Source organism: Kocuria sp. UCD-OTCP, from assembly GCF_000349605.1.
GTDB lineage: Bacteria > Actinomycetota > Actinomycetes > Actinomycetales > Micrococcaceae > Kocuria > Kocuria rosea.
In genome coordinates this window covers 1-112,383 of sequence record NZ_AOSQ01000001.1, presented here as the reverse complement: position 1 = coordinate 112,383, position 112,383 = coordinate 1, and the positions used below count along the sequence as shown (strand labels likewise).

The 112,383-nt window shown below is 73.0% G+C and carries 106 protein-coding genes and 2 riboswitches (1 of these 108 only partly in view); of the genes, 41 read left to right on the top strand and 65 right to left on the bottom strand.

Features of this window, described 5'->3' with window-relative positions:
• The 8 genes from H488_RS19885 to H488_RS19850 form a co-directional block, all read right to left on the bottom strand.
• Positions 1-296 carry the 5' portion of an MFS transporter gene (locus H488_RS19885; protein WP_017831819.1) on the bottom strand. Its footprint begins 1,162 nt before the window's first position, so only the first 296 of its 1,458 coding nucleotides appear in the window; it begins with the start codon at positions 294-296; its stop codon lies off the left edge, out of view.
• Positions 293-733 (bottom strand): acyl-CoA thioesterase, encoded by a 441-nt coding sequence (locus tag H488_RS19880; RefSeq protein ID WP_017831818.1) that lies wholly within the window; start codon positions 731-733, stop codon positions 293-295. Before H488_RS19880 ends, H488_RS19885 begins: the two co-directional genes overlap by 4 nt.
• Positions 730-1,944 carry a CaiB/BaiF CoA transferase family protein gene (locus H488_RS19875; RefSeq protein ID WP_017831817.1) on the bottom strand — a complete coding sequence of 405 codons (1,215 nt, stop codon included), beginning with the start codon at positions 1,942-1,944 and terminating at the stop codon, positions 730-732. Before H488_RS19875 ends, H488_RS19880 begins: the two co-directional genes overlap by 4 nt.
• 34 nt (positions 1,945-1,978) lie before the next feature.
• Positions 1,979-2,860: a 3-hydroxyacyl-CoA dehydrogenase family protein gene (locus H488_RS19870; protein WP_017831816.1), complete on the bottom strand. Its 882-nt coding sequence runs from the start codon at positions 2,858-2,860 to the stop codon at positions 1,979-1,981.
• Positions 2,861-2,928: 68 nt separating this feature from the next.
• The gene (locus H488_RS19865) at positions 2,929-3,783 is read right to left on the bottom strand and encodes an enoyl-CoA hydratase/isomerase family protein (RefSeq protein WP_017831815.1); all 855 of its coding nucleotides are present in this window, start codon (positions 3,781-3,783) and stop codon (positions 2,929-2,931) included.
• 15 nt (positions 3,784-3,798) lie between these two features.
• Positions 3,799-5,808 carry a TRAP transporter permease gene (locus H488_RS19860; RefSeq protein WP_081615665.1) on the bottom strand — a complete coding sequence of 670 codons (2,010 nt, stop codon included), beginning with the start codon at positions 5,806-5,808 and terminating at the stop codon, positions 3,799-3,801.
• Positions 5,798-6,955, bottom strand: a complete 1,158-nt coding sequence (locus H488_RS19855) for a TAXI family TRAP transporter solute-binding subunit (protein WP_031282157.1) — start codon at positions 6,953-6,955, stop codon at positions 5,798-5,800. The genes H488_RS19860 and H488_RS19855 overlap by 11 nt, the downstream gene beginning before the upstream one ends.
• A gap of 29 nt (positions 6,956-6,984) precedes the next feature.
• On the bottom strand, positions 6,985-7,788 hold the full coding sequence (locus H488_RS19850; RefSeq protein ID WP_017831812.1) for an enoyl-CoA hydratase/isomerase family protein: 804 nt from the start codon (positions 7,786-7,788) through the stop codon (positions 6,985-6,987).
• 189 nt (positions 7,789-7,977) lie between these two features.
• On the opposite strand from H488_RS19850, the gene H488_RS19845 reads away from it, so the two are divergent.
• Together H488_RS19845 and H488_RS19840 are read left to right on the top strand one after the other, a co-directional pair.
• Positions 7,978-9,156 (top strand): acyl-CoA dehydrogenase family protein, encoded by a 1,179-nt coding sequence (locus tag H488_RS19845; protein ID WP_017831811.1) that lies wholly within the window; start codon positions 7,978-7,980, stop codon positions 9,154-9,156.
• A gap of 155 nt (positions 9,157-9,311) precedes the next feature.
• On the top strand, positions 9,312-10,529 hold the full coding sequence (locus tag H488_RS19840; protein ID WP_017831810.1) for an MFS transporter: 1,218 nt from the start codon (positions 9,312-9,314) through the stop codon (positions 10,527-10,529).
• 177 nt (positions 10,530-10,706) lie between these two features.
• Here the strand turns inward: H488_RS19840 and H488_RS19835 are convergent, their stop codons facing one another.
• Positions 10,707-12,071: a heparan-alpha-glucosaminide N-acetyltransferase domain-containing protein gene (locus tag H488_RS19835; RefSeq protein ID WP_150110234.1), complete on the bottom strand. Its 1,365-nt coding sequence runs from the start codon at positions 12,069-12,071 to the stop codon at positions 10,707-10,709.
• Positions 12,072-12,253: 182 nt separating this feature from the next.
• Positions 12,254-12,679, bottom strand: a complete 426-nt coding sequence (locus tag H488_RS36885) for a hypothetical protein (RefSeq protein WP_017831808.1) — start codon at positions 12,677-12,679, stop codon at positions 12,254-12,256.
• 204 nt (positions 12,680-12,883) lie between these two features.
• Here H488_RS36885 and H488_RS19830 point away from each other — a divergent pair, with 204 nt between their 5' ends.
• Positions 12,884-13,633, top strand: coding sequence for a response regulator transcription factor (locus tag H488_RS19830; RefSeq protein ID WP_017831807.1), 750 nt, complete (start codon positions 12,884-12,886; stop codon positions 13,631-13,633).
• On the top strand, positions 13,633-15,174 hold the full coding sequence (locus tag H488_RS19825; protein ID WP_017831806.1) for a sensor histidine kinase: 1,542 nt from the start codon (positions 13,633-13,635) through the stop codon (positions 15,172-15,174). Before H488_RS19830 ends, H488_RS19825 begins: the two co-directional genes overlap by 1 nt.
• An 18-nt stretch (positions 15,175-15,192) precedes the next feature.
• Here the strand turns inward: H488_RS19825 and mptB are convergent, their stop codons facing one another.
• On the bottom strand, positions 15,193-16,779 hold the full coding sequence (mptB, locus tag H488_RS19820) for a polyprenol phosphomannose-dependent alpha 1,6 mannosyltransferase MptB (RefSeq protein ID WP_017831805.1): 1,587 nt from the start codon (positions 16,777-16,779) through the stop codon (positions 15,193-15,195).
• Between the two features lie 251 nt (positions 16,780-17,030).
• On the opposite strand from mptB, the gene H488_RS19815 reads away from it, so the two are divergent.
• Both H488_RS19815 and H488_RS19810 read left to right on the top strand, forming a co-directional pair.
• Entirely contained in the window at positions 17,031-18,371 is a 1,341-nt protein-coding gene (locus H488_RS19815) for a glycosyltransferase 87 family protein (RefSeq protein WP_017831804.1), read from the top strand.
• A gap of 64 nt (positions 18,372-18,435) precedes the next feature.
• Positions 18,436-19,659, top strand: a complete 1,224-nt coding sequence (locus H488_RS19810; protein ID WP_017831803.1) for a glycosyltransferase 87 family protein — start codon at positions 18,436-18,438, stop codon at positions 19,657-19,659.
• 34 nt (positions 19,660-19,693) lie between these two features.
• Here H488_RS19810 and H488_RS19805 read toward each other — a convergent pair whose 3' ends face one another.
• From H488_RS19805 to H488_RS19795, 3 genes are all read right to left on the bottom strand, one after another.
• Entirely contained in the window at positions 19,694-20,938 is a 1,245-nt protein-coding gene (locus H488_RS19805; protein WP_017831802.1) for a heparan-alpha-glucosaminide N-acetyltransferase domain-containing protein, read from the bottom strand.
• Between the two features lie 153 nt (positions 20,939-21,091).
• The gene (locus tag H488_RS19800; protein ID WP_017831801.1) at positions 21,092-22,348 is read right to left on the bottom strand and encodes an MFS transporter; all 1,257 of its coding nucleotides are present in this window, start codon (positions 22,346-22,348) and stop codon (positions 21,092-21,094) included.
• Positions 22,349-22,351: 3 nt separating this feature from the next.
• Positions 22,352-22,711, bottom strand: a complete 360-nt coding sequence (locus tag H488_RS19795; RefSeq protein ID WP_017831800.1) for a universal stress protein — start codon at positions 22,709-22,711, stop codon at positions 22,352-22,354.
• A gap of 308 nt (positions 22,712-23,019) precedes the next feature.
• On the opposite strand from H488_RS19795, the gene H488_RS19790 reads away from it, so the two are divergent.
• Genes H488_RS19790 through H488_RS19780 form a run of 3 tightly spaced genes read left to right on the top strand, consistent with a single transcriptional unit; the run spans position 23,020 to position 26,058 of the window.
• On the top strand, positions 23,020-23,976 hold the full coding sequence (locus H488_RS19790) for a tripartite tricarboxylate transporter substrate binding protein (RefSeq protein ID WP_017831799.1): 957 nt from the start codon (positions 23,020-23,022) through the stop codon (positions 23,974-23,976).
• Positions 23,976-24,551, top strand: coding sequence for a tripartite tricarboxylate transporter TctB family protein (locus H488_RS19785; RefSeq protein ID WP_017831798.1), 576 nt, complete (start codon positions 23,976-23,978; stop codon positions 24,549-24,551). The genes H488_RS19790 and H488_RS19785 overlap by 1 nt, the downstream gene beginning before the upstream one ends.
• Position 24,552: 1 nt before the next feature.
• Positions 24,553-26,058 (top strand): tripartite tricarboxylate transporter permease, encoded by a 1,506-nt coding sequence (locus tag H488_RS19780; protein ID WP_031282151.1) that lies wholly within the window; start codon positions 24,553-24,555, stop codon positions 26,056-26,058.
• A gap of 175 nt (positions 26,059-26,233) precedes the next feature.
• On the opposite strand, the gene H488_RS19775 is transcribed toward H488_RS19780, so the two are convergent.
• The 3 genes from H488_RS19775 to H488_RS19765 are packed head-to-tail and all read right to left on the bottom strand — an operon-like array spanning position 26,234 to position 29,285.
• On the bottom strand, positions 26,234-27,016 hold the full coding sequence (locus tag H488_RS19775) for an SDR family oxidoreductase (protein ID WP_017831796.1): 783 nt from the start codon (positions 27,014-27,016) through the stop codon (positions 26,234-26,236).
• Positions 27,013-28,095, bottom strand: coding sequence for a Gfo/Idh/MocA family protein (locus H488_RS19770; RefSeq protein WP_043738247.1), 1,083 nt, complete (start codon positions 28,093-28,095; stop codon positions 27,013-27,015). Before H488_RS19770 ends, H488_RS19775 begins: the two co-directional genes overlap by 4 nt.
• Positions 28,092-29,285, bottom strand: coding sequence for a phytanoyl-CoA dioxygenase family protein (locus tag H488_RS19765; RefSeq protein ID WP_017831794.1), 1,194 nt, complete (start codon positions 29,283-29,285; stop codon positions 28,092-28,094). The genes H488_RS19770 and H488_RS19765 overlap by 4 nt, the downstream gene beginning before the upstream one ends.
• 214 nt (positions 29,286-29,499) lie before the next feature.
• Between H488_RS19765 and H488_RS19760 the strand changes: the two genes are divergently transcribed.
• From H488_RS19760 to H488_RS19750, 3 genes are all read left to right on the top strand, one after another.
• Positions 29,500-30,525: a LacI family DNA-binding transcriptional regulator gene (locus H488_RS19760; RefSeq protein WP_017831793.1), complete on the top strand. Its 1,026-nt coding sequence runs from the start codon at positions 29,500-29,502 to the stop codon at positions 30,523-30,525.
• Between the two features lie 88 nt (positions 30,526-30,613).
• Entirely contained in the window at positions 30,614-31,210 is a 597-nt protein-coding gene (locus H488_RS19755; RefSeq protein WP_017831792.1) for an RNA polymerase sigma factor, read from the top strand.
• On the top strand, positions 31,207-31,836 hold the full coding sequence (locus H488_RS19750) for a methylated-DNA--[protein]-cysteine S-methyltransferase (protein ID WP_017831791.1): 630 nt from the start codon (positions 31,207-31,209) through the stop codon (positions 31,834-31,836). Before H488_RS19755 ends, H488_RS19750 begins: the two co-directional genes overlap by 4 nt.
• A 46-nt stretch (positions 31,837-31,882) precedes the next feature.
• Here the strand turns inward: H488_RS19750 and H488_RS19745 are convergent, their stop codons facing one another.
• On the bottom strand, positions 31,883-33,334 hold the full coding sequence (locus H488_RS19745) for an amidase (protein WP_017831790.1): 1,452 nt from the start codon (positions 33,332-33,334) through the stop codon (positions 31,883-31,885).
• A 134-nt stretch (positions 33,335-33,468) separates the two neighbouring features.
• Here H488_RS19745 and H488_RS19740 point away from each other — a divergent pair, with 134 nt between their 5' ends.
• Positions 33,469-35,253, top strand: coding sequence for an N-acetylglutaminylglutamine amidotransferase (locus tag H488_RS19740; RefSeq protein WP_017831789.1), 1,785 nt, complete (start codon positions 33,469-33,471; stop codon positions 35,251-35,253).
• An 84-nt stretch (positions 35,254-35,337) separates the two neighbouring features.
• Here H488_RS19740 and H488_RS38315 read toward each other — a convergent pair whose 3' ends face one another.
• Together H488_RS38315 and H488_RS19730 are read right to left on the bottom strand one after the other, a co-directional pair.
• Complete coding sequence (locus H488_RS38315) at positions 35,338-37,896, bottom strand: MMPL family transporter (protein ID WP_017831788.1); 2,559 nt, start codon at positions 37,894-37,896, stop codon at positions 35,338-35,340.
• Between the two features lie 63 nt (positions 37,897-37,959).
• Positions 37,960-38,622, bottom strand: a complete 663-nt coding sequence (locus H488_RS19730; protein WP_017831787.1) for a TetR/AcrR family transcriptional regulator — start codon at positions 38,620-38,622, stop codon at positions 37,960-37,962.
• 256 nt (positions 38,623-38,878) lie between these two features.
• Between H488_RS19730 and H488_RS19725 the strand changes: the two genes are divergently transcribed.
• The 3 genes from H488_RS19725 to H488_RS19715 all read left to right on the top strand — a co-directional run bounded on the left by H488_RS19725 (position 38,879) and on the right by H488_RS19715 (position 41,391).
• Complete coding sequence (locus H488_RS19725) at positions 38,879-39,292, top strand: hypothetical protein (RefSeq protein ID WP_017831786.1); 414 nt, start codon at positions 38,879-38,881, stop codon at positions 39,290-39,292.
• Between the two features lie 120 nt (positions 39,293-39,412).
• The gene (locus tag H488_RS19720) at positions 39,413-40,144 is read left to right on the top strand and encodes a hypothetical protein (protein WP_017831785.1); all 732 of its coding nucleotides are present in this window, start codon (positions 39,413-39,415) and stop codon (positions 40,142-40,144) included.
• A 71-nt stretch (positions 40,145-40,215) separates the two neighbouring features.
• Positions 40,216-41,391: a zinc-dependent alcohol dehydrogenase gene (locus tag H488_RS19715; protein ID WP_017831784.1), complete on the top strand. Its 1,176-nt coding sequence runs from the start codon at positions 40,216-40,218 to the stop codon at positions 41,389-41,391.
• 90 nt (positions 41,392-41,481) lie between these two features.
• Here the strand turns inward: H488_RS19715 and H488_RS19710 are convergent, their stop codons facing one another.
• Positions 41,482-42,765 (bottom strand): saccharopine dehydrogenase NADP-binding domain-containing protein, encoded by a 1,284-nt coding sequence (locus H488_RS19710; RefSeq protein WP_017831783.1) that lies wholly within the window; start codon positions 42,763-42,765, stop codon positions 41,482-41,484.
• A 233-nt stretch (positions 42,766-42,998) separates the two neighbouring features.
• Here H488_RS19710 and H488_RS19705 point away from each other — a divergent pair, with 233 nt between their 5' ends.
• The gene (locus H488_RS19705; RefSeq protein ID WP_017831782.1) at positions 42,999-43,907 is read left to right on the top strand and encodes a tryptophan-rich sensory protein; all 909 of its coding nucleotides are present in this window, start codon (positions 42,999-43,001) and stop codon (positions 43,905-43,907) included.
• 37 nt (positions 43,908-43,944) lie between these two features.
• On the opposite strand, the gene H488_RS19700 is transcribed toward H488_RS19705, so the two are convergent.
• Together H488_RS19700 and H488_RS19695 are read right to left on the bottom strand one after the other, a co-directional pair.
• A complete protein-coding gene (locus H488_RS19700; protein ID WP_017831781.1) occupies positions 43,945-44,838 on the bottom strand; it encodes a fructosamine kinase family protein in 894 nt (297 codons plus the stop codon).
• Between the two features lie 102 nt (positions 44,839-44,940).
• Positions 44,941-46,896, bottom strand: coding sequence for a glycoside hydrolase family 15 protein (locus H488_RS19695; RefSeq protein ID WP_017831780.1), 1,956 nt, complete (start codon positions 46,894-46,896; stop codon positions 44,941-44,943).
• A gap of 93 nt (positions 46,897-46,989) precedes the next feature.
• Here H488_RS19695 and H488_RS19690 point away from each other — a divergent pair, with 93 nt between their 5' ends.
• A complete protein-coding gene (locus H488_RS19690) occupies positions 46,990-48,345 on the top strand; it encodes a glucose-6-phosphate dehydrogenase (RefSeq protein ID WP_017831779.1) in 1,356 nt (451 codons plus the stop codon).
• Positions 48,346-48,429: 84 nt separating this feature from the next.
• On the opposite strand, the gene H488_RS19685 is transcribed toward H488_RS19690, so the two are convergent.
• Positions 48,430-49,323, bottom strand: coding sequence for a PIG-L deacetylase family protein (locus tag H488_RS19685; RefSeq protein ID WP_237740395.1), 894 nt, complete (start codon positions 49,321-49,323; stop codon positions 48,430-48,432).
• A gap of 342 nt (positions 49,324-49,665) precedes the next feature.
• Here H488_RS19685 and H488_RS19680 point away from each other — a divergent pair, with 342 nt between their 5' ends.
• Entirely contained in the window at positions 49,666-49,887 is a 222-nt protein-coding gene (locus H488_RS19680) for a hypothetical protein (RefSeq protein ID WP_017831777.1), read from the top strand.
• A gap of 84 nt (positions 49,888-49,971) precedes the next feature.
• Here the strand turns inward: H488_RS19680 and H488_RS19675 are convergent, their stop codons facing one another.
• Positions 49,972-51,471: an FAD-dependent oxidoreductase gene (locus tag H488_RS19675; protein ID WP_017831776.1), complete on the bottom strand. Its 1,500-nt coding sequence runs from the start codon at positions 51,469-51,471 to the stop codon at positions 49,972-49,974.
• A gap of 152 nt (positions 51,472-51,623) precedes the next feature.
• On the opposite strand from H488_RS19675, the gene H488_RS19670 reads away from it, so the two are divergent.
• A complete protein-coding gene (locus tag H488_RS19670; protein WP_031282142.1) occupies positions 51,624-52,691 on the top strand; it encodes a spore photoproduct lyase family protein in 1,068 nt (355 codons plus the stop codon).
• Positions 52,692-52,706: 15 nt separating this feature from the next.
• Here the strand turns inward: H488_RS19670 and H488_RS19665 are convergent, their stop codons facing one another.
• From H488_RS19665 to H488_RS19645, 6 genes are all read right to left on the bottom strand, one after another.
• Entirely contained in the window at positions 52,707-53,057 is a 351-nt protein-coding gene (locus H488_RS19665) for a hypothetical protein (protein WP_017831774.1), read from the bottom strand.
• A 33-nt stretch (positions 53,058-53,090) separates the two neighbouring features.
• Positions 53,091-53,606: a methylated-DNA--[protein]-cysteine S-methyltransferase gene (locus tag H488_RS38310; protein ID WP_017831773.1), complete on the bottom strand. Its 516-nt coding sequence runs from the start codon at positions 53,604-53,606 to the stop codon at positions 53,091-53,093.
• 9 nt (positions 53,607-53,615) lie between these two features.
• Entirely contained in the window at positions 53,616-54,344 is a 729-nt protein-coding gene (locus H488_RS19655; RefSeq protein WP_017831772.1) for a hypothetical protein, read from the bottom strand.
• A gap of 31 nt (positions 54,345-54,375) precedes the next feature.
• Positions 54,376-54,627, bottom strand: a complete 252-nt coding sequence (locus tag H488_RS19650; protein ID WP_017831771.1) for a DUF3253 domain-containing protein — start codon at positions 54,625-54,627, stop codon at positions 54,376-54,378.
• 61 nt (positions 54,628-54,688) lie between these two features.
• A complete protein-coding gene (locus H488_RS35860; RefSeq protein WP_017831770.1) occupies positions 54,689-56,323 on the bottom strand; it encodes an HNH endonuclease signature motif containing protein in 1,635 nt (544 codons plus the stop codon).
• A gap of 106 nt (positions 56,324-56,429) precedes the next feature.
• The gene (locus H488_RS19645) at positions 56,430-57,530 is read right to left on the bottom strand and encodes an alkene reductase (RefSeq protein ID WP_017831769.1); all 1,101 of its coding nucleotides are present in this window, start codon (positions 57,528-57,530) and stop codon (positions 56,430-56,432) included.
• A gap of 170 nt (positions 57,531-57,700) precedes the next feature.
• On the opposite strand from H488_RS19645, the gene H488_RS19640 reads away from it, so the two are divergent.
• Positions 57,701-58,063, top strand: coding sequence for a rhodanese-like domain-containing protein (locus H488_RS19640; RefSeq protein WP_017831768.1), 363 nt, complete (start codon positions 57,701-57,703; stop codon positions 58,061-58,063).
• 25 nt (positions 58,064-58,088) lie between these two features.
• Here the strand turns inward: H488_RS19640 and H488_RS19635 are convergent, their stop codons facing one another.
• A complete protein-coding gene (locus H488_RS19635) occupies positions 58,089-59,009 on the bottom strand; it encodes a helix-turn-helix domain-containing protein (protein ID WP_017831767.1) in 921 nt (306 codons plus the stop codon).
• A 73-nt stretch (positions 59,010-59,082) separates the two neighbouring features.
• Here H488_RS19635 and H488_RS19630 point away from each other — a divergent pair, with 73 nt between their 5' ends.
• Complete coding sequence (locus H488_RS19630; protein ID WP_017831766.1) at positions 59,083-59,607, top strand: VOC family protein; 525 nt, start codon at positions 59,083-59,085, stop codon at positions 59,605-59,607.
• 253 nt (positions 59,608-59,860) lie between these two features.
• Here H488_RS19630 and H488_RS19625 read toward each other — a convergent pair whose 3' ends face one another.
• The 6 genes from H488_RS19625 to H488_RS36880 all read right to left on the bottom strand — a co-directional run bounded on the left by H488_RS19625 (position 59,861) and on the right by H488_RS36880 (position 65,882).
• Positions 59,861-61,585 carry an aryl-sulfate sulfotransferase gene (locus tag H488_RS19625; RefSeq protein WP_150110233.1) on the bottom strand — a complete coding sequence of 575 codons (1,725 nt, stop codon included), beginning with the start codon at positions 61,583-61,585 and terminating at the stop codon, positions 59,861-59,863.
• Positions 61,586-61,786: 201 nt separating this feature from the next.
• Positions 61,787-62,119, bottom strand: coding sequence for a protealysin inhibitor emfourin (locus H488_RS19620; RefSeq protein WP_126346755.1), 333 nt, complete (start codon positions 62,117-62,119; stop codon positions 61,787-61,789).
• Positions 62,120-62,195: 76 nt separating this feature from the next.
• Entirely contained in the window at positions 62,196-63,566 is a 1,371-nt protein-coding gene (locus tag H488_RS19615; RefSeq protein WP_017831763.1) for a M4 family metallopeptidase, read from the bottom strand.
• Between the two features lie 20 nt (positions 63,567-63,586).
• Entirely contained in the window at positions 63,587-64,006 is a 420-nt protein-coding gene (locus tag H488_RS19610; protein ID WP_017831762.1) for a hypothetical protein, read from the bottom strand.
• A gap of 129 nt (positions 64,007-64,135) precedes the next feature.
• Entirely contained in the window at positions 64,136-64,960 is an 825-nt protein-coding gene (locus tag H488_RS19605) for a PKD domain-containing protein (RefSeq protein WP_017831761.1), read from the bottom strand.
• A 271-nt stretch (positions 64,961-65,231) separates the two neighbouring features.
• Positions 65,232-65,882 (bottom strand): DUF6318 family protein, encoded by a 651-nt coding sequence (locus tag H488_RS36880; RefSeq protein ID WP_150110231.1) that lies wholly within the window; start codon positions 65,880-65,882, stop codon positions 65,232-65,234.
• Between the two features lie 224 nt (positions 65,883-66,106).
• Between H488_RS36880 and H488_RS19595 the strand changes: the two genes are divergently transcribed.
• The 5 genes from H488_RS19595 to H488_RS19575 are packed head-to-tail and all read left to right on the top strand — an operon-like array spanning position 66,107 to position 72,033.
• A complete protein-coding gene (locus H488_RS19595; protein WP_017831760.1) occupies positions 66,107-66,811 on the top strand; it encodes an NUDIX hydrolase in 705 nt (234 codons plus the stop codon).
• The gene (nadA, locus tag H488_RS19590; RefSeq protein ID WP_017831759.1) at positions 66,808-68,103 is read left to right on the top strand and encodes a quinolinate synthase NadA; all 1,296 of its coding nucleotides are present in this window, start codon (positions 66,808-66,810) and stop codon (positions 68,101-68,103) included. Before H488_RS19595 ends, nadA begins: the two co-directional genes overlap by 4 nt.
• The gene (locus H488_RS19585) at positions 68,100-69,944 is read left to right on the top strand and encodes an L-aspartate oxidase (protein WP_017831758.1); all 1,845 of its coding nucleotides are present in this window, start codon (positions 68,100-68,102) and stop codon (positions 69,942-69,944) included. The genes nadA and H488_RS19585 overlap by 4 nt, the downstream gene beginning before the upstream one ends.
• A complete protein-coding gene (gene nadC, locus H488_RS19580) occupies positions 69,938-70,861 on the top strand; it encodes a carboxylating nicotinate-nucleotide diphosphorylase (protein ID WP_017831757.1) in 924 nt (307 codons plus the stop codon). Before H488_RS19585 ends, nadC begins: the two co-directional genes overlap by 7 nt.
• Before the next feature lie 2 nt (positions 70,862-70,863).
• The gene (locus H488_RS19575) at positions 70,864-72,033 is read left to right on the top strand and encodes a cysteine desulfurase family protein (RefSeq protein WP_043738273.1); all 1,170 of its coding nucleotides are present in this window, start codon (positions 70,864-70,866) and stop codon (positions 72,031-72,033) included.
• A 6-nt stretch (positions 72,034-72,039) separates the two neighbouring features.
• Here the strand turns inward: H488_RS19575 and H488_RS19570 are convergent, their stop codons facing one another.
• The 3 genes from H488_RS19570 to H488_RS19560 form a co-directional block, all read right to left on the bottom strand.
• Positions 72,040-72,585, bottom strand: coding sequence for a hypothetical protein (locus H488_RS19570; protein ID WP_017831755.1), 546 nt, complete (start codon positions 72,583-72,585; stop codon positions 72,040-72,042).
• A gap of 159 nt (positions 72,586-72,744) precedes the next feature.
• Positions 72,745-73,104, bottom strand: coding sequence for a hypothetical protein (locus tag H488_RS19565; protein ID WP_017831754.1), 360 nt, complete (start codon positions 73,102-73,104; stop codon positions 72,745-72,747).
• 93 nt (positions 73,105-73,197) lie between these two features.
• A complete protein-coding gene (locus H488_RS19560; RefSeq protein ID WP_017831753.1) occupies positions 73,198-74,745 on the bottom strand; it encodes an acyl-CoA synthetase in 1,548 nt (515 codons plus the stop codon).
• Positions 74,746-75,052: 307 nt separating this feature from the next.
• Here H488_RS19560 and H488_RS19555 point away from each other — a divergent pair, with 307 nt between their 5' ends.
• Positions 75,053-76,390, top strand: coding sequence for an MFS transporter (locus tag H488_RS19555; RefSeq protein ID WP_017831752.1), 1,338 nt, complete (start codon positions 75,053-75,055; stop codon positions 76,388-76,390).
• 122 nt (positions 76,391-76,512) lie between these two features.
• Here the strand turns inward: H488_RS19555 and H488_RS19550 are convergent, their stop codons facing one another.
• Complete coding sequence (locus H488_RS19550; RefSeq protein WP_017831751.1) at positions 76,513-76,971, bottom strand: MarR family winged helix-turn-helix transcriptional regulator; 459 nt, start codon at positions 76,969-76,971, stop codon at positions 76,513-76,515.
• A gap of 197 nt (positions 76,972-77,168) precedes the next feature.
• On the opposite strand from H488_RS19550, the gene H488_RS19545 reads away from it, so the two are divergent.
• From H488_RS19545 to H488_RS19530, 4 genes are all read left to right on the top strand, one after another.
• On the top strand, positions 77,169-78,140 hold the full coding sequence (locus H488_RS19545; protein WP_017831750.1) for an SDR family NAD(P)-dependent oxidoreductase: 972 nt from the start codon (positions 77,169-77,171) through the stop codon (positions 78,138-78,140).
• Positions 78,141-78,150: 10 nt separating this feature from the next.
• Positions 78,151-79,044, top strand: a complete 894-nt coding sequence (locus H488_RS19540) for a 4-hydroxyphenyl-beta-ketoacyl-CoA hydrolase (protein WP_017831749.1) — start codon at positions 78,151-78,153, stop codon at positions 79,042-79,044.
• Entirely contained in the window at positions 79,041-80,231 is a 1,191-nt protein-coding gene (locus H488_RS19535) for an acyl-CoA dehydrogenase family protein (protein ID WP_017831748.1), read from the top strand. The genes H488_RS19540 and H488_RS19535 overlap by 4 nt, the downstream gene beginning before the upstream one ends.
• A gap of 65 nt (positions 80,232-80,296) precedes the next feature.
• On the top strand, positions 80,297-80,773 hold the full coding sequence (locus tag H488_RS19530; RefSeq protein WP_017831747.1) for a MaoC family dehydratase: 477 nt from the start codon (positions 80,297-80,299) through the stop codon (positions 80,771-80,773).
• An 89-nt stretch (positions 80,774-80,862) separates the two neighbouring features.
• Here H488_RS19530 and H488_RS19525 read toward each other — a convergent pair whose 3' ends face one another.
• From H488_RS19525 to H488_RS19475, 11 genes are all read right to left on the bottom strand, one after another.
• Positions 80,863-82,044: an NAD(P)-dependent malic enzyme gene (locus tag H488_RS19525; protein WP_017831746.1), complete on the bottom strand. Its 1,182-nt coding sequence runs from the start codon at positions 82,042-82,044 to the stop codon at positions 80,863-80,865.
• Positions 82,045-82,250: 206 nt separating this feature from the next.
• Positions 82,251-82,871 (bottom strand): superoxide dismutase, encoded by a 621-nt coding sequence (locus H488_RS19520; RefSeq protein ID WP_017831745.1) that lies wholly within the window; start codon positions 82,869-82,871, stop codon positions 82,251-82,253.
• Between the two features lie 117 nt (positions 82,872-82,988).
• Positions 82,989-83,519 (bottom strand): SRPBCC family protein, encoded by a 531-nt coding sequence (locus H488_RS35855; protein ID WP_017831744.1) that lies wholly within the window; start codon positions 83,517-83,519, stop codon positions 82,989-82,991.
• A 457-nt stretch (positions 83,520-83,976) separates the two neighbouring features.
• Positions 83,977-85,218, bottom strand: coding sequence for an MFS transporter (locus H488_RS19510; RefSeq protein WP_017831743.1), 1,242 nt, complete (start codon positions 85,216-85,218; stop codon positions 83,977-83,979).
• Positions 85,215-85,601, bottom strand: a complete 387-nt coding sequence (locus H488_RS19505; RefSeq protein ID WP_017831742.1) for a DMT family transporter — start codon at positions 85,599-85,601, stop codon at positions 85,215-85,217. Before H488_RS19505 ends, H488_RS19510 begins: the two co-directional genes overlap by 4 nt.
• Positions 85,591-85,908, bottom strand: a complete 318-nt coding sequence (locus H488_RS19500) for a DMT family transporter (protein ID WP_017831741.1) — start codon at positions 85,906-85,908, stop codon at positions 85,591-85,593. The genes H488_RS19505 and H488_RS19500 overlap by 11 nt, the downstream gene beginning before the upstream one ends.
• Before the next feature lie 3 nt (positions 85,909-85,911).
• Complete coding sequence (locus H488_RS19495) at positions 85,912-87,867, bottom strand: amylosucrase (RefSeq protein ID WP_031282128.1); 1,956 nt, start codon at positions 87,865-87,867, stop codon at positions 85,912-85,914.
• A gap of 386 nt (positions 87,868-88,253) precedes the next feature.
• The gene (locus H488_RS19490) at positions 88,254-89,189 is read right to left on the bottom strand and encodes an ABC transporter substrate-binding protein (protein WP_017831739.1); all 936 of its coding nucleotides are present in this window, start codon (positions 89,187-89,189) and stop codon (positions 88,254-88,256) included.
• A gap of 74 nt (positions 89,190-89,263) precedes the next feature.
• Positions 89,264-89,935 carry an ABC transporter permease gene (locus H488_RS19485; RefSeq protein WP_017831738.1) on the bottom strand — a complete coding sequence of 224 codons (672 nt, stop codon included), beginning with the start codon at positions 89,933-89,935 and terminating at the stop codon, positions 89,264-89,266.
• Positions 89,932-90,606 (bottom strand): ABC transporter permease, encoded by a 675-nt coding sequence (locus H488_RS19480; protein WP_017831737.1) that lies wholly within the window; start codon positions 90,604-90,606, stop codon positions 89,932-89,934. The genes H488_RS19485 and H488_RS19480 overlap by 4 nt, the downstream gene beginning before the upstream one ends.
• Positions 90,603-91,712, bottom strand: coding sequence for an ABC transporter ATP-binding protein (locus H488_RS19475; RefSeq protein WP_017831736.1), 1,110 nt, complete (start codon positions 91,710-91,712; stop codon positions 90,603-90,605). The genes H488_RS19480 and H488_RS19475 overlap by 4 nt, the downstream gene beginning before the upstream one ends.
• Before the next feature lie 119 nt (positions 91,713-91,831).
• Here H488_RS19475 and H488_RS19470 point away from each other — a divergent pair, with 119 nt between their 5' ends.
• From H488_RS19470 to H488_RS19440, 7 genes are all read left to right on the top strand, one after another.
• Positions 91,832-92,359: a 2'-5' RNA ligase family protein gene (locus tag H488_RS19470; RefSeq protein WP_017831735.1), complete on the top strand. Its 528-nt coding sequence runs from the start codon at positions 91,832-91,834 to the stop codon at positions 92,357-92,359.
• 49 nt (positions 92,360-92,408) lie between these two features.
• Complete coding sequence (locus H488_RS19465) at positions 92,409-92,645, top strand: DUF6953 family protein (RefSeq protein ID WP_017831734.1); 237 nt, start codon at positions 92,409-92,411, stop codon at positions 92,643-92,645.
• A 108-nt stretch (positions 92,646-92,753) separates the two neighbouring features.
• Positions 92,754-92,856, top strand: a riboswitch (glycine riboswitch).
• Positions 92,857-92,957: riboswitch (glycine riboswitch) on the top strand.
• Between the two features lie 50 nt (positions 92,958-93,007).
• The gene (gcvP, locus tag H488_RS19460; protein WP_017831733.1) at positions 93,008-95,878 is read left to right on the top strand and encodes an aminomethyl-transferring glycine dehydrogenase; all 2,871 of its coding nucleotides are present in this window, start codon (positions 93,008-93,010) and stop codon (positions 95,876-95,878) included.
• A gap of 31 nt (positions 95,879-95,909) precedes the next feature.
• A complete protein-coding gene (gene gcvT / locus H488_RS19455) occupies positions 95,910-97,031 on the top strand; it encodes a glycine cleavage system aminomethyltransferase GcvT (RefSeq protein ID WP_017831732.1) in 1,122 nt (373 codons plus the stop codon).
• Between the two features lie 67 nt (positions 97,032-97,098).
• Entirely contained in the window at positions 97,099-97,476 is a 378-nt protein-coding gene (gene gcvH, locus H488_RS19450) for a glycine cleavage system protein GcvH (protein WP_017831731.1), read from the top strand.
• A 173-nt stretch (positions 97,477-97,649) separates the two neighbouring features.
• Complete coding sequence (locus H488_RS19445; RefSeq protein ID WP_017831730.1) at positions 97,650-99,080, top strand: L-serine ammonia-lyase; 1,431 nt, start codon at positions 97,650-97,652, stop codon at positions 99,078-99,080.
• Positions 99,081-99,171: 91 nt separating this feature from the next.
• Positions 99,172-100,266 carry an SDR family oxidoreductase gene (locus tag H488_RS19440; protein WP_017831729.1) on the top strand — a complete coding sequence of 365 codons (1,095 nt, stop codon included), beginning with the start codon at positions 99,172-99,174 and terminating at the stop codon, positions 100,264-100,266.
• A 25-nt stretch (positions 100,267-100,291) separates the two neighbouring features.
• Here the strand turns inward: H488_RS19440 and H488_RS19435 are convergent, their stop codons facing one another.
• Genes H488_RS19435 through H488_RS19425 form a run of 3 tightly spaced genes read right to left on the bottom strand, consistent with a single transcriptional unit; the run spans position 100,292 to position 103,113 of the window.
• On the bottom strand, positions 100,292-101,518 hold the full coding sequence (locus H488_RS19435) for an amidohydrolase (RefSeq protein ID WP_017831728.1): 1,227 nt from the start codon (positions 101,516-101,518) through the stop codon (positions 100,292-100,294).
• A 28-nt stretch (positions 101,519-101,546) separates the two neighbouring features.
• Positions 101,547-102,299, bottom strand: a complete 753-nt coding sequence (locus tag H488_RS19430; RefSeq protein WP_017831727.1) for a hypothetical protein — start codon at positions 102,297-102,299, stop codon at positions 101,547-101,549.
• A 58-nt stretch (positions 102,300-102,357) separates the two neighbouring features.
• Positions 102,358-103,113, bottom strand: a complete 756-nt coding sequence (locus tag H488_RS19425) for a DUF5058 family protein (RefSeq protein WP_017831726.1) — start codon at positions 103,111-103,113, stop codon at positions 102,358-102,360.
• Positions 103,114-103,275: 162 nt separating this feature from the next.
• Between H488_RS19425 and H488_RS19420 the strand changes: the two genes are divergently transcribed.
• Complete coding sequence (locus tag H488_RS19420) at positions 103,276-104,283, top strand: AsnC family protein (RefSeq protein WP_017831725.1); 1,008 nt, start codon at positions 103,276-103,278, stop codon at positions 104,281-104,283.
• Between the two features lie 15 nt (positions 104,284-104,298).
• Here the strand turns inward: H488_RS19420 and H488_RS19415 are convergent, their stop codons facing one another.
• From H488_RS19415 to H488_RS19400, 4 genes are all read right to left on the bottom strand, one after another.
• A complete protein-coding gene (locus H488_RS19415) occupies positions 104,299-104,868 on the bottom strand; it encodes a DUF421 domain-containing protein (RefSeq protein ID WP_017831724.1) in 570 nt (189 codons plus the stop codon).
• Positions 104,869-104,871: 3 nt separating this feature from the next.
• On the bottom strand, positions 104,872-106,719 hold the full coding sequence (locus H488_RS19410; protein WP_051063693.1) for an ABC transporter ATP-binding protein: 1,848 nt from the start codon (positions 106,717-106,719) through the stop codon (positions 104,872-104,874).
• A 235-nt stretch (positions 106,720-106,954) separates the two neighbouring features.
• Positions 106,955-107,446, bottom strand: a complete 492-nt coding sequence (locus H488_RS19405; protein ID WP_081615660.1) for a DoxX family protein — start codon at positions 107,444-107,446, stop codon at positions 106,955-106,957.
• Between the two features lie 61 nt (positions 107,447-107,507).
• The gene (locus H488_RS19400) at positions 107,508-107,996 is read right to left on the bottom strand and encodes a MarR family winged helix-turn-helix transcriptional regulator (RefSeq protein WP_017831721.1); all 489 of its coding nucleotides are present in this window, start codon (positions 107,994-107,996) and stop codon (positions 107,508-107,510) included.
• 73 nt (positions 107,997-108,069) lie between these two features.
• Here H488_RS19400 and H488_RS19395 point away from each other — a divergent pair, with 73 nt between their 5' ends.
• Positions 108,070-108,762, top strand: coding sequence for a hypothetical protein (locus H488_RS19395; RefSeq protein ID WP_017831720.1), 693 nt, complete (start codon positions 108,070-108,072; stop codon positions 108,760-108,762).
• A gap of 10 nt (positions 108,763-108,772) precedes the next feature.
• Here H488_RS19395 and H488_RS19390 read toward each other — a convergent pair whose 3' ends face one another.
• Genes H488_RS19390 through H488_RS19370 form a run of 5 tightly spaced genes read right to left on the bottom strand, consistent with a single transcriptional unit; the run spans position 108,773 to position 112,020 of the window.
• A complete protein-coding gene (locus tag H488_RS19390; protein WP_017831719.1) occupies positions 108,773-109,450 on the bottom strand; it encodes an MOSC domain-containing protein in 678 nt (225 codons plus the stop codon).
• On the bottom strand, positions 109,447-109,842 hold the full coding sequence (gene mnhG / locus H488_RS19385) for a monovalent cation/H(+) antiporter subunit G (protein ID WP_237740394.1): 396 nt from the start codon (positions 109,840-109,842) through the stop codon (positions 109,447-109,449). The genes H488_RS19390 and mnhG overlap by 4 nt, the downstream gene beginning before the upstream one ends.
• Before the next feature lie 2 nt (positions 109,843-109,844).
• A complete protein-coding gene (locus H488_RS19380; protein ID WP_017831717.1) occupies positions 109,845-110,102 on the bottom strand; it encodes a monovalent cation/H+ antiporter complex subunit F in 258 nt (85 codons plus the stop codon).
• Positions 110,099-110,518, bottom strand: a complete 420-nt coding sequence (locus H488_RS19375; protein ID WP_017831716.1) for a Na+/H+ antiporter subunit E — start codon at positions 110,516-110,518, stop codon at positions 110,099-110,101. Before H488_RS19375 ends, H488_RS19380 begins: the two co-directional genes overlap by 4 nt.
• A complete protein-coding gene (locus H488_RS19370) occupies positions 110,515-112,020 on the bottom strand; it encodes a monovalent cation/H+ antiporter subunit D family protein (protein ID WP_017831715.1) in 1,506 nt (501 codons plus the stop codon). Before H488_RS19370 ends, H488_RS19375 begins: the two co-directional genes overlap by 4 nt.
• Between the last annotated feature and the right edge of the window lie 363 nt (positions 112,021-112,383).

Sequence of the window (112,383 nt, the reverse complement as noted above, 5' to 3'; positions counted from 1 at the left end):
GCCGCCGTGAGCTCCGCGAGGACCATGACGCCCAGCGCCGAGATCAGGAAGGTCTTGACCCCGAGCCGGTCGCCGAGCCAGCCGGCGAGCGGGACGGCGGTGGCCATGGCCACCGTGAAGGCGCTCACGGCCAGCACCGACTGCTGGGCCGTCATGCCGAGGTCCGTCTGGATGACGTACAGCGGCGCGTTGATCACGTTCGAGGACATCGTGCCCATCGCCGTGGTGGCCAGCAGCGCCGGATAGGCGATCCGCCGCGCTCGCAGGGCGGGCCGGCCCCTCCGGAACGCGGTCATGCACGCACGGTCACGGAGTCCGGCTCCGGCTCCGGGACGACGACGCCCTCCAGGGCGGCCCGCACCGGTGCCGGCAGCGGGGTGGAGCGGCCCGTGGCCGGGTCCTTCTGCACGAGCACCGTCCGGGCGCGGACCGCGACCTGCCCGTGCTGGACCAGCTCGTAGGCCACCGTGTAGGACGACCGGCCGAGGCGGCAGACCCAGACGCGGGCCGTGAGCTCGGGGCCGTGGTCGATGGAGCGCAGGTAGTCGAGCGTCAGGGAGACCACCACGCGCGGCCGGGCGGGGTCCGGGACGCCGTCCTCCCCCAGCCAGGAGGCGACCGCCGAGAGCCGCGCCTCCTCGATCAGGGTGACCACGCGGGCGTTGTTGACGTGCCGGTTCAGGTCCTGGTCGGACCAGCGCACGGGCAGCACGGTGGTGTGCACGGCGCTCACGACGCCTGCCGGACCGCGGGCTCGCCGCGCTCGAGCCACGCCAGGACGCGGTCCCGGTCCGCGTCGAGCAGCGGCGGGGCCTGCGTGTAGTCGACCGGGGTGCGGCTGAAGTCGACCGGGTGGCGGACCGTGGGGACCTCCCGGCCCCCCGTCCCGGCCAGCACCACCGGGTCCAGGCCGAGGTCCTCCGCGAACCGGACGCCCTCGTCCACCCCCAGGATCGGGGCACAGGGCACCTTGACCGACTTGAGCAGCTCGAACCAGTCCTCGGCGTCCCGGGCGGCGAGCCGCTCGATCATCAGCCGGCGCAGCTCCACCCGGTTGGCGTTGCGCGCGGACACCGTGGCGAACCGCTCGTCCTCGGCGAGCTCGGGCGCGCCGAGGCACCGGCACAGCCGCGCGAACTGCCCGTTGTTGCCCACCGCGATGACCATGTCCTTGTCCCGGGTGGGGAAAGGCTCGTAGGGGTAGAGGCTCGGGTGCTCGTTGCCCATCCGGGTGGGGACGCTGCCGCCGGCAACGTAGGCGGCGGACTGGTTGACCAGCCCGGACAGCGCCGAGCTCAGCAGGTTCAGCTCCACGTGCTGGCCCGTCCCGGAGGACTGCCGCTCGTGGAACGCGCCCAGGATGCCGGTGGAGGCGTGCAGGCCCGTGATGACGTCGAAGAGGGCCACGCCGGCCCGGTACGGCTCGCCGTGCTGGCTGCCGGTGAGGCTCATCATCCCGGAGAGGGCCTGGGCCAGGAGGTCGTAGCCGGGCAGGTCGGCGCCGCCGGCGGTGCCGAAGCCGGTGATCGAGGCGTAGACGAGGTCCGGGCGCCAGGCGCTGACGCTCTCGTAGTCGAGGCCGTAGCGCACCAGGCCGCCGGGCTTGAAGTTCTCCACCAGGATGTCCGCCCGGGCGATGATCCGCTCCACGACCGCGAGCTGCTCGGGGTCCGAGAAGTCCAGGGCGATGGAGTGCTTGTTGCGGTTGACCGAGAGGAAGAACGTGCTCTCGCCGTCCCGGTGGGGCGGGACCCACGCGCGGGCGTCGTCCCCGGCGGTGCTCTCGATCTTGATGACGGTCGCGCCCATGTCCGCCAGCAGCATGGTGCAGTAGGGGCCGGCGAGCACGCGGCTGAGATCCGCCACCACCACCCCGGCGAGCGGGCCCGTGCCGGGGCGGCCGAAGATCTCCTGCAGGGCGTGGGCGTCCTCGAACTGGCTCATGTTCTCTCTTTTCGTCGTCGCGTCTCGTCCGGGCTCAGCCGGCGTACTCGTACCAGCCGCGGCCGGTCTTGCGGCCGTACCGGCCCTGCTCGTAGAGCTTCTCCACGGAGGGGTGCGGGAGGTCGTCGGGGTCCCCGCTCTGCTCGTGCTGGGCCAGCCGGATCAGGTAGGCCACGTCGATGCCGACCAGGTCCATGAGCTCGAACGGCCCCATGGGGTGGCCCAGGGCCGTCCGCGCGGCCACGTCGATGTCCTCGAAGCTCGCCACGCCGTCGGCCTCGAGGCGCAGCGCCTCGTCCCGCAGGGCCCCGAGGAGGCGGTTGGCCACGAAACCGGGGACCTCGTGGTGGAGCCGCACGGGCTGCTTGCCGAGCCGGCGGGCGAGCTCCGTGGTGGTCTCCGCGGTGGCGTCGGAGGTCTGCGGGTTGCGCACCACCTCGACGCAGGCCATGACCAGCGCCGGGTTGAAGAAGTGCATGTTGCACACCCGGTCCGGGCGGCCGGTCGCGTCCGTGAGCAGGGACGAGGGGATGGTCGAGGAGTTGGTCGCGAGGATCGCGTGCTCGGGGGCGGCCTCGTCCAGGTCCGCGAACAGCTGCCGCTTGATGTCGAGGCGCTCCACGGCGGCCTCGAGCACGAAGTCGGTGCTGCGGGCCGCCTCGAGGGAGTCGGTGGTGTACGCCATCCGGGCGAGGGCGGCGTCGACATCCGCCCGGCTCCGGCTGCCCTTCTCGGCGAGCCGGCCGAGGCGGCGGTGCACCTCGTCCCGGGACCGTTCGAGGGCGGCGGGGTCGAGGTCGCTGGTGGTGACGGTGTAGCCGGCGAGGGCGAAGACCGCCCCGATCTGGGTGCCCATGGCACCGGATCCCACGACCAGGACGTCTCGGACGGCGTCGATGCTCGGCTGGGGGTTCATGTCTGCTCCTCGGAGGTTGTGGTGGGGCTCGTCGGTGGGGCCGCGGGGTTCGGGGCTGGGGCCGGTGGTCAGTCGTCGTCGCGGAAGCGGGCTGGGCGCTTCTCCAGGAAGGCGCTCGCACCCTCGGCCTTCTCGTCGGAGGCGTAGAGCAGGGACTGGGCCAGCCGCTCGAGCAGCAGCCCGGTGCGCTGGTCCGTCTCGGCGCCGTTGCGCACCACGAGCTTGGCCAGCCGCACCGCCAGGGGGCCCTTGGCGAGGATCGAGTCCGCGGTGGCGAGCGCCGCGTCCATCAGCTCGTCCGCCGGGACCACGCTGGTCACCAGGCCGATGCGCAGGGCCTCCTCCGCGTCGATGATCCGGCCGGTGAGGATCATCTCCTGGGCCCGGCCGAGCCCGACGAGCCGGGACAGCCGCTGGGTGCCGCCGGCGCCGGGCAGGATGCCGAGGTTGGTCTCGGGCAGTCCGAACCGGGCGCCGGCGGCCGCCACGCGGATGTCGCAGGACATCGCCAGCTCGTTGCCCCCGCCCAGCGCGAAGCCGTTGACCGCGGCGATCGTGGGCAGCTCGAGGTCCTGGATCCGGTCCCAGAGGCGCTGCATCCGGGCCCGCAGGCCGTCCCGCAGCGTGTAGCCGACCAGCTGGGAGATGTCCGCCCCGGCCACGAAGGCCTTCTCCCCCGCGCCGGTGAAGACGACGGCGCCGGCGTCCTCGCGCCGCTCCAGCGCGTCGAGCGCCGCCTCGATCCCGTCCAGCACCCCGACGTTCAGGGCGTTGCGCACCTCGGGGCGGTTCACGGTGACGACGGCGACCCTGCCCCTGAGCTCGGCCGTGACGGTGCCGGTCCCGGTGTCGAGGGCGGTGCTCGTGCTGTTGCCGGGCGTGGTGGTGGTGTCCGTGGTGGTGTCCGTGGTGGTGTCGGTCATGGCGGGTCCTTCCGGTCAGACGGTGGCGGTGGCGGGCGCAGGGGCCGGGGCGGGAGCGGCGTCGTCGTCCGTGGGTCCGGTCCGCACGGTGAGGAAGGTCAGCAGCACGCTCCCGGCCACGAGGACCAGGCCGGCGACGGCGCTGAGCGGCGTGGGCAGGAACAGCAGGAACCCGCCGACCGCGGCCGCGACCCGGAACAGGACGGGCATCCGGCGGTCGAAGCCGACCGTCCAGCCCTCGATGGCGGAGGCCAGGGCGTAGACGCCCACGATGCTCAGGGCGAAGGCCAGCAGGATCCGGCCGGGCGAGTCCTGGGCGACCAGCGCGGGGTTGAGGGCGAAGCCGAACGGGACGATGTACTTCACCGCGCCGAGCTTCATGGCCGCCACGCTGGTGGCCATGGCGGGAGCCTTGGCCAGGCCCGCCGCGGCGAAGGCGGCGAGACCCACCGGCGGGGTGATGTAGGAGACGGACGCCCAGTAGATGACGAACAGGTGCGCCGCGAGCGGGTTGACCCCGAGGTCGATGACCGCCGGGACCATGACGATCGCCAGGAACACGTAGGCCGCGGAGATCGTCATGCCCATGCCGAGGATGAAGCAGGTGACGGCGCCGGCGATGAGGATGAGGACCACGTTGTCACCGACCAGCGAGACCAGCTCGCGGGCCAGGGACAGGCTCACGCCCGTGGCGGTGAGACCGCCGACGATCAGGCCCACGCCGGCGATGATGCCGATGATGTTGCCCAGCGTCCGGCCGGACTCCACGAGGAAGTCGGCGAACTCCCGCAGCCCGAACTTCTGGCCCGGGCGCAGCACGGCCACGACCAGCAGCACCAGGATCACCCAGTACGGCACCTGGGTCTCGGAGTTCGTGAGGAACAGCAGCCCGGTCAGCAGGGCCAGGGCCAGGACGTAGGGCCAGCCCCGGACGAGCGTGGCGAGGGCCCGGGGCAGCTGGGCCACGGGCACGCCCTTGAGCCCCTTGCGGGCGGCGTAGCCGTCCACCTGCAGGTAGATGCCGAGGAAGTAGAGGACCGCGGGGATGGTCGCGGCCACCAGGATCTCCGTGTAGGGCACGCCCACGAAGGAGACCATGAGGAACGCCGCGGTGCCCATGATCGGCGGGGTGATGGACCCGCCGGAGGACGCCGTGGCCTCGATGCCGCCCGCGTAGGTGGGGCTGAACCCGGAGCGCTTCATGGCCGGGATGGTCATGGGCCCGGTGGTCAGGACGTTGGAGACGGCGCTGCCGCTCATCATGCCCATCGCGGCGCTGCTGGCCACGGACACCTTCGCCGCGCCGCCGCGGTACCGGCCGAAGATCGACATGGAGAGGTTGTGGAAGAAGTCCGCGCCGCCGGTGTGCTGCAGGGCCACCCCGAAGACCAGGAAGCCGATCAGGATGGTCGCCGCGGTCTGGATGGGCAGGCCCAGCACGCCCTCGGCGCCCATGATGTGCACCTGCGCCAGGGTCGGCAGGTCGTAGGTGACGCCCTGCAGGACGCCGATCGACAGGTTCTCGGCGACCAGCGGGTACAGGGAGAAGAGCAGCGCGATGACCGTCACCGTCAGCCCGCCGGTGCGGCGCAGGGCCTCGAGCACCACGAGCCACAGCACGAACGCGGCGACCGTGGCGGTGGTGGGCGCCATGTACTCCCAGCCGAAGTCCTTGATCCGCGTCCCGTTGACCGCGAAATAGCCGCACACGGCCGCCGCGACGACCATGAGCAGGACGTCGAACCACTGGACCCGGCGCTCGCGGACCGGGGCGGTGCTGCCGCCGGATCCGTGCTCCTGCTGGGCCTCCACCTGCTGGGCGAGCGGGATCCTGCGCAGGGGGTTGACGATGAACACGACCGGCAGGAACACCGCCAGGATGAGGTACAGGTAGGAGTTGGTCAGCAGGGACAGCCCGCCCACGTTCCAGAAGAAGACCTGGTTCATGGCCAGCAGCACGCCCAGGACGGTCAGCACGATCACCACCGTCCGCCAGAACGGTGTCACCCGGGTCTCAGTTCGCATCGTCGGTCTCCTCGCCGTCCAGCTCGTCGGTCTTCCAGTCCGTCCAGTTCTGCTCGAGCTCCTCCGCGGAGGAGGAGGACTCGACGACGCCGGGCCAGGCCTCGCGCATCCGCTCGCCGCGCTCGATCAGCTCGTCGTTCTTCCGCTCCAGCTCCTCGGTCCACACGCCGCGCTCCTCGAAGTAGCGGACGGTGCCCTCGTGGAAGGGGACCACCAGCGGCTCCTTGAGCACGGCGTCGAAGGCGAACTGCTTCGTGTCCGGGGTGGTGCCCTCGTAGTGCTCGTAGTTCTCGACCATCGACTTCACGAGGTGGTAGACCTCGTCCGCGTCGCGGGAGCCCATCGTGGTCAGCGGGATCGTGTACTCGAGGACGCGGGCGCTCTCGCCCTCGTCCATCCCGGCGGCGTTCGTGACCTCGCCGACCGACACCATGGGCATGAGCTCCTCCCAGGTCTCGTAGCGGGCCGGGTCCGGGTCGTCGAAGCCCAGCCACTTGACGTCCGTGGAGGACGCGAGCTCGTCGATGTTGGAGCCGACCACGTTCTGGTACAGGGCGTCGATCTGGCCCGCCTCGAGACCGGCGATCTGCTCGCCGTAGGAGATGGGGACCTTCTGGACGTCCTCCCCGGTCAGGCCGCCGTAGTTGAGGAAGCCCTCCATCTTGTTGTTGATGGACGTGTTGGCGGTCAGCTCGGGGAACCGCTTGCCCTCGAGGTCCGCGAAGGAGTCGATGCCGCTGTCCTCGCGCACCAGCAGGCCGTAGTTGCCCAGCGGCGCCCACACCATGCGGATGTCCTGGGGGCCCCACTCCTCGCTGGCGTACTCGTAGTCGCCCTCGAAGGCGTAGTAGTACTCGTCCCCGGCCCGCGAGTAGTCCACGGTGCCGTTCACGAGGGGCGCCAGCCGGCCGATGCCGGTGTCGGCCGTCATCAGCCGCACCTGCACGCCCTCCTCGTTGGTGAGGGTGTTCGCGATGGCGGCGAGGTCGTTGTAGGTGCCGGTGCCCACGTTGTAGGTGGACCACACCAGCTGCTGCGGCAGGCCGTTGGGGCCCACCGGCTCGTCCCCCTCGGCGCTCGCGCAGCCGGTCAGCCCCAGCACCGCGACGGCGCCCAGAGCGGCGAGCCGTGACTTCGTTGTCCTCATGATGACCTTTCGACGTGCGGTGGGGGCGCTCAGCGCCCGGAGAAGGAGGGGACCCGCTTCTCGAAGAACGACTGCCTGCCCTCCAGGAAGTCGGCGGTGCCGAAGAGCGCGGGCTGGTGGTCCCGCTCGAAGTCCAGGGCCTCGCCGAGAGAGCCGGAGGCCTCGCGGATCCCCCGCTTCACGGCGGCGACGGCGAGCGGGGCCCGGCCGGCGAGCTCCGCGGCGCGGGCGACCGCGGCGCCGAGCACGTCCGGGTCCGGCAGCACGTGGTCGGCCAGCCCCGCGTCCAGGGCGGTGGCGGCGTCCACCGGGGCGGCCTCCAGCAGGATCCGCCGGGCGCGGGCCGCACCCGTGCGCTGGACCAGGGAGTGCACCAGCCCGCCGTCCGGGGCCAGGCCCAGGCGGGTGAACGGAAACAGGAACCGGGCGCTCTCGCCGGCCACCACCACGTCGCAGCAGCACACCAGGCCGACGGCCACGCCGGCGGCGGGCCCGGTCACCGCGGCCACGACCGGCTTCTCCAGCTGCGCGAGCTCCTGCACGAGCCCGGCCACCTCGGCCATCCGGGCGGCGGACTCGACCGGACCGGCGGGCGGCATGGAGGCGAGGTCGCCGCCGCCGCTGAAGCAGCCTCCCGCGCCGGTGAGCACCAGGGCGCCGATCCCGGGGTCCGCGGCGAGCTCCGCCAGGGCGGCCCGCAGCCGGGTGCGCAGCTCGGGGCCGAGCACGTTGCGGCGTCGTTCGTCGTCGAGCGTCAGCACGGCCACGGCACCGGTGCGCTCGATGCGCACCCGGGGCGGGACGTCGACGGCACGGGGGGACGATCGGGTCACAGGAGTCCTCCGAGGGGTGGATGGATGTCGTGCAGATCACATTCCCACGACCCACTGTGAAACTTCAAATACCTAATGTGCAGTTCAGTGATACCTAAAGCTCAAATATGTGGCGAACGGTGTTGCCCAGGTCACGCATGCGTCATCCTCGTCAGAGGCATCCGCGCACCCCGATCCCCAGGAGGACCCATGAACGCCGCCGCGACCGACCTGCTCGACGTCGAAGCAGACCTCAGCGCCGAGGAGCTCGAGACCCGGGACACCGTCCGCGAGTTCGTGGACCGGCGGATCCGGCCGAACATCGCCGGGTGGTTCGCCGACGCCGTCTTCCCGCAGGAGATCGTCCCGGAGATGGCGCAGCTCGGACTGCTCGGCATGCACATCCAGGGCTACGGGTGCGCCGGGAAGTCCGCGGTGCAGTACGGCATCGCGATGCAGGAGCTCGAGGCCGGGGACTCCGGCCTGCGCACGTTCGTCTCCGTGCAGGGCTCGCTGGCGATGTCCGCGATCGCCAAGCACGGCTCCGAGGAGCAGAAGCAGCGCTGGCTGCCCGGCATGGCCGCCGGCGAGATCATCGGGTGCTTCGGCCTCACCGAGCCCACCGCCGGCTCGGACCCCTCGACCATGGCGACCACCGCGGTGCGCGAGGGCGGCGAGTGGGTCCTCAACGGCGCCAAGCGCTGGATCGGGCTCGCCTCGATCGCCCACGTGGCCGTGATCTGGGCCAAGGCCGTCGACGAGAGCGGGCAGGAGCGCGTCCGCGGCTTCCTCGTGCCCACGGACACCCCCGGGTTCACCGCCACGCCGATCGAGCCGAAGCTGTCCATGCGCGCCTCCATCCAGTGCGACATCGCCCTCGAGGACGTCCGGCTGCCCGCCGACGCGATCCTGCCCGACAATCCCGGTCTGCGAGGACCGTTCTCGTGCCTCAACGAGGCCCGCTACGGGATCGTCTGGGGCGCCCTGGGCGCGGCCCGCGACAGCTTCGACGCCGCACTGGCCTACTCGCAGCAGCGCATCCAGTTCGACAAGCCGCTCGCCGCCTACCAGCTCTCGCAGGCGAAGCTGGTGAACATGGCCCTGGAGATCCAGAAGGGGCAGCTGCTGGCGCTGCGCATCGGGCGGCTCAAGGACGAGGGCCGCCTGGAGAACCACATGATCTCGGTGGGCAAGCTCAACAACTGCCGGATCGCGATCGAGGTGTGCCGGGAGGCGCGCACGATGCTCGGCGGCAACGGGGTCACCCTCGAGCACTCGCCGCTGCGCCACGCCAACAATCTGGAGTCCGTGCGCACCTACGAGGGCACCGACGAGGTGCACACCCTCATCCTGGGCCAGCAGCTGACCGGGCACTCCGCCTTCCGCTGAGCACGCGCCTGCCGGGCGGGCTGATGAAGATCACACCGGGAGGCATGGGAGACCGGGGCGAACGCGCGTAGCATCGAAAGCTGTCCCTCCCCTTTCCTTCGGGCTCGACGACGTGCTCGTTCCCCGTCCCTGCGCCCTCCCCGGAAGGACCCGCCGTGTCCGCACCCCGCACCGCCCTGCTCCAGGTGGTCAACGCCCCCGGTCCCGCCGGCACCCGCCTCGCCATCTTCGCCCTGGCGATGGGCGGCTTCGGGGTCGGCACCACCGAGTTCGCCTCGATGGGCCTGCTGCCGTTCATCGCCGAGGACTTCGGCGCCTCGATCCCCGCCGTCGGCCAGTCCATCTCCCTCTACGCCCTGGGCGTGGTGGTCGGGGCGCCGCTCATCACGTCCCTCGCCGCCCGGGTGGAGCGCAAGACCCTGCTGCTGGCGCTGATGCTCACGTTCGTGGTGGGCAACGGGCTCTCCGCCGCCGCGCCCTCCCTCGAGTGGCTCTACGTGGCCCGGTTCCTCGCCGGCCTGCCCCACGGCGCCTACTTCGGGGTCGCCGCGGTGGTGGCCTCCTCCCTGGTGGCCCGCGAACGGCGCGGCACGGCCGTGGCCCGGGTGATGCTGGGGCTCACCATCGCGAACATCGTGGGCGTGCCCTTCGCCGCGGCTCTGGGCGGGGCCCTCGGCTGGCGCTCCGCCTATCTCCTGGTGGTGCTCCTGGGCGCCCTGACCATCGTCGCCCTGGCCCTGTGGGTGCCGCGCACCCGCAACGAGGGCATGGCCTCGGCCGCCCAGGAGATCCGCGCCCTGGCCCGGCCCCAGGTGGCCCTGACGCTGCTCGCCGGGGCGATCGGCTTCGGCGGCATGTTCGCGGTCTACACCTACATCTCCCCGACCCTGACCGAGCTCACCGGCCTCGACATCGGCACCGTGCCGTGGGTGCTGGCCGTGTTCGGCGTGGGCATGACCGTGGGCTCGCTGCTGGCCGGTCCGCTCATCGACCGCTCGATCGAGCGCACCGCCCTCGGCGCCGGCGCCGTGTCCGGCGTGGCCCTGGCGTTCTTCGCGCTGTTCGTCCACGTCCCCGTGGCTGCCGTCCTGGGCGCGCTGTGGATCGGCATCATGGGCTCGATCTTCACGACCTCGCTCCAGGTGCGCCTGCTGCGCGAGGCCAAGGACGCCCCGTCCCTGACCGCCGCGATGAACCACGCGGCGTTCAACCTGGCCAACGCCGTGGGCGCGTTCCTCGGCGGTGTGGTCATCTCCGCCGGCTGGGGGTACCGCTCCCCCGCCTGGGTGGGCGTCGGTCTGGCCGCGGCCGGCCTGCTCATCCTGGGCTATGCGGCGCTGCGGCGCCGCCACGCCCCGGCCGAGACCCGGTAGCACCCGCCCTCCGGGCGGAGCGCTGGGCGCGGTCCGCACGGGCGCTGCTCGAGCCGCGTCGCCCAGCCCGGCGCTGCCCGGGCCGCACTGCCCTACCCGCGCGCTCCGCCCGGGTGCTGCTCGGGCCGCACTGCCCAGCCCGGCGCCGCCCGGCCGTGCGCCGCCCGGCCCGCGCGCTCAGCCCGGGCGCTGCTCGCGGGCGAGCACGCGCCGGCGGGTGGCGCGCACCAGGGCGGCCACCAGCCGCTCGAGGGGGCCCTGCCCCATGGCCTGGCGCCAGAGGAGGGCGAAGGCCATCGCCACGGCCACGTGGATCCAGAACCACAGCGGCTCGTCGTAGTGCACCTCGGCGGCCAGCGCGAGCAGGTGCGCCGAGTACACGGTGAGGGTCATCGCGCCCATGGCGCTCAGCGGCAGCAGCCAGGAGCCCCAGCGGCGGGCCAGCAGGAGGAACACGCCCAGGGCGGCCACCGCGGAGCCGAGGCCCAGCAGCAGGGCCGGCGGGGTGTTCGTGTACGGGCCGCCGACCGTCAGCCACCACCACGTGGTCGTCGGCAGCGTCGGGTCGGGGCCGAACACGATGACCTCGGTGACGAGCTCCTCGTCGACGCCGGGGGTGCGGGTCACGAGCTGGTCGAGGCCGCCGGCCCGGTCGACGAGCACCCAGGAGGCCAGCGAGGCCCCGGCGGCCAGCAGTGCCCCGCCCAGCACCAGTCCGGTCTGGACCCGGATCCCGGCGAGGTCGAGCCGGCCGATGGCCAGGCCGGTCAGCAGGTAGGCCAGGTACGGCAGGGCGGGGAAGGTCCCGGTCAGCAGCAGCCGGGCCGCGGTGGCCCCGGGGTCCCCGACGAGATCGAGGTAGTCCGGGTTGTAGCGCTCCACGACCGGCAGGACGTCCCGCAGCAGGTGCACCAGCGCGGGACCGGCCAGGGCGAAGACCCCCGCCCAGACGAACAGGGCGCGGGCGGGCAGGCGCAGGAACGGGATCGCCAGCAGGAAGAAGGCCCCGTAGTAGACGAGGATGTTGACGGCCGGGACCTCGTCGATCGTGCTCCCGGGGAGCACGTGGTTGATCGCCAGCCCCAGGCCCGCGATCAGCAGCGCGCGGACGGCCACCCCCGCCCGGTCGGCGGTCATCGCCCGGCCGGTGTGCGGTGTCCGGCCACCGGTGCTGAAGGCCAGGCCCACGCCCGCCAGAAGGGCGAACAGCGCCGCGGAGCGGCCGGCGAAGACGGTCCACTGCGCGGTGGGCTCGAAGGTCTCCGGGTCCCACGAGGGCAGGATGTGGATCGCGATCATCCCGATCAGGGCCAGGCCGCGGGCGGCGTCCACCCCGACGAGGCGGCGCTTGGCGGGTGCGGCGGCCGGGCTCGCGGTGGAACTCGCGGTGGAACTCGCGGTCGAGCTCGTGGCCGAGCCCGTGGCCGGGTCGGCCGTCGCGCGGCCGGTCGAGGCCTCGTCCGCGAGCGGAGTGCTCGCCGGCCGCGCGGGGACCGGCGCCCACGGCACGGTCCTCGGCGGGCGGCCCCGGGAATCGGTCATGACAGCGGCCCCCTCAGCGCGGCAGGACGGCGGACCCCCTGCCCGCCGGACCGGTCGGAGGACCGGTGCACACCCCACCTTTGCTGGCGCACATGTGGTGGGCTTTTCGGAATGCTGTGCTTCCGCTGTGACGCGGCACACGCGCCCGCCGGCGGGCGACCGGTCGCAGGACCGCCCGAGGCCTACACGGCCTCGGGGCGCCTCGACGAACGGAGGCCGCCGAGGACGGCGCGCACCCGCCGCGGCGCCGCAGCGGCGGCGGCGGGAGCGGTGACCGGGGCCGTGGCCGACGACGACGGCACCACGACGGGGCGCTGGGCCGCCGTGTGCCGGTAGGCCATGGCCTGCAGCTCCACCACGGGGTACTCGAGGCTGCGCCGGGCGGACTCGGTGGGGCGGGTGGTGGCGAAGGCGGTGGCCGCGTCCTGCAGGGACCGCGCGGCGATGAACGGGGCGGCCGCTTCGACGTGGGGCCGCACCGCGTGGCGGTAGACGGCGCGGTCGGACTCGGCGCAGTCCTCCCACCGGGGTGCTCCGGGGTGGGCGGCCCGCTCGTACTGGGCGCGGGCGGCGGCCTCGACGGCGTCGGTGATGGTGATGGTGCGCATGTCCGCTCCTGGGTGTCCGGTGGGTGGCTGGCTCGAGTGGTTCCACTGTCCGCCCGGAGTCTGTGCCGGAGCTGTGCCGACCGCCCTGGCCTGTCTGAGAATTCCGGCGGCACGGCACAGGCTGCGCACAGCTTCCACAGGACGTGCGCCTAATCTGGTGCGCAACAGTGGCAGTGTCACGTCCGCCCGGCACCGGGAGCTCCCATGTCCTACTCCTCCAGCTTCTCCGTCCTCACCGAGGTCCTGCCTCGCCTGACCCACCCTGACGGCTCGCCGATCCGGGTGCTGGTGGTGGACGACGAGCCGGCGCTGGCCGATCTCGTGGCCATGGGCACGGGCATGTGCGGGTGGGACGCCCGGATCTCCCACGAGGGGTTCGACGCCGTCGCCCAGGCGCGGGACTTCGCCCCCGACGTGCTGGTCCTGGACCGGATGCTGCCCGGCCTGGACGGGCTGGAGGTCCTGGCCCGGATCCGCCAGTCCTACCCCGAGGTGCCGGTGCTGTTCCTCACGGCCAAGGACACGGTCCAGGACCGGATCGAGGGGCTCGCCTCCGGCGGGGACGACTACGTGACCAAGCCGTTCTCGATCGAGGAGGTGCTCATCCGGCTGCACCGGCTCGTGCAGCGCTCCGGGGTCGCCGCCCAGGACAGCGCCACCCTGGTGGTCGGGGACCTGGTGCTCAACATCGACAGCCGCGAGGTCACCCGCGCCGGGGAGCCGGTCGAGCTGACCACCACGCAGTTCGAGCTGCTGCGCTACCTGATGGAGAACCCGCGCCGGGTCCTGTCCAAGGCCCAGATCCTGGACAACGTGTGGCACTACGACTTCTCGGGCCAGGCCAACATCGTGGAGCTCTACATCTCCTACCTCCGCAAGCGGATCGACGCCGGCCGCGCCCCCATGATCCACACCGTGCGCGGCGCCGGGTACGTCATCAAGCCCGCGTCCTGATGCCGCACGGCCCGCTCCCCGCGCGCCGCCTGCGCCTGGCCACCCGGCTCATCGCCGGCGTGCTCGTCCTCCTGGCGGTGGTCCTCCTCGTGCTGGGCGCCACGATCGTGGAGCTCACCCGCCAGGACCTCGTCGAGCGGCTCGACGGATCGCTGCGCCAGGCCACCGGGCGGGCGCTGACCTTCACCCGGGGGGACCCCGCCCCGGAGCGGGACCCCCTCGACGCCCCCGGCCAGCCGGTGGGCGTCCTGGTGGCCGTGCTGCGGGAGGACGAGGTGGTCACGGCGTCCTACCGCACCGAGTCCGGGGAGCCCGCGCCGCTGCCCGAGGAGGACGTCGCGGCCCTGCGGGAGGCGGGCGCCTTCGCGGCCGAGAGCCCGGACGAGCGCGGCTTCGGGGACCCTCGGCGCTCCACGGGCACGGAGCAGGGGCGGCTCTCCGACGTGGACCTGTCCGTGGGCGAGTACCGGGTCGAGTCGGTCGCCCGGGACGGGCGCAGCGGCAGCCAGGTGCTGGTGACCGGGCTGCCCACCGCGTCGGTCGACGACACCGTGGCGGAGCTCGTCACCACCATGACCGCGGGCAGCCTGCTCGCGCTGGTGACCACGGCGGTGGCCGGGACCGTCGTCGTGCGCCGTGCCCTGCGGCCGCTGGAACAGGTCTCGGCGGCGGCGTCCCGCGTCGCCCGCCTGCCGCTGGCCTCGGGCGAGGTCTCCCTGGCCGACCAGCACGTCCCCGCCGGGCTGGCTCGTCCCGGCACGGAGGTCGGGGAGGTGGGCCACGCCCTGAACTCCCTGCTCGAGAACGTGGACTCGGCCCTGGCCGCGCGCCAGCACTCCGAGACCCGGCTGCGCGAGTTCGTGGCCGACGCCTCCCACGAGCTGCGCACCCCCCTGGCGGCCGTGCGCGGCTACACGGACATGCTGCAGCTCACCGAGCCGCTGACCGGCACCGGCCGCGCCTCGCTGGCCCGGGTGGAGCAGCAGACGCTGCGGATGACCGCCCTGGTCGAGGACCTGCTGCTGCTCGCCCGCCTGGACGAGGGCCGCCCCCCGGAGCTGCGGGACGCCGACCTCGGCGAGCTCGTGCTCGAGGCCCTCACCGACGCCTCGGCCGCGGGCCCCGACCACGACTGGGCCCTGGACGTGCCGGCGGAGCCGGTGCCCGTGCGGGCGGACGTCGCCCAGCTCCACCAGGTGCTGGCCAACCTGCTCTCCAACGCCCGCAAGCACACCCCGCCCGGCACCGCGGTGACCGCCGCCGTGCGGGCCACCCGGGACGGCTGGGCGGAGGCCTCCGTGCTCGACGCCGGCCCGGGCATCCCGCGGGAGTTCCAGGCCAGGCTCTTCGAGCGCTTCAGCCGCCTGGACACCTCCCGGCAGACCCGGGAGGGCAGCACCGGGCTGGGCCTGTCCATCGTCCGCTCGGTGGTGCAGGCGCACGGCGGCACGGTGGACGTGGAGTCCCGCCCGGGCCGCACGCTCTTCACCGTCCGGCTCCCGCTGGGCACCGGCGCAGCGGTGCCCGCCGCGCCCCGGTGACCGACGGCCGCGGGCGCCTCAGCTCCGACGACGACGGCGTCGTCGGCGGCCGAGCCAGCCCGCCGGGCCGCCGTGGACGAGCAGGTGCCGGGTGTGGGGGTCCAGGAGCATCAGGTAGGCGGTGAACAGCAGGGCGGTGACGAACGCGATCGTCGAGGCGTCGACCGTCAGCTCGATGAAGGGCCACACGGAGAGCTGGTCCTGGGCGCCGAAGATCACGAAGAAGGTGATCACGATGTACAGGGAGCGGATCTGCCAGTTGTCCCTGATGCCGGTCGCGGCGAGGAAGGGGAGGAACCACAGGATGTACCAGGGCTGGATGATCGGGGAGAGCAGCACCACGGCGGCGAACGCCAGGCCGAGCCGGCGGACCACCTGGTGGTCGTCGCCGCGGAACATCAGGAGCAGGACCAGGCCGATGGCGGCGTACTGCAGGACGTCGCGCAGCACGGAGGCCATGGCCGTGCCCGGCAGGCCCACCGCGTTCGCGAGGTCGCGGACCTGCTGGCCCAGGAACCCGGAGGGCGAGTACCCGGTGTACCCCGGGGTGGGGTCGACCAGCGCCCAGACCCACCCGGTGCCCAGCTGGTAGGGGAGCCCGCTCAGCAGCAGCACCCCGAAGCTGATCGCCGCCGTGGCCGCCCACAGAGCGAACTTCCGCCGCCAGGATGCTCTCGGCCCTGCCCACAGGAGGCCGATGAACGGCAGCAGGAGGATGGTGATCGGCTTGATCCCGATCGAGGCGGTCACCAGGAGGACCCCGGTCGCCGGGCGGCCCGTGGCCGCGAAGTACGTTCCCGCCACGGCCAGTCCGAGCATCAGCGCGTCGTTGTGCGCGCTGGCCACGAAGCTGATGAGGAACAGCGGGTTGGCCACCGCGATCCACAGCGCACGGGCCGGGTCGACCCCGTGCAGTCGCGCGAGCCTGGGCACGTACACGACGCAGAGGAGGACACCGGCGCAGGCCAGGATCCGGAAGAGCAGGACGGAGAGATCCGGCTGCGCGCCCGTCAGGGCCACGACCGCGCGCGCCAGCCACAGGAAGTACGGCCCGTAGGGCGTCCGGGCCTCGGCCCAGGTCGGGTCCGTGCCCAGCATGAACCAGTTCTCCAGGGCGGAGATGCCGGTCGTGTACGGGTTCTGCCCGGCCAGCATCAGACGGCCCTGGCCGACGTAGGCGTACACGTCCCGGGAGAAGATGGGCACGGCGAAGAACAGCGGCAGCGACCAGGCGCACACGGCCAGCACCACGGAGCGCTGGGCGCCCGCCGGCCCGCCCTGGAGCCGCTGCCCGAGCCGGAGCCAGGAGCGCACCAGCAGCATGGCGCCGACGGTCAGCAGCACGGTGCAGGCGTAGACGCCCCATCCCTCGACCCGCAGCGCGATGACGAGGGGGTGGCGGACCATGGGCGAGCCGTTGGCGATCCACCCGGTGCCGACCGAGCCGACGAGCATCATCAGGGAGCCGACGAACCCCTGCAGGACGGCGACGTGCGCGCGCGGGTCCGGGTGGGCGCCGGGCGTGTCCTGGCGGAAGGGGACGGTGCTGACGGCCCGGCCCCCGCGGCTCCGCGGCCCCTCCGGATGCGAACCCCCTGCCGTCATGACGTGCGCTGATCCCCTATGTGTGTCGCTGCCGGGCGGACAGGTGTGCTGAGCGCTCTCCAGGAGCGTGTTCCAGCCATGATGCCACCTCATCGCCCCGGCGTCCCGGGACGCCGCCGCGCCCTCCGGCCCGGGGTCGCTGCGCACGGATCATGACGCCCGGTTCCGGGCGGTCCGCGCCCGGCCACGTAGCATGGTGGGGCAGCGGCCCTGTGGTCCTGCGACCCCACCCCCTTGACGAGGATTGACCCATGTCCACGGACACGACCTTCAGCATGCTCACCCGGTTCCGGAACCGCCTCGCGACCCCGCGGTGGTACGCCTGGTCGAGATCCCCGCGCGGACTGCTCGCCGGCTTCGTCCTGGTGCACCTCGTGTTCCTGGGATTCGCCCTGTCCCTGTCCCTGTCCGGCGCCGCCTTCAGCGACACCTACATCTACCGCGCGTGGGCCGAGGCCGGCTTCGACGAGCAGAACCTGAACGGGGAGCCCACCCCCTGGGTCTATCCGGTGCTGGCGCTGGTGCCCGTCGCGCTGGCCGGCGCGGCCGGCCCGGGGCCGTTCTTCTTCCTGTGGGTCCTGATGATCACCGTGCTCAACGGCTGGGCCGTGGGGAAGCTGACGGACTGGGGACGCGCCCGGCACGCCGTCCCCGCCGCGTGGTGGTGGCTGGGCTTCGTCTTCCTCATGGGGTGGCTGGGCTTCGCCCGCGTCGACGGGCTCACGGCCCCCCTGGTGCTCGTCGCCCTGGTCTACGGCGTGGCGCACCCGGTGGCCGCCTCGGTCCTGCTCAGTGTCGCCACCTGGATGAAGGTCTGGCCGGCGGCGGTCGTGCTCGCCCTCGTCACCGTGGTGCGCCGGCGGGTGGCGGTCGTCGTCGCGGGCCTGCTGGTCAGCGCGGCCGCGGCCGGGGTCGCCGCCGCCATGGGTGCGCTGCCGAGGCTCTTCGACTTCCTCACCCAGCAGGGGGACCGGGGCATGCAGCTGGAGGCCACGTTCACCACCCCGTGGCTGTGGTCGTCCGTGCTGGGGGTGGGCGGGTCCCGGATGTACATGAACACGGAGATCAACTCCATGCAGGTCGACGGCCCCGGCACGGCCACGATGGCCGTGCTCATGCAGCCGCTGCTGCTGGTGGCCGCCGCCGCGGTGACCCTCCTGATCGCCCGGGGCCTGCGCAACGGCGAGCGGTCCGGCGAGACCGACCGGACCGAGCTGCTGCTGGCGGGGTCGCTGACCATGGTCACCGCCTTCATCGTGTTCAACAAGGTCGGCTCCCCGCAGTTCATGGTGTGGCTGGCGCCGGCCGTGGCCGTGGGGCTGACCCACCACTGGAAGGCGTGGCGGGTGCCGGCGGTCATGCTGATCGCCATCGCCGTGGCCACGTTCCTCGTCTACCCGATGTTCTACTACGAGCTGAGTCACAACGACCCGTGGATGGCCCTCGTGCTGACCCTGCGCAACGCCCTGCTGGTGGTGCTCCTGTGGTGGTCGGTGCGCCGCCTGTACCAGCTGGGCTCCCGGCGCCCCGCCAGCGCGCCCGCTACGGCACCCGCCCCCGCCGCGCCGGCGCCCGCCGCGAAGGAGGCCTGAGATCTCCGCCCCCTTCTTCGACCGGCTGACCCGCGTCCGCGACGCCGTCCTGCCCGCCCGCGCCGTGGCCTGGTTCGCCCGCCCGGCCGGCGTGTGGTGGGGCTTCGCCGTCGTCCACCTGTACTTCCTGGGCTGGATGATGTCCTTCGTCATCCACGGCGATGCCTTCAGCGACACCGAGCAGTACCGCCAGTGGGCCATGGCCGGGTACGACCCGGCCGATGCCGGGGACGGGATCAGCCCGTGGGTGTACCCGGTGCTGGCGCAGATCCCGATCCTCCTGGCGGGGATCGCCGGCCCCGGCCCCTACCTGCTGGTCTGGACGCTGATCGTCACCGTGCTCAACGCCGTCGCCCTGGTCTGCCTCACGCGGGGCCGGCGGGCCCGGCAGGGCATCGCCCCGGCCTGGTGGTGGCTGTTCTTCACCGTGTTCCTGGGCTACCTGAGCTTCGCCCGGGTGGAGGGCATCGCGGCCCCGATCGTGCTGATCGGACTCCTGTACGCGTCCGAGCGGCCCGTGCTCGGCTCCGTCCTCCTGAGCGTCGCCACCTGGATCAAGGTGTGGCCGGCGGCCGTCCTGCTCGCCCTGTTCATCGCCTGCCGGCAGCGCGTCCAGGTGGTGGCCGCCGGGGTGGGGGTCACCGCCGTGGTGGTGCTGGGCACGTACCTGACGGGCGGCCTGCCGCACATCGCGGACTTCCTGGTCAACCAGGGGGAGCGCGGCATGCAGCTGGAGGCCACGTTCTCCACCCCGTGGGTGTGGGCGAGCGTCTTCGACGTGGCCGGATCGCGGATGGCCGACAACGTGGCCATCAACTCCACCGAGGTCTACGGGCCCGGCACCGAGATCGTCGCGTTCCTGATGCAGCCGCTGCTCGTGCTCGCCGTCCTCGCAGGAGCCGTCCTGCTGGTCCGTGCGCTGAAGCGCGGGGCCGAGCGGGAGGAGCTCTTCTACGAGGGGGCGCTGATGATGACCACGGTCTTCATCGTGTTCAACAAGGTGGGGTCCCCGCAGTTCATGATCTGGATCGCCCCCGTCGTCGTGGCCGGGCTGGTGCACGACTGGCAGCGGTGGCGGACGCCGGCGGCGCTGCTGATGGGCATCGCGGTCACCACGTTCGTGATCTATCCGCTGTTCTACACCCCGCTCATCCACGCGCACCCGGCGATGGCGGCCGTGCTGACCGCCCGCAACGTGCTGCTCGTCGTCCTGCTGTGCTGGTCCGTGCAGCGCGTGGCCCGGCTCCAGCAGGTCCCCGCCCGCCCCGCGGAGCTGGCCACCACCTGAGCCCGCGGCCCGTCTCCTCGGCGGGACGACGACGTCACCGGCCCGCCGCCGCGCGCGGACCGGCGCCCAGGGCCAGGCCGCGCGCGGCGCCGGCGGCCCGGGCCAGGAGTCGCTCCAGCGGGCCCCGGCCGAAGGCGCGCTGCCAGGCCACTGCGAACAGCGCCGCGACCGCCACGTGGATGAGGAACCACAGGAGCGGCACCTCGTAGTGGAGCATGGCGGCCAGGGCCAGCAGGTGCGCCGAGTAGAGCGTCAGGGTCATCGACCCCATCGCGCTCAGCGGCAGCAGCCAGGCACCGGCCCGCCGGGCCACGAGGAGGAGGAGGCCCAGCACGGCGGCGCCGGAGCCGAGGTCCTGGAGGATTGCCACCGGGGTGTTGGTGTGGGGGCCGGGGATCAGCAGCCACCACCAGGAGGTGTCCGGCAGGACCGGGTCCGGCCCCCAGACGATGATCTCGTCGATCAGGTCCTCGCTCAGCCACGGGGTGGAGCTCATGAGCTGGTCGTAGCCCCCGGACCGGAGGACCAGCACCCAGTACACCAGCCACGCCCCCACGGCCAGGGCGAGCCCCGCCACCAGCAGCCGGCCCTGGACGCGCACGGCCCGCAGGTTCAGCCGGCCGATGGCCATCCCGGCGAGCAGGTAGGCCAGGTACGGGACCGCGGGATAGGTGCCGGTGAACAGCACCTGGGCCAGGACGGTCCCCGGCTCGGCGAGCACGTCGGCGAAGGTCGGGTTGTACACCTCCAACGCGGGCAGCACTCCCCGGAGCGCCTGCATCAGCACCGGCCCCACCACGGCGGCCGCGGCGGCGAGACCGAACAGCGTCCGCGCCGGCAGGTGCAGGAAGGGGATCGCGAGCAGGAAGAACATGCCGTAGTAGACGAGGATGTCGTAGGCGGGCGGGTCCGCCGGCATGACCTGGTTGATCAGCAGCCCCAGCCCGGTGATCAGCACGGCCCGGACGAGCAGCCCCACGCGGTCCGCGGTCATCGTCCGGCCCCGGTGCGGGGTGCGCCCGCCGGAGGAGAAGGCCAGGCCCACCCCGGCCAGCAGCGCGAACAGGGCCGCGGCGCGGCCCGCGAACAGCTCCCACTGCAGCGTGGGCCCGTAGGTCTCGGGGTTCCAGGCGGGCAGGATGTGGATCGACATCATCCCGACCAGGGCGAGGCCCCGGGCGGCGTCGACCCCCACGAGCCGGCGCCTGCGGACCAGCGGCAGGACCGGGCCCTCCGCTGCTGACCGTGCACCGGGTGCAGGGTGGTGGACGTTGACCATGGCGGCGGGTTCCTTCTGTCGGACGTGCCGACGAGCTCCCGCCCGCCGGCCCGGACCTCTCGGTCCTTCTCGTCCTCCAGCTGACCAGCCGGGATTGTGCCGCCGTTGTGGCGTCCCTGTGCCGGGGCTGTCGAAGTGGTCCCCCGGTCCCGGCTACCGCCGCACGGTCTTCTCCAGCCCGCTGACCAGCAGCACCGCGCACGTGGACCAGATCGCCCCGGCCGGGCCGAGCGGCGCGGCCACCAGGCCGGCCAGCAGGGGCATGGCGACCTGCCCCGCCCGGTTCCCGACCAGCCGCACGGCGAGCGCCGAGCCCCGCCACGAGGTGGGCACGGCGGTGGAGACCAGGGTCATGGTGATCGGCTGGCCCAGGCCCAGGCAGAAGCCGCCCACGAACAGGAGCACCGCGGCGAGCCACGGCACCGTGATGACGGCCGGCGGGACGGCCAGGGTGATGCCGGCGCCGTAGAGGCTGACCAGCAGCAGCGCCCGGCGGGACATCCGGTGCGCGAGCCACGGCAGCAGGACGCGCGAGACGATCGAGGCGCCGCCGCGCACGGCCAGCAGGACGCCGATCCACGCCGGGGAGACCCCGGCCCGCTCCCCCACCAGCGGCAGGAAGGCCGTGAGGATGTCGAGCATCGCGAGCAGGGCCAGGGACGCCAGCATGTGGGACGGGATGCCGGGGACCTCGAGGATCCGCAGCATCGACGCGCGCGGCGCCGTTCCGGGGACCACCTCGAGCTCACCGGTGGCGGGAGCCGCCTGCTCCGCGGCAGCGTCGTCGTCGTTCCGGGCGGGCGCCCCGGAGGCCGGCCGGCGCAGGAGCATGACGGGCACCACGAGGACCGAGAGCCCGGCCCCGATCCACAGGGACAGGGTGATGTCGGCGACCCGCTCGGGCGATGCGACGTCGCTGCCCGTGCCCAGGAGCACCCCGACCAGCAGCGGGCCCACCAGCTGCCCGGCGGAGAAGGCGGCGGTGAACCAGCCGAAGCCCTTGTCCAGCTGGTCCGGCGGGGAGAAGCGGGCGACCGCCGACTGCCCGGCGATGGTGAACACCAGGTGCCCCATGCCCAGCAGGGCGCTCGCCACGGCGACGAGCGCCACGCTGGGCGCCAGGGCCAGCGCACCCGCGCCGAGGGCCAGGACCAGGGCGCCGACGACCACCATGGTCCGCAGGTCCCGCACCCGGTCGGTCATCCGGCCCAGCCACATGGCCGTGACGAGCGGGACCACGGCGTAGGCGGCCGTGACCAGGCCGACCGTCACGGAGTCGGCGTCCAGGGACAGCAGTTTGTAGGTGGTGACCGGGCGCACCAGGTTCAGGGCGGTCTGCGTGAGCAGGGCCCCGGCCACGAGGAACCACAGCCACGCCCCGGACCGGGCCCCCGGAGCGGTCGAGGCCATGCCTCAGGAGCGCCGGGGCTTGACCGCGATCACCGGGGCGTTGGCCTCGAGGAGCACCTGCTGGGCGGCGCTGCCGAGCAGCAGCTTGCCCACGGGGCTGCGGTGCTTCACGCCGATCACCACGGCGGAGGCGTTCACCTGCTCCGCGGCGTCGAGGAGCTCGCCCACGGCGTCCCGGTTGCGGGTGTCGGGGGTGCGGAAGGTGACGGGCACGCCGTTCAGCTCGCTCCCCTCGGGGTCGAGCTGGGCGCCCTCGAGGTTGAAGACCAGCAGGTCCTCCTGGCGGCGTCCGGCCTCCTCGACCGCGGCCGCGAGCGCGGCCTCGCCCTCGGGGGTGCTGGTTCGGGCAACGACGACGGTCATGGGAGCCTCCGCGGTGGGGTGGGGAAATCGGGTGGTGGGAAAGGGGCGTACAAAACGAGGTCCACCCTACGGCCGAACGTGTGAGGGACGTCTCTTCCGGCGTGAGCAGAATGCGCAGAACCAGCACAACGATCAGTACGCACGAAAGGTGGATCAACGGCCGACGCGTGACCCGGGTCACTTATCGTCGTCGGGAGAGGCTCGGACCGAGCCATGCACCCGCACCCTCCGACCCAGGAAAGTGGATCCCCGTGAGTTCACCACCAGATCAGGCCCAGCAGGGCACGCGACGCCGGCACCCGGTCGCCATGACGGTCTACGGCGTCGTCGCCGCCGCCGTGATCGGCCTGGCCGCCTTCTTCTCGTTCCAGTCCGCCACGGCCGGCTCGGACATCCGGGCCAACATGACCCTGATCGCCCCGGCCGGTGCCGGCGGCGGCTGGGACACGTTCATGCGGGAGCAGCAGCAGGCCATGCGGGTCAACAGCCTGGTCAACAACACCCAGGTGGTGAACATCCCCGGTGCGGCCGGCACCATCGGGCTCGGCCAGCTCTCCACCATGGAGGGCCAGGCCAACACCCTGATGGTCACGGGTGCGGGGCTGGTCGCCGGTGTCGCGCAGCTGGACTCGGCCGTCACGCACGACGACGTGCGCCCGATCGCCCGGGTGGTCGAGGAGTACGACGTCGTCGTGGTCCCCGCCGACTCCCCCTACGAGACGATCGACGAGCTCGTCGAGGACTGGCGGGCGAACCCCGCCGAGGTCGCCTGGACCGGTGGCGGCACCTTCGACCAGCTCGTCATGACCGAGCTCGCCCTCGAGACCGGCATCGACCCGTCCGAGACCACCTACATCCCGAAGTCCGGCGGCGGCGAGGCCACCCAGGCCCTGATCACGGGCACCGCGGACGCGGCCACCTCCGGGTACATGGACGTGGCCGACCAGATCGAGGCCGGGCGCCTGAAGGCCCTGGGCATGGCCGCCCCGGAGCGGCTCGAGGGCGTCGACATCCCGACCCTCACCGAGCAGGGCTACGCCGTGGACCTGGCCAACTGGCGGGCCGTCCTGGCCCCGCCCGGGATCACCGACGAGGAGTTCGCCGAGCTGCGGGCCCTGGTCGAGGAGTCCATCGCCACCCCGGAGTGGCAGGAAGCCATCGAGCGCAACAAGTGGACCGAGGTGTACCTCGCGGGCGAAGAGTTCGACGAGTTCATGGCCTCGGAGCAGGAGCGCATCGCCATGCTGGTAGAGGAGATCTCCTGATGAGCACCCCCACGTCCTCGCACACCGGCGCCGCCGGAGAGCACCTGACCGACGTCCGGCCCCCGGAGGAGCAGCGGCCGGACACCGAGAGCTCCTGGTGGAGCGGGCGCAGCGGCCTCGTGGTGCCAGCGGTGATGGCCGCCTTCAGCACCTACCTGCTGATCGGCGCCCTGACCATGGACATCCCGGAGGGCACCGACTTCCCCGGCCCCACGTTCTACCCGCTGATCCTCACCGTGGCCGGCTACGTCCTGGCCGCCCTGCTCACCCTCCACTACCTGCGCACCCCCGAGCACCCCGAGGAGCTCTCGGCGCGCACCTGGCGGAGCCACTCGGACTGGTCCGCGGTGCTCTGGTCCGCGGGTGGGTTCCTGGCGTTCGCGCTGAGCCTCGAGGTGCTGGGCTGGATCCTGGCCGCCGCCCTGCTGTTCTGGGCCGTGGCCCGGGGCTTCGGCAGCCGCCGGCCCCTGTTCGACATCTCGCTCGCCCTGCTCGTGAGCAGCGCGATCTACCTGGCATTCACCGTCGGCCTGGGGCTCACCCTCCCGTCCGGCATCCTGGGAGGCGGTTTCTGACATGGACGCACTCAATCTGTTGATGGACGGGTTCGCCGGCGCGCTGACCCCCATGAACCTGCTGTGGGTGGTGGTGGGCTGTCTGCTCGGCACCGCCGTGGGCGTGCTGCCGGGCCTGGGCTCCTCCATGGCCGTGGCCCTCCTGCTCCCCATGACCTTCGCCCTGGACCCCACCGCGGCGTTCATCCTGTTCGCCGGCGTGTACTTCGGCGGCCTGTTCGGCGACTCGACGATGGCCATCCTGATGAACACCCCGGGACAGGGCTCCGCGATCGCCTCGACCTTCGAGGGCCACAAGATGGCCAAGGACGGCCGGGCCCCGCAGGCCCTGGCCACCGCGGCCATCGGCGCGTTCATCGGCGGCATGGTCGCCTCCGTGGTCGTGGTCTTCCTGGCGCCCAAGCTCGCCGACTTCTCCGCGAACTTCGGCCCAGCCGAGTACTTCGCCCTGGCCCTGTTCGCCTTCGTGGCCACGTCCTCGGTGGTCTCCGACTCCGCGGTCAAGGGCCTGGCCTCCCTGGTCCTCGGCCTGGGCATCGCCACCGTGGGCATCGACGCGATCTCCGGTTCGGAGCGCTTCACCTACGGCTCCGCCAACCTGTTCGACGGCATCTCGCTGGTCACCGTCTCGGTGGCGATCCTGGCCCTGGGCGAGGTCTTCCACGTGGCCTCCCGGATCCGCCGCGACCCGGCCGCCCACCAGATGAAGGTCACCGGGCGCCCCTTCCTCTCCCGCGCCGAGCTCAAGGAGGCTGCCCCGGCGTGGGCGCGCGGCACCGCGATCGGCCTGCCCTTCGGGGTCATCCCGGTCGGTGGCGCCGAGGTGCCGACGTTCATGTCCTACGACCTCGAGCGCCGGCTCGACCGCCGCCGCCCGAACCCGGTGTTCGGCAAGGGCGCGATCCGCGGCCTGGCCGCCCCCGAGGCCGCCGGCAACGCCACCACCGGCACCGCGATGGGTGCGCTGCTGGCCCTGGGCCTGCCGGTCTCGGCGACCGCGGCGATCATGCTCGCGGCCTTCCAGCAGTACGGCCTGCAGCCGGGCCCGCTGCTGTTCGACCGGGCCCCCGAGCTCGTGTGGGCGCTGCTGGCCAGCTTCTTCATCGCGATGGTCGTGCTGCTGGTCATCAACCTGCCCTTCGCCCAGCTGTGGGCGAAGCTCCTGCTGATCCCCAGCCAGTACCTCTACGCCGGGATCACGGTCTTCTGCGGCCTGGGCATCTACGCGACCTCCGGGGCGATCTTCGACCTGCTGCTGCTGCTCGGGCTGGGCGTGCTGGGTTTCATCATGCGCCGCCACGGCGTGCCGGTGGCCCCGCTGCTGATCGGCATGGTGCTGGGCCCGCTGGCCGAGACCAACCTGCGCGACGGCCTGCTGTCCTCCAACGGCGACTACTCGGTCTTCGTCACCGGGCCCATCCCGCTGGTGCTCTACGGCCTGCTGTTCATCGTGCTGGCGCTGACCGTCCGGTCCAAGATCGTCAACCGCGCCCGCCAGGACGTGTAGTCCCCCGCCCTGCCCGCACGCCGGACCCCGGCGTGCGGGTGCCCACGATGCCCGCCCCTCACCACGCCTCCGTGTGGTCAGGGGCGGGCATCGTGGTCACCGGGCCGTGCGGCGCGGATCGGCTCGATCGGGCTCGGCCGGTGCGGAGAGCACCCGTGACGCCGCACCATGGTGCTCAGTCGTAGCCGCCCACCACGGTCTGGTCCCAGTCGATCACCGACCCGGTGACCACGCCGCTGCGCGGGGAAAGCAGGTAGACGAGGAACTCCGCGATCTCGTCCGGGTCCCCGAGCCGGCCCATGGGCAGCCCCGCAGCGGCCCGCTCCTGCCAGTCGTCCCCGGCGCCGTGGGCTTCGCGCTGGATCCAGTCCTCGCCCTCGGTGGCCGTCCAGCCGATGTTCACGCCGTTGATCCGGATCCGGTCCCACCGGTGGGCGTGGGCGGCGTTGCGGGTGAGTCCGGCCAGCCCTGCCTTCGCCGCGACGTACGGCGCCAGGTAGGGCTGGCCGCCGTGGGCGGAGAGACTGATGACATTGACGATCGCGCCGGGGGCACCACGGCTCCGGAAGTGCCGGATCGCCTCGGACATGATGAGGAACGGCGCCCGCAGGTTGACCGCCACGTGCTGGTCGAAGAGCTCCGCGGTGGTGTCCAGCATGGTCCCGCGCGTGGTGAGCCCGGCCGCGTTGACCACGGCGTCGAGCCTGCCGAACCGCTCCACCGTGCGCGGCACCATGAACGCGGCCTGCCCGGTGTCTGCCAGGTCCGCGCCCACGAACTCGGCGTCCGCGCCCAGGTCCCTCAGCCGCGCCACGGTGTGGCGCCCGGCGTCCGCGTCCCGGCCGGTGACCGCGATCCCGGCGGTTCCCTCGAGGGCCGCCCGGCGGGCGGCGGCGGCACCCAGACCGCGTGTTCCTCCCGTCACGAGCGCCACGGCGTTCTCGAGCTGTCCGCTCATGCCTGTCGTCCCTCCCGGCTCGTTTTCGCGGCCGTCGGTTCCGCCCCGATCCTCGTCCTGATCTCCGCCACCTCGACCCGCCGCCCCTCCGCCGCCGACCGCGTCGCGGCCTCGGCGAGCACGCTCGCGGCCAGCCCGTCCTCCAGGCCCGGGGAGCCGGTCTCCTCCCCGCGGACGGCCCGGACGAACCGGTGCAGCTCCGCGGCATAGGCGTCCCGGTAGCGCTCCAGGAAGAACGGCTCGCAGGGGTCCGCCCGGCCGCAGCCTGCCGGCCCTGACGCTTGCACCGTCGTCGGCAGCGGATTGCCCACGGTGAGCGTCCCGAGCGGCCCGGAGACCTCCAGCCGCTGGTCGTAGCCGTAGGAGCAGTGCCGCGAGTTCGTGATGACCACCTGCTCCCCGCGGGCGCCCTCGAGGACGGCCACGGCGGTATCGGCGTCGCCCGGCTCGGCGATCTCCCGGCTGAACACCGTGGAGCCGGAGGCCGTCACGCGCACGATATCGGGCACGAAGAACCGCGCCATGTCGAGGTCGTGGATCATCATGTCGCGGAAGATCCCGCCGGACCCGGCGAGGTAGCCCGCCGGAGGCGGGGCCGGGTCCCTGCTGGTGATCCCCAGCTGCTCCACCGGGCCGATCTCCCCGGCCCGCACGCGGGTCCAGCAGGCCGCGAAGTGGGGGTCGAAGCGTCGGTTGAACCCGATCATCGCCGGAGGCCTGTCGGCCGGCGGGTGCTCCCGCAGAAGGTCCGCCGCGCGGCGCACGTCCAGGTCGAGGGGCTTCTCGCACAGCACCGGGATTCCCAGGCGCAGGGCCGCGTCGACGAGTTCGGTGTGGGTGGGGGTCGGGGAGCAGACCACGCACGCGTCGATCTCCCCGGATGCCAGTGCCTCGAGCGCATCCGTGCCGTGCGCGGCGCCGTACCGGCCGGCCACCGCGGCGGCTGCGGCCTCCACGACGTCGACGACCCGCGTGAGGACCGTGTCCGGATGGACGGCGAGAGCGGCGGCGTGGACCTGGCCGATGCGTCCGGCGCCGACGAGGAGCACAGCCAGGGGCCGGGTGCCGGCCGCGCTCATTGCCGCACGCCGGAGCGCCGTCGCGCCATGGCGCGCAGGCCGTCCCCGACCTCGGCCGGCTCCGTGCCGGCCTCGAGGTGGTGCAGCACGAACTCGGCCTGGGTCCGGGGGGCGAGCCCGCCGACCGGCTGGTCGAGGTCGAGGTCCGCGGGGAACGCGTAGCCCTCGGCCGAGGCGGCGACGACGTTGCGCAGCCAGCGCTCCGGCGCGCCCTCGGCACGCCGCCGGAGCAGCACGGGGTACAGGGCCGTGGACATCGCCGTGCGGTCCACGGTCTCCATGGCGCGCCCGAAGCCGGAGGAGATCTGGAGCAGGTTGGCCATCCGGCGGATGTTGCGGGACCGGTTGTGCCCGGCACCGTGGAAGAGCGCGGGATTGAAGAACACGGCGTCGCCGGTGGACAGCGGCAGCTGCACGTGGTGCCGGTCGAAGTACTCGACGAACTCCTCCTGGTGGACGGCGAGGTAGCCGGGAGCGTACTTCTGCGAGTGCGGGAGGAACATGGTCGGTCCGGACTCCACCGGCATGTCCCCGTGGGCGACCGCGCCCTGCAGGGTCAGCGCCGGGGAGAGCAGGTGCACGTGCGCGGGGTACCGGGCGGCCTGCTCTGCGGACATGAAGCCCAGGTGGTAGTCCCGGTGCGCCGTCTGGGCGGCCCCGCCCGGATTGACCACGTTGATCTGGGAGGTCACCTGGTAGCCGGCCCCCAGCCACGCCTCGGAGACCAGGGCGATGAGATCGTTCGCGTAGTAGTCGGCGAAGGCCTCTGGGTCGGCCAGCGCGAACTTGTCGGCCGCGCCCCACACCCGGTCGTTGGCGCCGGGAGCGGCGAAGTGGTCCCCGGCGGCGGTCCCGGCCTCCTTCTGGGCCCGGATCAGCCCCTCGAACGCGGCGGTCGCCCGGTCCACGACGGCACCGTCCGGGAAGGCGCCCTGCAGCACCACCACGCCGGGCCCGCACTCCAGGGCGTGCGCAAGCTCGGCCTGGACCTCCCGCCGCCGCGCGGGGTCCTGGACCACGGCCTGCAGCCCGGGCCCGTACAGCAGCACGTTCTGCTCGACGGCGGTGGCGTGGGGATACTCGGCGGGATCGGTGACGACCTCCACGTCCTCGCGGAAGTCCTCGAGCCGGCAGTCGGCGGGGGTGAACCAGCGGGCCGCGCGGCGGGCGGTGGCGGGGTCCAGGGTCATGGCAGTTCCTCTCTCCGGCAGCCCTCGGTGCAGGGCCTCGTGCAGGGCCAGCCTTCCGCTTGCCGCGGTGCCGGGCAATGCCCATTTCCCTCAGGAATCCCTCAGTCCTGTACTCCGCGAGCCCGGCAGGGATAGGCTCCGGAACGGCCCGGCTCGGGACTGCTCCGGGCCGGTCGGTTCCCGAAGGCTCCCGCACGAGATCAGGAGACCCGAAGTGCCCCACCGCTACCCGATCCGGGAGATCGCCCGCCAGGCGGGGGTCAGCGACGCCACGGTCGACCGCGTGCTGCACGGCCGAGCCGGTGTGCGGGCAGGAACCGCCGGGCTCGTGCACCAGGCGATCCGGGACCTGGACGCCCAGCGCACGCAGCTGGAGCTGACAGGGCGGCGGTTCATGGTCGACGTCGTCGTCGACGCCCCCACGCGGTTCACCGCAGCCGTCCGGCAGGGACTCGAAGCAGCCCTGCCCGGTCTGCGCCCGGCCGTCTTCCGGGCACGGTTCTCCTTCCAGGAGCGGTGGGACCCCGACGGCTGCGCGGAAGTGCTGCGGCGCATCGCCGACCGAGGCACCCAGGGCGTGATCCTCAAGGCCCCGGACGTACCCGTGGTCAGCACCGCGGTGGCCGAGCTCGAGGCGGCCGGCATCCCGGTGGTCACGCTGGTGACCGATCTGCCGGACAGCCCCCGCCGGGCCTACGTGGGCTTCGACAACCGAGCGGCCGGGGCGACCGCGGCCTACCTGGTGGAGCAGTGGATGCGCGACCGCCCCGGTTCCGTGGCCGTGGTCGTGAGCAACGACTGGTTCCACGGCGAGGAGCAGCGGGGCAACGGCTTCCGGAGCACCCTGCGCGCGCTGGACCCGGAGCGGGCGGTGCTGGACCTGCCCGGCGGCGACGGCCTCGACCGCACCACCCGGGACTTGTTCCGCAGGGCCCTGACCGAGCACCCGGAGCTCGACGCCGTCTACTCCGTGGGCGGCGGCAACCGCGGGATCATGGCCGCCTTCGACGACGCCGGGCGCGCCCCGCGGGTCGTCGTCGGCCACGACCTGGCTCCGGAGAACGTGGAGCTGCTGCGGGCCGGGCGGATCCACGCCGTGCTGCACCACGACCTCGAGCAGGACCTGCAGCGGTGCTGCAGGATCGTCATGGAGGCCCACGGCGCGATCCCTCCGGAGGAACGCCGCCACCACTCGATGATCGACGTCATCACGCCGTACAACGTGCCCGCGGGCCTGTGATCGGCCGCCGGACGGTGCCGGTCCCCGCAGCGGAGTGGCCGTCCGGCGCCGATCTCACGTTCCGTCCGGTGCGGACGTCTACGAGGTGATGGACACGAAAGAGCCTTTCGAGACGCAGGTGACCCGGCACGGCCCCGTGGTGTGGCGGGTCTGCCGGGCAGTGCTGAGCACGTTCGCGGACGCCGAGGACGCGTGGTCGGAGACGTTCCTGGCCGCGTTGCGGGCGTACCCGGACCTGCCGGCCACGGCGAACGTGCAGGCGTGGCTGGTGACGATCGCCCACCGCAAGGCGGTCGACGTCCTCCGGGCCCGGTCCCGGGCGGCGGTGCCCGTGGCCACCCTCCCGGAGCCACCGGCCCACCGGGACGCCCCGCACGAGCACGACTCCCCGCTGTGGGCGGCGGTGGCCGCCCTGCCGCCCAAGCAGCGGCACGCCGTGGCCTACCGCTATCTGGGCGGACTGCCCTACCGGCAGATCGCCGAGCTGCTCGGCGGCACCCCGGAGGCCGCCCGCCGGGCCGCCTCGGACGGCGTGGCCGCCCTCCGCAAGGCCCTCATCACGACCGCCCCCGCGAACGGCACGGGAACCCGCGCCGGGAACCACACCGAGGCTCTCCCGGGGAACCGCGCCGGGAACCGCACGGGGCACCACACCCAGCTCGACCGGACAGGAGAGGACCGATGACCACGAACACCCTCGGCTCGACCCCGCGCTCCCCCCTGCGGAGCCTCCGCGCCGACCCCGTGCCGGAGACCGTGCTGCGCGGTCTGCACCGGCGCCTGGAGGAGGGGGCCGCCCGGGCGGGGTTGCTCGACGTCGCGTTCACGACCGTCAGCACCCCGGTGGGCGTGCTGCTGCTGGCCGCCACGGAGAAAGGGCTGGTGCGGGTGGCCTACGCGCGGGAGGACCACGATGCGGTCCTGCAGGACCTGGCCCGCCGGATCAGCCCCCGGGTGCTGCACGCCCCGGTCCGCCTGGCACCGGCCGTCCGGCAGCTCGAGGAGTACTTCGCCGGGACGCGCACCGGCTTCGACCTCCCGCTGGACCGGTCGCTCTCGCACGGGTTCCGGCGCCTCGTCCAGGAGCACCTGCCCGACATCGGCTACGGCCGCACGGAGAGCTACGGCGCGGTCGCCCGGTCGGTCGGGCGCCCGCAGGCCGTGCGGGCGGTGGGCACGGCCTGCGCCACGAACCCCCTGCCGGTGGTCGTCCCGTGCCACCGCGTGCTGCGCGGCGACGGCGGCCTGGGCGGGTACGTCGGCGGCCTGGAGGCCAAGGCGGCGCTGCTCGAGCTGGAGGCGGCGGCCTGAGCAGGATCGGCCGCCCCGGTACGACGTGCCGGCTCCGCGCCGCACCTCAGAGGCGCGGCGCGGCGTCCGCGTGCCGGGTGGCGTGGTCGTAGGCGCGGGCGGTCCGGAGCAGCTCGACGTCGCGCCCGTGCGCGGCGACGAGCTGCAGCCCCACGGGCAGCCCGCCGGGGCTGAAGCCGCCCGGCACCGAGACGGCCGGGCACCCGGTGGCCGAGATCAGGCTCGCCGAGCGCATCCACTCGACATATGTCTGCATCGGCATACCCGCGACCGTGCGGGGCCAGCGCTCCGCCGACGGGAACGGCAGCACCTGGGAGGTGGGGGTCAGCAGCACGTCCCAGCGGCCGAAGAACGCGCGCACTGCCTCGTGCAGGCGCGTGCGCGCCAGGGCCGCGTCCATGAGCTGCTCGGCGGTCAGCGCCAGGCCCTTCTCCACGTTCCACACGATCTCCGGCTTCACGAGCTCCCGGTGCTCCGCGACCACCTCGCGCAGATTCACGGCCATGTCGAAGGCCCGGGTCACGTCGAACACCTCGTCGGCGTCGCGCAGGTCCGGGACGGCCTCCTCGACCACGGCACCGAGCTCCTCGAACACCCGCGCCTGGGCGACCAGCACCTCGACGATCTCCGGCTCCACCGGGACGCCGAGGCCGAAGTCCGCGCTCAGCCCGATCCGCACGCCGGCCAGGGGGCGGGCCCCCGGGTCGGGCGGGTCCTCCGCCGCGAGCGCCCGGAACCCGGTCCGCGGTGCCGGGCAGTCCAGGGGGATCCGCGGGTCGGGGCCGGCCAGCACGGACATGGCCAGGGCGAGGTCGTCCACGCTGCGGGCCAGCGGACCGGAGCGGCCCAGCCACGCCCAGGCGTTGCCGGCCGGGGCCGAGGGCACGACCCCGGCGGAGGGCCGGAAGCCGGCGATGCCGCAGAACGCGGCCGGGTTGCGCAGGGACCCGCCCATGTCGGAGCCGTCGCCCAGGGGCTGGATCCGGGACGCGATCGCCGCGGCCGCCCCGCCGCTGGACCCGCCCGCGCTGCGGTCGAGCGCCCAGGGGTTGTGCGTGGTCCCGAAGACCTCGTTGAAGCTGTGGGAGCCCGCGGCGAACTCGGGCACGTTGTTCTTCCCGGTGCTGATCACCCCGGCCGCCGTGAACCGGGCGACGATCAGGTCGTCGTGCTCCGGGACGTGCTCGGCGAACACCGGGGAGCCGGACGTGGTGCGGATCCCGGCGGTGGCGTGGGTGTCCTTGTGCGTCATCGGCACCCCGTGCAGGGGCGGCAGCTCGGCGGCGGGTGTGGCGGCGGTGAGCTCGTCGGCGCGGGCGGCGGCCGCGTACGCCTGCTCGCGGACCTGCGTGACCACGGCGTTCACGGCGGGGTTCACGGCGTCGATCCGGGCGAAGTGGGCGTCGAGCACCTCCCGCGCGGAGACCGTGCGGGCCCGGACGGCCGCGGCGAGCTCCCGCGCGGAGAGCCGGCAGGGGTCGGTGGGGTCGGTGGTCATACAGGCACCGTACGCCGGGCTCCGGTCCCCGGAAGGGCGCCCGGCGGCGTGCCCCCGTAGCATTGGAGGATGCTCTCCCTCCACGGACCTTCTCTTCCGATCCCGTCCCGGCCCCGGAGCGGAGGTGAGCGCTGATGTGCGGCATCGCCGGTGAGGTCCGGTTCGACGGCGCCGGCGCGGACCCGGGCACGATCCACCACATGACGTGCGCCCAGGCCGGCCGCGGCCCGGACGGGCAGGGCGCCTGGGCCCAGGGGCCGGTGGCCATGGGCCACTGCCGGCTGAAGATCGTCGACCTGAGCCCCTCGGGCGGGCAGCCGATGGTCGACTCCCGGCTGGGTCTGTCGATCGTGTTCAACGGGATGATCTACAACTACCGGCAGCTGCGCGAGGAGCTGCGCGGGATGGGCTACGAGTTCTTCTCCACCTCGGACACCGAGGTCGCCCTGAAGGCCTACCACCGCTGGGGCCGGGAGTGCGTCTACCACTTCCACGGCATGTTCGCCTTCGCCATCACCGAGCACACGAGCGGGCGCACCGTCCTGGCGCGGGACCGACTGGGCATCAAGCCGCTCTACGTCGACCACACGGGGGCGCGGCTGCGGTTCGCGTCCACGGTGCAGGCGCTGCTGGCGGCCGGGGACGTCGACACCTCGATCGACCGCACGGCCCTGTCCTACTACCTCACCTTCCACTCGGTGGTCCCGGCCCCGCGCACGATCCTCAAGGGCGTGCGGAAGATGCCGCCGGCGACCGTGCGCACGGTCGAGCCCGACGGCTCGGCCTCGGACCACGAGTACTGGAACCCCCAGTTCACCCGCGACGAGGACCGCTCGGGCTGGTCCGAGCAGGACTGGCAGGACGGGCTCGTCGAGAAGCTGCGCACCGCGGTGAAGCGGCGCATGGTGGCGGACGTCCCCGTGGGCGTGCTGCTCTCCGGCGGCATCGACTCGAGCCTCGTTGTCGCCCTGCTCGCGGAGAGCGGGCAGGAGGACCTGCAGACGTTCAGCATCGGCTTCGAGTCCCGGGGCGAGGAGTCCGGGGACGAGTTCGAGTTCTCGTCCCTCGTGGCCCGCCGCTTCGGCACCGACCACCACCAGATCGCGATCGACGACGCCCGCCTGGTCCCGGCGATCGACCGGACCGTCGCCGCGATGAGCGAGCCCATGATCAGCCACGACTGCGTGGCCTTCTACCTGCTCAGCGAGGAGGTCTCGAAGCACGTCAAGGTGGTGCAGTCGGGGCAGGGCGCCGACGAGGTGCTCGGCGGCTATCACTGGTACCCGCCGCTGGCCGACGTCGCGCGCGACGACGCCCGGAAGACCTACTCCCAGTCGTTCTTCGACCGGCCGTGGTCCCGGCTCGCGAAGGTGCTCTCCCCCGAGTGGATGGCGACCCACGACGCGCCGACCGCGTTCATCGAGCGCCACTTCGGCCGCCCCGGCGCGGAGACGGCCGTGGACGCCGCTCTGCGCACCGACTCCACGGTGATGCTCGTGGACGACCCCGTGAAGCGCGTGGACAACATGACCATGTCGTGGGGCCTCGAGGCGCGGGTGCCGTTCCTCGACCACGAACTCGTGGAGTTCGCCGGGCGCATCCCGCCGGAGCTCAAGCTCGCCGACGGCGGCAAGGGCGTGCTCAAGCGCGCGGCGCGCGGCATCGTCCCGGACGAGGTGATCGACCGGAAGAAGGGCTACTTCCCGGTCCCGGCGATCCGCACCCTCGAGGGCGGGACCCTGGACCGGGTCGAGGCCGCCCTGACCGACCCGGCGGCGGTGCGGCGCGGGCTCTACAACTCGGAGGTCGTGGAGACCCTGCTGGCCGACCCGAACCAGCACCACACGCCGCTGCGCTCGAACGTGCTGTGGCAGCTGGGCCTGCTGGAGATGTGGCTGCAGGAGAACGGCATCTCCTGACGGCACGGGACCGGACCGACGACGGCGCGCCCCGTCACCCGCTGCGGGTGACGGGGCGCGCCGTCCTCGCCGGGGACCTCCGCGTCAGTCGCGCCGGCCGGCGCCGACGAGCTCGCGCTCGGCGTCCGGGCCCGGCGCCGCGTCGCCCCAGCCGCTCGGGCCGGCCGCGGCGGCCGGGCCCTCGGGATGGGGGGTGCGGTCGCGGCGCAGGGAGTCGCCCTCCACGTCCACGTTCGGCAGGATCCGGTCGAGCCAGCGGGGCAGCCACCAGGCCCGGTCGCCGAGCAGGTGCATGACCGCGGGGATCAGCGTCATGCGCACCACGAAGGCGTCGACGAGCACGCCGAAGGCGAGCCCGAAGCCCAGGGGCCGGATCATCGCCATGTGGGAGAACATGAAGCCGGCGAACACCGAGATCATGATGATCGCCGCGGCGGTGACCACGGCCCGGCCGGCCTGGAGCCCCTCCTGCACGGCGGCCCGCGCCGAGCGGCCGTGCACGAACGCCTCCCGCATCCCGGAGACGAGGAACAGCTGGTAGTCCATGGCCAGGCCGAACAGCACGCCCACGAGGATGGTGGGCAGGAAGCTCAGGACCGGGCCCGGCGCGTGCACGCCGAGCAGACCGCCCAGCCAGCCCCACTGGTAGATCGCCACCACCGCGCCGAACGCGGCGAAGAGGGAGAGCATGAACCCGGCGGTCGCCACGACCGGCACGAGGACCGAGCGGAAGACGAGCACCAGCAGCACCAGGGACAGCCCGATCACCACGGTGAGGTACAGCGGCAGCGCGTCGGCCAGCAGCTGGGAGACGTCGATGTTGCCGCCGGTCTGGCCGGTGACGCCGATGCTCACCCCGAGTTCGTCCTCCAGGGCGGGGGACAGGGCGCGCAGGTCGTTGACGAGCCGCTCGGTGGACTCGGCGGCCGGGCCGTCCACGGGCACGACCTGGAACGCGGCGGTCCGGCGGTCCTCCGACAGCCCCGCCGGGACCACCGAGACGACGTCGTCCTCCGCCATGAGCTCCTCGCCCACGGCGAGCTGCAGATCGGCGGCCCCGGACTCGTCCGTGCCCTCCGGCAGGTCGGCGACCACGAGCAGCGGGCCGTTGGCGCCGGCGCCGAACTTCTCGTCGAGGACCTGGTAGGTGCGGTACTGGGTGGAGTCCTCGGGCTCGGAGGAGGCGTCCGGCAGGCCCAGGCGCATCGAGGCCGCGGGGAGCGCGACGACGACGAGCGCGAGCACACCGGCCACGAGGGTCAGCACCGGGTGGCGGGTGGCCACCCCGGGGCGGGGCTCCCCGAGGTGGGCGGGCCGGCGGGCCGCGCGGGTCCGGGCGCGGGCGGAGAGCAGCCGCTCCCCCACCAGGGACAGCAGCGCCGGGGTGAGGGTCACGGCGACCAGCACGGCCACGGCCACGCAGACCGCCGCCGCAGTGCCCATGACGCCCAGGAACGGGATGCCGGTGACGTTGAGCGCCGCCAGGGCGATGATCACGGTCAGCCCGGCGAAGACCACCGCGTTGCCGGAGGTCCCGGTGGCCAGGCCGATGGACTCGTGCAGCTCCGTGCCGGCCAGCAGCTGCTGGCGGTGCCGGTTGAGGATGAACAGCGAGTAGTCGATGCCCACGGCCAGTCCGAGCATGACGCCCAGCATCGGGGTCACCGACATCATGTCCAGCACCCCGGAGAAGGACAGCACGCCGAGGGCGCCGACGGACACGCCGGTGAGTGCCATCAGGATGGGCAGGCCGGCGGCCACGAGGGTGCCGAGCATGACGAGCAGCACGATCCCGGCGATGACCACGCCGATCACCTCGGCGGGGCCGACGAGCTGGGAGATGTCCTGGGCGATCTCCAGGGAGTAGTCGACCTGCACGCCCTCGATCTCCGTGCCGTCCACGGCGGCCTGGAGGGACTCCTTCTCCTCGGCGGTGACCGCCTGCTGCTCGGCGGTGAAGGTCACCACGGCCATCGCGGTGGTCCCGTCCGCGGAGACCGTGCGGGTCTCCTCGGCCAGGGCCATCATCCGCTCGCCGCGGTCGAGCTCGGGCAGGCCGTCCGCGAGCTGCTCCCGGTTGCGCTCGAGCTCCGCGCGGCCGTCGTCGAGGGCCTCCTGGCGCTCGTCGAGCTCGTCGAGGACCTGGTCGGGGGCGTCGGCCCGCTCGGCCTGCTCCCGGGCGGCGTCGAGCTTCTCCTGGTTCTCGTCGAGCGTGTCCTCGGCGGCGTCGAGCTGCGCGCGGCCGTCGGCGGCCTGTTCGCGCCCGTCCGCGAGCTGCTGCTCCTGCGCCTCGCGCTCGTCCTGGGCGGCGAACGGGTCCAGGACGCCGTCGACGCCCGGGGACTCCTCCGCCTCGGTGAGCGCCTTCCCGATCTGCTCGCGCTGGTCCGCGGTGAACGGGTCGCCGTCCTCGGTCTGGAACACGATCCGGCCGGTGCCGTGGCCGGCGTCGGGCAGCTCGCTCTGCAGGCGGTCGGCCAGCCGCTGGGTCTCGGTGCCGGGAACGGTGATCGCGTTGGTCAGCTGCCCGCCGAAGGCGGCGAAGGCGCCGCCGGCGAGGAGCAGGACCACCGCCCAGGCCGCGACCACGGCCCAGGCGCGACGGGCGGCGAAGCGCCCGAGTCGGTACAGCAGATGTGCCATGTCTCTTCTCTGTCGGTCGTGTTCCGTGGGTCGTGCTCTGGGGGTCGTGCTCTGTCGGTCGGGTCAGTCGGCGAAGCCGTGGCGCAGGCGCTCCACGGCGGTGCGCAGCAGCCGGCGCCAGGTCTCGCGGCTGTCCGGGGTGTCCACCGCGCCGGTCTCCTCGGCCCACCGCTCGAAGGACACGGCCAGGGCGTGGAGCAGCAGGCTTGCGAGCAGGTCCACGGTGAAGGAGGGTGCGCCGGGGACCCGGTCGGTGATCTCGGCGGCCAGCCGGGCGGTGAGGGTCTGGAACACCTCGTGCGCCCACATCGCGGTGATGGGGCTGTCCCCGCTCGCGCCCATCAGGTGGGCGATGTGGCACATGGCGGGGACGAGCTCGGTCCGCTCGATGACGTCGGCCAGCTGCTCGAGGACGGCGCCGGGGCTGGGGTTCGCGGGCGGCGGGGTGGCCTCCACGACGCGCGCGAAGTTGTCGACGAACACGCCGAGCAGCTCGCTGAAGCGCGCGTAGACGGCGTCGTCCGCGGAGGCGAAGTGGTTGAAGATGGTGCGCCGCGAGACCCCGGCCCGATCGGCGAGGTCGTTGACGGTGAAGCGCCCCAGTCCGCGCTCCGCGGCCAGGGCCGCGGCGGCGTCGATGATGGCGCGGCGGTTGTGGTACTTCACGGCCTCCCGCCGGTCCTCCGGGGGGTGGTGCCGGGCGGGCTCGGCGGGCAGGTTCGTCACGAGTCCTGACACTAGGTGCCACCATGCACTCCGTGCAACATTGCACTGTGTGCAACGTGCCACACCGGACGCGGACCACCCGGAACGCCGCCCACGGGTAGCTGAGAGGCGTGACGGATCACGGCCGGGTCACGATCCGCGGCGAGAACCCTGCGGGAGGGCCCTCGGGGGTGGCCGCACGGTGATCCTCCCGCGTACGGTCGTCCCCGTCCTGCCGGAACGGCACCGAGCACAGCACGATGACGAGGAGACCACCATGCACCGCTTCCCCCGGACCGCAGCCTCCGCGGCGGCCGCGCTCCTCCTGGCCGGCACCGCCGCCGGCTGCGCCGAGGAGACCGAGCTGACCCGCGCCGACCAGTCGGGCGTGCCCACCGAGGAGCTCGTGGGCGAGGCCATGACGCTCACCGGCGAGGTGCAGGAGGTCCTGGCCCACCAGGTGATCGCCATCGGCGCGGAGGACACGCTCGTGCTCGCCGACCAGCTGCCGGAGGGGCTGTCCGTGGGCGACGAGGTCGAGGCCACCGGCACGGTGGAGGAGCGGGACGTCTTCACGGTCGACGACTACGAGGCGCTGCAGGCGGTCGCCGACGAGGAGACGGCGCAGCTCTACGTCGACCGCGGCGAGGAGCTCATCCTCGTCGACGCGACCGTGACGCCAACGGACTGACCCTCCATACCCTCCCGTCCGGACGGACGGACGGGCGAGCGCCCGCGCCCCGGGCGGGGTCCGCCGCGCCGGTGCCCTACCGTGGGCCAGGAGCAGACCGGCGCGACCGAGAGGACAGCAGTGGCGAGGAACGACGGCACCCGGCACGAGCACCGGCGGCCGGTCGACGAGGCCGAGCAGCTGGGCCTCGCGGAGGGGCTCGCGCGCCGGCTCGACCGGCCGATGGGCGTGCTGGGCGTGCTGTTCCTGTTCGTGGTGCTCGGGCAGCTGCTCGCCGAGGACCCCGGGCTCGTGGCCCTCCTCAACGTGGTCGGCTGGCTCTTCTGGGCCGTGTTCGTCGGCGAGTTCCTGCTCCGGGCCTACGTCGCCGGGTTCTCCGCCCGGTTCTGGAAGCGCAACTGGTGGCAGGTGCTGTTCCTGCTGCTGCCCTTCCTGCGCTTCGTCCGTGCGCTGCAGGCCGCCCGGCTGCTCCGGCTCACCCGGCTGACGCGGGCGGGGAGCGTGCTCTCGGCCGGGGTGCGCGGCTCCCGTTCGGCGGGGAAGCTGCTGTCCAGCAGGATCGGCTGGCTCGCGGCGGTCACCGGCGTCGTCGTGCTGGTCTCGAGCCAGCTGCTGTACGTCCTCGGCCACTACGCGGGATACGGCCCGGCGCTGTCCGACGCGGCGATGTCCACCGTCACGGGCCGGGAGCTCGGGGCGCAGGGCGGCTTCCCCCGGGTGCTGGAGGTGGTGCTGGCGCTCTACTCGGTGGCCGTCTTCGCGACCCTGGCGGGCTCGGTGGGGGCGTACTTCCTCCGGGGCGAGACCGCGGCCGGGGCCCCGCACTATGCGGGTCCGGACACCGCCGAGTAGGCTGGGGCGGACCGAACAGATCAGCATGCTGTCCTTCCGCACCGGAGGGGCCGTTCTGAGAAGGAGGATCGATGAAGGCTCTGACATGGCAGGGAAAGCGCTCGGTGAGCGTCGAGGAGGTCCCGGATCCGCGGATCCAGGAGCCCACTGACGCGATCGTGCGGATCACGTCGAGCGGGATCTGCGGGTCCGACCTGCACCTGTACGAGGTGCTGGGCCCGTTCATGGACAAGGGTGACATCATCGGCCACGAGCCGATGGGCATCGTCGAGGAGGTCGGCCCGGCCGTCACCCACATCAAGGCCGGGGACCGCGTGGTCATCCCGTTCAACGTCTCCTGCGGGCACTGCTTCATGTGCAACCAGGGGCTGCAGTCGCAGTGCGAGACCACCCAGGTCCGGGAGTACAACAGCGGCGCGGCGTTCCTCGGCTACTCGCGGCTCTACGGCTCCGTGCCGGGCGGGCAGGCCGAGTACCTGCGGGTGCCGCACGCCGACTACGGGCCCATCAAGGTCCCCGAGACCGGCGAGGACGAGCGCTACCTCTACCTGTCCGATGTGGTGCCCACCGCGTGGCAGGCCGTGAAGTACGCCGCTCCCCCGGAGGGCGGCTCCCTGGCCGTGCTGGGCCTGGGCCCGATCGGCCAGATGTCCGCCCGGATCGGCCGGCACCTGGGCTACCGGGTGCTCGCGGTGGACCCGGTCGCCGAGCGCCGGGCCATGGCCGAGCGCCACGGCATCGAGACGCTGGACTCCGCGGGCGACGTGGCGGAGCGGCTCAAGGACCTCACGGACGGCCGCGGCCCGGACTCCGTGGTGGACGCGGTCGGGATGGAGGCGCACGGTTCCCACGTGGCCGGCGCGGCCCACAAGGCGGTGGGGCTGCTGCCGTCCCCGCTGGGCCGCAAGGCGATGGAGACGGCAGGGGTGGACAAGCTCACCGCGCTCTACACCGCCATCGACGCCGTCCGGCGCGGCGGCACGATCTCGCTCAGCGGCGTGTACGGCGGCATGAAGGACCCCATGCCGATGCTCACGCTGTTCGACAAGCAGGTCCAGCTGCGCATGGGCCAGTGCAACGTGAAGTCCTGGATCGACGAGCTCCTGCCGCTCGTGGACGACCCCTCGGACCCGCTGGGCGTCCTCGACCTGGCGACCCACCAGGTGCCGCTGTCGCAGGCGCCGGAGATGTACGAGAAGTTCCAGAAGAAGGAGGACGGCTGCATCAAGGTGGTGCTCAAGCCGTAGTCCCGCCCGCAGCGGTCGTGCCGCCGGCCCCCGTCCCTCGTGAGGGACGGGGGCCGGCGCGCGCCGTCCACGGTGTCCGGTCCACGGCGCTCAGCCGACCGTGATGCACACCCGGGCCGGGAGCAGGGCGTCGAGGTCGCCGTCCAGGGCCAGGGCGGGCGTGCTCGAGCCGAGGGCGGCGGCCGGGACGCCGCGCACCGCCATGCGCAGGGCGAGCTCCGTGGTCAGCCACGGGGTGGTGCCGTAGCCGGGGTTGCCCTGCGCCTCCAGCACGGCGGGGAAGCTGCCGCCCTCGTGGGTGGTGAACACCCCGCGGGTGGTCCAGGACCAGCCGGTGAGCACGTCGCCCGCCGGGCCCGTCCCGGCCTGGGGCAGGACTCCCGCCAGGACGTCGGCGAGCCTCGCCCGCACCGGGTGCGGCAGGGCGGCGGCGAGGCCGGCGAGCGCCTGGAACACCGCCACCGCCACGGCGGCGGCGAAGCGCCCGGCCCCGCGGAGCCCGCCCGCGCGGCCGACGTCCATGGCCTCGCGGAAGGCCAGGGGGTGCGCGGCGGCCCCCGGGACGGGGCTGAGGGCCTGGGTGCGGTGCACCACCGGGGGATTGATCGCCGCGAGCGGGCTCATGGCCGCGAGCACCCGGCCGCGGGCGGTCCGGGCGCGCAGGCGGAGCGGGCTGGTCGCGCGGACGGCGTCGGGGTCCGCGGCGGTCCCGCTGCCCGGCGCGGGGTCCGGGAGACGGGCGGCGACGTCCCCGGTGCGAGCGGGGTCCGGGTCCCGCAGCACCTCGACGAGGCTCTGCACGGTCCCGCCCGAGACCGACTCCGAGAACCCGGTCCCCGGCGGCGTGCGCACGGAGGTGACGAGGTCCGCGGAGCGCAGCGTCTCGCCGCGCGCCGCGGCGTGCCGGCGGGCGGCGTCGACGAGGACGTCGGCGGGCAGGGCCTCGAAGCCCGCCGTGTGCACGATCGCCACCCCGGCGGCCCGCGCGGCCTCGTGCAGGTCCCGGTCGGTGCGGTGGGCGAGCTGCGACTCGCCCGTCAGGTCCAGGTAGTGGGTGCCCTCCGCGACGCACGCGGCGAGCACCGGGGGCGCCAGCCGCGTGTAGGGCCCGGCGAGGTTCACCAGCACGTCGACCCGCCGGACGAATGCGCGCAGCGAGCCGGGCTCCGCGACGTCGGCGTGCAGGACCTCGGGGACGGGGAGGTCCCGTTCGGCGCACAGCGCTCGCACGCGCTCGGGGTCACGGGCGCCGACGACGACGTCCACCCCCGCCTCGGGCGCCCGCGCCAGGAGATGGGCCAGTGCCACGCGCCCGGTGATGCCGGTGGCGCCGAGAAGGCCCACGACGGGCCGGGACGTCTGCTCGGGTTCCATCCGGCCACTCTAGGGGAACGGCCCGGGCGCCGGCCGGGAACGGGTGCCCCGGCCGGCGCCCCGTCCCTGGTGGCAGTCAGGTCCAGGGCCTACCGTGGCGGTCGAGGACCCGCGCACTCCGACCCGCACGTTCCACCCCGCGCACTCCGACCCGCACATTCCACCCCGTGCACTCCGACCCGGGAGTCCCGACCCGCGACCCCCGGTCCGTGCCACCCGAGAAAGGCCCCGCCGTGACCGCCTCCCCCGTCAGCACCGGCCGCACCGACCTCCGGCCGACCCGCGCGGACCGCGTCCGCCAGGTCCTGGTCACCGTCAGCGAGATCGCGTGCCTGCTGGGCACGCTCGTCGGCATCGGCGTCTTCGGCACCCGGGTCGAGGAGTCGTCCGGCGGCAGCCTCTCCGCGGACGCCACCCTGCTCGCCCCCGCCGGCACGGCGTTCTCGATCTGGTCGGTCATCTACCTGGGGCTGTTCGCCTACACCGTCTGGCAGTGGCTGCCCTCGCGGACGACGGACCCCCGGGCCCGCGCCACCGGCCGGCTCGCGGCGGCGTCCATGCTCCTCAACGCCGGCTGGCTGCTGGTCACCCAGCAGGGCTGGATCTGGGCCAGCGTCGGGGTCATCGTCGCCCTGGTCCTCGTCCTGGGCCTGCTGGTGGTGCGCCTGACCGAGGTCCCCGGCCGGCGCGGCCCGCTCGACCTGATCGTGGTCGACGGCACCTTCGGGCTGTACCTGGGCTGGGTGTCCGTCGCGACGGCGGCCAACGTGGCGGCCGCCCTCGTGTCCTCGGGCGTGTCCCAGGAGGGCCGGGGCGCCGAGTGGATCGGCGTCGTCGTCGTGCTCGTGCTCGCGGCGGTGGTCGCCGCCATCCAGCGGCGGGTCGGCGGGCGCTGGGCCGTGGCCGCCGCCTCCGCGTGGGGGCTGTCCTGGATCGCGGTCGGCCGGGCCACGGACGAGCCGCGGTCCGTGCTCCTGGCCTGGGGCGCGGCCACGGCGGCGGTCCTGGTGGTGCTGGCCACGGCGTACCTCCGCCGCCGTGCCGGTGCCGGCACCGGCGCACAGCATGCCGACCAGCACGAGGCGGAGCGGCGCCGGGCCGGCCGGGCCGTGGACGACCGGGCGGTGGGCGAGCAGCGCTGAGGACCCTGCTCCCGCCGCCGCTTCCCGGCGCGGCCGGTCAGCCGCGCAGCTGCCGGAGCGCCCGCACGGCCGCGTCCCCGTAGCCGCCGCCGAACCGGACGGCGTGCACCAGCAGCGGCGGCAGCTGGTACCACGGCACCCGCTCCTGCCAGCCGGGCGCGAGCGGGTGCTCGGCGTCGTAGGCGGCCAGGCACTCCTCGCCGAAGCCGCCGAACAGCAGCATCATCGCGATGTCGACCTCGCGGTGGCCCCAGTGCGTCGACGGGTCGATCAGCCAGTTCCGGCCCCGGACGTCCACGAGCCGGTTCCCGGCCCACAGGTCGCCGTGCACCAGGGTGGGGGGCTCCGGCGGCCCCGCGAGCTCCTCGGCCCGCGGGGCGAGCTCCTCGAGCAGGTCCGCGGCGTGCGGGGCGATCCGGCCGGCCCCGAGCGCGTCCCGCAGGAGCGGGCGGATCCGCCGGTCGAGCAGGAACGCCGCCCAGTCCTGGGTCGGGGACAGGTCCACCGCGAAGGACCCGATCCGCCCGGGCAGCTCCGGGTCGAGCCCGCCGAAGGCCTTCCCCCGCACCCGGTGCAGCGCCGCGAGCCCGCGCCCGCACTCCACCTCGGTCCCGGACGGGCGCCGGCCCGGGGCCTCGTCGATCCACTCGAGGACGATGCCGTCGTCCGTCCACCGCACGACCTCCGGCACCCCGAGGAACTCCGGCACGTGCTCCCGCAGGGCGTGCAGTCCCGCGACCTCCGCCGCCATCATCCCGGCGGGCGGGTCCGCCATGGTCTTCGCGAACAGGGGCCCCCGCGCCGTCTCCAGGCGGAAGGCCGCCGCGGTGTCGCCGCCGCCCAGCGGGGTGGCCCGTTCCACCCCGAGGCCGTCGAGGAGCTCGTCGGTGAGGTCGTGCGGCAGATCGGCCGCCCGGTCGAAGGTGCTCATGCTGTCCGTCCTGGTCGATGCGTCCTGCTCCGTGCCCGTGCTCCGCGGGGAGACCCTGCCGGCGTCATGCCGGCGTCCGGCCGGTGCCTCGCCGCGTCCCGCCTACGTCTGGAGCCGATCCGTGAGGTCCACGCCGGCCCGTGCCCGCACCACGGCGTCGACGGCGCGGATGAACCCGAGGTGGCTGAACGCCTGGGGGAAGTTCCCGGCGAGCCGCCCGCTGACGGGGTCGAACTCCTCGGCGTAGAGGCCGAGGTCGTTGGCGTAGCCCGCGAGCTGCTCCAGGAGCTCACCGGCGTCCTCCACCCGGCCGCTGCGCGCGTACTGCTCCACGAGCCAGAACGTGCAGATGAGGAAGGGGTACTCGTCGCCCTCCAGACCGTCCAGGCCGGAGGCGGTCCGGTAGCGGTGCACCAGCCCGTGCGCCCCCCGCAGGTCCCGCTCGATCCGGGCCACGGTGCCGAGCATCCGCGGGTCGTCGTAGGCCACGAAGCCCGTGTGCGGCAGCTGCAGCAGCGAGGCGTCCACCTCGGTGTTGTCGTAGGTCTGCGTGAACGTGTTCAGCTCCGTGTCGAAGCCGTGCTCCAGGATCTCGGCGCACAGCCGGTCCCGCAGCTCACGCCACCGCTCCACCGGCCCGGAGAACCCGTGCTCCTCGACGGCGCGCACGCCCTGGTCGAAGGCCGCCCACATCATGGCGCGCCCGTGCACGAAGAACGCGGCGGACCCGCGCATCTCCCAGATCCCGTGGCCGGCCCGGTCGAAGTTGCGCTCGCAGAAGCGCAGCAGGTTCTTCTGCAGCCCCCAGGACCACCGGTCCTCCTCCACGCCGGCGTCCCGGAGGGCGGCGAGCGCGAGCATGACCTCCCCGACGACGTCCGACTGGAACTGGCCCACGGCGCCGTTGCCGATCCGCACCGGAGCCGAGCCCTCGTACCCGCCGAGGTGGCCCAGCTCGCTCTCGGGCAGCCGGCGCTCCCCCGCCAGGCCGTACATGATCTGGACCTGGTCGGGATCCCCGGCCACGGCCCGCAGCAGCCAGTTGCGCCAGAGCAGCGCGCCGTCGGTGAAGTCGTGGGCGACGAGCACCTCGATGGTCAGTGCCGCGTCCCGGAGCCACGTGTAGCGGTAGTCCCAGTTGCGGCTGCCCCCGAACTCCTCGGGCAGGGAGGTGGTGGGGGCCGCGACGATCCCGCCGGTCCCGCGGTGGGTGAGGGCCCGCAGCACGAGCAGCGAGCGCAGGACGGCCTGCTCGTGGCGCTTGTGGGTTCCCACGTGGGAGGACCACTCGGTCCAGAAGGACACCGCGCGGTCGAGGGCGTCGGCGGGGTCCACGGGGGTGGGCAGCCCGTGGTGGGACTCGTGCCAGGTCAGCACCCAGTCGAGGGACTCCCCGGCCGAGAGCCCGAAGCGCCCGCCGAGCCGGTCGGCCACGGCGCCCTCGTCCTCGTCGAGGTCCCCGGGCTGCTCCGGGGCGGCGGCTGGGGCCGCGTCCGGGGCGGCGTCCTCGAGCGGCTCGACGCGGGGGAAGTCCTCGGGGTGCAGCATCGGCCCGGTCAGGAGCAGGGCGTCGGGGCCGGCGATGGAGAGCTGCCCGCAGGTGCCGTTGCCGTCGATGTCGACCCGCCGCGTCCAGGGCACGGCGCGCCCGTAGTCGAAGCGGATCCTCAGGTCGTGCTCCACCTCGACCGTCCCCGAGACGCACTCGACCCGCCGCACGAGGTCGGCGTGGTCGGGGTGGTCGTCGCCGGCGGCCGCCGGGGGCAGGAAGTCGGTCACCACGACGGTCCCGGTGGGGGTGCGCCACGTCGTCTCCAGCACGAAGGTGCGGGGCAGGTAGCGGCGCGACGTGACCACGCCGTCGACGGCGGAGAGCTTCCAGCGTCCGTCCTCGGGCGTGCCCAGCAGGGCCGCGAAGACCGACGGGGAGTCGAAGCGGGGGAAGCACAGCCAGTCGACGCTGCCGTCCCGGGACACGAGCGGCCCCGTGTGCAGGTCGGACAGGAGCGCGTAGTCCTCCAGAGGGGTGGACCGGGGCCGGTTCGCGTCGTCGTTCATCCGCCCATTCAACCAGCCGCGGCCGGGCGTCCGGTCGGCGCAGGCCAGGGGCACGCGAGGCGTCCGCCTGGGACCCCGGGGTACCGTGCTGGCATGACAAGCATCAGGACCCTGATCATCTTCGGCGCCACCGGCGACCTCACGTCCCGCCTGCTCCTGCCGGGCCTGGGCACGCTCCTGAGCTCGGCCCCGGAGCTGCGCATCGACGTGGTCGGCTCCTCGCGGGAACCCGCGGAGGACTGGGCACAGGTCGTGGCCGAGGCCTTCGACTCCGTCGGCGCGAGCGGGCCCGCCGCCGCGCACACCCGGGAGACCGCCCGCTACGTGGCGGGCGACGTCACCGACGCCGGGGACCTCGAACGGCTGCTCGACGACGTCGAGGGCCCCGTCTGCCTGTACTTCGCCCTGCCTCCCGCGGTGACCGCGCAGGCGTGCGAGGTCATGGCCGGGCTGGACCTGCCGGAGGACCTGGTGCTGGCCCTCGAGAAGCCGATCGGCTCCGACACGCGGACCGCGCGGGAGCTGAACCGGCTCGTGGGCCGGCTCGTCCCCGAGGAGCGGACCTTCCGGGTGGACCACTTCCTGGGCATGCCGGCGGTGCTCAACTTCGTGGGGCTGCGCTTCGCCAACCGGCTGCTGGAGCCGCTCATGAGCCGGGAGCACGTGGAGTCCGTGGAGATCGTCTTCGACGAGACCCTGGGCCTGGAGGGCCGCGCGGGCTTCTACGAGGCCACGGGGGCGCTGCGGGACATGATCCAGTCCCACCTGCTGCAGGTCATGGCCCTCGTCATGATGGAACCGCCCTCCTCCTTCGACCAGGTGGAGATCCCCACGCTGACCAGCCACGTGCTGCGGGCCACGAAGCTCTGGCAGGGCGACGCGGCGGGCGCCGCGACCCGGGGCCGCTACACCGCCGGCAGCGTGGACGGCCGTGAGCTGCCCGACTATGCGGCCGAGGACGGAGTGGACCCGGAGCGCGGGACGGAGACGTTCGCGCAGGTGGTCCTCGAGGTCGACACGTGGCGCTGGAACGGCGTGCCCGTCACCCTGCGCTCGGGCAAGGCGATCGGCAACCCCCGCCAGGAGATCGCCATCACGTTCCGCCGCCCGCCGCACGACTACGAGCAGCTGCCCCGCTCGGGGGACGTCGCGCCGGACGTCCTGCGCATGGGCCTCGAGGAGGAGCAGCTGACCCTGGAGCTGAACGTGGGCGGGCCCTTCGACTCCCGGGGCATGACCCGGGTGACGCTCTCGTCCGGGATGGCCAGGCCGGGCCTGACCGCCTACGGCAGCGTGCTGCGGGGCGTCCTCGAGGGCGACCACACCTTCGGCGTCCGCGGGGACGCGGCGGAGCAGGGGTGGCGCATCGTCGACGAGGTGCTGGCCGCCTTCGAGGACGGCCGGGTCCCGCTGCTCGAGTACCCGGCCGGCAGCTCCGGGCCCGTCTGAGCGGCGGCACCGGCCGGACCGCGGCCGGGCGCCGGGCGTCCGCGGGAACGCCCCGGGGCGCCCGGCCGCCCGGCGCCCCGGGGGCTAGAGGTCGCCGATCGCGGAGCCGAGCAGGCGGACCGGCTCGAAGGCCTCCGCGTTGGTGTTCTTCGCCTGCGCCCCGCGGAAGGCGGCCATCCCGCGCACCCGCCCGGGGGTCATGTAGGGCTTGCCGGCCTGGTCCCGGTGGGAGAGCACGGCCTCGACCTTGACGTCGACGTAGCCGTCGATGTCCACGAACACGGACGGGTCGAAGTCGCGGGTCACCGACGGGGACTCGAAGCACAGGATCGAGTGGTGGGCCCGGGCGGCGCGCAGGGTGGCCTGGTGCACCGCGTAGTGGTCCTGGTGCTGGTCGTGGGCCGAGTGGGTGAAGATCACGTCCGGCTCGAACTCCCGGATCGCGGCCTCGATGGCCCGGACCATGTCGTTGGTGACCGTCTCGAGCTTCGTGTCCGGGAACTCGTGCACCCGCAGACCCGTCAGCCCCAGGAACGAGGCGCCGCGCTGGGCCTCGGCCGGTCGCAGCCCGGCGTTGCCTCCGACCTCGCCGGAGCTCATCACCAGGCCGCGGACCTCGTGGCCGGTGTCGACCAGCTTGGCCAGGGTCGCCCCGCAGGCGAGCTCGAGGTCGTCCGGGTGCGCCCCCACGGCCAGCACCTTCCGGCGCTCGACCACGGTGGTGGCGGGGATCCGCCGCTCGGCGATGACGAAGCCGAAGACCCCGGTGGCGACCAGGGTGGCCACCGCGATCGCGTCGCAGACCAGGGTCACGGGCATGATCGTGGCGCACCACAGGTTGAGCACCAGCAGCACCGCGTACACGGCGACGATGGCCTGGCGCAGCGACCTGGCCCCGGCGATGAACCGCTTGTGCCGCGTGTAGGCGGCGTTCGACAGGACGTAGACGAGGACGACGGTGCTCAGCAGAGCACCCACGACGGATGGCAGCATTTTTCCCCCCAGGAATGATCGGCCCGGCCCGGAAGCTCCTTCGCTCCGGGTCGATGACGCCACCGGCCCCCCGACCGGTTCGACGTCCACCCCGCCGCGGTGGTCACCACCGGGTCGGGTATGGATCAGTTTGCATGAGGAAACAGTTTTTTGCATCCGTTAATGGCCGTTCGGACGACCCCACATCCGCCCACATCGGCCGTCGACGCACCTGGCGAACTTTATAGTCAGCCTGCTTTCGTATCGCTCCGTTTCGTGTGAGACTGGGCGGACACCGCTCGAGGAGTTCACCGTTCACGGTGACCACCACAGGAAAGAGGTACGTCCATGATCAGCACGATCCAGAACCTTGGTGTCCGCAGCGAGCACGCCTACGCGGCGGGCTTCGCCTCCATCGGTCTGTCCGTCCTCTCCTGGGCGGCCAGCCTCGGCAAGAGCAAGTCCAAGCCCCAGGCCGACCGCTGGGGCCTGTTCGTGGGCGAGTGGACGCCGACCTTCTTCGCGATCGGCGTCGCGCTGAAGCTCGAGGAGACCTCCTCCAAGAAGTAGGTCCCCGGGACAGCGCGTCCCCGGACACGGCGGCGGCCCCCACCCCTCTGCGGGTGGGGGCCGCCGCCGTGTCCGGGACCGGGCTCAGCGCCCGGCCCGAGGCAGGTCCTTCACGGCAGGGCCCTCGAGCAGGGAGCCGTCGGCCGCGAACCGGGAGCCGTGCAGGGGGCAGTCCCACGAGCGCTCGGCGTCGTTCCAGCGCAGCACGCCGCCCAGGTGCGTGCAGAAGCCGGAGACCTTGCAGGTGGTGCCGTCGACGGTGGACACGGCCACGGGGCGGCCGTGCTCGCGTCCGACGACACCCTGCCCCTCCGCGGGCGTCCCGGCCGGCAGCTCCTTGAGCTCGGCCCTGAGCCAGTCCTTGGGCGCGTTGAGGCCCACCCCCGCGTTGACTCGCAGGGCGGTGAGGATGTCCGACGGCGAGGTCACGCGCCGGCCCAGCGTCTCGGCCCACGGCACGCTGCCGCCGAGGATCTCGGCGTTCAGCGCGATCGCGGCGGCGACGGCGTTGCTCATCCCCCACTTGTTGTAGCCGGTGGCGAGATAGATGTTGCCGCCGCCGCGGGGCAGGGTGCCGATGAAGGGGATGAGGTTGACCGACTCGTAGTCCTGGGCCGCCCACACGTGCGTGCGCTCGGCCCCCGGGAACCAGCGCTGCGTCCAGGACTCGAGGTCGTCCACGGCCGCCTGCGGGGAGGCGGACCGTCCCACCACGTGGTCGTTGCCGCCCACCAGGAGCAGCTCCTCCCCGCCGACCGGCACGGTGCGCAGCGTGCGGGTCGGGCTGTCCGCGGTGATGTACATGCCCTCCGGGACGGACCCCGGCGCCCCGGGGACCCGGTAGGTCAGGGCGTAGGAGCGGTTCGGGGAGAGCTTCGCGAAGTACCCGCCGCGGTCCAGGACCGGGGTGCCCGTGGCGAGCACGAGCCGGTCGGCCCGCACCGGGCCGTGCGAGGTCTGCACCGAGAGGGGTGAGCGGACACCGGCCCCGGTGATCCGGACCCCCTCCACGAGCGTGCCGCCGTGCTCCTTCAGCTCGGCGACGAGGGCGCCGAGCACCTCCATCGGGTGGAACTGGACCTGGTCCGGCATCGTGATGGCCCCGGAGACCTTGAAGGGGAGGCCGGTGTCCCGGGTCCAGTTCATGTGCAGCCCGGCGATGCGGGCGGCCTCGAGCTCCTTGCGCAGCGCGGAGGCGCCCTTCGAGGTCGTGGCGTAGGTGTAGGCGTCGCGGCGCTGGAACGGGACCCCGTGCTCCTCGAGGAACCGGACCAGCCAGTCCATCCCCTCACGGTTCCCGTCCGCGTAGGCACGCAGCACCTCGTCCGACTGGTGCCGGTGGATCTGGGAAAGCGTGGTGCCCTGCAGCAGGGACAGCTTCGCCGTGGTGTTGCCCGTGGTGACGGCCCCGACGGAACGCGCCTCGAGCACGGCGACCCGCTGGCCCGCACGCGCCAGCAGCACCGCGGTGGTCAGCCCGGTCAGCCCGGCACCTGCGACCACCGTGTCGTAGTGCGCGCCGGGGACGAACCGGTCCGTCGCGGTGGACGGCACCTCGTACGTGTCGAGCCATACGGATCTCATGGAGGAACTCCCTCGTGGTCGCTGCTGCCGGAGTGGTCGTTGCGGTCGCACTTTGGTGCCATCCTGTCGGCCATCAGGTGTGAAGTCCACTGTCCATTCCCGGGGAGGACTCCGCGAGCCCGCTGTCGGTGGCGGTTCCTAGACTCGTCCGCATGCCCCCGGAACCGTCCATGGTCGACATCACCCGCATCTACTACGAACCGGCCGCCGCCGAGCTGCCCCGGGGGCGGCAGGTCCTCGAACGGTGGCCGGACGCCACCCTGGTGGAGGTCCCGAGCCACTGGCAGATCCCGGAGCTGCACGGGGACGAGACCAACGCGCGGCGGTGGGTGCGGATCAAGCGCGAGGCCCTGGTGCTGGGGGTCAAGAAGTCGCTGGCGGCGCGGCCCAACGGCCGGTCGGCGGACTTCATCGCGCCGTCCACGGCCAACGGGTGCGCCATGGCGTGCGCCTACTGCTACGTCCCGCGCCGGAAGGGCTACAGCAACCCGGTGACGGTCTTCGCCAACATCGAGCAGATCACCGGCTACCTGGACCGGCACATCGGCCGGCAGGGCACCAAGCCGGAGCCCAACCAGTGCGACCCGGACGCGTGGGTCTACGACCTCGGGGAGAACAGCGACTGCTCGGTGGACGCCCTGCTCAGCGACAACGTGCAGGACCTCGTGGACCTGTTCCGCCGCCACCCCACGGCCAAGGCGTCCTTCGCCACGAAGTACGTCAACCGGGAGCTGCTGGACTGGGACCCGCAGGGACGGACCCGGGTGCGGTTCTCGCTGATGCCGGCGCACCTGGCCAAGCTCACGGACATCCGGACCACGCCGGTGCCGGAGCGGATCGCCGCCATCGACGACTTCGTGGCGGCCGGCTACGAGGTGCACGTGAACTTCTCGCCGGTGATCGTCACGGACACGTGGCTGGAGGACTGGGCCGAGCTCTTCGAGCAGCTCGACGACGGTCTCAGCGCGGCGGCCAAGGACCAGCTGGCCTCGGAGGTCATCTTCCTGACCCACAACGCCCAGCTCCACGAGGTCAACACGCAGTGGCACCCCAAGGCCGAGGAGGTGCTGTGGCGCCCGGATCTCCAGGAGACCAAGCGCTCCCAGAACGGGGCCCTCAACGTGCGGTACCGGTTCCGGGACAAGCAGCGGTACCTGGAGCAGTTCCTGGACCTGCTCCACGAGAAGCTGCCGTACTGCGACGTCCGCTACGCGTTCTGAGCCGGAGCCCGCGGGTCACGCCACCCGGGGGTCGTAGCCGTCCGACGGCCGGGAGACGGTGGTCAGCAGGAACACCGAGTCCTCCAGCGCCTCCACCGAGTGGCGGGAGTCGGTGAGGGACAGCAGCTCCCCTGCCGTGAGCTCCTCGGCGAGCTGGCCGCGCTTGAGCACCCGGACCCGGCCGCGCAGCAGCTGGAGGGTGGCGGCGGGCGGGGAGACGTGCTCGGCGAGCTCCTTGCCGGCGCACAGCGCCATCATCGTCTGCCGCAGCACGCCGTCGTGGACCACGAGCTCCGCGCTGCGCCCGGCGCCGGAGGCACGCGCCTTGGTGAGATTGGCGGTGGCGAGGTCGTCGAGGCGGGTCATGGGTCCTCCTGGTGGCGCGTCAGCGGTGCGGGTTCAGAGCAGCGCGCCCTCGAGGCGCAGCAGGTACTCCTTGCGTTCCATGCCGCCGGCGTAGCCGGTCAGCCGCCCGTTGGCGCCGATGATCCGGTGGCACGGGACCAGCAGGCTGACGGGGTTGCGGCCGTTGGCCGCCCCGACCGCCTGAGCGGCCCGGGGTGCCCCGACGGCGCGGGCCACCTGCCCGTAGGTGCCGGTCGTGCCGTACGGGATCTGCGCGAGGGCGTTCCACACGCGCACCTGGAACGGCGTCCCATGGAGGACGACGTCGGCGTCGAACTCCTGCAGCCGTCCCGCGAAGTACTCGCCGAGCTGCTCGCGGACGTGCGGGAGGAGGCTGTCGTCGCGCGCCCCGAAGGAGGTGGGGAGCGGTCCCTGGCGTGCACCCTCGACGGAGAGAGCCACGAGCGCCCCCGCCTCCTCCACGAGAGCCAGCGGGCCGATGGGCGACTCCACCACGGCGTGACGCCGGACGGTCGCGGTGGTGGGCGCCGGGCTCAGTCTCAGTGCCATGGGCCGATTCTACGCCCGGCCCAGCGGCCTCCGCGGGGCGCGGGCCAGGGTGTAGGACGGTTCCCGCAGCCGGTAGGTCCACCCGTAGTTCTCGGCGCCCGTGGGGACGTTGAGCAGGGGGTCGAACCGTTCGTCGTCCCCGAACGGCGCGCCGGGACCGAGCTCGACCGTCCCGAAGCGCTGCCACGGCCCGAGCGGTGTGGCCCAGTACAGTCCGAGGACCCAGGGCTCGGCGGCGACCGACGCCCGGAAGAGGTCGGGGCGAGCCGGCAGGCGCTCTGTGCGCGGCTCGGGGTGGGCGGCGACCAGCACCGGGCCGCCGAGAGCCCGGTAGGGCATGAAGGAGGCGAATGCGCTGTCCGGCACGTGCCGGTGGAAGGTCGGGACGAAGCGGGAGAACCGCCCCTCGCCGGCGGTCGCGAGGAGGATGTCGGCCCGGCCGTCGCTGCGGCCCTCCATCTGCCCGGAGGGCGGGACGGGGCAGCGCAGGGCGAGGCCCAGGATGTCGGGCCACCCCTGTGGGAAGCCGATCGAGCGGGAGAAACGGGCCCGCACGGGATCCTCCCCGGCTTCGTCGATCCAGTGGATGCCACTGGTACCGCCGCCCGTACGGATCAGGACGCCCTCGAGCCCGACGCCCTCCGAGTGGATGGGCCGCTGGGGCCGGAACTGCTTGAGCAGGACGAACGGCGCCCGGGCGGCGGACCCGAGGAGGGCGCTGATGGGTGGGAACGTCATGACCCCCACGCTACCCGGGCGCGCGCCCTGCTCAGCGGAGTCGGACGCGGATCGGCCCGCGGGCTGTCCGGCCGTCGACCACGCGGCCCTGCTGGGTGATGTCCACGAGCCCGGCGTCGGCCATCCGGTACGCCTCCTGACGCACGTCCTCCATCAGGTCCCGCCAGCCCTCGGCGGCCAGAGCGCGGGCGGCCTCGGAAGGACACACGGTCTTCCCGGACCCGCGGCGGCGGACCAGGTCGAGCAGCACCGAGCGCACCTCGCTGGGCGACGGGGTGGTCACGGGCAGCTCCTCCGTCTCGCCGAGGTCTAGGGTCCAGGGGCCGGGCCCCGCCTCCAGGCTGTCAGAACGGCGGCGGGTCGTCGGCCGGACCAGGCCGAGGAGCGTCGCGCGGGGCACAGGGCGGAGCGGGGACCGCGAGGAAGTACGGTGCGCGCTCCGGGACCGGATGGTGGTGCTCCTGCGGATAGGTCCGGTGGACCTGCCCTGCAGGCGAGGTCCACTCCAGCACCCCGTGGTCGTGCAGTTCAGGGGCCGGGCGCTCGGGGGCCACGTGCTCCACCCGCCACCGGCCCAGCGGACCGTCCTGGTGCTTGAGCAGGTGGTGGTGCCGGCACAGGTGTGCGAGGTTGTCCGCCGAGGTCCGGCCGCCGTCCGCCCAGGCGACGGTGTGGTCGAGGTCGCACCGCGACGCCCGGCGTCGACAGCCCGGGAAGCGGCACGTGCCGTCCCTGGCTCGCAGCCGGTGCTTGAGATCGGCGGGCACGGCATAGGTGCTGCGGTCCCGGTCCAGGACGGTCCCCGTGACGGGATGGGTGAGGATCCGTGACCAGGAGGGCGCGCGTGCCGCGATCCGCTCCGCGAGACCGACCGGGATGGGCCCGTAGCCCTCCAGCTCCGCACAGCGGGGAGTGCGCGGCAGGCCCTCGATGGAACCGGGGGGCACCGTCCCGGCGTTCTCGAGGAGCGCGAGAGCGGGCACGGTGACCGTGATGTGCCCGCGGATGCCGCGAAGACGGTCGGGCAGGTCGGCGGGCTCGCCGTCGAGCAGGAGGTCCACCAGCACCTCGGCGCGCAGCTGGGGCACCGTGCGGCGCTCCGGAGCCCCGACGGTGGGATCCGACGGTCCGCTGTCCGGGGCGCCCGCGGCGGACGACGGGGGCAATGCCGTGGCCAGGACCTGCGCGGGGAGGACCTCGGGCGGGACCGCGGTGACCGCCCGGTCGACCAGCGTGTCGAGGCGGTCCTGGATGGCGTACGCGGTGGCCGCGTCCAGGAGGGCGCACAGCTGCGCCATGCCGTCCTCCCGGGGTTCGACCCACACGCGCCGGTCCCGCAGCGCCAGCCGGTGGCGCTGCTCCTCGGTCTCCCGCAGCAGACCTGCGCGGCGTCGGCGGGCGAGGGCGCGCAGCTGGGCTACGGTGCTGCCAGGGGCCCGGAGGAGCAGCTCGTCGACGATCCGCTGGACGGCCTGGACCGGCGCCCGCCGCTCCGGCGGGAGACCGGCGGCGTCCCACACCAGCTCGCGCCACAGCTCGACGAGCACTCCTGCCTCCCGGAAGCCCACCTGGCCCTGCTCGAGCGCCTCGAGGACCTCGGGCAGGGACTCCGCGAGCAGCACGGCGTCCTCGACACGGCGCAGCGCGGCGCCCACGGGGAGCCGGAGGGCCGGACCGATCTCATCGGCCACGTCCCGCACCGTCTGCTCAGCGGGCTCGAGGGAGTGCGGGCCCAGCCTGTCCGCCTCGGGGCGCATCCAGAGCGCCTCCACCATCCAGCGCTGCTCCCGGGCCTCCTCCTGCAGCTGCCAGAGCCGGTGGAGCAGCCGGTACTGGCGCCCCGCGGCCCGGGCCTCCGCGCGGGACTCCTCGACCAGGGCCCGCACGCCGGCGGAGAACTCCTCGCCGATCTCGGCCAGGTCCGTCTCCTCCCGGAGGACGTCCTCCAGGCTTCGCGGCGGAACGGCGGTCGCGGCCATGGTTCATGGTCCCAGCCGGATCCGACACACTAAGCCGTGACCCGGAGCACCTTTCGAGGGTCCCCGCGTCCCGCCCGGCAGGGCCGGGCGGGACGCGGGGAGTGGCTCAGGCCTGCGCGAACGGGTAGTCCGTGTAGCCCTCGGCGCTCTGCGTGTAGAAGGTCCGCGGGTCCGGCACGTTCTCCGGCAGACCCTCCGCCCAGCGCCGCGCCAGGTCCGGGTTCGCGATCGCCGGGCGCCCGACGACGACGCCGTCCGCCACGCCCTCCTCGATCAGCTGCACGCTCTCCTCGCGGGTGGTCGGGACGTCGCTGAAGCCGCTGTTGGCCAGGAAGGCGCCGCCGAAGCGGGTGCGCAGCCCCTGGACGAACTCCCCCGCCGGCTCCTTGTGCAGCACGGAGAGGTAGGCGAGGCCGAGGTCCCCGATGCCGTCGACGAGAGCGGCGTACGTGGCCCGGACGTCCTCGTGGTCCGTCTCCCAGGCGTCCTGGATGTTGTGCTCGGGCGAGATCCGCAGACCGACCTTCTCCGCACCGACGGCCTCGGCCACGGCCCGGACCAGCTCGACCACGAAGCGGGCGCGGTTCTCGGGGGAGCCGCCGTACTCGTCGGTGCGCTGGTTGGCGCCCGGCGCGAGGAACTCGTGCAGCAGGTAGCCGTTCGCGCCGTGGATCTCCACACCGTCCAGGCCCGCCTCGATCGCGTTGCGAGAGGCCCGGACGAAGGACTCCACCACGCCCGGCAGCTCCTCGGCGGTCAGCGCGTGCGGCACGGGGTAGTCGGCCTTGCCCTGGTAGGTGTGCGTCTTCCCCTCGATCGCGAGAGCACTCGGGGCCACCGGCTGGGAGCCGCCGTTGATGTCCGGGTGCGTGACGCGCCCGGCGTGCATGACCTGCATGAACAGGCGGCCGTCGGCGGCGTGCACGCTCTCGGCCACCCGGCGCCAGCCCTCGACCTGCTCGGGCGTCGCGATGCCGGGCTGGTAGGCGAAGCCCTGCCCCACCACGTCCGGGTACGTGCCCTCGGTGACGATGAGGCCCATCGAGGCGCGCTGGGTGTAGTGCTCCACGTTGAGCTCGCCGGGGACGCCGTCCCGGCCGGAGCGCATCCGGGTGAGCGGCGCCATGACCAGGCGGTTCGGCAGCTCGAGGGAGCCGAGGGTGACGTGGGTGGTCAGGGTGGAGTGCGGCACGGGGAGGCCTTTCATCAGGGAACTGGTTCTTTCCGTGTCAACAGGAGATCCCCCGGAGTTATTTGCACTCCGGCTGTCTCGTTCCTCACAGCTGGTGGGAGATATACCCCCTGGGGTATAGTGGGCCTACGTGTCCTGCCCGGTGCGGCACGAACCTCTCGACCACCGCGAAGGAGAACTGAGCCATGGGCTTTCTCGGCCGACTCTTCGGCAGCACCTACGAGACCGTGGACGTGGCACGCGCCCGGGAGCTCCTGGACGGCGGGGCCGTGCTCGTCGACGTCCGCACCGCCCAGGAGTACCGCGCGGGTCATGCCCCGGCCGCCCGGCACATCCCGCTGGACGCCCTCGGCACCCGGCAGCGCGAGCTGTCCAAGGACCGGCCGGTGGTGACGGTCTGCCGATCCGGCGCCCGCTCGGCGAACGCCGCACGCCGGCTGGCCACGGCCGGCTACCAGGCGGCCAGCCTCCGCGGTGGCATGACGGCCTGGCAGCGCGCCGGCGAGCGCGTGGTGGCGAAGAACGGCCGCCCCGGCACGGTCGCCTGACCCACGCCCCGGGTCCCCGGACTCCTCATCCGCCCTCCCGGCCGGACCGGGCGCGGCCGTAGCCGCGCGGAGTGGCACCCAGCACCGACCGGAACTCCCGGGTGAGGTGGGACTGGTCCGCGAAGCCCAGCTCCGCGGCGAGCGCCCCGAGGTCCGCGGCCGGGTCCGCGCGCATCCGCTCGGCCGCCTCCTGGAGCCGACGACGACGGAGCAGCAGCTGGGGCGGCATCCCCACGAACCGGGCCGCGAGCCGCTGCAGCGAGCGCTCGGACACGTGCAGCTGCCGGGCCAGGCCGGCCGGGCTCCGCGCGACGGTCCCCGCCTCGAGGAGGTCGACCATGCGATTGGCCAGGGCGCCGTCCCGCGCCGCGGACGGGGGCACCCCCGCCGCCAGCGTCCGGACGTGGTCCGCGAGCAGGGACGCCGCCCGCAGATGCCGGCCGGCCGGATCGGCACCAGCGACAGCCCCCGCGGCGGCAGCGCGCAGCCCGGGCGCGCTGACGGACTCCGTTCCGCCGAGCGGATCCGCCGGACGCGCCCGCCGCCCGGCCGGGCCGACCCCCGCCATGGCCTCCGCGACGGCGGAGCGCAGCCCGGGCGCACTGACGGGCGCGGACCCGTCGAGCAGGTCCGCCGGGTGCTCCGTGAACAGCAGGACCCCCGCCGGGCGCAGCAGCGCGCCGACCGCCCAGCCCCGGCCCGTGAGCACCCGGGTGGACGCACGGCTCGTGGGCCCGTGCAGCGCCACCCCGTCCGGTTCGACCACCACGTTGCTCGCCGGATAGCCCAGCACCAGCTGCTCGGCCCGCTCCCCCGCCGGCAGGTCCCACTCGGGGATCCACAGCTGCCGGACGAGGTGGGCGACGTCGTCGGGCGCGGGCAGGCGCACGACCGTGGCGTGCGGTCCCGGGGTGAGGTGGCCCCGCGTGGTGGGCGGCTCGCTCATGGCACGAGCGTAACCACCCGAGGGTGGCGGGAATCTTCAAGACCGGCCGGCACCGGCTGCCTAGGCTCAGGGCATGAGCACAGAGCAGAACCTCCGTGGGGTCACCGGAGCACACACCACCGACGGGACGCCCCGGGGGTTCACGTCCCTGACCCCGTTCATCGCGGTGGTCGACGCGGCCGCGGCGCTCGACTTCTACACCCGCACCTTCGGGGCCGCCCTCGTCGACCGCACCGACATGCCCGGGCCGGACGGGACCCCCGTCGTCGTGCACGCGACCATCGATCTCGGCGACGGACGGCTCCAGCTGGGCGAGGTGAACCCCGACTTCCACCTCGTGGCCCCGCCCGCGGGCGACGACGACTGCTATTCGCTGGGCCTCTACGTCCCGGACGTCGATGACGTGGTGGCGCGTGCCGTCGCCGCCGGCGCCACCGTGCGCGAACCCGTCAGCACGTTCGTCTCCGGCGACCGCTACGGCAGCATCCGTGACCCGTTCGGCGTCCGCTGGTCGGTCATGACCCGGGTCGAGGACCTCTCCGAGGAGCAGAGCAGTGCCCGGGTCGCCGAGTGGGCGGAGTCCATGGGGCAGGAATGAGGCGTCGCGGAGGGTCCGGGCCCCGCGCGCGAACTCCTCGGACGCGCACGGGGTCCGGCCTCCGGGACGGGTCCCGGTCGCGGCTCTCCAACCCTCGACCGGGACCGTCAGCTTCTCCCTGTGTCCCGGGGATGCCCCCTCGCGCTGCTCAGCCAACCACCTCCTGCTGAACACGAGCTGAAGCAGGCTTCCTGGGCGGTGGCTCGGTGGTGCCGGTGGTGCCGTCCGTGCCCGCCGGCGCGAGCGCGCCGGCTCAGGGCGCGGCGAACCATAAGTCGTCGAACCCGTACTTCAGCACCCGGTAGGCGAAGTCGTCCTCGGTCGTCCCCGCGAGGGCGTAGTCGAAGCGGGCGATGACCTGGCGCTGAGCGTCGTACTCGGCGAACGTCAGGGCCTGGCCGCTGTTGACCACCAGCGGACCGCCGAGGTCCTGCACGTTGCTGACGATCGCGGAGTAGGGCACGGGGACGGTCTCGACCTCGCTGTAGGTCCCGGCGTTCTCGTCGACGAGGTACTTCCGGTACTCCGAGCGGAGGGAGGGGTCCGCCGTGGGCACCGGGGAAGTCCCGACGGGCACAGGGGCCGTGTAGTCCGGACGGCTTCTCATGCTCCAGAACGAGTTGTCGAACATCGTGAGGTAGTACTGGCCGTCCGCCAGCGCCGCGTCGTCGTGGCGCACCACCGAGTGCTGCCCACCGGTGTCGGGGAAGTCCCCCGTCTTCTCGAGGAGCAGGTCCTCGGCCCCGGTGCCGGCCCAGACCTCGCGCTGGCCGATGATGTAGTCGGCCGTGGGGTTCCCGTGGACGTCGTCGACCTTCAGGATCGCGGAGTTCTCGCGCGCGCTGACGATCACGGAGTCGCCGTCCGGGGACCAGTCGACCGAGTTCAGGTGCAGCCAGTCGTCCACCTCGCCCGGACCGTAGAACCCCGGGCCGTAGGGCTGGGTGCGGGACTTGTAATCGGCGAGGAGCTCCGTGAAGTCGACCGTCTTCTCGTAGGTCCCGGTCTCGAGGTCCAGGGACACCAGGACGTCCTCCACACTGCCCTTGGCGGTCTCCGTCGCCAGGATCACGAGCTTGCCGTCGTCGGTGACGTCGAAGTCGTGGTGCATCTCGAAGCCCGCCAGGACGTGCGTGGCCACGACCCGGCCCAGGCCGTCGATCCGGGCGACCTTGTCCGTCCCGACGGTGGTCACCATGGTGTCGCCGTAGAACTCCAGCCGGTCCGTGCGGTAGCCGTCGAGGTCGAACTCGGCGCGCAGCACCCCCGCGTTGTCGTAGAGCAGGGTGTAGTCGATGTGGCGCCTCAGCCCCATGACCGCGAACAGCCCGTCGGTGAGCTCCTCGGCGTTCCCCACCACGGTCCGGTCGAGGGTCGTGCGGTCGCCCGACGCGCTCGGCGGAGCGGTCATGGTGAACGAGAACTCCGTGGGCCCGCCGTCGTCGGGCTGCCAGGTGGTGGTCACGGTGTTCTCGGCGCCCGGGACCACCCCGATGAGCTGCCCCTCGAACGACGCGGCGCTCGGGTCGTGGTCCTTGGCGACGCGCGTGAAGTCCTCGGTGCCGGGAGAGCTGACGGTGTACGTCAGGGTGCCGCTGCCCTCGGTCTCGAACTGGGCGTGCACGCCGGTGGTGTTGGTGCCGAAGGGGTTGAGGACGAGCAGAGGAGCCTCGGGAGAGGAGCCCAGGGACTTCAGGTCGTCCAGCGCGGCGTCGACCACCTCCTGCACGTCCGGGGCGAAGCTGTCGCGCTCCTCGGGAACTCCGTTGCGGGTGACCGAGACGGTGTAGACGTTCGTGTCCGCCTCCGGGTAGGTCTCGGCCGTGGCCGCCACCTGCTCGGCGGCAGGCACCACGGGAGGAGCACCAGGCTGCTGCAGCACCCGCGGAGGCCCGACCGCGAGGGCCGGGCCCCCCGACACGACCAGAGCGGCCGCCGTGAGCAGGGTGACGGAACGAGCACGCGATCGGTGGGACATCTGGGACTCCTGGCGGTGGGCGCGGCGGTGAAGTCCGGCCGATTGTAGCCACGCAAGACCCCTCTGATAAGGGGCGATGTCTTTGCGGGGGCTAACGCCGCACCCCAGGCGCATGTCGGCGACGGGAATGTCCCCGGATGACCTCCGGGCGGTCCGGCGATCCGTGCCGTGCCGTCCTGCGGGTGCCGCTCCGGGTCCGCCTCACTGACCCCCGCCGGGCTCGCACCGGTCAGCGCAGTCGCGTAGCCGCGCCACGAGCTCCTGCGCCGCCGGGTCCTGGTCGAACTCGCTCACCACGAGGCGCCGGACGCCGGAGCTCTCCTGGACCTCGATCACGTAGGACTGCTGGTCGGCCGCTCCCTGACGGGTCGTCGGGGCGGTCGATCCCAGCCGGTGCGCCAGGACGGTCTCGAAGAGGTCGAGGAGCGCGTCCTGCTGCGCCCGGGGCAGGGACTCGGTCTCGAAGCTCCGCTCCACGGCCAGGCCGGGGAAGTACGCGAGGCCTCCCTCGAGGCGGTAGCTGACTCTCGCCATGGACGGCACCGTCCCTCCGTCGGACGCGGATGGCCAAGACCGGGCCCGCGCGGGGACCGGCGGGGCCGGTGAGGAATCAGTTCCCGACTATACCCGCGGCGCCCTTCCGGGTCAGGCGCCAGCACCCGTCCGCTCCGTCGAACGTGGTCATGGCGCCCGTGGCGACGTCGCCCACCAGGGTGCCGGCGTACCGGGCCGCACCGGCGTCGAAGGACAGGAGCAGGGTGCCGTCCTGCTGGTGCCACTGGCCGGACAGCTCTCCGGTGAACGAGCCGTTGTCGTGGAAGGTCAGATGCACCCGCGCGGAGGAGTCCGTGCAGCCCCAGCTGTACTGGAGCACCCACTCGTCCGCGAGGGCGCCCACGGACCGGGTCGCCTCGGGCGCAACCCCCACCTGCTGCCAGGCGTCCGCCACCACGGCCTGCTCCGCGGGTCCGAACAGGGCGGCGGCGTGCTCGATCGTGAGGCCCGCGAAGTCCTTGAACTGCGCGACCCACCGCAGGCGCCGCAGCTCGGGATCACGCATCGCGGCGTACCAGATCCGGCCGGCCCTGTCCCAGCTGTGGCCGCCCAGTCCGGTCGCCGCGAGGCAGAACGCCCGGTTCGGGATGCCGGAGTTGATGTGCACCCCGCCGTTGTCGTCCAGGGTGTGCACGAAGCGGGACATGTGGTCCGGCTGCGGGTCCTTGCCGAGCACGTCGTCGTCGAACGCGGTGCCGGGTGCCTTCATCGAGCGGAGGCCCACCCCGTTGACGGCGCTCGTGAACAGGCCTGCACCGATGATCCAGTCGGCGTCCGCCGCCGTCTGGCGGGGAACGGCCACGTACTGCTTGACCATGGCCCCGATGACGTCGGAGAAGTGCTCGTTGAGCGCCCCGGACTGGTACATGTACAGCAGGTCGGACTCGTGCGTGGTGATGCCGTGCGCGAGCTCGTGCCCGATGACGTCCACGGCGGCGGTGAAGCGGTTGAAGTACTGGCCGTCGCCGTCCCCGAAGATCATCTGCCGGCCGTCCCACGCCGCGTTGTTGTACTTCTCCTGGTAGTGCACCGTGCCGAGCAGGGGCATGCCGGCGTCGTCGAGGGAGTTGCGCCCGAAGACCTCCTGCAGGAGGTCGAACGTGGAGCCCAGCCCGTCGTACGCCTCGTCCACGGCGGGGTCCCCGCTGGCGGGGGCTCCCTCCGAGCGCACGAGCGTCCCCGGGAGCTCCGCGGTGTTGCCGGCCGAGTGGATCTTCCGCTCCCTGTGGGCGGTCGCCTGCGCCGCGACGGACCGCGCAGTGAGGTCCGCGATCAGCCGTTCCGCCCGGACCGTGGTGTCCACGGCCAGTGCGGCCAGGGCGTTCCTGCGGGTCTGCTCGTCCCCGTGCACCGCCATCTGCTCGTGCACGTACGGCGGGATCACCCCGCAGAACGTTCCGTGCCGGTGTCCGTGGTCCGTGGTCATCGCTTCCCCACCTCTCCGCATCAGATCCGGTTGCCCGCGGCGTCCAGCTCACCGGGCGCCGTCCCCGGGCCGTCCGGCGCACCGGGCGCCGTCCCCGCGGAGTCCAGCCTCCGCCCGGCGACGTCCGCCGGCTGCCCGGCGCTGCTGTCCGCGGATCCCGGCCCGCCGGCGGATCCCTGCCTGGCCAGGTACCAGCAGCCGCCCGGCGAGCCGTCGAAGGAGGACATCGCTCCTGCTCCCGCGGTGCCGGTGACCGTGCCGCCGTACTGCGCGGGACCGTCGGCGAAGCGGAGCAGCAGGGTGCCGTCCTGCTGCCGCCAGGCGCCGGAGAACCCCCCGCCCGAGAAGGTGCCGTCCGGGTCGAACACGAGGCCCACCCTGCCGTAGTCGTCGGTGCAGCCCCAGCTGAAGTGGAGCACCCACGGACCGGAGATCGTCACTGTTCCGCCCCTTTCCTCGCCCGGCGCACGAGCACCGGCGGGACCGCTGACCGGGTGCTCCGGGAGCCGGAGAACCATGTGCAGCGATCATCCCACCAGGATCCGACGGCGTACCGGCCGGCGCGGAAATCAGCAGCCGGTGCCCTGCGGGTTCTCGAGGCAGTCGTCCGCGTAGTTGCGCACCGTGGAGCGCCAGACGCTGATCGGCACGGGCGCGCTCGCGACGTCGTTGAGCCCCGCCACGGGCAGCCATGGTCCACCCGCCACGGAGTACTCGCCGGAGAACCAGGTGGTGAGCGAGACGGCGTATTCACCCGTCTCCGTGTAGACGTGGCTGGTGTCGGTCTCCACGTCCCACGCCCCCTCCGCGAGCGGGGCGCCGCTGAGCTCGGTCGGCCCGAGCGCGGTCCCGTCGCCGTAGTCCCATGCGTACTGGACCGGCACGGCGCGCACCTCGACCGGGAAACCACCCAGCTCGGTGCTGAACTGCTGGGGCCGGGCCTCCGCCCAGACGTTGGTGTGCATGCCCCGCAGCGTGTCGGGCGCGGGCTGGACGGCACTGGCCGCGGGCGCGACGGCGAGCGTCCTGAAGTCCTGCAGGGTGAAGGTCGGCAGCTCCACGACCTCCTCGCCGCCCTCCGCCTCGGCGACCGCCACGCACATCGGCTCGCCCCACGGCGTGCTGGGCCCCTCCCCCTGCCGGACGACGACGTTCATGTAGACGCCCTCCCCACCGTCGGCCGTGGTGCAGTCCCGCTCCGCCAGGCAGTCCTCGAGGATGTCACCCGTCCGGTTGGTGCACGGGTTCTGCAGGCCGAACGTCTGCTGCTTCGACTGCGCGATGGTGTCCGGGTTGAACGGCCGGTCGACGCCCTGGTCGCTCAGGTACTGGCGGAGCGCCTTCTGAAAAGCGGGGTCCTCGTCCGGGTCGTAGTCGACCGGTTGCGCACCCACGGCAACTGAACCTTGTTGGTGGTCATTGCCGACCACAATCGGCGGCCCCTCATCGAGCCGGACCTCCAGTTTCATCTTGTCCCCGTCTGCCACAGCAGTCGTCGACTTCGAGATATCGGCATTGCGCTGACCATGCATGGAATACCCACTCTTGAGCCGAGTTGCCTTATCCGCCCAACCATCTTCTTCACCGAGGGCTCCGACAGTTGCCGATTGAAAAAAGAGGAGAACTAGAACAAAGATTCCGAGGATCTTGTTTTTGTCCATTGAATTATCCTGTGCCCGGCATGTTTGCAGCGGTTATATATATCCATAGCCCCTGCGAATAATCCAAGTAAACAGGGAATGGGTCTCCTCGACCAGTGCGCGGGAAGGCTTCGTATGTGACTTCTCCGCCCTCAACCAGCTTCAGCCCCTCGGCGCTGGTTAGTACAATCGGCTTATAGATCCCGTCGGAGGAACGTTCAATATTTGCATCCTGTATTAGAGGGGTCTCTCGACCACCAATGAACCAAGCGCCATCGGCGTACACATCTTCCACAAATTTTAATTGCTCCATGCACACATCGCAGGCGTCGCTGACAACTTCGCGTGCGTATTTTGCCTCACCGGTTTGATGGGCGTACCACATGGCGTCGGACCAGTAGTCGAGGAAGGCCTGCGCCCCGTCCCGGGACTCCTCCTTCGCCAGGTCCGGCATGACGGGCTTCGGCACGTTCTGCGCGGGCCCGTCGAGCGAGGCCGGCACGTAGCCGGCGGGAGTGGCGTCCGGACCAGGCTCCGATGAGCTCGCCGCAGCCGATGAGGCAGTGCTGGAAGGGGACGCCGCGGCGCCGTCGTCGTCGGGACCGCATCCCGTGAGGAGCAGTGCCGCCAGGACGACACCCCCGACCACCGTGCCGACTGGGCTGGACCGCACCATGAAGTTCCCCGCTTCGCTCTGCCACGGCCGGACGGGCCGGCTGGATGGGTCGAATGGTAAGCGCCCGCCACTGTGCGGCAGCAACCCCTGTGGACACGCCGAAACCCGCGTTTTCATGGGGCCTGGTCAGCGGCACCATGGTCACGGCTTTGTTAATGTCAATTCGACTCGAACCGTGTTATAGTCACTGAAACCAGAAGGCTCCGAACATGAGGGAGGTGACGATGACCGCGCAGAACGTGGAACTGGCGGTGTCGACCGTCATCTTCGCCGCCCGCGACACCGGCCCCGGCGGCGGCAAGGAACTCTGGCTGCCCCTCGTCCGCCGCATCCGCGACCCCTTCCGGGGGATGTGGGCCCTGCCCGGCGGACCACTCCAGCCGCACGAGGACCTCGAGGCCTCCGCCGCCCGGTCCCTGCAGCTCACCACCGGCCTGCAGCCCGGCTACCTCGAGCAGCTCTACGCCTTCGGCGGCCTGACCCGCTCGGCGAACGCCGAGGAGCGCGTCGTCTCGATCGTCTACTGGGCCTCGATCCGCACCGACCAGACCTCCGACCTGCACGCCGACCTCAACGTCACGTGGATGCGCACCTCCGAGCTGCCGCCGCTGGCGTTCGACCACAGCGACATCGTGGACTACGCCCTCTACCGGCTGCGCAACAAGATCACCTACAGCCGCGTGGCCCACTCCTTCCTCGGCGAGACCTTCACCCTCGCCGCCCTGCGTGAGGTGCACGAGGCGATCCTCGGCACCCCCCTGGACCCGGCCAACTTCCGGCGCCAGGTGCTCGCGTCCGGCGCCGTCCTCGACACCGGCACCCGCCTGGAGGGCACGCGACATCGCCCGCCCCGGCTCTACCGCTACAACCACGACCTCGACCTCGCCGACCGCACCCCGGCCGGCCGCAGCACCCAGGAGCAGACATGACCTCTGTCGCCACCCGCATCGACCTGCTGACCGAGAAGCCGGCCGGCCTGCCGGGAACCGCCCCGGCCCCGAGCACCTGCAGCACCGACCTCTCCGCGAACCCCTGGGACTTCGCACCCGCCGTCTCCGCCGGCTACGGCCCCGGGGCCTCCGAGGACGACGTGGTGCCCACCGGCGCCCCCGCCCAGCCCGTGATCCCCGAGGAGTACCAGCACGCCTCCGCCGAGGAGCTCGACCGACGGATCACCGCCGCCAAGCAGACCCTCGGCGAGCGCGTGGTGGTGCTCGGGCACTTCTACCAGCGGGACGAGATCGTCAAGCACGCCGACTTTCTCGGCGACTCGTTCCAGCTGGCCCGCGCCGCCCGGAGCAAGCCGGAGGCCGAGGCGATCGTGTTCTGCGGCGTGCACTTCATGGCCGAGACCGCCGACATCCTCTCCGGCGAGCACCAGTCCGTGATCCTGCCCAACCTCGCCGCCGGCTGCTCCATGGCGGACATGGCCGACGAGGACTCCGTCGAGGAGGCCTGGGAGCAGCTCATGGACATCCTCGGGGAGACCGACGACGACGGCCGGCAGACCGTGGTCCCCGTGACGTACATGAACTCCTCCGCGGCGCTCAAGGCGTTCTGCGGCCGGCACGGTGGCATCGTGTGCACCTCCTCCAACGCCGCGACCGTCCTGGAGTGGGCCTTCGAGCGCGGTCGGCGGGTGCTGTTCTTCCCGGACCAGCACTTGGGCCGCAACACCGCCAAGGCCATGGGGATCCCGCTCGAGCGAATGCCGATGTGGAACCCCCACAAGGACCTCGGCGGGAACACCGCGCAGGACCTGCAGGATGCCGAGGTGATCCTCTGGCACGGCTTCTGCTCCGTGCACCGCCGCTTCACCGTGGCCCAGATCGACAAGGCCCGCGCCGAGCACCCCGGCGTGCGGGTGATCGTGCACCCCGAGTGCCCCATGCCCGTGGTCGACGCCGCCGACGAGAACGGCTCCACCGACTACATCCGCAAGGCGATCGACGCCGCCGGGCCCGGCAGCACCTTCGCGATCGGCACCGAGATCAACATGGTCAACCGGCTCGCCGACCAGCACCCCGAGCACACGATCTTCTGCCTGGACCCGGTGATCTGCCCGTGCTCCACGATGTACCGGATCCACCCCGGCTACCTCGCGTGGGTGCTCGAGGAGCTCGTGGCCGGGCGCGTGATCAACCGGATCTCCGTGGACGCCGCGACCGCCCGGGACGCCGAGGTGGCGCTCGAGCGGATGCTGGCGGCGCTGCCGCGGTGAGCACGCACCCGGCACCGCGCGTGCTCGTGGTGGGCAGCGGCATCGCCGGCCTCACCGCGGCCCTGCGCGCCGCGGGCCACGGTCTCGATGTGACGCTGCTGAGCAAGGACGCCCTGGACGAGACCGGCACGGCCCGCGCGCAGGGCGGGATCGCGGCCATGACGGCCGCGCTCCCGGCCGGCCAGCCCCGCGACTCCGAGGAGCTGCACGTCCAGGACACCCTCGTCGCGGGGGCGGGGACGTGCGACGACGACGCCGTGCGCGTCCTCGTGCGCGACTCGGCGGCCGCCATCGACGAGCTCGTGGCGCGCGGTGTGGCCCTCGACCGCGCGGCCGGACCGGACTCCCCCTGGCTCGAGGGTCTCGAGGGCGCCCACTCCGTGCCCCGGATCCTGCACGCCGGCGGCGACGCGACCGGCCGCGAGATCCAGCGCGCCCTCCTCGCCGCCGCGCTGGCGGCCGAGACCGCCGGGCGCCTGACGGTCCTGCGGCACACCATGCTGGTCGACCTCGTGCTCGCCCCCGGCGGCCGCGCGGCCGGGGCCCTCGTCCTGGCGGGTCCCGGGGACCGGCTGCACGAGCTGCCTGCGGACGCCGTGGTGCTCGCGACCGGCGGCGCCGGACAGCTCTACCCCCACACCACCAATCCGGCCGTGGCCACCGGTGACGGCATCGCCGCGGCCCTGCGGGCGGGCGCCGCCGTGGCGGACCTGGAGTTCGTGCAGTTCCACCCGACCGCCCTCGCCGCTCCGGGCTGCTTCTTGGTCTCCGAGGCCGTCCGCGGGGAGGGCGCGGTGCTGCGGGACAGCACGGGCCGGCGCTACCTCGAGGACGTGCACCCGCGCGCGGAGCTCGCCCCCCGCGACGTGGTGGCCCGCGAGAACGTCCGCCGGTCCCTGGCCCAGGGCGGCCGGCCGGTCCTGCTCGACTGCACCGCGCTGAGGCCGTCCGGCCCGCACGGGGGCGGCACGACCGCCGAGTTCCTCGCCCGGCGCTTCCCCACGATCGACGCCGCCCTGCGGGCCCACGGCCTCGACTGGTCCCGCGAGCCGGTCCCGGTCACCCCGGCGGCCCACTACCTGATGGGCGGCGTGGCCACCGACGGCCTCGGCCGCACCACCGTCCCGGGGCTCTACGCCGTGGGCGAGTGCGCGGCCACGGGCGTGCACGGCGCCAACCGGCTGGCCTCCAACTCGCTGCTGGAGGGCGCCGTCTTCGGGGCCCGCGTGGCCGACGCACTGCAGGCGGACTCGCTGCGCACGGACGCGCCGGGAACCGGCCGAGCGGCCGACGACGCCCCGGCGCGCCTCGTCCTGCCCGACCGCGCCGAGATCCTGCCGGCGGCCGGTCGTTCCAGGATCGCGGCCGCCCGGTCCCGGAGCACGGCGCCGTTCGACAGGGACGCCGTGCCGTTCGACAAGGACACCGACCCGGTCGACGGAGAGGCTGCGCAGGTCGACGGGGACACCGTGCCGTTCGACCGCGGGCAGTTCCAGGACGCCATGTGGGCGGGCGCCGGCGTCCTGCGCGACCGTTCGCGGCTCGAGGCGCTGGCCCGGCGGCTGGCCGGCTTCCGCCCACCCGCCGGTCTCTCCCGCCGTGCGGTCGAGGACCGGAACCTGCTGACCGTGGGCCGTGCCGTGACCGCCGCGGCCCTGCACCGCACCGAGTCCCGGGGCGCCCACTTCCGGGAGGACTTCCCGGCGCCCGATCCCGCCCGCGCGCGGCGCACGTTCTGGCGGCTGGAGCCGGCCCCGGATGGGGTCGTCGAAGCGGCGCTGACCTGTGCACATACTTCCATCGACATGTTCGACCCACCGGAGAGGATCCCCGCATGCTGACCCGAGCCGCCATCACCGAGGTCGTGGAGCGGGGGCTCGCCGAGGACGCGCCCTGGGGCGACATCACCTCCGAGCACCTCATCCCCGCCGGCACCACCGCCCGGGCCGAGCTCGTGGCGCGCGAGGCCGGCGTCTTCTCCGGCGGGCAGGTCTTCGCCGCGACGTTCGCCGCCGCGGACCCCGCGGTGGCCGTCGAGCTGGTCTCCGCCGAGGGCGACCGCTTCGAGGCCGGGGACACCCTGGCCGTGGTGACCGGTCCCGCCCGGGCCGTGCTGACCGGCGAGCGCGTGGCCCTGAACCTGACCCAGCGGATGTGCGGGATCGCCACCCTGACCGCCCGCTACGTCGCCGCCGTCGAGGAGACGGTCGCCCGCGTGGAGCAGGCCGCGAACCTCCCGTCCGGCACGATCACCCGCACCCGAGTGGCCGACACCCGCAAGACCACCCCCGGGCTGCGGGCGCTCGAGAAGCACGCCGTGCTCAGCGGGGGCGGGCACAACCACCGGCACTCCCTCTCGGACGCCGTGATGGCCAAGGACAACCACCTGGCCCTGCTCACGGCCGACGGCACCGACCTGACCGGCGCCCTGCGGCAGCTGCGCCGTCGTCTCCCCCACACGGTGCACCTCGAGGTGGAGGTGGACCGGCTCGACCAGATCGAGGCGGTCCTGGCCGGCGGCGCGGACACGATCCTGCTCGACAACTTCTCGCTGGACGACCTCGTGAGCGGCGTGGCGATCATCGACGGCCGGGCGACCGTCGAGGCCTCCGGCGGCGTGAGCCTGGAGACCGTCGGGGACATCGCGGCCACCGGGGTGGACGTCGTCTCGGTGGGCGCGCTCACCCACTCCGCCCGCAACCTGGACCTGGGCCTCGACATCGGGCTCGGCAGCGGCCACGGCACCGGGACGGGATGACGGTGCTGTACCTCGACTCGGCCGCCACCACCCCCGTCCGGCGGGAGGTCCTGGAGGCCATGTGGCCCTATCTCACGCAGGAGTTCGGCAACGCCTCGAGCCACCACGAGGCGGGCCGGCGGGCGCTGGCCGGGCTGGACCGGGCCCGCGGGACGGTCGCGCAGGTGCTGAACTGCCGGCCCGGCGAGGTCGTGTTCACGTCCGGCGGGACCGAGGCCGACAACCTGGCCGTCAAGGGCATCGCCCTGGGCCGCCGGGACCGGGACCCCGCGCGCACGCACGTGGTGACGAGCGCCGTCGAGCACCACGCCGTGCTCGACTCCGCCCGGGACCTGGCCCGCTGGGACGGCTTCGACGTCACCGAGCTGGGCGTGTCCGCCGAGGGGTTCGTGGACCCCGCCGCCCTGGAAAGGGCTGTTCGTCCGGGCACCGCAGTGGTATCCGTGATGCATGCGAACAACGAGACGGGTACGGTCCAGGCGATCGCCGACCTGGCTGCGGTGGCTCGGGCGCGGGACGTCCCGTTCCATACGGATGCGGTCCAGACGGCCGGGTCGCTGGAACTGGACGTACAGGCGCTCGACGTGGCGGCGCTGAGCCTCGCCGGGCACAAGATCGGGGGGCCCAAGGGCGTGGGGGTGCTGTTCCTGCGCCGCGGGACCCCCCTGCGCCCGCTGCTGAGCGGCGGCGGGCACGAGCGCGGCCGGCGCTCCGGGACCTCGAACGTGGCCGGCGCCGTCGGCCTCGCCACGGCCCTGCGGCTGTCCGCCGAGGAGCGGGCGGCGAAGTCGGTGCGCCTGGCCGAGCTGCGGAACCGGCTGATCACCGGGATCCTGTCCGCGGTCCCGTCGGCCGTGCTGACCGGTCCGGACCCCCGGGAGCGGCCGGCGGCGCGGCTGCCCGGCAACGCCTCGTTCTGCTTCCCCGGCGTCAACGGCGAGACGGTCCTGGTGGATCTGGAGGCCCGCGGGCTGCTCGTCTCCTCGGGCTCGGCCTGCGCGGCCGGGGACACCGAGCCCTCCCACGTGCTGACCGCCATGGGCTTCCCCGCCGAGGTCGCCACCACCGCGGTCCGGTTCACGCTGTCCGCCGAGGTCACCCCGGAACAGGTGGACGGGATCGTGGCGGCGGCCCGGGACGTCGTCGAGCGGCTGGTCGCGGCGCGCGGCTGAACGCGCTCAGCCGACCGGGACCGGGAGCGCGACCGGCACCGGGTGCTGCACCCCGGCGTGCACGACAGCCAGGACCGGCTCGCCCTTCTGCTCTGCGCTCCGCGAGCTCTCCGACACCAGGACCCAGGAGGGGTCCGGGCAGGAGTGGGGCGCGGGGCCCTCGGGAACCGCGCTCGAGGCGCCCCGGCCGTCGAAGCCCTCCAGCCGGAAGCCGACGACCGTCCGCCACCACAGGGTGCTCGGCGTGCTCGCGATCCCCCGGGTCTCGGTGATCACCAGGTCCGTCCGCCGCGTCAGGACCTCGGCGGTCCCCGGCTTCACGCACTCCCACGAGATCTCGGTCACCGACTCGGTCTCCGCCACGAACTCGAGCGAGGCCGCGTTGGCCTGCAGCGTCTCGTCGTCCCAGCCGAGCGCGGCCCGGGCGTCGGCGGCGGTCACGAAGCCGGTGCCGTCCTCGTGGAGCTGCGTGGCCGCCCAGGCCGGCGCCGCCAGCCCGATCGACACCCCCGCCGCCGCGAGAGCCGCCAGTACCACGATGACCTTGTGCATGTGCTTCCCCAATCCCCTGTCCCCCGACACCGGGGACGCGCTCCCGGATCGTTTTTCCGAACGCTAATGCAGGCACGGGGGGCCGATCCAGCGGCGTGACCCATCTGTGACCCCCTGTCCGACCTGCGGCGACACATGCGGTGCCGCGCAGCGCGCCCCTCAGGCCGCTTCCTCCCGCTCGGTGGGCACCGGGTGCGCCACCCCGTCGTGGACGACCTCCAGGGCAGGCCCCTCGTGCGCCTGCGCCCGTTCGGTGGACCGGGGCACCCGGGACCACGCCCCGTCCTGGTCCCCGCCCCCGTTCCCCGGGCAGGCGTCGAGGTCGGGGCCCTCGACCACGGAGACGGACACGGCGTCCTCGGCGAAGCCCTGCAGCTCGAAGCCCGTGACGGCACCCGTCACCGAGCTCCGCTGCACGGTGGCGACCAGGTCCGCCCGGGCGGTCGTCGTCGTCCGCCGCTCCTGCACGGCCACGGCGCCGGTGAGCTCCTGGACGCACTCCCACGACGCGGTGGCCACGGTGACCGTCTCCGCGACGAGGTCCAGCTCCGCGGCGGAGGTCTGCAGCCGGTCGTTGGTCCAGCCCGGACGGCGCGCGACCGGTCCCGCGCCTCAGCCGGCGGCCTGCTCGCGCAGGACGTTCTTGCGGATCTTGCCGGACGCGGTGCGGGGCATCTCGTCCACGAGGCTCAGCGTCTTGGGGACCTTGTAGCGGGCCAGCCGGCCGGCCAGGTGCTCCTGGATCGTCCCCGCGGTGAGCTCCCGCCCCTCCCGGGGGACGACGACGGCGTGCGGCACCTCGCCCCACTTCTCGTCGGGCACGCCGATGACCGCCACAGCGGCCACCTCCGGCAGCTCGAGGATGGCCGCCTCGACCTCCGCCGGGTAGATGTTCTCCCCGCCGGAGATGATCATGTCCTTGATCCGGTCCGCGACGAACAGGTAGCCGTCCTCGTCCAGGTAGCCCAGGTCCCCGGAGTGGAACCACTCCCCCTCGAAGGACCCCGCCGCGTCGGGGCGGTTCCAGTACTCCCGGATGACGTTGGGCCCCGAGAGCAGGATCTCCCCCGCCTCGCCGGGAGCCGCGGGCTCCCCCGCCGCGTCCACGATCCGCACGTCGGAGAAGAAGTGCGGCAGCCCGGAGGAGCCCGCCTTCTCGCGGGACTTCGCGGCGGGGAGGTTGGTGGCGCCCGGGGAGGTCTCCGTCATGCCGTAGCTGGCGGTGAAGGCCAGTCCCCGGTTCTCGTAGGCGTCCAGGACCCGCATGGGCACCGCGGAGCCGCCGCAGGTGAGCTTGCGCAGGGAGGAGAGGTCCGTGGTGTCCCAGTCCGGGTGCTCGCACAGCATCTGGTAGGTGGTCGGCACCCCGGAGAGCCAGGTGACGCGGTGGCGCTCGATGAGCTCCAGCACCCGGCCGGGCACGAACTTGGACTCGAGCACCAGCGTGGCGCCCTTCAGCAGCGTCGGCAGCACCCCCATCCCGAGCGAGGCCACGTGGAACATCGGGGAGATCATGAGCGCGACGTCGTCGGCCGCTACGTCGTAGTCGACCAGGACGTTGAAGCAGTTCCAGGTGAAGTTACCGTGGGTCAGACAGGCGCCCTTGGGCCGGCCGGTGGTCCCGGAGGTGTAGAGGATCACGGCGAGGTCGTCCAGGCCCACCGGGACGTCCTCCGTCCAGGGCTCGGCCGCCGCGATCACCGTCCCGAGGGCGGGGACCCCGTCCGCGTCCTCCCCGGCCGCGTCCTCCTCGGCCGCATCCTCCCCCGCCACGACCCAGCGGACCACGTCCGGCAGGTCCCGGGCGGCCGGTGCGGCCAGGCCCGTCAGGGCGGCGTCGTGGATCAGCACCGAGACGTCCGCGTCCTCGAGCTGGTAGCGGATCTCGGGGACGGCCAGGCGCGTGTTGAGGGGGACGAGCACCGCGCCGAGCGCTCCTGCGGCGAACATCGCCTCCAGGAAGGCCGGGCTGTTCTCCCCGAGGAACGCCACCCGGTCCCCGGGGCCCACGCCCCGGCCGGACAGGGCCGTCGCAAGGCGCCGGGACCGGTCGTGCAGCTCCCGGTACGTCAGCGTGCGCTCGCCGTGGATCACGGCCGTCCTGGGCCCGGACTTCTCGAGCCTCCGGACGAGCCAGGATCCCAGTCCCTGATTGCGCATGCGATCGTCTCCTCAAACAGTCGTCAAAGCCAATAGTTGAAAAATTCCACTATTAGCCCCCAGCGTAGAGAGAGCTGGATCACATTGTCCAGGCCCCCGGGCGAACCCGACCCCGCGCGACTTTCCCACTTATGTCATCTTCTCAATGGTTGACATCTTCAATTGATTGCTGTTCCAATGGTCGCACTGTGAGTCGGCCCACACCACCGCCCGGACGCACCCGAGGACCGGGGCCGACCCGTCCGCCGCACCGGAGCCCCGTCCCGGCGGCACACCCACTCTCTCCGCCCCAGAGCAAGGAACCGCCATGTCAGCAGCACCCGGCACCCTGGCGTCCCTGGACGCCCGCGCCAGGAACACAGAGGCGCGCAAGGTCATCTTCTCCAGCTACCTCGGCTCCACCATCGAGTTCTACGACTTCCTGCTCTACGCCTCGGCCTCCGCCCTGGTCTTCCCCTACGTGTTCTTCACCGACCTCGACCCGCTGGCCGGCACCATCGCCGCGTACGGCACCTTCGCCGCCGGCTACCTGGCCCGCCCGCTGGGCGGGGCGGTCTTCGGCCACTTCGGCGACCGCCTGGGCCGCAAGAAGATGCTCATCATCTCGATGCTGATCATGGGCATCGCCTCGACGCTCATCGGCCTCATCCCCAGCGCCGCCGTCATCGGCTCCTGGGGGGCGGTCATCCTGATCCTCCTGCGGGTGTGCCAGGGCATCGCCGTGGGCGGCGAGTGGGGCGGGGCCGCACTGATGGCCCTGGAGCACTCCGCGAAGGGCAGGCGGGGGTTCGCCGCGTCCTTCACCAACGCCGGCGCCCCGACCGGTGCCGCGCTGGGCACCTTCGTCCTGGGCCTGTTCGCCGCCATGCCGGAGGAGCAGTTCCTCTCGTGGGGCTGGCGCGTCCCGTTCCTGCTGTCCGTCCTGCTGCTGGCCGTGGGCGTCTTCGTGCGCTCCCAGGTGTCCGAGAGCCCGATCTTCCAGGCCGCGCTGGCCAAGGAGGCCGCGGAGGGCCCCACCGCCAAGCGCAAGGTGCCCATCGTCGAGGTGCTGCGCCGCCCCCGCGCCCTGGTCTACACGATGCTGGCGGGGGCCTCCGGGTTCGCCCTCCAGGTCTTCCTGGCCACCTTCGCGGTCGCCTACGCGGTCGAGCGCGGCGCCGACCGGCAGCCGGTCCTCTACGCCTTCGCCCTCGCGTCCGTGCTCAGCGTGTTCTTCGTGGTCGGCATGGGCCGTCTGTCCGACCAGCTGGGCCGGCGCCCCGTCATGGTCGTGGGGCTGGTGCTGTTCATCGCCCTCATCCTCCCCATGTTCTCCTGGCTGGCCACCGGCAACGTGCTGCTGATCTTCGCGACCTTCACCATCGGGCTGGCCTGCCACGCCGCGATCTACGGACCGCTGGCGGCCTTCATCTCGGAGCAGTTCGGCACGTCGTCGCGCTACACCGGGGCGTCACTGGGCTACCAGTTCGCCACCCTGATCGGGGCGGGCTTCACCCCCACGATCCTCGCCTCGATCTACGCGTCCTCCGGGCAGGCCATCGCCCCCGTGGTCTGGTACCTGGCCGGGATGGCGGTGGTCAGCGCGGTGTTCATCCTGCTCACCCGTGAGTCCAAGGACTTCGACCTGGAGACCCACGAGCACTGACGCCACCCGCTGCGGAGCATCTGCGGCACCGAGCCCCCGCCTCGTCACCCCCCTCCCCGATCGACCGGGGAGAGGGGGCGGGGCGGGGGCTCGGCGTCGTCGAGGACCGGGGGACCTGTCCGTCAGAAGGCCACCTTCTTCAGCAGCCGGGACAGCTCCTCCCGCTCCGCCGGGGAGAGCGGGGAGAGCGACTCCGCGGTGGAGTTCTCCACCAGGACCCTGGCCCGGGCGTACAGCTCCCGGCCGGCGGCGGTGGGGGCGATGATCTTCGAGCGGCGGTCCCGGGGGTCGGTCCGGCGCTCCACCGCGCCGCGCCGCTCGAGGTCGTCGAGGATGGCCACGATCTGACTGGGGTCCAGCACCAGGAACTGGCTGAGCTCGCGCTGCGTCAGCTGCTCCTCGCCGCAGGCCAGCGCCAGGACCGAGTAGTGGCGCACCTTCAGCTCCAGCTCCGCCAGCCTCCGGTTGGCCGCCGAGGAGCCCGTCGAGGCGGCGCGGGCCATCAGGAAGACCGGCTCCGCCGTCAGCTCCGCCTCGAGGAGGCGCTCGAGACCGGCGGACGGGTCGGTGGGCGTGGTCATAGCGTCTCTCCTGGGGCCGGGGACCCCAGTCTACGGAATCCGTGCCCCCAGCATAGATGGAGGTTCTTAACCATTGACATTTTCAACGAATAGCGGTGGAATGGGGACGAACCCGCAGCAGTGACGGACGTCACCCCGTCCGCCGATCCACGAGCGCCGATCCGTCAGCGCCGATCCGTCAGCGAAGGAGCCACCCCATGGCACAGGACAGCACCGCATCCCCGAGCACCACCCCCCTCGCCGGCAAGGTCGCCGTCGTCACCGGCTCCGGCCAGGGTCTGGGCCTCGCCTACGCCCAGGAGCTCGCCCGCCAGGGCGCGGCCGTGGTCATCAACGACGTCGACCAGGCCATCGCCGAGAACGCCGTCGCCTCCATCACCGAGACCGGCGGGCGGGCCGTCGCCGTCGTCGCCCCCGTGGGCTCCACCGAAACCGCCACCGCCCTGGTGCAGGGTGCGGTGGAGGCCTTCGGCCGCCTCGACGTCCTCGTCACCAACGCCGGGGTGCTGCGCGACAAGTCCCTGCTGAAGATGACCGACGAGGACTTCGACCTCGTCATCCAGGTGCACCTGCGCGGCACCTTCACCTGCGCCCGCGAGGCCTACCGGTACTTCAAGGAGAACGGGGTGCCCGGGCGGATCATCACCATCGGCTCCCCCACCGGCCAGTACGGCAACTTCGGCCAGACCAACTACGCGGCGGCGAAGGCCGGGATCGTGGGCATGGTCCGCACCTGGGCCCTGGAGATGAAGAAGGCCGGCGTCACCGCCAACGCCGTCATCCCCGTGGCCGCCACCGCCATGACCGAGACCATCCCCTTCTTCCGCTCCGCCGTCGAGGCCGACCGCCGCGGCGAGCCGATGCCGGACTTCTTCCGCAAGGACCTCGGCTTCGGCAACGCCGCCGACGTCGCCGGCCTGATCGCCTGGCTCGCCTCCGACGACGCCGCGGGCGTCACCGGCCAGGCCATCGGCGCCGGCGGGGACCGCCTGCAGGTCTTCAGCCACCCCCGCCCCGTGGCCACCGAGTACCGCAACGGCGGCTGGACCTTCGAGGCGCTGCGCGAGCAGCTCCCCGCCATCCTCGAGGGCAGCCTGCAGCCGGTCGGCGAGACCCTGCCCCCGCTGCCGGAGGAACTGAAGCCCGAGTCCGCGACCCAGCAGTCCTAGGGGGACCACCATGCGCTACGAGTACGGTCTCGACCTCGCGTCGCTGAACGCGATCGACATGCACGTGCACATCGAGTGCTCCGACCACGGACACCCGTCCCTGCCCGCGGCCCTGACCGAGGCCTCGGCCAAGTACTTCAAGGCCGAGGACCGGTCCCCGTCCCTGGACACCATCGCCGAGCGCTACCGCGAGTGGCGGATGGCCGCCGTCGTCTTCACCGTCGACGCGACCACCGCCCTGGGCCACGAGCCGAACTCCATCGAGGAGATCGCCGCCGGCGCGGCCCGCAACAACGACGTGCTGATCCCCTTCGGCTCCGTGGACCCGCTCCAGGGCTCCGCCGCGGTGGAGCGGGCGAAGATGCTCGTCGAGGAGCACGGCGTCAAGGGCTTCAAGTTCCACCCCTCCCTGCAGGGCTTCGACCCCTCGGACGAGCGGTTCTACCCGCTCTACGCGGCGATCCAGGACCTGCGCGTCCCCGCCCTGTTCCACACCGGGCAGAACGGCATGGGCGCCGGGCTGCCCGGCGGGGGCGGGATCAAGCTGGGCTACTCCAACCCGCTGCTGCTGGACGCGGTGGCCGCGGACTTCCCCGAGCTCCAGGTCATCATGGCCCACCCCTCGGTGCCCTGGCAGGAGGAGGCCAACTCCATCGCCACCCACAAGGCCAACGTGTGGATCGACCTCTCCGGCTGGTCCCCCAAGTACTTCCCCGAGTCCCTGGTGAAGGCCTCCAACCGGATGCTCCAGGACAAGGTCCTCTTCGGCACCGACTACCCGCTGATCACCCCGCAGAAGTGGCTGAGCGCCTTCGAGGAACAGTCCTTCACGGACGAGGTCCGACCCAAGATCCTCAAGGACAACGCCGTGCGCCTGCTCGGTCTCGACGGGGCGCGGGCATGAGCACGGACGCCGGGCGCCTCTACCCCGACTGCGACCCGTACGGGATCGCGGAGAGACTGACCGAGGCCGAGAAGGCCCCCCTGCGCCGGCTGCGCCGGGTGCTCGAGGACGAGGTGCGCCCGCTGCTGGCCGAGTACTGGGAGGCCGGGGAGTTCCCCTACCAGATCGCCCCCTCCCTGCACGCCCTCGACCTCATGACCCCGCCCGAGCTCACGGCCGACGGCGGGCAGCCCCGGTCCCTGTACCACGGGTTCCGGATCTTCGAGCTGGCCCGCACCGACGCCTCGGTCGCCACGTTCTACACCGCCCAGGCCGGGCTGTTCCGCACGGCCTGCCGCGTGGGCGGCACGCCGGAGCAGTTCGCGCAGTGGGACCCGAAGATCACGTCCTTCGAGATGACCGGGGTGTTCTGCCTGACCGAGCCCGAGCACGGCTCCGACATCGCCGGCGGTCTGGCCACCACGGCCCGGCGCGAGGGCGACGAGTGGGTGCTGACGGGCACCAAGCGCTGGATCGGCGGCGCCTTCACCGCCGACCTCCTCGCCGTCTTCGCCCGCGACGAGGCCGACGGGCAGGTCAAGGGCTTCCTCGTGGACCGGCAGGCCCCGGGCGTGCGGCTGGAGAAGATCCACGGCAAGACGTCCCTGCGGATGATGCAGAACGCCGACATCCACCTCGACGGGGCCCGGGTGCCGGAGGCACAACGGCTGGGGAACGTGAACTCGTTCAAGGACGTCGCCGCGATGCTGCGCGCCATGCGCTCCGACGTCGCCTGGATCGCCACCGGCATCCAGGCCGGCGCCTACGAGGCCGCGCTGCGCTACGTGCGGGAGCGCGAGCAGTTCGGCCGCCCGATCGGCGGCTTCCAGCTCGTCCAGGAGAAGCTGGCCCGGATGCTCGGCAACGTCACCGCGTCCCTGACCATGGTCGCCGGCCTCGCCGAGCGGCAGGAGGGCGGCGTCTACCGGGACGAGGACTCCGCCCTGGCGAAGATGTGGATCAGCCTGCACATGCGCGAGACCGTGGCACTGGCCCGCGAACTGGTCGGCGGCAACGGCATCACCCTGGCCCACGACGTCGCCCGCTTCCACGCCGACGCCGAGGCCGTCTACTCCTACGAGGGCACCCACGAGATCAACGCGCTCGTGGTCGGCCGGTCGATCACCGGCCGGAGCGCGTTCGTCTGAGCCGCCCGACCGACACCAACCGATCCACCACCGACACCACAGACGCCACCACGTAAGGACACGCCATGACCGAAGCACAGACCCAGCCCCAGACCGTCGTCGCCTTCGACGAGGTGAAGAACCTCGTCGGCAAGAGCCTCGGGCACTCCGCCTGGCGGGAGATCACCCAGGAGCAGGTGAACACGTTCGCCGACGCCACCGACGACCACCAGTGGATCCACGTGGACCCCGAGCGTGCCGCCGAGGGCCCGTTCGGCGCCCCGATCGCCCACGGCTTCCTGACCCTGTCCCTGCTCATCCCGATGTGGTCCGAGCTCTTCGACGTCACCGGCGTGAAGACCAAGGTCAACTACGGCCTCGACAAGGTCCGCTTCACCTCTCCCGTCAAGGTCGGCTCGCGGATCCGCATGACCGTGACCATCACCGACGTCCAGGAGGTCAAGGGCAACGGCCTGCACCTGGTGGCCGACGGCACGATCGAGATCGAGGGCGAGGAGCGGCCCGCCGTGGTCGCCACCTTCCTCAACCGCTTCTACGCCTGAACGCGCTGCCCCCTGACCCGCGACGGCCCGGGTGACCACGGCATTCCGTGGTCGCCCGGGCCGTCGCGGGTCAGCGGGTGCGGAGCGGGTCAGACGGCCGCCTCGGCCCGCGCGCAGGCCGCCACGGCCTCGGCCACGGCCGGGGCGACCCGGGGATCCAGGGCGGAGGGCACGATGTGCTCCGCGGTCAGACCGTCCGCGGCGGCGATCGCCGCGATCGCCCGGGCGGCCTCGAGCTTCATGACCGGGGTGATCCGCCGCGCACCGGCGTCCAGGGCCCCGCGGAAGATGCCGGGGAAGGCCAGCACGTTGTTGATCTGGTTCGGGAAGTCCGACCGGCCCGTGGCCACCACGGAGGCGTACTTCGCGGCGACCTCGGGCATGATCTCCGGGTCCGGGTTGGCCAGGGCGAACACGATCGCGTCCTCGGCGAGTTCGGTGAGGTACTCCTCGGGGACCGTCCCGCCCGAGACGCCCACGAACACGTCGGCGCCCTCGAGGGCGTCCTTGGGTCCGCCGATCAGCCCGCGCGGATTGGTGCGCGCCGCACAGCCGGCCTTGATCGCGTTGAGGTCGTCGCGCTCCCTCGAGACGATGCCCCGGGAGTCCATCAGCACCACATCGTCGATGCCCTGGGCCAGCAGGATCTCGGTGATCGCGATGCCGGCCGCGCCGGCTCCGGCGATCACGACCTTGAGCCCGGCCAGGTCCTTGCCCACCAGAGTCGCGGCGTTGAGCAGCGCGGCCAGGACGACGACGGCGGTGCCGTGCTGGTCGTCGTGCATCACCGGGATGTCGAGCTCCTCGATCAGACGCTGCTCGATCTCGAAGCAGCGCGGGGCCGAGATGTCCTCGAGGTTCACCGCCCCGAAGCTCGGGCGCAGCAGCTTGACGGTGCGCACGATCTCCTCGACGTCCTGGGTGTCGAGCACGATCGGGATCGAGTCCAGGTCCGCGAAGGTCTTGAACAGGGCGGCCTTGCCCTCCATCACCGGCAGGGACGCGGCCGGGCCGATGTCGCCCAGGCCCAGCACGGCGGAGCCGTCGGAGACGACCGCCACGAGCCGCCCGGCCCAGGTGTGCGTCCTGGCCATTGCCGGGTCGGCGGCCACCGCCCGGCTCACCTCGGCCACCCCGGGGGTGTAGGCGATGGACAGGTCGCGGCGGGTGGCCAGGGGGGACTTCGAGACCACGGCGAGCTTGCCGCCCTCGTGGGAGCGGAAGATCTCCTCGGACGTGATCGGGCCGGACTGCTGGTTCTCGTCGCTCATGCGGGGTCCTCGTGCTCTCGTCGTTGAGTGCGAACAGGGTCCCCGCCATTGTGCCCCACCGCCGGGACCCCTCCCCCGCCCGTGTGACGCTCCGGGACCTCCGCGGTGCTTCCGCCCCGGGCGGCACAGAGCCCCCGGACCGCGTGGTCCGGGGGCTCTGCTCGCGGGGTCGGGCGCGCGCGGCGCCCGACGGTGCGGACCGGGGATCAGATGATGGACCGGCCCCCGGTGCGCGCCTTCTCGAAGCGCTCCTGGACGTCCGCCCAGTTCACGATGTTCCAGAAGGCCTTGACGTAGTCCGCCTTGACGTTCTGGTAGTCGAGGTAGAACGCGTGCTCCCACATGTCCAGCTGGAGCAGCGGGATCGTGGCGACGGGCACGCCGTTCTGCTGGTCGTACATCTGCTCGATGACCAGGTTGCCGCCGACGGGCTCAAGGGCGAGGATCGCCCAGCCGGAGCCCTGGATCGTGGTGGCCGCGGCGGTGAAGTGGTCGCGGAAGGCGTCGAAGGACCCGAAGTGGTCCTCGATCGCCGCGGCGAGCTCACCGGTCGGCTTGTCGCCGCCCTCGGGGGAGAGGTTCTGCCAGAACACCGAGTGGTTCACGTGGCCACCGAGGTTGAACTGCAGGTCCTTGGACAGCTTGGCCGCGGCGGCGCCGTCACCGTTCGCGCGGGCCTCCGCCATCTTCTCCAGGGCGGTGTTGGCACCGGCCACGTAGGTGGCGTGGTGCTTGTCGTGGTGCAGCTCCATGATCTTCGCGGAGATGTGGGGCTCGAGCGCCGCGTAGTCGTAGGGGAGATCGGGAAGGGTGTACTTCTCGGCCATAGGAGAGTCCTTTCGAGTGCTGTCGTGTGGTTCCACCCTCGTCCCGCGCGCGAGCAGGGGTCAAGGAGGTTCCGCCACCAGCGTACGGCGCGCCCCCGGGCAGCCTCCGCCGGGGGCTCAGAAGAAGTCGGGCGGGCTCTCGAGCGGGCAGCGGGGCGGGTGGGGGGTCAGCTGGGACGGGACCGTGAACTCGTAGTCCCCCGTCTCGATCATCCGCCCGAGCGTCTCGAGGGCGTTCCGGGCGCTCCGGCGGGCGGCCGGTTCGAGCAGGCGCCACAGCCAGGCCTTGGATTCCGTGAACCGCCCGTCCACGGCCTTCTCGATCCGGGTGCCCCCCTCCACCGGTTCCCAGGTGATGGTCACCAGCAGATCCACCACGCCCTTGGTGGTGCGCATCCCCAGGCGCCGGCCCGGGACGTGGTCGGAGACGATGTTCACGAAGGAGAAGCGGAGGGGGCCCACGCGGACCGTGGACTCGATCGACGTGCCGAGCTGCAGCACGGCCGTGCTGACCTGGTAGTTCCGCTCCGGGATGGGGTTCCAGCGGCGCAGGCAGCCGGGGTCGAGCAGGAAGCGCTCCACCAGGGCCGGGTCGGCCGCGACCACGGCCGTGTCCACCAGCCGGAACGTCGTGGCGCCCTTCAGCATCGTGTCCTCCGCTCCCCGGTCGGATCCGCGCCCCGGGCAGGCACGCGCAGTGCACGGACGGGAGCAATTCGCATGTGCACACAACTACTCTAGTGATCGGCCGTCGGGGGGCCCGCCCGTCCGGGTGCACAGGGGGTGGAGAAAGTTGTCCACAGGTGTGGAGGAACGCGTGCACAGAGCGAGCACCGGCGCCACCGATCCCCGGCCGGCGGCGCCGATGCAGGTCAGCGCGGGGTCGGCGGGACAGGGAGTCCCGTAATTCCACCGGTGGAAGTTATCCACGCTGTGGACAACACCTGTGGAGAAGCTGTTGAGAAGACCGTGCCAGGACGTCACGGAGCGTCGCACAGAGGTCGGCCGGTCCCCCTGAACGGGGGACAGCACCGGTCGGCGGGCGGGCGGGGACCCCGCCGAACGGGAGGCGGCAGCGGCCGGGAGCACTCCGGACGGCGGCGTCCTAGCGGTGTGCGCGGGAGCGCACGAGGACGGCGAGCGCCGCGCAGGCCAGGTAGCAGACGAGCACCACGCCCCAGCCCACCGCGAAGGACCCCGTGAGCTGGAGCAGTCCGCCGAGGACGAGCGGACCGGCGCAGAACCCCGCGTACAGGCCCATGGTCACCACGCCGGTGGACGCACCCACCCGGTCGGCGGGCACGGCGCGCATCGCCGCGGACATCACCACCACGCTCACCGCGAGTGCCGCACCCCCGTGCAGGACGGCCGCCGGCCACACCGCCCACGCGAGGCCGGGGTGCAGGGGCGCCAGGACCAGCAGCACGGCGCTCGCGGCCGCCCCCAGGGCCATGCCGGCCAGCAGCACGAAGCCGTCCGCGCCCGGCCGGTCCATCACGCGCGCCCACAGTACCCGGGAGGCGATGCCCACGAGCGCGGAGACGGACACGGTGGCCCCGGCGGCGACGACGTCGAGGCCCAGCTCCCGGTGGGCGTAGAGCGGCAGGTAGACGTTGGCGGCCTGCGCCCCCAGCCCGGTCAGTGCCGCGGCCGCGGCGTACGCCCGGACGGCACCGGGCATCGGCGGCCGCGCGGCGGCGCCCGCCGTCCGGGACCGGAACGGCGTCGTCGTCCCGGACGGGGACGTCGTCCGGGACGGGCGGGCCACCGGGGTGCCGGGGTGGTTGTCCGGGACCGTCCACCAGCCGTGCACGAGCAGGAGCAGCACCGCGCCCACGGCCACCAGGACCGCGGTGCGCCAGCCGAGCAGCAGGCCCAGCGCGGGGAAGGTCAGGCCCGCCACGAGCTGCGAGGCCTGCACGCCGGCCTGCTTGATCCCGAGCCAGCTCGCGCGCCGCCCGGCGGGCACGTGCAGGCGGATGAGCCGGTTGGTCGCGGGGTTGGCCATGACCTGCCCGAGCCCCGAGAGCACCATGGCCGCGAGCAGGACCGCGTAGCCCGGCGCGGCGGCGGTCAGGAGCATCGCGAGCGCGGCGCCGCCGAACATCACGACCAGCAGGGTGCGGGCGGCCAGCCGGTCCGCCCAGCGGCCCGTGCGCACCGCGGTGACGGCCGCGACGAAGAAGGTGGTGGTGGCGAGCAGCCCGAACTGCGCCTCCGTGAGCTCCAGGTCCGCGATCACCAGGGGGCTCATCGCCGAGAGGCTGTGGGTCAGCAGCGGGCCCACGGCCATCGTGGCGGTGAGCACCAGCATGAGGTGCGCGCCCGGCCTGCGGTCCCGGGTCACCGGTCCTTCCCCGGGATCGGCCGGTCGGCGGCGTGCAGGCCCACGACGCACGCCACGATCCCCGCCAGGAAGAGGGCCTTCGCCCACGAGATCTGCTCCTGCCCCGTGCCGGCCGCCCACGCGACCGTGAGCACGGCGCCGATGCCCGTCCACACGGCGTAGGCGGTGCCCATCGGCACCACCCGGGCGGCGCGTGCCAGGGTGAGCATGCTCAGCACCAGGGTCACGGCGAAGAGCAGACCGGGGCCCGGCCGCGAGAAGCCCTCGGATGCGCCCAGGGCGGTGGCCCAGACCGCCTCCAGGATCCCGCTGAGCACCAGCAGCGCCCAGGCACGGGCGCGCCGGTCCCGCTCGGCCCGCGCCGCGCCGGCCTCAGCCGACAACCTTGAGTCCGATCACACAGCCGACGAGGCCGAGCACCAGCAGGATCCTGAGGGGCGTGGCGGACTCGCGGCCCGTCAGCATGGACCAGGCCACGGTCAGGGCCGCGCCGATGCCCACCCAGACGGCGTACGCCGTGCCCGTGGGGAGGGCCGTCATGGCGTAGGACAGTCCGGCCAGGCTCACGGCGGCCGTCACCGCGAACACCACGGCCGGCACGGGACGGCGGAGCCCGTCCGAGGCCGCGAGCGCGGACGCCCACACCGCCTCGAGGACGCCCGAGAGCACCAGCACCGTCCACGCACCCACGGGTCAGCGCTTCGGGAGCACGCGGATCCAGAGGAACCCGTGGGCGTCGAGCAGCAGACCGTGGCGCAGGTCGAGCTCGGTGTTGCCGTGCAGCTCGACGGCCTGGGGCAGGAACCCCGAGAGGGTCTCCCCCGTGACGAACTGGGACCAGTCGGAGAAGTTCGCCAGGCACAGCACCACCGTGTTGCCGCCCGGGCGCTGGTAGCCCAGCACGTGGGGGTTGCGCGCGTCGAACGGGAGGAGCGTGTTGCCGTCGAACTCCGGGGAGTTCCGGCGCAGCTCGACCATCCTCCGGATGCCCCCGAAGATCCGGCCCTGCACGGAGAACAGCTCGTGGCGGCGCTCGTAGTCCTGGACGGGCCGCGGCGGCCGGTGCACCCACCGGGCGTCGCCGGCGTGGGCTGGGTCCTCGTTCCAGGCGGGGTCGTTGAGCTGGCCGACCTCGTCGCCCAGGTACAGCAGGGGGATGCCGCCGGTGCTCATCGCCACGGAGTGCGCGAGCAGGACCCGGTCCACCGCGGACGCCGGGTCCTCGGCGAGGCCCAGCAGGGACGCCGTGGTCCCGCACACGCGGCAGTCCCCCGTGCGGGGGTTCTCCTGGAACGGGACGCCGTCCGCGAAGCTGCCGGGGTGGCGCCCGGTGTAGAAGGCGTTGAGGAAGCGGCGGTGGTCGTGGCCCTGCACGCCCAGCCGGGCGGCGTCCTCGTCCGAGAACGTCCAGCCGATGTCGTCGTGGCCGCGCACGTAGTCCACCCACGCCGTGCCGGGCGGGAGGGCGTGGCGCTCCTCGAGGGCCTGCGCGAGCAGCTTCGGCTCCCGGGTGGCCATCGCCTCCCAGGTCAGGGCCATCTGGAGCGGGTTGTAGGACAGCTGGCACTGTCCGGGCTCGATGTACCGGGCGACCTCGTCCGGGTGGACGATCGCCTCGGACTTGAACAGCACGGCCGGCGCGGCGATCCGGCACAGCGCGTTGTACGCGCGCAGCAGCACGTGGGCCTGGGGCAGCGACTCGCAGGCGGTGCCCAGCTGCTTCCAGATGAACGCGACGGCGTCCATGCGCAGCACCTCGACGCCCTGGGCGGCCAGGAACAGCAGCTCCGCGGCCATCGCCCGGAAGACGGCGGGATTGGTGTAGTTGAGGTCCCACTGGAAGGAGTAGAAGGTGCTCCACACCCACCGGGGGTCCTCCTCGCCGGCGCCGATCCGCGTGAAGGAGCCGGGGTGGTCGTCCGGGAAGATCTCCCGCGTGGTGCGCTCGAACTGCTCCGGGACCGTGCGGTCCGGGAAGATCCAGTAGTAGTCCTCGTACTCCCGCTCCCCCGCGGCGGCCCGGCGCGCCCACTCGTGCTCGTTGGAGGTGTGGTTGAAGACGAAGTCGAGGACCAGGCTGATCCCGTTCCGGCGCAGCTCGCGGCTCAGCTCGGCGAGCTCCTCCATGGTCCCCAGCCTCGGCTCCACGCGGCGGTACGAGGACACCGCGTAGCCGCCGTCCGAGTTGCCCTCCGGCGCCTCGAACAGGGGCATGAGGTGGAGGTAGGTCAGGCCCAGTTCCCGGAAGTAGGGGATCTGCTCCCGGATGCCCCGCAGGTTCCCCGCGTACCGGTCCACGTAGCAGACCCCGCCGAGCATCTGCCGCGCGCCGAACCACGCGGGGTCCTGCTCGCGCCGGGCGTCCAGGTCCTTGAGGTCGTCGGGGCGCTCGGCCCAGGAGCGCGCCAGCTGCAGCCCGAGCTCGCTGAGCTGTTCGAGGAAGTCCTCGCGGTGGCCGTAGATCTCGGCGAAGAGCAGCGTCAGCCGGGGGAAGTGCTCGTCGAACCTGCGGTCGAAGTCCGTCCACCCCGTGCCCGGCAGGTCCGCCGGGCGGCCCTCCTGCACCCGCTGGCGGACGCACGCGGTGATCACGCGCGCCTGGTTCTCCGGCGACAGGCCCGGGATACCGGGCGTACTGGTGTTCGGCACACTGCTCCTTCGGTCGTCCGCCCCGGGGCGGGCAGTCTCCGAACTCGAGATCCTCCTTGACGACGAGCCCTCGGATGGTCGAGGACCAGCTGCCACCGGTGGGTGGGAGCGGTCCGCCCCTCAGCATACTGATGCGCTCCCAGCTTTTCAGCGGATGACCCGGGGCTTCCTCCACATGCCTGTGCACAGAGTTGTCCACAGGTGTGGACGAGTCCTGGGGACACTGTGGGGAAAGGCCCGCCGGCTCCCTCCAGGAGCGCCCCGGCGGGCGCAGAGGACCCCTGGAGACGACGCCGTGCGTGTGGAGAACCCTGTGCAGGGCGGACGCCGCGCCCCGGGATCGCGGACCCCGGGACGCGGCGCCCGTGCCGGTGCCGTGCGCGGGCTCAGTACCCGTTGGCGGACAGCCACTCCTGCGCGGCGTCGGCCGGGCTGACCTGGTCCTCGCCGCTGACCTGGCGGTTCAGGTCGATGAGGGCCTCCGTGGTGAGCTTGCCGGAGAGCTCGTTCAGCGCGTCCACCGCCTCCTGGGGCAGCCGGTCCGCCGCGGCCAGCGGCAGGACCTGCTGGGCGATGAAGTTGTTCTCCGGGTCCTCCAGCACCACGAGGTCGTTGTCGGCGATCGCCGGGGTGGTCGTGAAGATGTCGGCGACGTCCACGTCCCCGTCGAGGAGGGCCTGGACGGTGAGCGGGCCGCCGCCGTCGTTGATCGGCTCGAAGGACTCCGGCACGCAGCCGTACTTCTGCTCCAGGCCGTCGAGGCCGTAGGCGCGCTCGGCGAACTCGGGCGGACCCGCGATCACGAGCTCCCCGCACACCTCCGCCAGGTCCGCGATGCTCGTGAGCCCGTACTGCTCCGCGGTCCCGGAGGTGACCACCATGGCGTCCTTGTTCTCCGCCTCGGAGGCCTCGAGCACGGTCAGGCCCTCGGGCAGCGCCTCCGGCAGGGCCGCCATGATCTCGTCGGCCGAGCTCGCCGTGGCCTCGGGGTCCGCGAAGAGCAGCAGGTTGCCGGAGTAGTCCGGGACCACGTCCACGGACCCGTCCTGCACGGCCCCCACGTAGGCCTCGCGGGCACCGATGCCCAGGGACGTCTCCGTCTCGACCCCGGCGGACTTCAGCGCCCCGGCGTAGAGCTCGGCCACGATCTGGCTCTCCGGGAAGTCGGCGGAGCCCACGGTCACGGTCTCCGAGGACGTGGTCGCGGACCCGTCCTCCTCGGCGAGGGGGTCACCGCCGCCGCAGGCGGTCAGGCCCAGCAGCAGGGCGGCGCCCAGGGCGGGCGCGGCGGCGCGGCGGCGGAGCGCGGGAGCGGTGGTCATGGTGGTTCTCCTGTCGGTCGGTGGCACGGAGGACGGTGGGGCTCGGGAGGACGGGGGTCAGGGGCAGCGGTGGGTCAGGGAGCGGCGAGGCGCAGCCCCGGCGAGGTGGACAGCCGCTGGGCCAGGGCCAGGACGGCGTCCACGACGAGCGCGAGGACCGCCACGAGCACCACGGAGCCGAGCATCCGGTCGTAGTCGCGCACGGCGAGGCCGTCGATGAGGTAGCGGCCGAGGCCGCCGAGGTTGATGTAGGCGACCACGGTCACGGTCGCCACGACCTGCAGGGCGGCGTTGCGGACCCCGCCCAGGATCACGGGCAGGGCGTTGGGCACCTCCACGCGGGTCAGCACCTGGCTCCCGGTCATCCCCATCGCCGCCCCGGCGTCCTTGAGGGCCGGGGACACGTTCGCGACCCCCGCGTAGGCCCCCGACAGGATCGGGGGGATCGCGAGCAGGACGAGCGCGATGATCGGCGGCACCAGTCCGAGCCCGAGCAGCAGGGTGAAGAGGGTGAGCAGGCCCAGCGTGGGCAGGGCGCGCAGCGCCCCGGCCAGGCCGACGACGACGCCGGAGCCGCGCCCCGTGTGCCCCACCCACAGGCCCAGGGGGACCGCCACGGCCAGGGCCACGGCCATCGTCACGCCGCTGTACGTCAGGTGCTCCAGCAGCCGGACGGGGATGCCGCCGGCCCCGGACCAGTTCTCGGGATCGGTCAGCCACTCCAGGGCGCCGCCGGCGAGGCTCACGCGACCGCTCCTCTGCGCACGCGCGGGACCGGGGCCGTGCCCGCCCGCTGCCAGCGCGTCAGGGCGCGGCCGGCCCCCCGCAGCACGAGGTCCATGAGCACCGCCAGGACCACGGTCAGGACGATGCCCACCGCGATCTCCTCGAGGATGGACCGGCGCAGCCCGTCGGTGAACAGGGTGCCGAGGGACTGCACGCCGATCACCGCTCCCACGCTGACCATGGAGATGTTGCTGACGGAGGCGACCCGCAGCCCGGCGACCAGCACGGGCACCGCGAGCGGCAGCTCGACCGCGAAGAAGCGCCGCAGCGGGCGGTAGCCCATCGCGGTGGAGGCCTGCAGGATGTCGCGGTCCACGGACTCGAAGGCGTCCACGGAGGAGCGCACCAGGATGGCCACGACGTAGACGGTCAGCGCCACGACCACGTTCACCACCGAGGTGATCTGCGTGCCGAGGAGCAGGGGCAGCACCACGAACAGGGTCAGGGAGGGGATGGTGTAGAGCAGGGAGGAGCCCGTGACGAGCACCGGGCGCAGCGTGCGGTTGCGGGCGGCGAGCCGCGCCACCGGGACGGCGACGAGGGCGCCGAGCAGCAGGGGCAGCACCGACTGGACGAGGTGCGTGCCCGTGAGCTCCAGGACGTAGGGCCAGTTCCGGCTCGTCCAATTCATCGGGGCGTCCGCCCGCCGAGCCGCGCGTCCTCGATGGCCGCGATGATCTCCCCCGGCTGCATGATCCCGACCGCCCGGCCGTCGTCGTCGACGACCACGGCGAGGCCCGACGGCGAGGACAGGGCCGCGTCCAGGGCGCTGCGCAGGGAGCTGCCGGGCCGGTGCAGGGTGCCGCCGACCACGGGGTCGTCCTCCGCGCCGGGCCGCACCCAGCCGCGGGGGGCGCCGTCGTCGTCGACCCGCAGCGTCCACCCGTCGGGGACGGGCCCGTCCCCGGTGCCGGCCACGCCCTGGGTGCCGTCCGGGCGCACGGTGGCCACCGGGTGCACGGGGATGTCGTGGGCCGAGTCGAAGGTCAGGGAGCGGAAGCCGCGGTCCCGGCCCACGAAGTCCGCCACGAAGTCGTCGGCGGGCGCGCGCAGCAGCTCCTCCGGGGTGGCGTACTGCGCCAGCCGCCCGCCGGTGGCGAAGACGGCCACCCGGTTGCCGAGCAGGATCGCCTCGTCGATGTCGTGGGTGACGAACACGATGGTGCGGTGCAGCCGGCGCTGGAGGTCCAGCAGCTCGCGCTGCAGGTCCTGGCGCACCACGGGGTCCACGGCGGAGAACGGCTCGTCCATGAGCAGGACCGGCGGGTCGGCGGCGAGCGCCCGGGCCACGCCCACGCGCTGCTGCTGACCGCCCGAGAGCTGGGAGGGGTAGCGGGAGCCCAGGGCCTCGGCGAGCCCCACGGTGCTCAGCAGCTCGCGGGCCCGCTCCCGCGCCTGCTTCCTCGGCACGCCGTTGAGCCGCGGGACGGTCGCGATGTTGTCCACCACGGTCCGGTGCGGCAGGAGGCCCGACTGCTGCATGACGTAGCCCATGGAGCGGCGCAGCTCGTGGGCGGGCACGGACGTGACGTCACGGCCCTCGACCGTGACGGAGCCGGAGGTGGGCTCCACCATGCGGTTGATCATCCGCAGGGAGGTGGTCTTGCCGCAGCCGGAGGGTCCCACGAACACGGTGAGGGACCCGCGGGGGATCTCGAGGTCGAGGGCCTCGACGGCCGTGGTCCCGTCCGGGTACGTCTTGCCGGCGCCCTCGAAACGGATCGCGATGTCGGTCATGGAGATCCTCCCGTTGCCGTCCGGCCAGTATAGGCAAGCACGGCGGACGCCCCGCTAGACTCGCGTCCACCGGAGGCGGATCCCGCGGGACCGCCGGCCGACGCGCGAGGAGGTGGACGGTGCACAGCCTGGAGCTGCTGCTCGGCGAGGACGCCGAGGCGGCCGTGCGCGCGGACTGGGACCGGCTGGCCGAGGCGGGACTGCCCAGCTCCGGCCGGCACCGCTCCGAGTCCAACCGCCCCCACATCACCCTGGTGGCCGCCCCGTCCCTGGCCCCGGAGACCGTGCCGGGGGTCGACGAGCGGGTCGCCGCGGCCGCCGGGTTCGTGGACCTGCCGCTGACCAGCGCGGGCGTGCTGCTGTTCGGTCCGGGCCGGGGCGGCTACGTGGTGGTCCGCCAGGTCGTGACCACCCCCGAGCTGCTCGAGCTGCACCGGCGGGTCTGCGACGCCGTGGGCTCGGTCCCCGGGCAGGCGCGCACCTCCTTCCCCGGGGCCTGGACGCCGCACATCACCCTGGCGCGCCGGATGCGCCCGGAGCAGGTGGCCGCCGCGCTCGACGTCCTCGCCCCGCACCCCGAGCCGCTGCGCGCCGTGGCGCTGCGCCGCTGGGACGCGGACGCCCGCACCGTGGTGCAGCTGGCCTGAGGTCCGGCCCCGTGCCGGCGACGGGTGCGGAGCCGCGTAGGCTCGGATCATGACGAGCGCACAGGACATCGCCACCTGGATGATCGACCGCATCCGGACCGAGGGACGACTGTCCCAGGACCAGGCCGTCCAGGACATCCCCGGGACCTTCGGCCCCGAGTGGGTCCGGACCCTGGAGAACGGGCACACCGGGATCAGCAAGGAGGTCCTCGCGGAGTTCCGCAAGGCCCACGGCGGCACGGTGCAGTGGGACCGCGACCGCCGCTTCTGGTCCCTCAAGAGCTGAGCCGCCGGGCCGATCCGCCGGGCGGCTCCCCCGGCACGGCCGGGGCTCCCCGCGTGACGGTGGACACCTCTTTCCGGCTCCGGCTATCCTAGGAGCAGAAGACGCCCATGAGCTGTGGTGGGAGAGTCCCGCCGGTGCACTCGGACCGGCGGGCGCCGTAGGAGCAATTCCTCCCCAGGAAACTCTCAGGCCCCCGTACCACCACGGATCGGCAACTCTGGAAAGCAGCCCGGCGCGCGTCGCCGGACTCACCGACGGTGCAAGCGGCTCCACGGCCGCGGAATCTCTCAGGTCCCAGACAGAGCGGGGAGGAACTCGAACCGATCCACGCCGCCCTGGCGTGCAGCACCCGGGAGTTCCTCATGACGATCCAGCTCGCCACCACGTCCCCGACCACCGTCTTCGCCGACCGGCACATCGGTGCCGGCTCCGACGCCGTCCGGACCATGCTCGCCCGCGTGGGCCGCACCAGCCTCGACGACCTGGCGGACGCCGCCGTGCCCGCCGACATCCGGCAGAACACCCCTCTGGACCTGCCCGCGGCGCTCAGCGAGCAGGAGGTGCTCGAGCAGCTGCGCGCCTTCGCGGACCGCAACACCACGGCCGTGCAGATGATCGGGCAGGGCTACTACGACACCCACACGCCCCCGGTGATCCTGCGCAACGTGCTGGAGTCCCCGGGCTGGTACACCGCCTACACCCCCTACCAGCCCGAGATCTCCCAGGGCCGCCTCGAGGCGCTGCTGAACTTCCAGACCATGGTCTCCGACCTCACGGGGCTGCCGGTGGCCAACGCCTCGCTGCTGGACGAGGCCACGGCGGTGGTCGAGGCCGTGCTCCTGATGCGCCGGGCCAACAAGGCCCGCGGCAACGGCGCGATCGTGGTCGACGCCGACATCCTGCCGCAGACCCTGGCCGTGGTGCTGGCCCGCGCCGAGGCGCTGGGCTTCGCCGTGCAGGTCGCCGATCTGACGGCGGGCCTGCCCGAGGGCGAGATCACCGGCGTGGTCCTGCAGCAGCCCGGGGTCTCCGGGCGGGTCGTCGACCACGCCGCGGTGATCGCCGAGGCCAAGGAGCGCGGGGCGATGGTCACGGTCGCGGCCGACCTGCTGGCCCTGACCCTGATCACCCCGCCCGGCGAGCAGGGCGCGGACATCGCGGTGGGCTCCTCCCAGCGCTTCGGGGTCCCCCTGTTCTTCGGCGGCCCGCACGCCGCCTACATGGCGGTGCGCTCCGGCCTGGAGCGCAACCTGCCCGGCCGCCTGGTGGGCGTCTCCAAGGACGCCACGGGACGGGCCGCCTACCGCCTGGCGCTGCAGACGCGCGAGCAGCACATCCGCCGGGAGAAGGCCACCTCCAACATCTGCACCGCTCAGGCGCTGCTGGCCGTCGTGGCCGGCATGTACGCCGTCTACCACGGCCCGGAGGGGCTGAAGGCCATCGCCCGGCGCGTGCACGGCCTCGCCCGCACCCTGGCCACCGTGCTGCAGGGCGCCGGCCACGAGCTCGTCGCGGAGCAGTTCTTCGACACCCTCACCGTGCGGGTCCCCGGCCGGGCGGAGCAGGTGGTCCGCGCGGCCGAGGGCCGCGGCGTGAACCTGCGGCTCGTCGACGCCGACCACGTGGGGATCTCCTGCGACGAGGCGACCACGGAGCAGCACCTCGTGCTCGTCGCCGAGGCCTTCGGCGTGGCGGACGCCGCCGCGGCGGTCGCCGCCGGGCCGCGCGGCCCGGAGCTGGACGCCGGGCTGCGGCGCACCACGGAGTTCCTCACCCACCCGGTGTTCTCCACCCACCGCTCCGAGACGCAGATGCTGCGCTACCTGCGGCGCCTGGAGAACCGGGACCTGGCCCTGGACCGGACGATGATCCCGCTGGGCTCCTGCACCATGAAGCTCAACGCCACCGCCGAGATGGCGGCCATGAGCTGGCCCGAGTTCGCCTCGATCCACCCGCTGGCCCCGGCCCACCAGACCACCGGCTGGCGCGAGCTGATCGCCGACCTGGAGGGCCGCCTGGAGGAGATCACCGGCTACGCGGCCGTGTCCCTCCAGCCCAACGCCGGTTCCCAGGGCGAGCTGGCGGGCCTGCTGGCCATCCGCGGCTACCACCGGTCCCGCGGCGAGGAGCAGCGCACCGTGTGCCTCATCCCCGCCTCGGCCCACGGCACCAATGCCGCCTCCGCGGTCCTGGCCGGCATGAAGGTCGTCGTGGTGAAGACGGCCACCGACGGCACGATCGACCACGCCGACCTCGAGGCGAAGATCGAGGCCCACCGCGACCAGCTGGCCGCCATCATGATCACGTACCCCTCCACCCACGGGGTCTACGACGCCGACGTGCGCCAGGTCTGCGACGCCGTCCACGCCGCCGGCGGGCAGGTGTACCTCGACGGGGCCAACCTCAACGCCCTGGTCGGGCTGGCCCAGCCGGGGAAGTTCGGCGGGGACGTCTCCCACCTGAACCTGCACAAGACCTTCTGCATCCCGCACGGCGGCGGCGGGCCCGGCGTGGGCCCCGTGGCGGTGGCCGCGCACCTGGCCCCCTTCCTGCCCGGCGACGCCACCCGCGCCGAGGCGGACGGGGAGTCCGGCGCGCCGATCTCCGCCACGATGTTCGGCTCGGCCGGCGTGCTGCCGATCTCCTGGGCCTACATCGCGATGATGGGCGGCGACGGCCTCACCCGGGCCACGCAGACCGCGCTCCTGACGGCGAACTACGTCGCCGCCGCGCTCGACGAGCACTACCCGGTGCTCTACACCGGCAACAACGGGCTGGTCGCCCACGAGTGCATCCTGGACCTGCGACCGCTCACGGCCCGCACCAAGGTGACCGCCGAGGACGTGGCCAAGCGGCTGATCGACTTCGGGTTCCACGCCCCGACCCTCTCCTTCCCGGTGGCCGGGACGCTGATGGTCGAGCCGACCGAGTCCGAGGACCTCGCCGAGATCGACCGGTTCATCACCGCGATGACCACCATCCGCGAGGAGATCGAGCAGGTCGCCCGCGGTGAGCTCAGCGCCGAGGACAGCCCCCTGCGCCACGCCCCGCACACCGCCGAGGTCGTGGCCGCGAGCGACTGGGACCGCCGCTATCCCCGCGAGCAGGGCGCCTTCCCCGTCCCGGAGCTGCGCCAGGACAAGTACTTCCCGCCGGTGGGCCGCATCGACGGCGCCGCCGGGGACCGCAACCTGATCTGCTCCTGCCCGGCCCCCGAGGCCTTCGAGAACTGATCCGGCACCGCACCGCCACGAAAGGCACGACATGAGCGTCAGCACCACCTCCCGCCACACCGCCCTGCACGACGAGCACGCCGCGCTGGGGGCGTCCTTCACCGACTTCGGCGGCTGGGACATGCCCCTGAAGTACGGCTCAGAGCTGGCCGAGCACCGCGCCGTGCGCACCGCCGCCGGTCTGTTCGACCTCTCCCACATGGGGGAGATCCGGGTGACCGGCCCGGACGCGGCGGCCTTCCTGAACACGGCCCTGGTGGGCAACCTCGCCGCCATCGCCGTGGGCCGGGCCAAGTACTCCCTCATCTGCACCCCCGAGGGCGGGATCATCGACGACCTGATCAGCTATCGGCTGGCCGAGCAGGAGTACCTGGTGGTGCCCAACGCCGGCAACGCGCCGACCGTGCTCGCCGCCCTCCAGGAGCGGGCCGCCGGCTTCGACGTCACCGTGGCCGACGAGTCCGCCGACACCTCGCTGGTCGCCGTCCAGGGCCCCGCCGCGCAGGCGATCCTGCAGGAGCTCGTCCCCGCCGAGCAGCAGGAGCTGGTCGCCGAGCTGAAGTACTACTCGGCCGCGCCGGTCACCGTCGCCGGGACCGACGTGCTGCTCGCCCGCACCGGTTACACCGGGGAGGACGGGTTCGAGCTCTACGTGCCCGACGCCCAGGCGGTGTCCCTGTGGCGGAAGCTCCTGGAGGCCGGGCAGGGCCACGGGCTCGTCCCCTGCGGCCTCGCCTGCCGCGACTCCCTGCGCCTGGAGGCCGGGATGCCGCTCTACGGCCAGGAGCTCACCCTGAACCTCACCCCCTACGAGGCCGGTCTCGGCCCGGTCGTCTCCTTCAAGAAGGAGGAGGACTTCGTGGGCCGCACGGCCCTGGAGGCCCGCAGGGGCGCCGGGACGGATCGCAAGCTGGTCGGTCTGCGGGGCGAGGGCCGGCGCGCGGCCCGCGGCCACTACCCGATCAGCGTGGACGGCGAGGTCGTCGGCGAGGTCACCTCGGGGGCGCTCAGCCCGACCCTGGGCTACCCCATCGCCATGGCCTACGTCGACAACGCGCACGCCGAGCCCGGCACCGAGGTGCAGGTCGACCTGCGCGGCAAGCCGGTCCCGTTCGAGGTCGTGTCCCTGCCGTTCTACCAGCGCGGGCAGTGACCCGGCCGGCTCCGGCAGCCCGTTCCACCACCAGTCGTCCTCCCCTCCTGCTGAAAGGTTCTCGATCATGAGCAACATCCCGTCCCACCTGCGCTACTCCGCCGAGCACGAGTGGGTGGACGAGTCCTCCCCCGTGAAGGTCGGCCTGTCCGCGATCGCCGTCGACGCCCTCGGCGACGTCGTCTACCTCGACCTGCCCGAGGCCGGTTCCACCGTGACCGCCGGCGAGGTCTGCGGCGAGGTGGAGTCCACCAAGTCCGTCTCCGAGCTCTTCGCCCCGGTCTCCGGCACGGTGGTGGACGTCAACGCGGCCGTCGTCGACGAGCCCGGGCTGGTGAACTCCGACCCGTACGGGGACGGCTGGCTGTTCACCGTGGAGGTCACCGACGAGGGCGAGCTGCTCACCGCGGAGCAGTACGAGCAGGCCCAGGAGGACCAGGCCTGAGCACGCCCCCACGAGCGCAGCAGGACGTCGGGACCCTGGGCGAGGGCTGAGCACCGGCCGCGCCCGGGTACCGTCGAGGACCGTGGTGCGGGCCGGGTCCCGGCCCGCACCACGACCGTTCCACCCACCACCGCCCCGCACCGGGGCACCACCTCCTTTGGAGCATCACCGTCATGGCCATCAGCGTCTTCGAACTGTTCACCGTGGGCATCGGCCCCTCGAGCTCCCACACCGTCGGCCCCATGCGCGCCGCACGGCGCTTCGCCGAGACCCTGACCGGGGACGGGCTGCTGGAGCTCACCGCGGACCTGCGCGTGGACGTCTACGGGTCGCTGGCCGCGACCGGCCGGGGCCACGGCACCTTCACCGCGATCCTGCTCGGCCTGGAGGGCTACGACCCCGAGACCGTGCTGCCCGCCGAGGTGGACGAGCGGCTCGCCGACCTCGCCGAGACCGGGACGCTGCGGCTGTGCGCGGCCCTCGGGCAGCGCAAGGACCTCCCCTACCGGGTCGAGGACATGGTGCAGCACCCGCTGACCGTCCTGGAGCGGCACACCAACGGCATGCGCTTCCAGGCCCTGGACGCCTCCGGCGCCGTGCTGGCCGACGAGACCTGGTTCTCCGTGGGCGGCGGCTTCATCGTCCGCGAGGGCCAGGAGGGCGCCGCCGCGGCCGAGCTGGACGCCGCCAGCGCCCAGGTGCCCCACCCCTTCCGCACCGCCGCACAGCTGCTGGCCCACTGCGAGCGCACCGGCCTGCCGATCAGCGGGGTGATGCTGGCCAACGAGCGGACCTGGCGCGACGAGGACGAGATCCGGCAGCAGCTGCTGCACATCTGGACCGTGATGGAGGAGTGCAAGGACTCCAGCCTCCGGCGCACCGGCCCGCTGCCGGGCGGGCTGAACGTGGCCCGCCGCGCCCCCGAGTGGCACCGGCGCCTGCGCACCGAGGACCCGGACCGGGACCCGGGCTTCTGGCCGGAGTGGGTGAACCTCGTGGCCCTGGCGGTCAACGAGGAGAACGCCTCCGGCGGACGCGTGGTCACCGCCCCCACCAACGGGGCGGCCGGCATCATCCCGGCGGTGCTGTTCTACGCCACCCACTACTCCCCCGCCGCCCGCGCCGCCGCCGCGAAGGGCCCCGAGGCGCTCGCGGCCGCCCGGCGGGACATCGTGGTCCGCTTCCTGCTCACGGCCGGGGCGGTCGGGGTGCTCTACAAGGAGCAGGCCTCGATCTCCGGGGCCGAGGTGGGGTGCCAGGGCGAGGTCGGCTCCGCCTCCTCGATGGCCGCCGCCGGCCTCGCCGAGGTCCTGGACGGGACCCCGGCCCAGGTGGAGAACGCCGCGGAGATCGCCATGGAGCACAACCTCGGGCTGACCTGCGACCCCATCGGCGGACTGGTGCAGATCCCCTGCATCGAGCGCAACGCGATCGCCGCGGCCAAGGCGATCAACGCCGCCAAGATGGCGATGTGGGGCGACGGCACCCACCGGGTCAGCCTCGACGAGGTCATCGTGACCATGCGCGAGACCGGCAGGGACATGAGCCACAAGTACAAGGAGACCGCCCTGGGCGGACTCGCCGTGAACGTCGTGGAGTGCTGACCGTGAGACGCTGAACCCGTCGGCCCGGACGGTCCTGTCCGTGCGGACCGGCGAGCAGCGTTGGCACCCACCGAGGAGACGAGACCGCACCGTGACAGCCCCCGCCCAGGACACCCGTTCCCCGCAGCGTCCCACCGCCCTGGTGGTGGGGGCCAGCGGCATCGCCGGTTCGGCGATCGTCGAGCAGCTGACCCGCACCGAGGACTGGGACGTGCTCGCCCTCTCCCGCAACCCCGTCCCCGGCAGCTCGGCCCGGCACCTCGGCGCCGACCTCCGCTCCCCCGAGAGCCTGGCCGCGGCCCTGGCCGGGGAGCGGCCCACGCACGTGTTCTTCACCGCCTGGTCCCGCCAGGCCACCGAGAAGGAGAACATCGAGGTCAACGCCGGGATGGTCCGCAACCTCCTGGCCGCCCTGGCCCATGCCCCGGTGGAGCACGTGGCGCTGATGACCGGGCTCAAGCACTACCTGGGCCCCTTCGAGGCCTACGGCAAGGGGGACATGCCCGACACCCCCTTCCTCGAGGAGGAGCCGCGCCTGCCGGTGGAGAACTTCTACTACGCCCAGGAGGACGAGCTCTGGGCGGCCGCCGGCCGCCAGGGCTTCCGCTGGTCCGTGCACCGGGCGCACACGGTCATCGGCCACGCGGTGGGCAACGCCATGAACATGGGGCTGACCCTGGCCGCGCAGGCGGCGATCTGCCGGGAGACGGGCCGCCCGTTCGTGTTCCCCGGCTCCGAGGTCCAGTGGAACAGCCTGACCGACATGACCGACGGGTCCCTGCTGGCCGAGCACATGGTCTGGGCCGCCACCGAGGAGGCCGCCGGCAACGAGGCCTACAACGTGGTCAACGGCGACGTCTTCCGCTGGCGCCGGATGTGGCCGGCGCTGGCCGACTGGTTCGGACTCGAGTGGGAGGGCTACCAGGACGCACCGCGGCCGCTGGAGCAGCAGATGCGCGGCGCCGAGGACGTCTGGGCCCGGATCGTCGCCGAGCACGGGCTCGCGGAGCCCGACCTCGCCCGCGTGGCCTCCTGGTGGCACACCGACGCCGACCTCGGCCGGCCCATCGAGGTGGTCGCCGACATGAGCAAGAGCCGGCTGGCCGGGTTCACCGGCTACCGCCGCACCCGGGACTGCTTCACCGGCCTCTTCGACCGCTACCGGGCCGAGCACATCATCCCCTGACCCCCAGACAGGGACCCGGGAGGGGTCAGCCGCCCACGCGGGAGAGGATCGCGGTGAGGGCGGTCCGCACCCCGGTGGAGAGCGTCGGCTCGATCGCCGGGGCGAAGAACGGCGAGTGGTTCACCGGCACGGGTCCCTCCCCCTCGAGGACGGCTCCGTCGTGGCCGCCGAACATCCAGAACACCGAGGGCACCCCGATCGCCGCGCCGAGGGCCCCGAAGTCCTCCGAGCCCATCATCGGTTCGACCTCCACCACGTTGTCCTCCCCCAGCACCTCGCGGAAGCGCTCGACGAGAGCAGCGGTGGCCGCCGGGTCGTTGTAGTTGCGGGGGAAGGTCGAGAGCTCCTCGATGGTGGGCTCCGGGGCCCCCGAGGCCGCCGCCTCCGCGGCGATGATGCGCCGCAGCGCGCCCAGGACGTGGTCCCGGACGGCGGGGTCGAAGGTGCGCACGTTGAGCGTGAACTCGGCCGAGGCCGGGATGATGTTCTCCTTGAGCCCGCCGTGGAAGGTCGCCACGGTGACCACCGCGGCCCGGCGCGCGTCGATCTCGCGGGAGACGATGGTCTGGATCCGGGTGATCATGTGCGCCCCGAGCACGATCGGGTCGGTGGCGTCCTGCGGCTGGGACGCGTGGGCCCCCTTGCCGTGGACGGTGACCCGCCAGGAGTCGGCCATCGCCATGACGTCCCCCGCAGCCCAGCTGACCGTGCCGGCCCGGGAGGGCATCACGTGCTGGCCGAGGACGACCTCCGGCAGCGGCGCCCGCTCCCACAGCCCGTCCTCGAGCATCGCCCGGGCGCCGGCGGCGGTCTCCTCCCCGGGCTGGAAGATCAGCACCACGGTCCCGGCCCAGGCCTCCCGCGCGCCGGCCAGCAGCTCGGCGGCCGTCAGCAGGGCGGTCATGTGCGTGTCGTGGCCGCACCCGTGCATCACGGGGACCTCGGTGCCGTCCTCCAGCCGCCCGGTGGCGGTGCTGGCGTAGTCCAGACCGGTGTCCTCGGCCAGGGGCAGGCCGTCGGTGTCGGCGCGGAAGGCCACCGTGGGCCCGTCCCCGTTGCGCAGCACCCCGACCACCCCGGTGCCGCCGCAGCGGAAGTTCTCGATGCCCAGGGCGGTGAGCCGCTGCTCGAGCAGGGCTGCGGTGGCGTGCTCCTGCATGGACAGCTCCGGGTGGGCGTGCAGCTCGCGGTACAGCAGGTGCATCCGCCGGCGCAGGTCGTCGGTCAGCTGGAGGTCCGTGGTGGTGCTCATGGTGCGGGGTCCTTTCGGGAGAACGGTGCTAGCCGATGCGGAGGTCGTCGGAGGAGGCCTCCGGCTGGGGCGCGACGGGATCGGCCTCGGCCGACCTGTCGCGCAGGAACCATGCCAGCACAGCGGTGGCGATCACCGCGATGGCGGTGCCGAAGAACGCCAGGGTGGGCACGGTCGGCACCAGCAGGAACACGACGGCCGCGGCGACGACGCCGGCGATCACCGTCATCCGCAGGTTGCGGGTCGAGACGACGGCCTGCACGAGCACCGCGCCCAGCACCGAGGGCAGGATGTAGGTCTGGACCACGGCGACGACGTCGGCGGGCACGACGCTCACCAGCCAGGAGCCCAGGAGACCGACCAGGACGAGCAGCGAGACCAGGTGCACCATGGCCGCTCCGCTGATGGCCATCACCGCCGCCAGCTCCCCGCGGCGGGTGCCGGGCTTCGCGCCGATGGCGGACTGGGCGATCAGCGCCGAGGGCAGCAGCTTGTTGGAGATGTTGCCGATCATGAAGGCCTGGTACATCGAGGCCTGGCCCAGGATCGGGTAGTAGGTCAGCGGCTCCACGATCCAGAGCACCCCGAAGGTGCCGGCGATGGCCAGCAGGGCGGTCCAGATTCGGGCCTGGTCCACGTCCAGGCCGGAGAAGAGCACGAGGTAGGCGGGGCCGGCCAGGGCGAAGAGCAGCCCGGCGATCATCGTCAGCCGGCCCCAGCGGGCGGTGGTCGCGTCGAACTGCTCCAGGGCGGGGACGGCGGCGGGGTTCACGGTGGTCATGGCAGAAGTCCTTCGGTGGGTCTGACGCACGGTCTCGGGCACGGGCTCGGGGACGGTCTCAGGCGGTCGGGAAGACGCCGGCGCCGACGGTGGCGTAGGTGACGACCAGCGCGGTCAGGATGGCGATGCCCAGCGCCCACTCGCGGATCCACTGCGCCCGGAGGGCCTTGGCGATGCCCAGGCACACCGCCATCACGGCCGCGGAGGCGAGGAAGGCCACCACGTGGTTGCCCGACTTCGGCAGCTCCCCGAGCCCGAGGGCGAAGAACGCCCCGAGCAGGGCCGCCCCGGGGACCACGGTCATCACGGCGGGGTTGACCTTGCGCAGGCTGACGTCGCCGCGCTTGAGCAGCGGGGTGAGGACCAGCGTGGCGAGCATCCACATCGCCCCGCCCAGGCTCATCGCCATGAACGCCACGGCGAAGACGCCCTGCGTGTACGTCGGGCCGCCCAGGTCGGCCCCCATGGTTCCCGCGGCGATGCTGGCCGCACCGGTCTCGAAGGACACCGACCCGATCAGCCCGATCCGCACCAGCACGGCGGGAGCGCCGAAGACGGTCAGCAGCGCGACGGCCACCAGGGCCACGGCCAGGGACGGCCCGATCGCCGAGACCGCCCCGGCGCGGAAGGAGGTCCTCAGCTCCGCCGGGCTCACCCCGGCGGCGGGGGCCGCCACACGGGCGGCCCGGACGTAGATGACGGTCTGCACGACGATGACGGCGAAGACGCCGAGGGCGCAGATCCACAGCACGGGCAGGTTGGCCACGGACAGGATGTCGGTGGAGGCGCCGTCGACAGCGGTGCGCAGGTTCATGGGAACTCCCGGAGGTGGTCGGATCGGCGGGGAAGGAGAGGCGGGGCCACGAGGAGTCCGTCGCCGGCGGACATCTGCTCCGAGCGTGACGTGACGCCGATCACTCTCATTGGAGATCTTCGATAAACTGCACCGAATGCACTCTCGACCGAAGGGACGAGCATGGAGCTGCCACCGGAGGACCTCGAGCTCGTGCACGCCCTGCAGATCGCACCGCGGGCGTCCTGGACCCAGCTGGGGGCCGCGCTCGGCCGCCATCCCACCACGCTGGCCGCCCGCTGGGACCGGCTCCGGGCCGACGGCCGCAGCTGGGTCACCGCCCACCTGGGCACCTCCGGCACGCAGGGCTGCGCCACCTTCATCGGCCTCGAGTGCCGCCCGGGCCGCCGGGCGGAGGTGCTGGAGCGGCTGTGCGCCGTCCCGGAGATCGGCACCGTGGAGGAGTCCGCGCGCGCCTGGGACGTCCGGCTCACCGTCCTCACCCGCAGCTGGGAGCAGATGACCCGGGACGTGCTGCCGCTGGTGCGCGCCGATCCGGCGATCCTGCGGGCCCAGCTCACGGTGGCCACCCGGCTCCACGCCATCGGCAGCAACTGGCGCCTGGACGTGCTTTCCCCGGAGCAGCAGCGCCGCGTGAGCGCACTGCGCTCGGAGGCGCACCGCCCGCACGGCGCCGTCCCCGCCCACCTCGAGGAGATGACGGCCGTGCTCCAGGCCGACGGGCGGGCCACCGCCGCGCAGATCGCCGCCGCGACCGGGACCCACCCGACGACGGCGGCCCGGCACCTGCGCCAGGCGCTCGAGACCGGCCTCGTGGCTCTCCGCTGCGAACTGGCCCAGCAGCACTCCAGCTACCCGGTGTCCTGCCAGTGGTACGTCCGGGTGCCGCCGGCGCAGCTCGAGGCGGCCGTGCGCTGCCTGCGCTCCCACCGGACGCTGCGCCTGTGCGCCTCGACCACGGGCGACACCAACCTCACCTTCCTGCTCTGGCTGCGCACCCCCGGGGACATCTTCGACGTGGAGGCGGAGCTGCAGGCCGCCGCGCCGGGGGTCCAGGTGGTCGAGTCCGACGTGGGGGTGCGGACCCACAAGCGCATGGGCTGGATGCTGCGCGACGACTCGACCGCGACCGGCGAGGTGGTGACCGAGCTCGGCCCGGCCGCCCCGTGACGCCGTGCGCGGTCCTCAGCCCCGGCCCGGCTCCCGCAGGAGGTCCGCCGGGACCAGGTGGGCGTCCCGGACGCCCTCGAGCAGCCGGGGGTCGACCGGCGTGCCGCGCCGGAGGACGCTGATCGTGCCGGCGGCCTCGAAGACCACGCACGCGACCTCGTCGGGGCTGCGCACCCCGGCGCCCCGCAGCGCACCGAAGAGCTCGGACTCCACCACGTGGACCCGGCGGAGGTTGGCCTCCAGGACCCGCTCGCCGGCCATCAGCAGCACCGCCCGGTTGTTCATCAGCGCCGACACGCGGATCCCCGCGCGGAGCCGGCCGAAGCCCGCCTCGAGCGCGAACAGCGTGCCGAGCCCCAGCACGCCCGCGGCGAGCGTGGGCGTGTCCCCCAGGACCGCGCGCCCGGCCACGGCACCGAGCATGACCACCACGACCGCGTCGAAGGTCGACAGCCGGGACAGCACGCGCTGCCCCAGGACCCGCACCATGAGCAGGAACGCCAGGTAGATCCCCACCGCCGAGGCCACCACCGCCAGCGCCCCCGGGGCGTCCACGCCGAGGCGCGCCACGGCGTCGTCGAGCACCGGTCAGACCTCCTGGTCCGCGAACTGGGTCTCGTAGAGCTCCGCGTAGCGCCCGCTCACGGCGAGGAGCTCGGCGTGCCGGCCCCGCTCCACGATCCGGCCGTCCTCGACCACCAGGATCTGGTCGGCGGAGCGGATGGTCGAGAGCCGGTGGGCGATGACCAGGGCGGTGCGCCCTTCCATCGCCTCGCCCAGTGCCGCCTGGACGTAGGCCTCGTTGGTGGAGTCCAGCGCCGAGGTGGCCTCGTCGAGGATCACCACGCGCGGGGCCGCGAGCAGCAGGCGGGCGATGGTCAGCCGCTGCCGCTCGCCGCCGGAGAGCCGGTAGCCGCGCTCGCCCACCACGGTGTCCAGCCCGTCCGGGAGGGAGCGGATCACGTGCTCCATGCGGGCCCGGGCCAGCGCGTCCCACAGCTGCTCGTCCGTGGCCTCCGGCTTCACCAGGGCGAGGTTGTCCCGGATCGACTCGTGGAACAGGTGCCCGTCCTGGGTGACCATCCCGATGGTCTCCCGCAGCGAGGCGAAGGTGGCGTCCCGCACGTCCGTGCCCCCGATCCGGACCGCTCCCGAGGTGACGTCGTAGAGCCGGGCCACGAGCTGGGCGATCGTCGACTTGCCCGCGCCGGAGGACCCCACGAGGGCCACCGTCTGCCCCGGCAGGACGGTGAAGCCCACGCCGTGCAGCACCTCCTCGCCGCCCCTGGTGTCGAGCACCGCGACGTCCTCGAGCGAGGCGAGCGAGACCTCCTCGGCGGAGGGGTAGGCGAACCGGACGTCGTCGAACTCCACCGACGCGGGCCCGGCGGGCAGCGACCGGGCCCCGGGCCGCTCCTGGATCAGGGGGACGAGGTCGAGGATCTCGAAGACCCGCTCGAAGCTCACCACGGCGCTCATGACGTCCATCCGGGCGTTCGCGAGCATGGTCAGCGGGGTGTACAGCCGGGTGAGGAGCAGGGCGAGGGTCACGACCGCGCCGGCGTCCAGGTTGCCGAGGATCGCCTGCGCGCCGCCGAGCCCGTAGACGAGCGCCAGGGCGAGCGCCGAGACCAGCGTCAGGGCCGTGACGAACACGGTCTGCAGCATCGCCACCCGCACGCCGATGTCCCGGACGCGGCCGGCACGGCGGGCGAACTCGGCGGCCTCGGCGTCGGGCCGGCCGAAGAGCTTGACCAGGGTGGCGCCGCCGGCGGAGAACCGTTCGGTCATCTGCGTGGACATGGACGCGTTGTGCTGGGCCGCCTCCCGCTGGAGGTTCGCCAGGCGCCCGCCCATGGCCCGGGCCGGGACCAGGAAGATCGGCAGCAGCAGCACGGACAGCGCGGTGACCTGCCACGAGATCGAGACCATGACGACGACGGTCAGGATCAGGGAGACGATGTTGCTCACCACGCCGGAGAGCGTGTTGGAGAACGCCCGCTGGGCGCCGATGACGTCGTTGTTGAGCCGGGAGACCAGGGCCCCGGTGCGCGTGCGGGTGAAGAAGGCGATCGGCATCCGCTGCACGTGGTCGTAGACGGCGGTGCGCAGGTCCAGGATGAGCCCCTCGCCGATCAGAGAGGAGAGCCACCGGTTGAGGATGCTCAGCCCCGCGTCCACGACCGCCACGGCGGCGATGGCCACCGCGAGCCATACCACCACGGAGACCGCGTCCCCGGCGTTGATCGCACGGACCACGTCGCCGGCCAGGATCGGGGTGACCACGCCCAGCAGCGCCGTGAGCACCGAGATCACCAGGAACACCGTGAGCCTGGTCTTGTGCGGGCGCGCGAAGACGACGATGCGCCGGAGCGTGCCCCGGTCGATCTTCCGGTCCTTGACGTCCTGGCCCTGGACGGTGCGCCACAGCACCATGTACGGCGAGTTCTGCATGCTCATGCGGCCAACCCCGATCTGCGGGGATCGCCCGCGCTGCACCAGACGCGGCACCGTGGTGGTCGTGCGCGCCGCGCCGCCACCGATTTTACGCGGCCGCGCCGACACGTCCGCGCCCGCCCGCCGCGGCCCGCCGACGGAGCGCCGGACGACGACGGGCCCCCGCGCCGCAGGATGCTGCGGGCGGGGGCGGGTCGCTCCGGCGCGGGAGGGGTCAGGCCCGGGCGGACCCGCGGCGCCGCGCCGCGACCAGGTGGTCCAGCGACCAGCGGCCGGCACCGGCCAGGACGAAGAGGACGGACGCGGCGGCGAGGAGCAGGACGAGCTCGACCCCGCCGTCGGCGGCGAAGAAGCCCGCGGGAAGGTGCACCAGCACGAGGGCGCCCAGCATGGTCAGGGCGAGCAGGGCGGCGACCACGCGGGTGCCGAGCCCCAGGAGGAGCATCAGCCCGCCCACGAGCTCGAGGACGGCCGCGACGGGCGCGGCGAGCTCGGCCGCCGGGACGCCCATCTGGGCGAAGGAGGCCTGGGTGCCGGCGACGGTCCACTCGGTGACCTTCTGCCAGCCGTGCAGGAGGAACGTGGTGCCGAGGACGACGCGCAGGACGGTCAGGCCGAGGGTCGCGGCCGAAGAGTCGGCGGTGGGGACGGTGGGGGCGGAGGAACGGGCGGAGGACGTGCGCTGCGGCACCTGTGTTGTGGACATGTCACCACAGTAGGGGGCAGATACTTTCCGTGTCAAGCTTCTAGGTGAAGGGGGCCCGGTGTCACGGCTGGTCCGAGGCCAGTCCCCGGGCCGTGGGGCCGGCCGCGGCGTCGTCGACCATGCGGCCGATCAGCGCGAGCTGCTGGACCTGCACCGGCGTCAGCCGGTCGATCACCGTCCGCCGGACGTGCTCCACGTGGCCCGGGGCCACCTGCTGGACCCGCTCCAGGCCGCGGTCGGTGATCTCCGCGAGCACCACCCGCTTGTCCTGCTCCCCACCGGCGCGCACCACCAGGCCGTCCCGCTCGAGACGCGCGACGATCCGGGACAACCGGGACTGGGAGGTGTTGGTGGCCGCCGCGAGGTCCGACATGCGCCGGCGCCGGTCGGGGGCCTCCGAGAGCATCGCGAGCACCAGGTACTCGGCCAGGCTGAGGTCCGCCTCCGCCTGCAGCTGGGACTCGATGCTGCCGGGCAGCGTGAACATGATGGAGACGAGCGCCAGCCAGGCCTCGCGCTCCTCGGGGGACAGCCATCGGGTCTCGGTCATGGCCCGATTCTACGAGCCGATCCTTGACGCCTCATGGGAACGCGTCCGCCGAGCGCGCCCCATAATGGAACCCATGGACTCCCTCGGCACCTGGCCCCGGCCCGTACCCGCGGACGACCGCGACTTCGACGTCCAGGTCATGCGGCGGCTGCGCACCGCTCCCGGCGAGGACGGGGCGCCCGACCGCCCCTCCCTGGGCGAGCGCCTGGGCACGTCGCTGCTGCTGGTGGTCCCGGTGCTGACCGCGCTCGCCGTGGTCCTGCTGTGGCAGCAGTGGTCCCGGTCCGGCTCGGTGCTCTACCTCGCCCTCGTCGCCGTGGTGCTGGTGGCCACGGCCCTGTGGTGGACGGCCCGGCTCAAGCGCGCCTTCAGCACCGCGCAGGGCCGGCTGGGCGCCCGCCTGGCGAACGTCGTGGAGCACGGCGTGGGCGTCGTCCGGGAGGTCGCCCTCGAGCCGGTCGCCGAGGACGCGTCCGCCGCCGGGCGCACGGGCGGGAGCACGGGCGGGAGCACGGCGGCGGACGCGGCGACGGACGGCGGCCGGGTCCGTGCCCGGCTGGAGCTGTCCGTGACCCCGGTGCGGGGGGACCGCTTCAGCACCTCCGTGGAGGCCCTGTACGACGCCGACGCCGCGCTCCTCCTGGAGACCGGCTCGCACGGGCCCGTCCGCTTCCTGCGCGACGACCCGGAGGGCACCACCGTGATCGACACCCGGCTCTCCGAGGAGCAGGTCGCGCAGGTCTACCGGGGCGCAGCCCTCAACTGAGGGCGGCGGCTCACTCGTCGCGCCGGCCGGCCGCCCGCTGCTCCTTCTCGACCCGCAGCCGGAGCTGGTCGCACAGGTCCTCGCCCGCCCGGAGCAGCTCCGGCATCCGGTGCCGCTCCGTGGTCTGGGCGCGGAAGGCGTCCGCCACGCCCACCCCGTGCCCGGCGCGGCGGACGAGCTCGACCGGCAGACCGGCCCGCAGCGTGCCCGGCTCCAGGACCTTGAGGTAGGCCCCGGAGCGGCCCCGCTCCGTGAAGCGGCGCAGCCAGCCGCGCACCTCCATGCTCGCGCGGAACGTGCCGCAGGGGATGCGGGCGTCCGTGACCTGCAGCAGCACCCCGCCGATGCGCCAGACGTCGCCCAGCCGCGCGTCGTCGACGTCGACGCCCGAGAGCGTGAGGTTCTCCCCGAAGGAGCCGTCGGGGATCTCCCGCCCCAGCTCCTGCGCCCAGAAGTCCAGCTCCTCGCGCGCGAACGCGTACACCGCCTGGTCCGTGCCGCCGTGGTACTTGCCGTCCCCGATGAAGTCCCCGGCCAGGCCAGAGCCGACACCACCCCTGCGGGGGCCCGGGTCGCGGACCTCCACCGGTCCGTCCACGGGGCGCTTGCGGATGCCGGTGGCGCGGTTCGGCCGGGCGGGGTTGACCCCGGACCGTCCCACGTTGACGCTGTGCACGCGTCCGGTCACGGCCGGACGTCCTCGCCGGGGCGGCCGGCCTCGTCCTCGGTGCGCTCCTCCAGCTCGTTGTGGTGGGTCGGGGAGTAGACCGCGGAGCCGATGAGGTACCCGGAGCGGGCCAGCGCCATGCTGCCCACGGCCGAGGTCACCAGTTGCAGGACCACCGCGACGATCAGCTTCACCGCGTTCTCCACGCCGGGCAGGAAGAAGAACGCCCCGGTGAGGACGAACGAGACGCCGAGGCCCGTGGCCGTGGCGACCGCCGAGGACCGGGTGTAGAGGTCGGGGAACCGGGTGATCCCCACCGTGGCGCTGAGGAAGATCAGCGAGCCCAGGACGATGAACGCCTGTCCCACCACGCTCATCCACAGGGTGTCGTGCATGATCGGGTCGAAGTCCACGGTCACCGCCTTCCCTTGGTCAGTGCGCGTGCCAGGGACAGGGTCGCCAGGAAGCCCACGAGGGTGGCGATGAGGACCAGGTCGAAGACCGGAGGGCTCATCGCCAGCACGCCGAACAGGGCGATGAGCCCCACCACGGAGGAGAACAGCAGGTCCGCGGCGATGGCCCGGTTGGCGTCGTTGGGGCCGCGGAACATCCGCACCCCCGCGACGAGGACGGAGGCGGCGAGCACCAGCACGCCGAAGAGGATGCCGATCATCGGGGTCCCCCTCCCGGTCGGATGCCGTTCAGCATGTGGGTCTCCATCTCTCGCAGGCCCGACCGGGCGTCCTGCGGTCCGTCCGAGTACATGGCGTGCACGAAGATGTCGTAGCCCTCCGTGCCCGGAGCCCCGTCGTCCCCCGTGCCCACGTCGACCGCGGGACCGTCCGCGCCGCCACGGGTCCGGGCCACGGTGGCCAGGGTCAGGGTCCCAGGGGTCAGGGTGATGAGCACGCTGAGCAGGACCGTCTCGAACTCGCTGCGGCACCGGGTCCGGTAGCGGACCACGATGGGCGAGGACCCCTGACCCGGGGTGAGCACGTCGCGGGTCACCGCGGCGTTGGAGAGGACCAGCTCCCAGGCGTACCAGAGCAGGAAGCCGATCAGGCGCAGCGGCCAGGTCAACCACTTCACGAGTTCACCACCGCCTCCACGAACGCGCTCGTGTCCACGAGCCCGTCCGCCGCCGTGGCGGCGACGCCCAGCAGCAGCTCACCGCCCACACCGAGGACGAGGGTGACGACCGCCAGGACGAGGGCCGGTGCGATGAGGCCCACCGGGATGCGGCGCTCCTTCGTGCCGTCCGCGGCGACGACCTCGCTCGACGAGTCCTCCGGATTCCCCAGGAACATCTTCCCCCAGATCTTGAGCAGGTACAGGAGCGTGAACAGGCTGACGCCGACCGCCACGAGGGCCACCACGACCTGCTGCTCCTCGAACGCGGCCAGGATCAGCGCCAGCTTGGCCACGAACCCCGAGAACGGCGGGATGCCGGTCAGGGACATGGCGGCGGCGAAGAACACCACGGCGGTGAGCGGCTCCCGCCGCAGCAGTCCCGTGACCTCGCCCAGCGGCTGCCGCCCGTAGGCGATCTCCACCGCACCGGTGGACAGGAACAGGGACACCTTCACCACCGTGTGGTGCAGCAGGAAGAAGATGCCCGCGGTGAGTCCGGCGGCCCCGAACAGGGCGACGCCCAGCAGGATGTAGCCGATCTGGCTCACGGTGGAGTAGGCGAGGATCGCCCGCGCGTCCCGCTCCCCCACGGCGCCGAGCACACCGACCACCATCGAGACGGTGAAGACCACCAGCCCGATCCACAGGTACTGCTCCGCGCCGTCGAAGATCACGGCGTAGATCCGGTAGATCGCGTAGACCGCGATCTTCGTGTGCAGCCCCGAGAACAGGGCGGTGACGGTGGGCGACATGAAGGGATAGGTGCGCGCCAGCCACCCGTGCACGGGGACCACCGCCGCCTTCACGGCCAGGGCGGTGAGAGCAACGGCGACCGACACGGCCACGGCGGTGGACTCCGCGGCCCGGCCCGCCAGCTCGGCGAGGTTCACGGTGCCGGCCGTGCCGTAGACGAGCCCCACCCCCGCGAGGAAGATCGTGGAGGCCAGCAGGTTGACGCTCACGTAGATCCGCGAGGACGTGACCTGCATCAGCCGTCCCCGGCCGCGGTGGGCCAGGATGATCAGCGCGTAGGACGGCACGAGCATGACCTCGATGAACACGAACAGGTTGAACAGGTCCGCCGTGAGCAGGGCTCCGTTGAAGCCGGCCGTGAGCACGAGCACCAGGGGGCCGAAGTAGCGCTTCTCCGCCTGCCCCGAGACCACCCCGAACCAGGAGCTGACCAGGGTCACGAAGCCGGTCGCGGTGAGCATGAGGGCGGTGAACAGATCGGCCGCGAAGGGGATGGCGATGCCGGCGGGCCAGCCGCTGATCCGGTGGGCCAGCACGGTGCCGCCGTCCAGGAGGGTGGCCACGAGCCACACGGCCCACACCACGTCCGCCCCGAGGACGGCGAGCAGCCCCGCCTTGCCGATCCGCCCGGAGCCGCCGGCGAGCACCAGCAGACCGGCGGCCAGCAGCGGGACGATGACGAAGAACGGGATCAGGTCCGCGCTCATGCGCGACCACTTTTCGAAATGATTTTCGCCTGGATCGAGGACTCGCTCTCGTTCCTGCCGCCCCTCGCCTTCCTCGTGGCGGTCCGCGTCGCCGGCCGGCGCCCTACGCCCCGCCACCCCTACGGCTACCACCGCTCCGTGGGCGTGGGCCACCTCGTGGCGGCGGTCGCGCTCCTGGCGATGGGCGCGTTCCTCGTGGTCGAAGATCGGAAGAGCACACGTCTGAACTCCAGTCACGTCCGCCACGACCTCCAGGACCGAGCGCCCCCGCACGGGCGCGGCGAGCGCCTGCTCGAGCTCGGCGACGCCGGCCGCACGCCGGTGGGCCACGCCGTAGCCGGCGCACAGCGCGTCGAGCCGGGC

What these genes read in the sequence shown, in the direction of transcription:
- H488_RS19380 (WP_017831717.1), bottom strand. Translation starts at nt 110,102, where the DNA reads ATGATCGGCATCCTCTTCGGCGTGCTGGTGCTCGCCGCCTCCGTCCTC.
- H488_RS19690 (WP_017831779.1), top strand. Translation starts at nt 46,990, where the DNA reads ATGACAAGCATCAGGACCCTGATCATCTTCGGCGCCACCGGCGACCTC.
- H488_RS19845 (WP_017831811.1), top strand. Translation starts at nt 7,978, where the DNA reads ATGAACGCCGCCGCGACCGACCTGCTCGACGTCGAAGCAGACCTCAGC.
- H488_RS19475 (WP_017831736.1), bottom strand. Translation starts at nt 91,712, where the DNA reads ATGACCGACATCGCGATCCGTTTCGAGGGCGCCGGCAAGACGTACCCG.
- H488_RS19670 (WP_031282142.1), top strand. Translation starts at nt 51,624, where the DNA reads ATGCCCCCGGAACCGTCCATGGTCGACATCACCCGCATCTACTACGAA.
- H488_RS19520 (WP_017831745.1), bottom strand. Translation starts at nt 82,871, where the DNA reads ATGGCCGAGAAGTACACCCTTCCCGATCTCCCCTACGACTACGCGGCG.
- H488_RS35855 (WP_017831744.1), bottom strand. Translation starts at nt 83,519, where the DNA reads ATGCTGAAGGGCGCCACGACGTTCCGGCTGGTGGACACGGCCGTGGTC.
- H488_RS19625 (WP_150110233.1), bottom strand. Translation starts at nt 61,585, where the DNA reads ATGTCCCACCGATCGCGTGCTCGTTCCGTCACCCTGCTCACGGCGGCC.
- H488_RS38310 (WP_017831773.1), bottom strand. Translation starts at nt 53,606, where the DNA reads ATGGCACTGAGACTGAGCCCGGCGCCCACCACCGCGACCGTCCGGCGT.
- H488_RS19560 (WP_017831753.1), bottom strand. Translation starts at nt 74,745, where the DNA reads ATGCGCAATCAGGGACTGGGATCCTGGCTCGTCCGGAGGCTCGAGAAG.
- H488_RS19830 (WP_017831807.1), top strand. Translation starts at nt 12,884, where the DNA reads ATGTCCTACTCCTCCAGCTTCTCCGTCCTCACCGAGGTCCTGCCTCGC.
- H488_RS19725 (WP_017831786.1), top strand. Translation starts at nt 38,879, where the DNA reads ATGCACCGCTTCCCCCGGACCGCAGCCTCCGCGGCGGCCGCGCTCCTC.
- H488_RS19620 (WP_126346755.1), bottom strand. Translation starts at nt 62,119, where the DNA reads ATGGCGAGAGTCAGCTACCGCCTCGAGGGAGGCCTCGCGTACTTCCCC.
- H488_RS19795 (WP_017831800.1), bottom strand. Translation starts at nt 22,711, where the DNA reads ATGACCGTCGTCGTTGCCCGAACCAGCACCCCCGAGGGCGAGGCCGCG.
- H488_RS19675 (WP_017831776.1), bottom strand. Translation starts at nt 51,471, where the DNA reads ATGAGATCCGTATGGCTCGACACGTACGAGGTGCCGTCCACCGCGACG.
- mptB (WP_017831805.1), bottom strand. Translation starts at nt 16,779, where the DNA reads ATGACGGCAGGGGGTTCGCATCCGGAGGGGCCGCGGAGCCGCGGGGGC.
- H488_RS19435 (WP_017831728.1), bottom strand. Translation starts at nt 101,518, where the DNA reads ATGAGCACCACCACGGACCTCCAGCTGACCGACGACCTGCGCCGGCGG.
- H488_RS19680 (WP_017831777.1), top strand. Translation starts at nt 49,666, where the DNA reads ATGATCAGCACGATCCAGAACCTTGGTGTCCGCAGCGAGCACGCCTAC.
- H488_RS19555 (WP_017831752.1), top strand. Translation starts at nt 75,053, where the DNA reads ATGTCAGCAGCACCCGGCACCCTGGCGTCCCTGGACGCCCGCGCCAGG.
- H488_RS19770 (WP_043738247.1), bottom strand. Translation starts at nt 28,095, where the DNA reads ATGAGCGCGGCCGGCACCCGGCCCCTGGCTGTGCTCCTCGTCGGCGCC.
- H488_RS19780 (WP_031282151.1), top strand. Translation starts at nt 24,553, where the DNA reads ATGGACGCACTCAATCTGTTGATGGACGGGTTCGCCGGCGCGCTGACC.
- gcvH (WP_017831731.1), top strand. Translation starts at nt 97,099, where the DNA reads ATGAGCAACATCCCGTCCCACCTGCGCTACTCCGCCGAGCACGAGTGG.
- H488_RS36880 (WP_150110231.1), bottom strand. Translation starts at nt 65,882, where the DNA reads ATGGTGCGGTCCAGCCCAGTCGGCACGGTGGTCGGGGGTGTCGTCCTG.
- H488_RS19785 (WP_017831798.1), top strand. Translation starts at nt 23,976, where the DNA reads ATGAGCACCCCCACGTCCTCGCACACCGGCGCCGCCGGAGAGCACCTG.
- H488_RS19420 (WP_017831725.1), top strand. Translation starts at nt 103,276, where the DNA reads ATGGAGCTGCCACCGGAGGACCTCGAGCTCGTGCACGCCCTGCAGATC.
- H488_RS19570 (WP_017831755.1), bottom strand. Translation starts at nt 72,585, where the DNA reads ATGCACAAGGTCATCGTGGTACTGGCGGCTCTCGCGGCGGCGGGGGTG.
- H488_RS19755 (WP_017831792.1), top strand. Translation starts at nt 30,614, where the DNA reads ATGGACACGAAAGAGCCTTTCGAGACGCAGGTGACCCGGCACGGCCCC.
- H488_RS19445 (WP_017831730.1), top strand. Translation starts at nt 97,650, where the DNA reads ATGGCCATCAGCGTCTTCGAACTGTTCACCGTGGGCATCGGCCCCTCG.
- H488_RS19370 (WP_017831715.1), bottom strand. Translation starts at nt 112,020, where the DNA reads ATGAGCGCGGACCTGATCCCGTTCTTCGTCATCGTCCCGCTGCTGGCC.
- H488_RS36885 (WP_017831808.1), bottom strand. Translation starts at nt 12,679, where the DNA reads ATGCGCACCATCACCATCACCGACGCCGTCGAGGCCGCCGCCCGCGCC.
- H488_RS19615 (WP_017831763.1), bottom strand. Translation starts at nt 63,566, where the DNA reads ATGACCACGGACCACGGACACCGGCACGGAACGTTCTGCGGGGTGATC.
- H488_RS19700 (WP_017831781.1), bottom strand. Translation starts at nt 44,838, where the DNA reads ATGAGCACCTTCGACCGGGCGGCCGATCTGCCGCACGACCTCACCGAC.
- H488_RS19400 (WP_017831721.1), bottom strand. Translation starts at nt 107,996, where the DNA reads ATGACCGAGACCCGATGGCTGTCCCCCGAGGAGCGCGAGGCCTGGCTG.
- H488_RS19800 (WP_017831801.1), bottom strand. Translation starts at nt 22,348, where the DNA reads ATGGCCTCGACCGCTCCGGGGGCCCGGTCCGGGGCGTGGCTGTGGTTC.
- H488_RS19395 (WP_017831720.1), top strand. Translation starts at nt 108,070, where the DNA reads ATGGACTCCCTCGGCACCTGGCCCCGGCCCGTACCCGCGGACGACCGC.
- H488_RS19595 (WP_017831760.1), top strand. Translation starts at nt 66,107, where the DNA reads ATGACCGCGCAGAACGTGGAACTGGCGGTGTCGACCGTCATCTTCGCC.
- H488_RS19740 (WP_017831789.1), top strand. Translation starts at nt 33,469, where the DNA reads ATGTGCGGCATCGCCGGTGAGGTCCGGTTCGACGGCGCCGGCGCGGAC.
- H488_RS19750 (WP_017831791.1), top strand. Translation starts at nt 31,207, where the DNA reads ATGACCACGAACACCCTCGGCTCGACCCCGCGCTCCCCCCTGCGGAGC.
- H488_RS19655 (WP_017831772.1), bottom strand. Translation starts at nt 54,344, where the DNA reads ATGACGTTCCCACCCATCAGCGCCCTCCTCGGGTCCGCCGCCCGGGCG.
- H488_RS19525 (WP_017831746.1), bottom strand. Translation starts at nt 82,044, where the DNA reads ATGAGCGACGAGAACCAGCAGTCCGGCCCGATCACGTCCGAGGAGATC.
- H488_RS19640 (WP_017831768.1), top strand. Translation starts at nt 57,701, where the DNA reads ATGGGCTTTCTCGGCCGACTCTTCGGCAGCACCTACGAGACCGTGGAC.
- H488_RS19545 (WP_017831750.1), top strand. Translation starts at nt 77,169, where the DNA reads ATGGCACAGGACAGCACCGCATCCCCGAGCACCACCCCCCTCGCCGGC.
- H488_RS19875 (WP_017831817.1), bottom strand. Translation starts at nt 1,944, where the DNA reads ATGAGCCAGTTCGAGGACGCCCACGCCCTGCAGGAGATCTTCGGCCGC.
- H488_RS19855 (WP_031282157.1), bottom strand. Translation starts at nt 6,955, where the DNA reads ATGAGGACAACGAAGTCACGGCTCGCCGCTCTGGGCGCCGTCGCGGTG.
- H488_RS19825 (WP_017831806.1), top strand. Translation starts at nt 13,633, where the DNA reads ATGCCGCACGGCCCGCTCCCCGCGCGCCGCCTGCGCCTGGCCACCCGG.
- gcvT (WP_017831732.1), top strand. Translation starts at nt 95,910, where the DNA reads ATGAGCGTCAGCACCACCTCCCGCCACACCGCCCTGCACGACGAGCAC.
- H488_RS35860 (WP_017831770.1), bottom strand. Translation starts at nt 56,323, where the DNA reads ATGGCCGCGACCGCCGTTCCGCCGCGAAGCCTGGAGGACGTCCTCCGG.
- H488_RS19645 (WP_017831769.1), bottom strand. Translation starts at nt 57,530, where the DNA reads ATGAAAGGCCTCCCCGTGCCGCACTCCACCCTGACCACCCACGTCACC.
- H488_RS19410 (WP_051063693.1), bottom strand. Translation starts at nt 106,719, where the DNA reads ATGGTGCTGTGGCGCACCGTCCAGGGCCAGGACGTCAAGGACCGGAAG.
- nadA (WP_017831759.1), top strand. Translation starts at nt 66,808, where the DNA reads ATGACCTCTGTCGCCACCCGCATCGACCTGCTGACCGAGAAGCCGGCC.
- H488_RS19835 (WP_150110234.1), bottom strand. Translation starts at nt 12,071, where the DNA reads ATGACCGATTCCCGGGGCCGCCCGCCGAGGACCGTGCCGTGGGCGCCG.
- H488_RS19635 (WP_017831767.1), bottom strand. Translation starts at nt 59,009, where the DNA reads ATGAGCGAGCCGCCCACCACGCGGGGCCACCTCACCCCGGGACCGCAC.
- H488_RS19535 (WP_017831748.1), top strand. Translation starts at nt 79,041, where the DNA reads ATGAGCACGGACGCCGGGCGCCTCTACCCCGACTGCGACCCGTACGGG.
- H488_RS19430 (WP_017831727.1), bottom strand. Translation starts at nt 102,299, where the DNA reads ATGACCACCGTGAACCCCGCCGCCGTCCCCGCCCTGGAGCAGTTCGAC.
- H488_RS19860 (WP_081615665.1), bottom strand. Translation starts at nt 5,808, where the DNA reads ATGCGAACTGAGACCCGGGTGACACCGTTCTGGCGGACGGTGGTGATC.
- H488_RS19465 (WP_017831734.1), top strand. Translation starts at nt 92,409, where the DNA reads ATGACGAGCGCACAGGACATCGCCACCTGGATGATCGACCGCATCCGG.
- nadC (WP_017831757.1), top strand. Translation starts at nt 69,938, where the DNA reads ATGCTGACCCGAGCCGCCATCACCGAGGTCGTGGAGCGGGGGCTCGCC.
- H488_RS19775 (WP_017831796.1), bottom strand. Translation starts at nt 27,016, where the DNA reads ATGAGCGGACAGCTCGAGAACGCCGTGGCGCTCGTGACGGGAGGAACA.
- H488_RS19710 (WP_017831783.1), bottom strand. Translation starts at nt 42,765, where the DNA reads ATGGAACCCGAGCAGACGTCCCGGCCCGTCGTGGGCCTTCTCGGCGCC.
- H488_RS19790 (WP_017831799.1), top strand. Translation starts at nt 23,020, where the DNA reads ATGACGGTCTACGGCGTCGTCGCCGCCGCCGTGATCGGCCTGGCCGCC.
- H488_RS19550 (WP_017831751.1), bottom strand. Translation starts at nt 76,971, where the DNA reads ATGACCACGCCCACCGACCCGTCCGCCGGTCTCGAGCGCCTCCTCGAG.
- H488_RS19870 (WP_017831816.1), bottom strand. Translation starts at nt 2,860, where the DNA reads ATGAACCCCCAGCCGAGCATCGACGCCGTCCGAGACGTCCTGGTCGTG.
- H488_RS19815 (WP_017831804.1), top strand. Translation starts at nt 17,031, where the DNA reads ATGTCCACGGACACGACCTTCAGCATGCTCACCCGGTTCCGGAACCGC.
- H488_RS19665 (WP_017831774.1), bottom strand. Translation starts at nt 53,057, where the DNA reads ATGACCCGCCTCGACGACCTCGCCACCGCCAATCTCACCAAGGCGCGT.
- H488_RS19630 (WP_017831766.1), top strand. Translation starts at nt 59,083, where the DNA reads ATGAGCACAGAGCAGAACCTCCGTGGGGTCACCGGAGCACACACCACC.
- H488_RS19425 (WP_017831726.1), bottom strand. Translation starts at nt 103,113, where the DNA reads ATGAACCTGCGCACCGCTGTCGACGGCGCCTCCACCGACATCCTGTCC.
- H488_RS38315 (WP_017831788.1), bottom strand. Translation starts at nt 37,896, where the DNA reads ATGGCACATCTGCTGTACCGACTCGGGCGCTTCGCCGCCCGTCGCGCC.
- H488_RS19490 (WP_017831739.1), bottom strand. Translation starts at nt 89,189, where the DNA reads ATGACCACCGCTCCCGCGCTCCGCCGCCGCGCCGCCGCGCCCGCCCTG.
- H488_RS19695 (WP_017831780.1), bottom strand. Translation starts at nt 46,896, where the DNA reads ATGAACGACGACGCGAACCGGCCCCGGTCCACCCCTCTGGAGGACTAC.
- H488_RS19805 (WP_017831802.1), bottom strand. Translation starts at nt 20,938, where the DNA reads ATGGTCAACGTCCACCACCCTGCACCCGGTGCACGGTCAGCAGCGGAG.
- H488_RS19765 (WP_017831794.1), bottom strand. Translation starts at nt 29,285, where the DNA reads ATGACCCTGGACCCCGCCACCGCCCGCCGCGCGGCCCGCTGGTTCACC.
- H488_RS19865 (WP_017831815.1), bottom strand. Translation starts at nt 3,783, where the DNA reads ATGACCGACACCACCACGGACACCACCACGGACACCACCACCACGCCC.
- H488_RS19405 (WP_081615660.1), bottom strand. Translation starts at nt 107,446, where the DNA reads ATGTCCACAACACAGGTGCCGCAGCGCACGTCCTCCGCCCGTTCCTCC.
- H488_RS19715 (WP_017831784.1), top strand. Translation starts at nt 40,216, where the DNA reads ATGAAGGCTCTGACATGGCAGGGAAAGCGCTCGGTGAGCGTCGAGGAG.
- H488_RS19530 (WP_017831747.1), top strand. Translation starts at nt 80,297, where the DNA reads ATGACCGAAGCACAGACCCAGCCCCAGACCGTCGTCGCCTTCGACGAG.
- H488_RS19480 (WP_017831737.1), bottom strand. Translation starts at nt 90,606, where the DNA reads ATGAATTGGACGAGCCGGAACTGGCCCTACGTCCTGGAGCTCACGGGC.
- H488_RS19745 (WP_017831790.1), bottom strand. Translation starts at nt 33,334, where the DNA reads ATGACCACCGACCCCACCGACCCCTGCCGGCTCTCCGCGCGGGAGCTC.
- H488_RS19540 (WP_017831749.1), top strand. Translation starts at nt 78,151, where the DNA reads ATGCGCTACGAGTACGGTCTCGACCTCGCGTCGCTGAACGCGATCGAC.
- gcvP (WP_017831733.1), top strand. Translation starts at nt 93,008, where the DNA reads ATGACGATCCAGCTCGCCACCACGTCCCCGACCACCGTCTTCGCCGAC.